The 113,903-nt window shown below is 54.8% G+C and carries 107 protein-coding genes, 10 tRNA genes and 1 riboswitch (1 of these 118 running past the window's edge); of the genes, 51 read left to right on the forward strand and 66 right to left on the reverse strand.

Going from position 1 to position 113,903, the window contains the following annotated elements:
* Positions 1-131: 131 nt before the first annotated feature.
* Positions 132-1,157: a transporter gene (locus PMI17_RS15970; RefSeq protein WP_007890585.1), complete on the reverse strand. Its 1,026-nt coding sequence runs from the start codon at positions 1,155-1,157 to the stop codon at positions 132-134.
* Positions 1,158-1,322: 165 nt separating this feature from the next.
* Between PMI17_RS15970 and PMI17_RS15975 the strand changes: the two genes are divergently transcribed.
* Complete coding sequence (locus PMI17_RS15975) at positions 1,323-2,933, forward strand: inorganic phosphate transporter (protein ID WP_007890586.1); 1,611 nt, start codon at positions 1,323-1,325, stop codon at positions 2,931-2,933.
* Positions 2,934-2,945: 12 nt separating this feature from the next.
* On the forward strand, positions 2,946-3,866 hold the full coding sequence (ppk2, locus tag PMI17_RS15980) for a polyphosphate kinase 2 (RefSeq protein WP_007890587.1): 921 nt from the start codon (positions 2,946-2,948) through the stop codon (positions 3,864-3,866).
* Here ppk2 and PMI17_RS15985 read toward each other — a convergent pair.
* The 4 genes from PMI17_RS15985 to PMI17_RS16000 form a co-directional block, all read right to left on the reverse strand.
* Complete coding sequence (locus PMI17_RS15985; protein WP_007890588.1) at positions 3,863-5,068, reverse strand: MFS transporter; 1,206 nt, start codon at positions 5,066-5,068, stop codon at positions 3,863-3,865. The genes ppk2 and PMI17_RS15985 overlap by 4 nt on opposite strands.
* 183 nt (positions 5,069-5,251) lie before the next feature.
* Positions 5,252-6,202, reverse strand: coding sequence for a tRNA dihydrouridine(16) synthase DusC (gene dusC / locus PMI17_RS15990; RefSeq protein WP_007890589.1), 951 nt, complete (start codon positions 6,200-6,202; stop codon positions 5,252-5,254).
* A 4-nt stretch (positions 6,203-6,206) separates the two neighbouring features.
* On the reverse strand, positions 6,207-7,598 hold the full coding sequence (gene rhlE / locus PMI17_RS15995) for an ATP-dependent RNA helicase RhlE (protein ID WP_007890590.1): 1,392 nt from the start codon (positions 7,596-7,598) through the stop codon (positions 6,207-6,209).
* A gap of 215 nt (positions 7,599-7,813) precedes the next feature.
* Positions 7,814-8,206: a YbhQ family protein gene (locus PMI17_RS16000; RefSeq protein ID WP_007890591.1), complete on the reverse strand. Its 393-nt coding sequence runs from the start codon at positions 8,204-8,206 to the stop codon at positions 7,814-7,816.
* Positions 8,207-8,383: 177 nt separating this feature from the next.
* On the opposite strand from PMI17_RS16000, the gene PMI17_RS16005 reads away from it, so the two are divergent.
* The 3 genes from PMI17_RS16005 to PMI17_RS16015 are packed head-to-tail and all read left to right on the forward strand — an operon-like array spanning position 8,384 to position 11,360.
* Positions 8,384-9,145 carry an endonuclease/exonuclease/phosphatase family protein gene (locus PMI17_RS16005; protein WP_007890592.1) on the forward strand — a complete coding sequence of 254 codons (762 nt, stop codon included), beginning with the start codon at positions 8,384-8,386 and terminating at the stop codon, positions 9,143-9,145.
* Positions 9,142-10,386, forward strand: a complete 1,245-nt coding sequence (gene clsB / locus PMI17_RS16010; RefSeq protein ID WP_007890593.1) for a cardiolipin synthase ClsB — start codon at positions 9,142-9,144, stop codon at positions 10,384-10,386. Before PMI17_RS16005 ends, clsB begins: the two co-directional genes overlap by 4 nt.
* Positions 10,386-11,360 (forward strand): lysylphosphatidylglycerol synthase domain-containing protein, encoded by a 975-nt coding sequence (locus tag PMI17_RS16015; RefSeq protein WP_007890594.1) that lies wholly within the window; start codon positions 10,386-10,388, stop codon positions 11,358-11,360. The genes clsB and PMI17_RS16015 overlap by 1 nt, the downstream gene beginning before the upstream one ends.
* Positions 11,361-11,432: 72 nt before the next feature.
* Here the strand turns inward: PMI17_RS16015 and PMI17_RS16020 are convergent, their stop codons facing one another.
* The 7 genes from PMI17_RS16020 to moaA all read right to left on the reverse strand — a co-directional run bounded on the left by PMI17_RS16020 (position 11,433) and on the right by moaA (position 16,075).
* Positions 11,433-12,140 (reverse strand): Bax inhibitor-1/YccA family protein, encoded by a 708-nt coding sequence (locus PMI17_RS16020; RefSeq protein WP_007890595.1) that lies wholly within the window; start codon positions 12,138-12,140, stop codon positions 11,433-11,435.
* 59 nt (positions 12,141-12,199) lie between these two features.
* Positions 12,200-13,294 carry a DUF1615 domain-containing protein gene (locus PMI17_RS16025; RefSeq protein WP_007890596.1) on the reverse strand — a complete coding sequence of 365 codons (1,095 nt, stop codon included), beginning with the start codon at positions 13,292-13,294 and terminating at the stop codon, positions 12,200-12,202.
* A gap of 80 nt (positions 13,295-13,374) precedes the next feature.
* Entirely contained in the window at positions 13,375-13,830 is a 456-nt protein-coding gene (gene moaE, locus PMI17_RS16030; protein ID WP_193372782.1) for a molybdopterin synthase catalytic subunit MoaE, read from the reverse strand.
* Positions 13,830-14,075 (reverse strand): molybdopterin synthase sulfur carrier subunit, encoded by a 246-nt coding sequence (gene moaD / locus PMI17_RS16035; RefSeq protein ID WP_007890598.1) that lies wholly within the window; start codon positions 14,073-14,075, stop codon positions 13,830-13,832. Before moaD ends, moaE begins: the two co-directional genes overlap by 1 nt.
* A complete protein-coding gene (gene moaC, locus PMI17_RS16040; RefSeq protein WP_007890599.1) occupies positions 14,068-14,553 on the reverse strand; it encodes a cyclic pyranopterin monophosphate synthase MoaC in 486 nt (161 codons plus the stop codon). The genes moaD and moaC overlap by 8 nt, the downstream gene beginning before the upstream one ends.
* A gap of 2 nt (positions 14,554-14,555) precedes the next feature.
* A complete protein-coding gene (gene moaB, locus PMI17_RS16045) occupies positions 14,556-15,071 on the reverse strand; it encodes a molybdenum cofactor biosynthesis protein B (RefSeq protein ID WP_007890600.1) in 516 nt (171 codons plus the stop codon).
* 17 nt (positions 15,072-15,088) lie between these two features.
* The gene (gene moaA / locus PMI17_RS16050) at positions 15,089-16,075 is read right to left on the reverse strand and encodes a GTP 3',8-cyclase MoaA (RefSeq protein WP_007890601.1); all 987 of its coding nucleotides are present in this window, start codon (positions 16,073-16,075) and stop codon (positions 15,089-15,091) included.
* A riboswitch (molybdenum cofactor riboswitch) is annotated at positions 16,065-16,200 on the reverse strand. (Overlaps the previous gene by 11 nt.)
* Positions 16,201-16,395: 195 nt before the next feature.
* On the opposite strand from moaA, the gene yvcK reads away from it, so the two are divergent.
* Positions 16,396-17,298 carry a uridine diphosphate-N-acetylglucosamine-binding protein YvcK gene (yvcK, locus tag PMI17_RS16055; RefSeq protein WP_007890602.1) on the forward strand — a complete coding sequence of 301 codons (903 nt, stop codon included), beginning with the start codon at positions 16,396-16,398 and terminating at the stop codon, positions 17,296-17,298.
* Between the two features lie 37 nt (positions 17,299-17,335).
* Here the strand turns inward: yvcK and uvrB are convergent, their stop codons facing one another.
* A complete protein-coding gene (gene uvrB / locus PMI17_RS16060) occupies positions 17,336-19,357 on the reverse strand; it encodes an excinuclease ABC subunit UvrB (protein WP_007890603.1) in 2,022 nt (673 codons plus the stop codon).
* A 904-nt stretch (positions 19,358-20,261) separates the two neighbouring features.
* On the opposite strand from uvrB, the gene PMI17_RS16070 reads away from it, so the two are divergent.
* Positions 20,262-20,978: an ABC transporter ATP-binding protein gene (locus PMI17_RS16070; RefSeq protein ID WP_007890604.1), complete on the forward strand. Its 717-nt coding sequence runs from the start codon at positions 20,262-20,264 to the stop codon at positions 20,976-20,978.
* Between the two features lie 77 nt (positions 20,979-21,055).
* On the opposite strand, the gene bioD is transcribed toward PMI17_RS16070, so the two are convergent.
* The 4 genes from bioD to bioB are packed head-to-tail and all read right to left on the reverse strand — an operon-like array spanning position 21,056 to position 24,646.
* On the reverse strand, positions 21,056-21,727 hold the full coding sequence (bioD, locus tag PMI17_RS16075) for a dethiobiotin synthase (RefSeq protein ID WP_007890605.1): 672 nt from the start codon (positions 21,725-21,727) through the stop codon (positions 21,056-21,058).
* Positions 21,724-22,479, reverse strand: a complete 756-nt coding sequence (gene bioC / locus PMI17_RS16080; RefSeq protein WP_007890606.1) for a malonyl-ACP O-methyltransferase BioC — start codon at positions 22,477-22,479, stop codon at positions 21,724-21,726. The genes bioD and bioC overlap by 4 nt, the downstream gene beginning before the upstream one ends.
* Positions 22,463-23,614, reverse strand: coding sequence for an 8-amino-7-oxononanoate synthase (bioF, locus tag PMI17_RS16085; RefSeq protein WP_007890607.1), 1,152 nt, complete (start codon positions 23,612-23,614; stop codon positions 22,463-22,465). The genes bioC and bioF overlap by 17 nt, the downstream gene beginning before the upstream one ends.
* Positions 23,615-24,646 (reverse strand): biotin synthase BioB, encoded by a 1,032-nt coding sequence (bioB, locus tag PMI17_RS16090; RefSeq protein WP_007890608.1) that lies wholly within the window; start codon positions 24,644-24,646, stop codon positions 23,615-23,617.
* Between the two features lie 88 nt (positions 24,647-24,734).
* Between bioB and bioA the strand changes: the two genes are divergently transcribed.
* Positions 24,735-26,030 (forward strand): adenosylmethionine--8-amino-7-oxononanoate transaminase, encoded by a 1,296-nt coding sequence (bioA, locus tag PMI17_RS16095; RefSeq protein WP_007890609.1) that lies wholly within the window; start codon positions 24,735-24,737, stop codon positions 26,028-26,030.
* A 28-nt stretch (positions 26,031-26,058) separates the two neighbouring features.
* The gene (locus PMI17_RS16100; protein WP_007890610.1) at positions 26,059-26,535 is read left to right on the forward strand and encodes a kinase inhibitor; all 477 of its coding nucleotides are present in this window, start codon (positions 26,059-26,061) and stop codon (positions 26,533-26,535) included.
* Between the two features lie 36 nt (positions 26,536-26,571).
* On the opposite strand, the gene pgl is transcribed toward PMI17_RS16100, so the two are convergent.
* A complete protein-coding gene (gene pgl, locus PMI17_RS16105; protein ID WP_007890611.1) occupies positions 26,572-27,567 on the reverse strand; it encodes a 6-phosphogluconolactonase in 996 nt (331 codons plus the stop codon).
* A gap of 148 nt (positions 27,568-27,715) precedes the next feature.
* On the opposite strand from pgl, the gene PMI17_RS16110 reads away from it, so the two are divergent.
* Positions 27,716-28,534: a pyridoxal phosphatase gene (locus PMI17_RS16110; RefSeq protein WP_007890612.1), complete on the forward strand. Its 819-nt coding sequence runs from the start codon at positions 27,716-27,718 to the stop codon at positions 28,532-28,534.
* 56 nt (positions 28,535-28,590) lie between these two features.
* Here PMI17_RS16110 and modC read toward each other — a convergent pair whose 3' ends face one another.
* The 4 genes from modC to PMI17_RS24920 all read right to left on the reverse strand — a co-directional run bounded on the left by modC (position 28,591) and on the right by PMI17_RS24920 (position 31,397).
* Positions 28,591-29,649, reverse strand: a complete 1,059-nt coding sequence (gene modC, locus PMI17_RS16115; protein WP_007890613.1) for a molybdenum ABC transporter ATP-binding protein ModC — start codon at positions 29,647-29,649, stop codon at positions 28,591-28,593.
* Positions 29,649-30,341 carry a molybdate ABC transporter permease subunit gene (modB, locus tag PMI17_RS16120; RefSeq protein WP_007890614.1) on the reverse strand — a complete coding sequence of 231 codons (693 nt, stop codon included), beginning with the start codon at positions 30,339-30,341 and terminating at the stop codon, positions 29,649-29,651. Before modB ends, modC begins: the two co-directional genes overlap by 1 nt.
* Positions 30,338-31,111, reverse strand: coding sequence for a molybdate ABC transporter substrate-binding protein (gene modA, locus PMI17_RS16125; protein WP_007890615.1), 774 nt, complete (start codon positions 31,109-31,111; stop codon positions 30,338-30,340). Before modA ends, modB begins: the two co-directional genes overlap by 4 nt.
* Before the next feature lie 127 nt (positions 31,112-31,238).
* Positions 31,239-31,397, reverse strand: coding sequence for an AcrZ family multidrug efflux pump-associated protein (locus tag PMI17_RS24920; protein ID WP_007890616.1), 159 nt, complete (start codon positions 31,395-31,397; stop codon positions 31,239-31,241).
* A 118-nt stretch (positions 31,398-31,515) separates the two neighbouring features.
* Between PMI17_RS24920 and modE the strand changes: the two genes are divergently transcribed.
* The 6 genes from modE (at position 31,516) to gpmA (ending at position 38,318) form a co-directional block, all read left to right on the forward strand.
* On the forward strand, positions 31,516-32,298 hold the full coding sequence (gene modE / locus PMI17_RS16135) for a molybdenum-dependent transcriptional regulator (protein ID WP_007890617.1): 783 nt from the start codon (positions 31,516-31,518) through the stop codon (positions 32,296-32,298).
* Positions 32,299-32,374: 76 nt separating this feature from the next.
* Positions 32,375-33,847, forward strand: coding sequence for a molybdate ABC transporter ATP-binding protein ModF (gene modF / locus PMI17_RS16140; protein WP_036621567.1), 1,473 nt, complete (start codon positions 32,375-32,377; stop codon positions 33,845-33,847).
* A 348-nt stretch (positions 33,848-34,195) separates the two neighbouring features.
* Positions 34,196-35,239: a galactose-1-phosphate uridylyltransferase gene (gene galT, locus PMI17_RS16150; RefSeq protein WP_007890620.1), complete on the forward strand. Its 1,044-nt coding sequence runs from the start codon at positions 34,196-34,198 to the stop codon at positions 35,237-35,239.
* Positions 35,240-36,388 carry a galactokinase gene (gene galK / locus PMI17_RS16155; protein ID WP_007890621.1) on the forward strand — a complete coding sequence of 383 codons (1,149 nt, stop codon included), beginning with the start codon at positions 35,240-35,242 and terminating at the stop codon, positions 36,386-36,388. It abuts the gene before it with no gap.
* Positions 36,382-37,416, forward strand: a complete 1,035-nt coding sequence (gene galM / locus PMI17_RS16160) for a galactose-1-epimerase (protein ID WP_007890622.1) — start codon at positions 36,382-36,384, stop codon at positions 37,414-37,416. Before galK ends, galM begins: the two co-directional genes overlap by 7 nt.
* Before the next feature lie 149 nt (positions 37,417-37,565).
* Complete coding sequence (gpmA, locus tag PMI17_RS16165; RefSeq protein ID WP_007890623.1) at positions 37,566-38,318, forward strand: 2,3-diphosphoglycerate-dependent phosphoglycerate mutase; 753 nt, start codon at positions 37,566-37,568, stop codon at positions 38,316-38,318.
* A 61-nt stretch (positions 38,319-38,379) separates the two neighbouring features.
* Here gpmA and aroG read toward each other — a convergent pair whose 3' ends face one another.
* The gene (gene aroG / locus PMI17_RS16170; RefSeq protein ID WP_007890624.1) at positions 38,380-39,432 is read right to left on the reverse strand and encodes a 3-deoxy-7-phosphoheptulonate synthase AroG; all 1,053 of its coding nucleotides are present in this window, start codon (positions 39,430-39,432) and stop codon (positions 38,380-38,382) included.
* Positions 39,433-39,732: 300 nt separating this feature from the next.
* Between aroG and PMI17_RS16175 the strand changes: the two genes are divergently transcribed.
* From PMI17_RS16175 to zitB, 4 genes are all read left to right on the forward strand, one after another.
* Entirely contained in the window at positions 39,733-40,098 is a 366-nt protein-coding gene (locus tag PMI17_RS16175) for a YbgS-like family protein (RefSeq protein WP_007890625.1), read from the forward strand.
* 104 nt (positions 40,099-40,202) lie between these two features.
* Positions 40,203-40,787 carry a response regulator transcription factor gene (locus PMI17_RS16180; protein ID WP_007890626.1) on the forward strand — a complete coding sequence of 195 codons (585 nt, stop codon included), beginning with the start codon at positions 40,203-40,205 and terminating at the stop codon, positions 40,785-40,787.
* A complete protein-coding gene (locus PMI17_RS16185) occupies positions 40,769-43,855 on the forward strand; it encodes an ATP-binding protein (RefSeq protein WP_071531070.1) in 3,087 nt (1,028 codons plus the stop codon). The genes PMI17_RS16180 and PMI17_RS16185 overlap by 19 nt, the downstream gene beginning before the upstream one ends.
* Positions 43,824-44,783: a CDF family zinc transporter ZitB gene (gene zitB, locus PMI17_RS16190; RefSeq protein ID WP_007890628.1), complete on the forward strand. Its 960-nt coding sequence runs from the start codon at positions 43,824-43,826 to the stop codon at positions 44,781-44,783. The genes PMI17_RS16185 and zitB overlap by 32 nt, the downstream gene beginning before the upstream one ends.
* Here the strand turns inward: zitB and pnuC are convergent.
* The 3 genes from pnuC to PMI17_RS16205 all read right to left on the reverse strand — a co-directional run bounded on the left by pnuC (position 44,777) and on the right by PMI17_RS16205 (position 47,355).
* The gene (gene pnuC, locus PMI17_RS16195; RefSeq protein ID WP_007890629.1) at positions 44,777-45,499 is read right to left on the reverse strand and encodes a nicotinamide riboside transporter PnuC; all 723 of its coding nucleotides are present in this window, start codon (positions 45,497-45,499) and stop codon (positions 44,777-44,779) included. The genes zitB and pnuC overlap by 7 nt on opposite strands.
* Before the next feature lie 152 nt (positions 45,500-45,651).
* On the reverse strand, positions 45,652-46,713 hold the full coding sequence (gene nadA / locus PMI17_RS16200) for a quinolinate synthase NadA (protein ID WP_007890631.1): 1,062 nt from the start codon (positions 46,711-46,713) through the stop codon (positions 45,652-45,654).
* 135 nt (positions 46,714-46,848) lie between these two features.
* Entirely contained in the window at positions 46,849-47,355 is a 507-nt protein-coding gene (locus tag PMI17_RS16205) for a methylated-DNA--[protein]-cysteine S-methyltransferase (RefSeq protein WP_007890632.1), read from the reverse strand.
* Between the two features lie 158 nt (positions 47,356-47,513).
* On the opposite strand from PMI17_RS16205, the gene PMI17_RS16210 reads away from it, so the two are divergent.
* Positions 47,514-48,986 carry an AlkA N-terminal domain-containing protein gene (locus PMI17_RS16210; RefSeq protein ID WP_007890633.1) on the forward strand — a complete coding sequence of 491 codons (1,473 nt, stop codon included), beginning with the start codon at positions 47,514-47,516 and terminating at the stop codon, positions 48,984-48,986.
* Positions 48,987-49,426: 440 nt separating this feature from the next.
* Here PMI17_RS16210 and PMI17_RS16215 read toward each other — a convergent pair.
* The 22 genes from PMI17_RS16215 to sdhC all read right to left on the reverse strand — a co-directional run bounded on the left by PMI17_RS16215 (position 49,427) and on the right by sdhC (position 69,172).
* Positions 49,427-49,502: transfer RNA gene (locus tag PMI17_RS16215), tRNA-Lys, on the reverse strand.
* 31 nt (positions 49,503-49,533) lie between these two features.
* Positions 49,534-49,609, reverse strand: a tRNA-Lys gene (locus PMI17_RS16220).
* 53 nt (positions 49,610-49,662) lie between these two features.
* Positions 49,663-49,738, reverse strand: a tRNA-Lys gene (locus PMI17_RS16225).
* Positions 49,739-49,904: 166 nt separating this feature from the next.
* Positions 49,905-50,699, reverse strand: a complete 795-nt coding sequence (cpoB, locus tag PMI17_RS16230) for a cell division protein CpoB (RefSeq protein ID WP_036621514.1) — start codon at positions 50,697-50,699, stop codon at positions 49,905-49,907.
* A gap of 9 nt (positions 50,700-50,708) precedes the next feature.
* Complete coding sequence (gene pal, locus PMI17_RS16235; RefSeq protein WP_007890635.1) at positions 50,709-51,230, reverse strand: peptidoglycan-associated lipoprotein Pal; 522 nt, start codon at positions 51,228-51,230, stop codon at positions 50,709-50,711.
* 64 nt (positions 51,231-51,294) lie between these two features.
* A complete protein-coding gene (gene tolB / locus PMI17_RS16240; RefSeq protein WP_007890636.1) occupies positions 51,295-52,590 on the reverse strand; it encodes a Tol-Pal system beta propeller repeat protein TolB in 1,296 nt (431 codons plus the stop codon).
* A gap of 117 nt (positions 52,591-52,707) precedes the next feature.
* Positions 52,708-53,982: a cell envelope integrity protein TolA gene (tolA, locus tag PMI17_RS16245; RefSeq protein ID WP_007890637.1), complete on the reverse strand. Its 1,275-nt coding sequence runs from the start codon at positions 53,980-53,982 to the stop codon at positions 52,708-52,710.
* A 25-nt stretch (positions 53,983-54,007) separates the two neighbouring features.
* Positions 54,008-54,436 carry a colicin uptake protein TolR gene (gene tolR, locus PMI17_RS16250; protein ID WP_007890638.1) on the reverse strand — a complete coding sequence of 143 codons (429 nt, stop codon included), beginning with the start codon at positions 54,434-54,436 and terminating at the stop codon, positions 54,008-54,010.
* A gap of 13 nt (positions 54,437-54,449) precedes the next feature.
* The gene (tolQ, locus tag PMI17_RS16255) at positions 54,450-55,136 is read right to left on the reverse strand and encodes a Tol-Pal system protein TolQ (RefSeq protein ID WP_007890639.1); all 687 of its coding nucleotides are present in this window, start codon (positions 55,134-55,136) and stop codon (positions 54,450-54,452) included.
* Positions 55,133-55,555 (reverse strand): tol-pal system-associated acyl-CoA thioesterase, encoded by a 423-nt coding sequence (gene ybgC / locus PMI17_RS16260; RefSeq protein ID WP_191322252.1) that lies wholly within the window; start codon positions 55,553-55,555, stop codon positions 55,133-55,135. The genes tolQ and ybgC overlap by 4 nt, the downstream gene beginning before the upstream one ends.
* A 180-nt stretch (positions 55,556-55,735) precedes the next feature.
* Positions 55,736-56,029, reverse strand: a complete 294-nt coding sequence (ybgE, locus tag PMI17_RS16265) for a cyd operon protein YbgE (protein ID WP_007890641.1) — start codon at positions 56,027-56,029, stop codon at positions 55,736-55,738.
* The gene (gene cydX, locus PMI17_RS24925; RefSeq protein WP_007890642.1) at positions 56,029-56,142 is read right to left on the reverse strand and encodes a cytochrome bd-I oxidase subunit CydX; all 114 of its coding nucleotides are present in this window, start codon (positions 56,140-56,142) and stop codon (positions 56,029-56,031) included. Before cydX ends, ybgE begins: the two co-directional genes overlap by 1 nt.
* Positions 56,143-56,157: 15 nt before the next feature.
* Complete coding sequence (gene cydB / locus PMI17_RS16270) at positions 56,158-57,297, reverse strand: cytochrome d ubiquinol oxidase subunit II (RefSeq protein WP_007890643.1); 1,140 nt, start codon at positions 57,295-57,297, stop codon at positions 56,158-56,160.
* 11 nt (positions 57,298-57,308) lie between these two features.
* Positions 57,309-58,880 (reverse strand): cytochrome ubiquinol oxidase subunit I, encoded by a 1,572-nt coding sequence (cydA, locus tag PMI17_RS16275; RefSeq protein WP_007890644.1) that lies wholly within the window; start codon positions 58,878-58,880, stop codon positions 57,309-57,311.
* Positions 58,881-59,545: 665 nt separating this feature from the next.
* Positions 59,546-60,421 (reverse strand): succinate--CoA ligase subunit alpha, encoded by an 876-nt coding sequence (gene sucD, locus PMI17_RS16280; protein ID WP_007890645.1) that lies wholly within the window; start codon positions 60,419-60,421, stop codon positions 59,546-59,548.
* Positions 60,421-61,587, reverse strand: a complete 1,167-nt coding sequence (sucC, locus tag PMI17_RS16285; RefSeq protein ID WP_007890646.1) for an ADP-forming succinate--CoA ligase subunit beta — start codon at positions 61,585-61,587, stop codon at positions 60,421-60,423. The genes sucD and sucC overlap by 1 nt, the downstream gene beginning before the upstream one ends.
* A gap of 61 nt (positions 61,588-61,648) precedes the next feature.
* Positions 61,649-62,872 carry a 2-oxoglutarate dehydrogenase complex dihydrolipoyllysine-residue succinyltransferase gene (gene odhB / locus PMI17_RS16290; RefSeq protein WP_007890647.1) on the reverse strand — a complete coding sequence of 408 codons (1,224 nt, stop codon included), beginning with the start codon at positions 62,870-62,872 and terminating at the stop codon, positions 61,649-61,651.
* Positions 62,873-62,887: 15 nt separating this feature from the next.
* On the reverse strand, positions 62,888-65,695 hold the full coding sequence (gene sucA, locus PMI17_RS16295) for a 2-oxoglutarate dehydrogenase E1 component (RefSeq protein ID WP_007890648.1): 2,808 nt from the start codon (positions 65,693-65,695) through the stop codon (positions 62,888-62,890).
* 206 nt (positions 65,696-65,901) lie between these two features.
* The gene (locus PMI17_RS16300) at positions 65,902-66,618 is read right to left on the reverse strand and encodes a succinate dehydrogenase iron-sulfur subunit (protein ID WP_007890649.1); all 717 of its coding nucleotides are present in this window, start codon (positions 66,616-66,618) and stop codon (positions 65,902-65,904) included.
* A 14-nt stretch (positions 66,619-66,632) separates the two neighbouring features.
* Positions 66,633-68,399 (reverse strand): succinate dehydrogenase flavoprotein subunit, encoded by a 1,767-nt coding sequence (gene sdhA / locus PMI17_RS16305; RefSeq protein ID WP_007890650.1) that lies wholly within the window; start codon positions 68,397-68,399, stop codon positions 66,633-66,635.
* A complete protein-coding gene (sdhD, locus tag PMI17_RS16310; RefSeq protein WP_007890651.1) occupies positions 68,400-68,747 on the reverse strand; it encodes a succinate dehydrogenase membrane anchor subunit in 348 nt (115 codons plus the stop codon).
* A complete protein-coding gene (gene sdhC / locus PMI17_RS16315) occupies positions 68,741-69,172 on the reverse strand; it encodes a succinate dehydrogenase cytochrome b556 subunit (protein ID WP_007890652.1) in 432 nt (143 codons plus the stop codon). The genes sdhD and sdhC overlap by 7 nt, the downstream gene beginning before the upstream one ends.
* Positions 69,173-69,781: 609 nt before the next feature.
* Between sdhC and PMI17_RS16320 the strand changes: the two genes are divergently transcribed.
* Entirely contained in the window at positions 69,782-71,065 is a 1,284-nt protein-coding gene (locus tag PMI17_RS16320; protein WP_007890653.1) for a citrate synthase, read from the forward strand.
* A 51-nt stretch (positions 71,066-71,116) separates the two neighbouring features.
* On the opposite strand, the gene nei is transcribed toward PMI17_RS16320, so the two are convergent.
* From nei to PMI17_RS16375, 11 genes are all read right to left on the reverse strand, one after another.
* Positions 71,117-71,905 (reverse strand): endonuclease VIII, encoded by a 789-nt coding sequence (gene nei, locus PMI17_RS16325; RefSeq protein ID WP_007890654.1) that lies wholly within the window; start codon positions 71,903-71,905, stop codon positions 71,117-71,119.
* An 11-nt stretch (positions 71,906-71,916) separates the two neighbouring features.
* Positions 71,917-72,564: a pyroglutamyl-peptidase I gene (gene pcp, locus PMI17_RS16330; RefSeq protein ID WP_007890655.1), complete on the reverse strand. Its 648-nt coding sequence runs from the start codon at positions 72,562-72,564 to the stop codon at positions 71,917-71,919.
* A gap of 7 nt (positions 72,565-72,571) precedes the next feature.
* Complete coding sequence (locus tag PMI17_RS16335) at positions 72,572-73,588, reverse strand: DUF979 domain-containing protein (protein ID WP_007890656.1); 1,017 nt, start codon at positions 73,586-73,588, stop codon at positions 72,572-72,574.
* Positions 73,588-74,316: a DUF969 domain-containing protein gene (locus PMI17_RS16340; RefSeq protein WP_007890657.1), complete on the reverse strand. Its 729-nt coding sequence runs from the start codon at positions 74,314-74,316 to the stop codon at positions 73,588-73,590. Before PMI17_RS16340 ends, PMI17_RS16335 begins: the two co-directional genes overlap by 1 nt.
* 58 nt (positions 74,317-74,374) lie before the next feature.
* On the reverse strand, positions 74,375-75,112 hold the full coding sequence (gene pxpA / locus PMI17_RS16345; RefSeq protein ID WP_007890658.1) for a 5-oxoprolinase subunit PxpA: 738 nt from the start codon (positions 75,110-75,112) through the stop codon (positions 74,375-74,377).
* Positions 75,102-76,034 carry a 5-oxoprolinase subunit PxpC gene (pxpC, locus tag PMI17_RS16350; protein WP_007890659.1) on the reverse strand — a complete coding sequence of 311 codons (933 nt, stop codon included), beginning with the start codon at positions 76,032-76,034 and terminating at the stop codon, positions 75,102-75,104. Before pxpC ends, pxpA begins: the two co-directional genes overlap by 11 nt.
* Complete coding sequence (pxpB, locus tag PMI17_RS16355; protein WP_007890660.1) at positions 76,028-76,684, reverse strand: 5-oxoprolinase subunit PxpB; 657 nt, start codon at positions 76,682-76,684, stop codon at positions 76,028-76,030. The genes pxpC and pxpB overlap by 7 nt, the downstream gene beginning before the upstream one ends.
* 216 nt (positions 76,685-76,900) lie before the next feature.
* On the reverse strand, positions 76,901-77,644 hold the full coding sequence (locus PMI17_RS16360) for a type 2 GTP cyclohydrolase I (protein WP_007890662.1): 744 nt from the start codon (positions 77,642-77,644) through the stop codon (positions 76,901-76,903).
* An 18-nt stretch (positions 77,645-77,662) separates the two neighbouring features.
* On the reverse strand, positions 77,663-79,090 hold the full coding sequence (gene phrB / locus PMI17_RS16365; RefSeq protein ID WP_007890663.1) for a deoxyribodipyrimidine photo-lyase: 1,428 nt from the start codon (positions 79,088-79,090) through the stop codon (positions 77,663-77,665).
* Between the two features lie 12 nt (positions 79,091-79,102).
* A complete protein-coding gene (locus PMI17_RS16370; RefSeq protein WP_007890664.1) occupies positions 79,103-80,059 on the reverse strand; it encodes a 2-thiouracil desulfurase family protein in 957 nt (318 codons plus the stop codon).
* Between the two features lie 139 nt (positions 80,060-80,198).
* Positions 80,199-80,399, reverse strand: coding sequence for a YbfA family protein (locus tag PMI17_RS16375; protein WP_007890665.1), 201 nt, complete (start codon positions 80,397-80,399; stop codon positions 80,199-80,201).
* A 244-nt stretch (positions 80,400-80,643) separates the two neighbouring features.
* On the opposite strand from PMI17_RS16375, the gene kdpE reads away from it, so the two are divergent.
* A complete protein-coding gene (gene kdpE / locus PMI17_RS16380; RefSeq protein WP_007890666.1) occupies positions 80,644-81,318 on the forward strand; it encodes a two-component system response regulator KdpE in 675 nt (224 codons plus the stop codon).
* Positions 81,319-81,356: 38 nt separating this feature from the next.
* On the opposite strand, the gene pgm is transcribed toward kdpE, so the two are convergent.
* A complete protein-coding gene (pgm, locus tag PMI17_RS16385) occupies positions 81,357-82,997 on the reverse strand; it encodes a phosphoglucomutase (alpha-D-glucose-1,6-bisphosphate-dependent) (RefSeq protein ID WP_007890667.1) in 1,641 nt (546 codons plus the stop codon).
* A gap of 24 nt (positions 82,998-83,021) precedes the next feature.
* Positions 83,022-83,561, reverse strand: a complete 540-nt coding sequence (gene seqA, locus PMI17_RS16390; RefSeq protein ID WP_007890668.1) for a replication initiation negative regulator SeqA — start codon at positions 83,559-83,561, stop codon at positions 83,022-83,024.
* 248 nt (positions 83,562-83,809) lie between these two features.
* On the opposite strand from seqA, the gene ybfF reads away from it, so the two are divergent.
* The 4 genes from ybfF (at position 83,810) to fur (ending at position 86,490) form a co-directional block, all read left to right on the forward strand.
* Positions 83,810-84,574, forward strand: coding sequence for an esterase (ybfF, locus tag PMI17_RS16395; protein ID WP_007890669.1), 765 nt, complete (start codon positions 83,810-83,812; stop codon positions 84,572-84,574).
* Positions 84,575-84,742: 168 nt separating this feature from the next.
* Positions 84,743-85,018, forward strand: a complete 276-nt coding sequence (ybfE, locus tag PMI17_RS16400; protein ID WP_007890670.1) for a LexA regulated protein — start codon at positions 84,743-84,745, stop codon at positions 85,016-85,018.
* A gap of 137 nt (positions 85,019-85,155) precedes the next feature.
* Positions 85,156-85,686, forward strand: a complete 531-nt coding sequence (gene fldA / locus PMI17_RS16405) for a flavodoxin FldA (protein ID WP_007890671.1) — start codon at positions 85,156-85,158, stop codon at positions 85,684-85,686.
* Positions 85,687-86,040: 354 nt separating this feature from the next.
* A complete protein-coding gene (gene fur, locus PMI17_RS16415; protein ID WP_007890672.1) occupies positions 86,041-86,490 on the forward strand; it encodes a ferric iron uptake transcriptional regulator in 450 nt (149 codons plus the stop codon).
* 60 nt (positions 86,491-86,550) lie between these two features.
* On the opposite strand, the gene PMI17_RS16420 is transcribed toward fur, so the two are convergent.
* The 3 genes from PMI17_RS16420 to nagE all read right to left on the reverse strand — a co-directional run bounded on the left by PMI17_RS16420 (position 86,551) and on the right by nagE (position 91,028).
* Positions 86,551-86,946, reverse strand: a complete 396-nt coding sequence (locus tag PMI17_RS16420; RefSeq protein WP_007890673.1) for a hypothetical protein — start codon at positions 86,944-86,946, stop codon at positions 86,551-86,553.
* Positions 86,947-87,180: 234 nt separating this feature from the next.
* Complete coding sequence (glnS, locus tag PMI17_RS16425) at positions 87,181-88,848, reverse strand: glutamine--tRNA ligase (RefSeq protein ID WP_007890674.1); 1,668 nt, start codon at positions 88,846-88,848, stop codon at positions 87,181-87,183.
* Between the two features lie 152 nt (positions 88,849-89,000).
* A complete protein-coding gene (gene nagE, locus PMI17_RS16430) occupies positions 89,001-91,028 on the reverse strand; it encodes an N-acetylglucosamine-specific PTS transporter subunit IIBC (RefSeq protein ID WP_036621574.1) in 2,028 nt (675 codons plus the stop codon).
* Between the two features lie 343 nt (positions 91,029-91,371).
* Here nagE and nagB point away from each other — a divergent pair, with 343 nt between their 5' ends.
* From nagB to PMI17_RS16490, 12 genes are all read left to right on the forward strand, one after another.
* Positions 91,372-92,172, forward strand: coding sequence for a glucosamine-6-phosphate deaminase (gene nagB, locus PMI17_RS16435; RefSeq protein ID WP_007890676.1), 801 nt, complete (start codon positions 91,372-91,374; stop codon positions 92,170-92,172).
* 62 nt (positions 92,173-92,234) lie between these two features.
* Positions 92,235-93,383: an N-acetylglucosamine-6-phosphate deacetylase gene (gene nagA / locus PMI17_RS16440; protein WP_007890677.1), complete on the forward strand. Its 1,149-nt coding sequence runs from the start codon at positions 92,235-92,237 to the stop codon at positions 93,381-93,383.
* 7 nt (positions 93,384-93,390) lie between these two features.
* A complete protein-coding gene (locus PMI17_RS16445; protein ID WP_007890678.1) occupies positions 93,391-94,611 on the forward strand; it encodes an N-acetylglucosamine repressor in 1,221 nt (406 codons plus the stop codon).
* A 41-nt stretch (positions 94,612-94,652) separates the two neighbouring features.
* Positions 94,653-95,405 (forward strand): HAD-IIA family hydrolase, encoded by a 753-nt coding sequence (locus PMI17_RS16450; RefSeq protein ID WP_036621535.1) that lies wholly within the window; start codon positions 94,653-94,655, stop codon positions 95,403-95,405.
* Positions 95,406-95,722: 317 nt separating this feature from the next.
* Complete coding sequence (gene asnB / locus PMI17_RS16455) at positions 95,723-97,390, forward strand: asparagine synthase B (protein ID WP_007890680.1); 1,668 nt, start codon at positions 95,723-95,725, stop codon at positions 97,388-97,390.
* Positions 97,391-97,605: 215 nt separating this feature from the next.
* Positions 97,606-97,682, forward strand: a tRNA-Met gene (locus PMI17_RS16460).
* Between the two features lie 7 nt (positions 97,683-97,689).
* Positions 97,690-97,774, forward strand: a tRNA-Leu gene (locus tag PMI17_RS16465).
* A gap of 21 nt (positions 97,775-97,795) precedes the next feature.
* Positions 97,796-97,870 (forward strand) — tRNA-Gln (locus PMI17_RS16470).
* 34 nt (positions 97,871-97,904) lie between these two features.
* Positions 97,905-97,979: transfer RNA gene (locus PMI17_RS16475), tRNA-Gln, on the forward strand.
* A 26-nt stretch (positions 97,980-98,005) separates the two neighbouring features.
* Positions 98,006-98,082, forward strand: a tRNA-Met gene (locus PMI17_RS16480).
* A gap of 6 nt (positions 98,083-98,088) precedes the next feature.
* A tRNA-Gln gene (locus PMI17_RS16485) sits at positions 98,089-98,163 on the forward strand.
* A 28-nt stretch (positions 98,164-98,191) separates the two neighbouring features.
* Positions 98,192-98,266 (forward strand) — tRNA-Gln (locus PMI17_RS16490).
* 87 nt (positions 98,267-98,353) lie between these two features.
* Here the strand turns inward: PMI17_RS16490 and ubiF are convergent.
* Positions 98,354-99,526, reverse strand: a complete 1,173-nt coding sequence (gene ubiF, locus PMI17_RS16495; RefSeq protein WP_007890681.1) for a 3-demethoxyubiquinol 3-hydroxylase — start codon at positions 99,524-99,526, stop codon at positions 98,354-98,356.
* A gap of 181 nt (positions 99,527-99,707) precedes the next feature.
* Here ubiF and miaB point away from each other — a divergent pair, with 181 nt between their 5' ends.
* From miaB to PMI17_RS16540, 9 genes are all read left to right on the forward strand, one after another.
* On the forward strand, positions 99,708-101,132 hold the full coding sequence (miaB, locus tag PMI17_RS16500; protein WP_007890682.1) for a tRNA (N6-isopentenyl adenosine(37)-C2)-methylthiotransferase MiaB: 1,425 nt from the start codon (positions 99,708-99,710) through the stop codon (positions 101,130-101,132).
* Between the two features lie 207 nt (positions 101,133-101,339).
* Positions 101,340-102,413 (forward strand): PhoH family protein, encoded by a 1,074-nt coding sequence (locus tag PMI17_RS16505; RefSeq protein ID WP_007890683.1) that lies wholly within the window; start codon positions 101,340-101,342, stop codon positions 102,411-102,413.
* Complete coding sequence (ybeY, locus tag PMI17_RS16510; protein WP_007890684.1) at positions 102,410-102,883, forward strand: rRNA maturation RNase YbeY; 474 nt, start codon at positions 102,410-102,412, stop codon at positions 102,881-102,883. The genes PMI17_RS16505 and ybeY overlap by 4 nt, the downstream gene beginning before the upstream one ends.
* An 82-nt stretch (positions 102,884-102,965) precedes the next feature.
* Complete coding sequence (gene corC, locus PMI17_RS16515; protein ID WP_007890685.1) at positions 102,966-103,847, forward strand: CNNM family magnesium/cobalt transport protein CorC; 882 nt, start codon at positions 102,966-102,968, stop codon at positions 103,845-103,847.
* Between the two features lie 4 nt (positions 103,848-103,851).
* Entirely contained in the window at positions 103,852-105,378 is a 1,527-nt protein-coding gene (gene lnt / locus PMI17_RS16520) for an apolipoprotein N-acyltransferase (RefSeq protein ID WP_007890686.1), read from the forward strand.
* 436 nt (positions 105,379-105,814) lie between these two features.
* Positions 105,815-106,708 carry a glutamate/aspartate ABC transporter substrate-binding protein gene (locus PMI17_RS16525; RefSeq protein ID WP_007890687.1) on the forward strand — a complete coding sequence of 298 codons (894 nt, stop codon included), beginning with the start codon at positions 105,815-105,817 and terminating at the stop codon, positions 106,706-106,708.
* 161 nt (positions 106,709-106,869) lie between these two features.
* A complete protein-coding gene (locus PMI17_RS16530) occupies positions 106,870-107,610 on the forward strand; it encodes an amino acid ABC transporter permease (protein ID WP_007890688.1) in 741 nt (246 codons plus the stop codon).
* A complete protein-coding gene (gltK, locus tag PMI17_RS16535) occupies positions 107,610-108,287 on the forward strand; it encodes a glutamate/aspartate ABC transporter permease GltK (protein ID WP_007890689.1) in 678 nt (225 codons plus the stop codon). Before PMI17_RS16530 ends, gltK begins: the two co-directional genes overlap by 1 nt.
* Positions 108,288-109,013: an amino acid ABC transporter ATP-binding protein gene (locus tag PMI17_RS16540; RefSeq protein ID WP_007890690.1), complete on the forward strand. Its 726-nt coding sequence runs from the start codon at positions 108,288-108,290 to the stop codon at positions 109,011-109,013.
* Between the two features lie 85 nt (positions 109,014-109,098).
* On the opposite strand, the gene PMI17_RS16545 is transcribed toward PMI17_RS16540, so the two are convergent.
* Positions 109,099-109,581, reverse strand: coding sequence for a zinc ribbon-containing protein (locus PMI17_RS16545; protein ID WP_007890691.1), 483 nt, complete (start codon positions 109,579-109,581; stop codon positions 109,099-109,101).
* 223 nt (positions 109,582-109,804) lie between these two features.
* On the opposite strand from PMI17_RS16545, the gene leuS reads away from it, so the two are divergent.
* The 3 genes in view from leuS to holA are tightly spaced (at most 14 nt apart) and all read left to right on the forward strand, a layout consistent with a single transcriptional unit that may run on beyond the window.
* Positions 109,805-112,387, forward strand: a complete 2,583-nt coding sequence (gene leuS, locus PMI17_RS16550; protein ID WP_007890692.1) for a leucine--tRNA ligase — start codon at positions 109,805-109,807, stop codon at positions 112,385-112,387.
* A gap of 14 nt (positions 112,388-112,401) precedes the next feature.
* Positions 112,402-113,001, forward strand: coding sequence for an LPS assembly lipoprotein LptE (gene lptE, locus PMI17_RS16555; protein WP_007890693.1), 600 nt, complete (start codon positions 112,402-112,404; stop codon positions 112,999-113,001).
* Positions 112,998-113,903: the 5' portion of a DNA polymerase III subunit delta gene (gene holA, locus PMI17_RS16560; RefSeq protein WP_007890694.1), read on the forward strand. Its footprint extends 126 nt past the window's final position; 906 of the gene's 1,032 nt are visible here — the first part of the coding sequence; the start codon lies at positions 112,998-113,000; the stop codon falls past the right edge of the window. The genes lptE and holA overlap by 4 nt, the downstream gene beginning before the upstream one ends.

The raw sequence follows: 113,903 nt of genomic DNA on the forward strand, positions 1-113,903 counted from the left end.
GCGCGGATTGCTAAGGTCCGCGCCTTCGGACCTTAGCCCGGCCGCCGGCTTCACTCATTCTGAAACTGCCGGATGCTTAGCGGGCGGAACCCCTGCGATGCCAATTCACTGCTTGACGCGTGCTTAAGCGCTCAATCACGCGGTCGCCGAAATGCCAACCAGCCCGCCACCAGCGTAAATGCCAGCACCACCAGCACCAGCAGCAGAAAGCCGTGCGGATTATTGGCCAGCGGAATGCCGCCGACGTTCATACCAAAAAAGCCTGCCACGATATTGATCGGCAGCGCCAGTACGGTAATCACCGTCAGTAAAAACAGCGTGCGGTTGCTCTGTTCCATCAGGCGCGCGGCAATCTCCTCCTGCAGCAGGCGAATGCGCTCCATCAAACTGGCCAAATCATTCAGCGCCACGCTGAACTCTTCGGTGAAAATACGCAGCTCACCCAGCGGTTCGCGCTTCAGCCATTTAGGCGGTCGATTCAGCAGACGAAACAGCGCCGCCGGTTCCGGCGCCAGCAGGCGCTGCACGCGCAGCAACATGCGGCGCAGCTGCCCCAGTTCACGGCGATTGGTTTTGATCGCCGCACTGAGCAAACGCTCTTCAATCGCATCCACCGCCTGGCTGGAGCGACGCACCACCTGCTCGAGCTGGGCTTCCTGCTCACCGAGCAGCCACAACAGCATCGCGTCAGCGTCGGCAAACTGCAGGCGGTCGATCTGCTGATGCATGCGTTCGATCATGCCAACCGGGCGAAAACGTGCGGTTACCACCACATGCGGGCAGCACCACATCCACAGCGTGGCGTTCTGTGTGCTGCGCTCCTCTTTGCTGAAGGTGACGTCATTGAGCACCGCCAACAGCGCGTCGTTTTGATGTGCTAAACGGGTGCGCGGTGAAGCCGAATGTATCTCATCGAAAAAGTCGTGATCTACGCCAAAGTGGTCCTGAACCCAGCGTTCAGCACGCGCGTGATTAAGGTTGATGTGCAGCCAGATAAAGTATGACGCTGGCAGCTGTTGCTGCGCCAGCTGAGCGGCTTCGCGCGCATTCAGCCGCTGTGGCGGCAACTCAGGCGTAAACAGATAACCATGAATCAGTCCGGCCACTTCGTTATTGAAGTCCGGCAGCGAGGCAAGCGGTAAAACGGGCTGGAGCATAGCAGCAGGTTATTCCAGAGCGGTCAGATCCACAGCGTGCGACAGGGATGTTGCAGCAAGATGACACCGTTGGTTCGCCATCATCATTCTGTCATACAAACCCCGTATCACACTGGAAGTCAAAGGGTGCCGTTCGAGCATCGTGATTTAACACCGAGGTGTTTTATGGCTGAAAACAGTTTCCCTGCATCAACCTCCTCGTCCCACAGCGGACGCCCGAACCTTAACCGCGGCAACGGTCCGGCTTCACGTCTGATCTTTGTCCTACTGCTGATTGCCGGCCTGCTGTATGCCGGCATCAATCTGTTTAATGACGTTGAAGAGACCGGCGCACCGGTCACCAGCTATACGCCGTTCCTGCTGCTTGGCGTCGCGCTGATCATCGCGCTCGGCTTTGAATTTGTGAACGGTTTCCACGATACTGCCAACGCCGTCGCCACGGTGATTTATACCCATTCGCTGTCACCCGGCGCGGCGGTGATGTGGTCGGGTTTCTGTAACTTTCTTGGCGTGCTGCTTTCCAGCGGCGTGGTGGCATTTGGCATTATCTCGCTGCTGCCAGTTGAGCTGATTCTGCAAGCGGGCAGCGGCCACGGCTTTGCCATGGTTTACGCCCTGCTGTTCTCGGCGATTATCTGGAACCTGGGCACCTGGTATCTTGGCTTGCCGGCTTCGTCATCCCATACGCTGATCGGTTCGATCATCGGCGTGGGCGTGGCGAACGCCTTGCTGCATGGCCGCAGCGGCACCAGCGGGGTCGATTGGGATCAGGCGATTAAAGTGGGCTACGCGCTGCTGCTGTCGCCGGTGGTCGGCTTTATCTGCGCCGGGTTACTGCTGCTGGCGATGAAAGCGTTTATCCGCAATCGCCAACTGTATGAAGCACCCAAAGGCAATCTGCCACCGCCGGTATGGATTCGCGGTTTGCTGATTCTCACCTGCACCGGCGTCTCGTTTGCGCACGGCTCGAATGACGGGCAGAAAGGCATGGGCTTAATCATGCTGATTCTGGTCGGCACCATGCCGATTGCCTACGCCCTGAACCGCTCGCTGCCGCCGGAGCAAATTCCGCGCGTCGCCGCCTTAACCCAGGTAACCGAACAGCAGCTGCTGACGCTGCAACCGGCGCCCGCCGCAATGCCTGTCCCGCGCGAGGTGCTAACCGAATTCGTGCGCACCAGCCAAAACCGTCCGCAGGTACTGCCCGCGCTCGGCATGATGCTGGGCGATATCGGTGAGCAGATTCGCCGCTATGGCGCGGTGGAGAACATCCCGGCGCAGGCGGTGACCAACACGCGCAACGACATGTATCTGGCCTCCGAAACCATTAAGCATCTGCAAACGGCCAAGGTCGCGCTGCCGGAAGAGACTGCGCGCAACCTGGCGGCGGTGAAGAAAGAGCTGGATGCTGCCACGCGCTTTATCCCGATGTGGGTGAAAGTGGTGGTGGCGATTGCGCTGGGCCTCGGCACCATGGTCGGCTGGCGCCGCATTGTGGTGACCGTGGGTGAGCGCATTGGCAAAACCCACCTGACCTACGCGCAGGGTGCCAGCGCCGAGCTGGTGGCGATGGCCACCATCGGCGCGGCCGACGCATTTGGCCTGCCGGTCTCCACCACCCATGTGCTCTCTTCGGGCGTCGCCGGATCAATGGCCGCCAACCGTTCAGGCCTGCAACTCTCGACCCTCCGCAATCTGGCGATGGCATGGGTGCTGACGCTGCCGGTTTCCGTGTTACTTTCGGGGCTGCTTTACGCCCTGTTTATCCACCTGTAATGGGAGAAAATGATGGCGACACACGATAACAGCTTCCACAGCGAGACCTTTAACCAGCGTCTGCTGCAGGAGTTTTACGACAGCTACGACGAAGAGCTGGAGATGGAGCTGGATGACCTGCGTTTTAACGATAGCGCTGCGCCACAGGACGATAGCGATAAGGCGTTCCGTCGCCGCTATTTCCGCGAACTGCTGCATCTGCAGGGCGAGCTGGTGAAGCTACAGGATTGGGTGATGCGTACCGGTCATCGCGTGGTGATTCTGTTTGAAGGCCGCGATGCGGCGGGCAAAGGCGGCGTGATCAAACGTATCACCCAGCGCCTCAATCCGCGCACCTGCCGCGTGGCCGCCCTGCCCGCGCCCAACGATCGTGAAAAAACCCAATGGTATTTTCAGCGCTATATCGCTCACCTGCCCGCCGCCGGTGAGATCGTGATGTTTGACCGCAGCTGGTACAACCGTGCGGGCGTTGAGCGCGTAATGGGATTCTGCAACGAAGATGAAGTGGAGGAGTTTTACCGCAGCGTGCCCGAGTTCGAAAAAATGCTGACGCGCAGCGGCATCCAGATCATCAAATATTGGTTCTCCATTACCGATGAAGAGCAGGAGCTGCGCTTCCTTAGCCGCATCCACGATCCGCTCAAACAGTGGAAACTGAGCCCCATGGATCTCGAAAGCCGTCGCCGCTGGGAAGATTACACCGAGGCGAAAGAGGAGATGCTGGAGCGCACCAACATTGCCGAAGCGCCGTGGTGGGTGGTACAGGGCGTGGATAAGAAGCGCGCGCGCCTCAACTGCATCAGCCATCTGCTGCAGCAAATGCCGTACGAAGAGAGTGAAGCCAAACCGATTATGTTACCGACGCGCGAACGTTCTGAAGACTATCGTCGCGCGCCGGTGCCCGAGCACATGGTGGTGCCCGAAAAATATTAATGACTCGTTTGCACGGCTGCCTGGCGGCCGTGCTGCAGTTGCAGACGCAGCGTCAGCGCAAACGCGCCCAGCACCATCAGCGCCGCCGCCAGATAGACCGACTGCATGCCCCAATGTCCAATCAATAAACCCGCTACCGGCCCGGTTAATCCCAGCCCTAAATCGAGAAAGGCTGAATAGGTGCCAAGCGCCGAACCTTGATCCTGCTGCTGCACTCGCTTCACCGCTTCGACGCCAAGCGCCGGGAACACCAGCGAGAAACCGCCGCCGGTAAGGAATGCCCCTAAATCTACCAGCCACACGCTATCGGCTTGCCAAATCAGCAGTAATCCGGCGCACTCCAGCACGAACGACACCAGCGCCACTTTCAGGCCACCAAAGCGGGTGATGTAGCGACCAAAACCGAGGCGCACGATCACAAAACCGAGGCTAAACAAGGTGAGCGCGAACGCCGCCCCGCTCCAGTCACGGCTGGCAAAATAGAGGGTGATAAAGGTGGAGATGACGCCGAAACCGATGGTGCCAAAGCCCAGCGCCAGACCAAACATCCACACGCGGCTGACCACGCGATGAAACGGAATACGCACGCCCGCGGTGACGTTGACGCCCGCTTTGCGGCTCGCCATCCAGAAACCGACAATGCCCATGATCGCCACCAAACCGGCAAAGCCGCTGATGCCGAACCACTGATTAAGCAGCACGCCGAGCGGCGCACCGATCGCCATGGCGAAATAGGTGGCAACGCCGTTCCACGAGATGACGCGCGCGGTTTGCAGCGGGCCGACAATATTCATACCCCACAACGTGGAGCCGGTGCTGCTGAAGCTTTCGCCCACGCCGAGGAACAGCCGCCCCGCCGCCAGCAGCGCCAGGCTCAGCATCGGCACATCGCTGCACAGGGCGGCGATAATCGACAACACGCCGCTCATACCGCAGAACACCAATCCCATCATCACCACGCGCTTTGGACCAAAGCGATCCGCCAGACGACCGGAGTGCGGGCGACTGAGTAGCGTGGCGAAGTATTGCAGACTGATGATTAATCCGGCGATGAATGAACTGAATCCAAGCTGGTTATGCACAAATCCCGGCAGCACCGCGAGCGGCAACCCCACCGAAAGGTAGCAAAAGAAGGTGAAGACAATGACGGAGAGAATACGTTTATTTAACTGAGCGTTACTCAGTACAGCGGCGTCAGACATGGAAGGTGGCGTCGGGAACGGTGGCGAAATTGAGTCGTCACTATAACCTTAGCCTGCTAATAGATCGCGGATTTTTTAGTTATAAAGTTTTAATCAGGTTCAGGAAATAATGAACACACATTTCGTAGCGGCGCGATTTATCGCGCAATAAATTGCGCCGCTACGAAATGTGCATAATGTGAGTTAAACGGCAATTGCCGACGCATGCCGCTCAATCGCCGTGGCGATTTCGGCGGAGACTTTGAGGGTGCGGACTTCACTGAATAAGCCATCGGCTTCGTGATACGCCTTGCGCAGATAGCCCAGCCACTGCTTGATGCGTGCCACATGATACATGCCGGTATCGCCCTGCTTCTCCAGCTGGGTGTACTTCAGCAGCAAAGCGACAACGTCAGGCCATGCCATCGGCGCTTCGTTGTACTTCACCACGCGCGCCAGATTCGGCACGTTGAGTGCACCGCGTCCAATCATCACCGCGTCACAGCCGGTAATGCGCATGCAATCCTGTGCGTCCTGCCAGTTCCAGATTTCACCGTTGGCAATCACCGGAATGCGCAGACGCTGGCGAATTTCGCCAATCGCCTGCCAGTTAATACTTTCGGCGCGATAGCCATCTTCTTTGGTACGGCCGTGCACCACTAGCTCACTGGCACCGGCTTGCTGCACGGCATCGGCGATTTCAAAGCGACGACCGCCGGAATCCCAGCCTAAGCGCACTTTCACCGTCACCGGCAGATGATCCGGCACCGCTTCACGCATCGCTTTCGCACCGCGATAGATCAGTTCGGGATCTTTCAACAAGGTGGCGCCGCCGCCGCTGCCGTTCACCAGCTTCGACGGACAACCGCAGTTGAGGTCAACGCCCCAGGAACCGAGTTCCACCGCGCGCGCAGCGTTCTCCGCCAGCCACTCAGGATATTGCCCAAGCAGTTGCATACGAACGCGCGTGCCTGACGGCGTGCGGCTGTGGTTATGCAGCTCAGGACACAAACGATAGAAGGATTTTACCGGCAGCAGCTGATCGACCACGCGCAAAAACTCGGTCACGCATAAGTCATAATCATTCACCCCAGAGAGCAGCTCACGCACCAGCGAATCGAGCACGCCCTCCATCGGCGCCAGCAAAACCCTCATAGCGTTAGGCGTTCCCGGTTTTCTTCGGTGCCGGACGACGACGACCGCTGTTCGCCGCTGGCGCAGCCTGGCTCGCGCCCTGCGCTGGACGACGCGCTGAACGCGCTTCACCCTGCGGACGTGGCGCATTGCCGCTGTGCGGACGCGAGACGTTGCCGCCCTGACCGCGACCCTGGCCTTGACCACGTCCCTGGCCCTGACCACGACCGCCGCCCTGCTGCTGACGACCGTTCTGAATCGGCTCGGCTTTGATGCTTGGATCGACTTCGAAACCTGGCAGCTCGATACGCGGGATTTCACGCTTCAGCAGACGCTCGATATCGCGCAGCAGTTTGTGTTCATCCACGCACACCAGCGACAGTGCTGCGCCGGTAGCGGCTGCACGACCGGTACGACCGATACGGTGCACATAGTCTTCCGCCACGTTCGGCAGCTCGTAGTTCACTACGTGCGGCAGCTCTTCGATGTCGAGGCCGCGCGCCGCGATGTCGGTTGCCACCAACACGCGAATGCCGCCGGATTTGAAGTCAGCCAATGCGCGGGTACGTGCACCCTGGCTCTTATTACCGTGGATAGCGGCGGCGGTAATGCCGTCTTTATTCAGCTGCTCAGCCAGGTGGTTGGCGCCGTGTTTAGTACGGGTGAACACCAGCACTTGCTGCCAGTTATCACGACCAATCATCAGCGACAGCAGTTCCCGCTTGCGCTTCTTATCAACAAAATGGACCTGTTGTGAAACCTGCTCAGACGCGGTGTTGCGACGCGCCACTTCAACCTGCTCTGGGTTGGTGAGCAGTTTTTCCGCCAGGGTTTTGATCTCGTCAGAGAAAGTCGCGGAGAACAGCAGGTTCTGACGCTTGGCGGGCAGACGTGCCAGCACGCGACGGATGTCATGGATGAAGCCCATATCGAGCATACGATCCGCTTCATCCAGCACGAGGATTTCGACCTGCGACAGATCGACCGCATTCTGATGCGCCAGATCGAGCAGACGGCCCGGTGTCGCCACCAGCACGTCAACGCCGCCGCGCAGTTTCATCATCTGCGGGTTGATGCTCACGCCGCCGAAAACCACCAGCGAACGGATATCCAGATATTGGCTGTATTCGCGCACGTTCTCGCCAACCTGAGCCGCCAGCTCGCGGGTCGGGGTGAGAATCAACGCACGTACCGGACGACGGCCACGCGCCGTGGACGGTTTCGCCGTGAGACGCTGCAGCAACGGCAGCGTAAAGCCGGCGGTTTTACCCGTACCGGTTTGGGCGCTCGCCAGCAGGTCACGACCAGCCAGCACCACAGGAATCGCCTGACGCTGAATCGGCGTCGGCTCTTGGTAGCCTTGTTCTGCTACCGCACGCAAAATATCGGCACTTAAGCCGAGAGAGTCAAATGACATGCAGGTGTATTACTCCGAACCGTCCTGACCGCCGTTAGCGGTGTAGTTTTCAGGAGGGATATGACGCAAGCGCGGGGCTCACGTGTGAAAAGGGCACAAACTACCATGCGTAAGGGCGCGAGTTTAGCAGCTTTCCGCGTTGACAGCATCCATAAAAAAAGGAGCCGCATGCGGCTCCTCTTCGTCTGGTCCGCATCGCTGCGGACATCAATCGATCAACTGCGCTTCTTCTCGATGCGCTGCACCGGCTCTTTTGCCAGCAGCGAAACCAGCGCCGGTCCGACTAACATCACCACGCCGAGGATACCAATCAGCAGGTTGTTGTGGATAAAGCGGGAGATCAGGAACAGCGTTAACATCGCTGCGCCAAAGTAGTAAGTGGTGGTCACCTCTTCGAGGGAATCACCCATTCTACGTAAACGGGCACTACGCTGCATGACCAGCATGGTAATAAATACCACCGCATAAGCTGCCACCAGGGTACTGCTCACTTCAACCAGCGCCCTATGTTTCCAGCCCCAAACCAATGCGGCAATCACCAATAGGTGCATTGCAATGTGCAAACAGGTTTGTCCGGTAACAATCTGAACACGATTAGACCATTTCATTCTCTTCTCCTGGCAGACCCAACAGGTCGCCCAAGTGTATCTGGCTGGAGGCCAGACGAACGTCCTCAATGTAAAGCAAATTTCGGATTACGCCCTAATTTTCTGCCCTTAACACCCTTCATTTGTGACAAAGACTACACTTTGTGCTGTTGATGATGAAAAGGAGCGCGTCGCAGTATGCCACAAAATAAGCAAGGATTTTCATTTAAAGTCCTGACGATCAATACCCACAAGGGGTTCACCAGCTTTAATCGTCGCTTTATCCTGCCGGAATTGCGCGACGCTGTCCGCGCAACATCAGCGGATATTGTCTTCCTGCAAGAGGTGATGGGCACCCACGCTATCCATTCGCTGCACATCGAAAACTGGCCGGAAACCTCACATTATGAGTTTCTGGCCGATACCATGTGGGACGATTTTGCCTATGGCCGAAACGCCGTTTATCCCGAGGGACACCATGGGAACGCGATATTGTCACGTTTCCCGATTATTGAATATGAAAACCGCGACATTTCTGTCGCCGGAACGGAGAAACGCGGCATGTTGCACTGCCAAATCCGTCTGCCGGATCGTGCCGAGCCGCTGCATGTGTTTTGCGTGCATCTGGGGCTGAAAGAGAAGCATCGTCAGGCGCAGATGAAGATGATGTGCGACATCATTGATGCGCTGCCGCCGGATGCGCCGCTGGTGGTGGCCGGTGATTTTAACGACTGGCAGGTGCGCGCGAATCGTTTTCTCAAGCGTGCTGCTGGGCTGGAAGAAGTGTTCAGCATGAAAAACGGCCGCCCCGCTCGCACCTTTCCGGCCCGTTTCCCCCTGCTCAGGCTCGATCGTATCTACATCCGTAACGCTACGGTGAGCAAGCCTTGGGCGTTACCGGTGAAACCCTGGTCCCACCTGTCCGATCACGCGCCGTTAGCGGTGGAGATTTTCTTATGAGTTTTAGTTGGCGCGACGGTAATCAGCTCCGTCTGTTAGAAAATGGTGACCAATTTTTTCCGCGCGTTTTAGGCGCTATTCAGCGGGCCGAGCGCACGCTGCTGCTGGAAACCTTTATCCTGTTCGAGGATGAAGTCGGTACCGATCTGCATGAAGCCTTGCTGCAGGCAGCCCAGCGCGGCGTGAAAATTGAAGTGATGGTGGATGGCTACGGCTCACCGGATTTGTCGGACAGGTTTGTCGATAGCCTGACGGCGGCGGGTGTGCGCTTTATCTATTACGATCCCCGTCCGCTGGTGCTCGGCATGCGTACCAATGTGTTCCGCCGCCTGCATCGCAAAATTGTGGTGATCGATGAGGTGATCGCCTTCGTGGGTGGCATTAACTTCTCTGCCGAACACAACACCGATTACGGCGCGCAGTCCAAGCAGGATTATGCGGTGGAAGTGAAAGGTCCCGTGGTGCTGGATATCACGCAATATGTTCAGCAGCAGATGGGCAGCGAACAGCACACGCGGCGCTGGTGGGGCGGACGATCGCATCGTCCGGCGGTCAACGCCATGCCTGGCGAGGCGCAGGTGCTATTTGTCTATCGCGATAACGATGAGCACCGCGACGATATCGAGCAGCATTATCTCGCCATGCTGCGCAAGGCGAAGAAGGATGTGATTATTGCCAACGCCTACTTCTTCCCGGGCTATCGCCTGCTGCGTGAGATGCGCAGCGCGGCCCAACGCGGCGTGCGCGTCAGACTGATTGTGCAAGGCGAACCCGACATGCCGATCGTTAAAGTGGGCGCCGAGCTGCTGTACAACTATCTGGTCGATGGCGGCGTAGAGGTGTATGAATATTGCCGCCGCCCGCTGCACGGTAAAATCGCGGTGCAAGATGAACAGTGGTCAACGGTGGGATCGAGCAACCTCGATCCGCTGAGCCTATCGCTCAACCTGGAAGCGAATTTGATGGTTCACGATCGCGCCTTCAATCAGACGTTGCGTGAAAATCTTGAACTGCTGTTGCAACACGATTGCGTGCGGGTAGAAGATGACAAGCTGCCGCCGCGCAACTGGTGGCAGCTCACTAAAGGCATCATTGTGTTCCACTTTTTACGCCACTTTCCGGCCATCGCCGGTTGGCTGCCTGCACATACGCCGCGCCTGTCACAGGTTGCTCCGCCCGTCCAACCCGAAATGGAAACGCAGGATCGGGTCGAAACTGACAATCCAGGAGCAAAACCCTAATGTCGAAAAAGAATCCGCGCTGGCAACTGGCGAAGAAAATCCTCACCTGGCTGTTTTTTATCGCAGTAATTGTGCTGCTGGTGGTCTATGCGCGCAAGGTGAACTGGGAAGATGTTTACACCGTCATCGTCGGCTACAACCGTTACGTGGTGCTCAGCGCTGCCGCGCTGGTGGTGGTGAGTTATCTGACCTACGGATTGTACGATTTGATTGGCCGCGCCTACTGCGGCCATAAGTTGGCAAAGCGTCAGGTAATGCTGGTGTCGTTTATCTGCTATGCCTTCAACCTGACGCTCAGTACCTGGGTTGGCGGCGTGGCAATGCGCTATCGACTTTATTCCCGGCTTGGCTTACCCGGCAACACCATCACGCGCATCTTCTCGCTAAGTATCGCCACCAACTGGCTTGGCTACATTTTACTGGCCGGCGTGGTATTTTCGGCCGGCATGGTGCCAATCCCTTCCGGTTGGTTCATTGGTGAAACCACGCTGCGCATCATTGGTGCGGCGTTACTGGTGGTAGTCGCCATCTATTTGTGGGCCTGTGCTTTCTCGAAGAAGCGGCGCTGGACGGTGAAAGGCCAGCATCTGCAGCTGCCTTCACTGCGCATGGCGCTGTTCCAGTTTGCGGTATCCTGCGCCAACTGGATGGTGATGGGGATGATTATCTGGCTGCTGCTGGCGCGCCAGGTGGATTACCCCATCGTGCTGGGCGTGCTGTTAATCAGCAGCATCGCCGGGGTGATTATTCATATTCCGGCCGGGATTGGCGTGCTCGAAGCGGTTTTCCTGGCGCTGCTGAGTGGGCAACATGCTTCTCACGGCACCATTATCGCGGCGCTGCTGGCCTATCGCGTACTCTATTTCATCCTCCCCTTGCTGGTGGCGCTGGTGCTCTATTTGTGGCTGGAGAGTCGCGCGAAGCATTTGCGGCAGAAGAATGAGCAGAAGATGGAAAAATCGGTTTCGCGTTAAAGATCATCGTAGGGTCGGCATTGATGCCGACCTGGTCGCCATGAATGGCGACCCTACGAAGATATGCGAGGTTTAACGGCGGTTGCCGAAGATGCGTAACAGCATCAGGAACAGGTTGATGAAGTCGAGATACAGCGTTAACGCGCCCATAATTGAGGTGCGACGCAGGTTCTCTTTGTCGTTCACATTGATGTTCTCGCCAATCGCTTTCAGCTTCTGCGTGTCATAGGCGGTTAAACCCACAAACACCACCACGCCGATATAGGTAATCGCCCACATCAACGCCGGGCTTTTCAGCCAGAAGTTCACCAGTGACGCCAGCAGAATACCAATCAGCGCCATAAACAGCAGGCTGCCAAAGCGGCTCAGGTCGCGCTTAGTGGTGTAGCCGTAGAAGCTCATCGCCCCGAACATTCCGGCCGTTACAAAGAAAGTGCTGGCAATGGATGAATAGGTGTAGACGAGGAAAATACTCGCCATGGTTAAGCCGGTCAGCGCCGAATAAAGCATAAACAGTGCGGTGGCAACCGCCCCGCTCAGACGATGCACCATGCCCGACAGCACAAACACCACCGCCAGCTGGGCGATGATCAGGCCGAAGAAGGTGATGCGGTTGGCAAACACCAGTTCCATTACTGCAGGTGTGCGGGCCGCAAACCACGAAACAAACGCGGTGAGCAGCAAGCCGCAGGTCATCCAGCCATACACCTGCGCCATGTAGGTCTGCAGCGAGGTGGATGCCTGCTGCACGATTGAATCATTACGTGGATATCGATCCATGAAGCGCCTCATTAAATGTTAGACAAACTCTGTAAGTTTGGAGTGTACACCCGTTTGCGTCAACGGCGCGTCAAGCACTGTTGATAGCGGCTGTTAACACGTTGGGCAAACCAGGCGGTGGTCAGGTTACGGGTGATTTTTGGACTTTCCAGTTTGATACCCGGCAGCATCTCACGCGGCACACGTTTTCCGGCCATCTTATCGGCGAGAATAAACGTCTGTTTCCACAGCGTGCTGCTGGCGAAGTCGGCGCTATCGCCCTTCTCCAGATCGCGGCGAATTTCGCGATTGCTCATATCCAATTGCTTACTCAGGCTGCGCACCGCCAGTTCGGTAGAACCGGCTTGCTCGCTGCCATAGACGATCAGATCGCCATCCAGTGCCAGTTTAATGCCGCTGGCGCGGGCGATCGCGGCCTGGAAAGCGGCATTACGGCTAGCGTACCAGCCAGCGTTGAAGTCTGCGAAGCGATACAGCGGCTGACTGTAATCGGCCGGATAGCCCAGTAAATGCAGCGTACCGAAGTAGATGCCTCCGCGTCGCGTGAACACTTCGCGACGAATCGATCCGTCCACTGCATACGGATAACCTTTCGCATGCGCTTCGGCAAACTCAATGCTGACCTGCATCGGGCCGCCGGTATGAATCGGGTTGAGGTTACCAAACAGCTTCTGCCCCATCGGCACCATATCGATAAAATCATCGAAGATGGCGCTCAGCTCTTTTTCGCTGCGCACCTTATCCAGCCGCGCCGCATAGCTTTCACCGTTCGGCGATTTGATCAGCAGCGCGGTACGCACCAGAAATGCCGGCACATGCACCTTCGCGGCGCGGCGATCGATTTCGCCCCAGGCGATTTTAGGTAGCCCCGGCACTTCCGCGTCAGCGCTGAAGTTAGATTCCTGGTCGGTGACGGCAATCACCGCGCAGATATTGCTGGCGCTGGCATCGATCTGCTGCACGCGGAATGCGGTATAGATATCGTCGGCCCAGGCTGATTTTTGTTTCACGTCGCTGGGTAACAACTGCTGGATCTGGCTTTTGACATCGGCGGGCTGACGCGCCGGCGCCTGCGGCTCTTTTTTGCTGCTACAACCGGCCAGCACTAGCGCAGCCAGCAATGCTGCGCCTTTTATCATCTTCGTGGTTTTCATCCTGCTCCCTGACGCCAACAAAAACCGTACCTTAACGTTTTCAGTGGCCTGCCGCTATCGGAGCGGGAGGATTTTGCGCGCTAGCTCCAGCGCTCGGCAGCTTGATGATCGCTATCGCGGGCATCCACCCAACGATCACCTTCTGCGGTGGCTTCCCGCTTCCAGAACGGCGCGCGGGTTTTCAGGTAATCCATGATGAACTCGGTGGCGGCGAAGGCGTTGCCGCGATGGGCGCTGCTGACGCCGACAAACACGATTTCATCGCCGGGAAACAGTTCGCCGACGCGGTGAATTACCGTCACCTGCTGTAGCGCCCAGCGCTGACGTGCCTCCGTGACGATATCCGCCAGCGCTTTCTCCGTCATGCCGGGATAGTGTTCCAACGTCAGCGCCGCCACAGCGTCGCCGAGATTGTGATTGCGCACTTTACCGGTGAAGGTCACCACCGCGCCATCGCTGTCATCAGCCGAGAGTTTTTCATACTCATCACCGACGTTGAAAGGTGCTGTACCCACCCGAATCCGCGTCTCCATCATCAGCCTCCGGTAACCGGTGGGAAGAACGCCACTTCATCACCCGCACGCAGCGGATGGCTCATTGGCACCAGCGTTTGATTGACTGCGGCCAGCAGTTTTCCCGATTCCAGCGCCAGCGCCCAGCGATCGCCCTTCCCGGCTAACGCCGCACGCAGCGTGGCAACATCGGCGTATTCTGGCGCCAGTTCCAGCGTGCTGATACCGGTTAATTCGCGCACCTGGGCAAAAAACAGCACCTTAATCATGGCTCACCACCTTGAAATCACCGGATTTTCCGCCGCTTTTGCTCAGCAAACGCAGTTGGTCGATGACGATATCCTTCTGCACCGCTTTGCACATGTCATAGATTGTGAGCGCCGCAACGGACGCCGCGGTCAACGCTTCCATTTCGACGCCGGTTTTCCCGCTCAGGCGGCAAAGCGAGGTCACCCGCACGCGGTTGTGTTCCGGTTCGGCAATTAAGGTCACTTCCACTTTGCTCAACATCAGCGGATGGCACAGCGGAATCAGTTCCCAGGTACGTTTCGCCGCCTGAATGCCGGCGATACGTGCGGTGGCGAACACGTCACCTTTGTGGTGGCTGCCGTCGATAATCATCTGCAGCGTTTCGGCGCTCATCAGCACCAGCGCTTCGGCCTGGGCTTCACGCACCGTTTCGGTTTTGCCAGAGACATCCACCATGTGGGCTTCGCCAGCGGCATTGATATGCGTTAAGGATGACATGCTTACAACTTCTTCAAATGAGAGACAAAATTACACGGACGCGTACGCGCATCCAGCTGATCTTCAATAATGCGTTCCCAGCCGCTGCGGCAAGCGTTGGTCGATCCCGGCACGGCAAAAATCAGCGTCTGATTGGCCAAACCGGCGACAGCACGCGACTGCAGCGTCGAGCTGCCAATCTCTTCATAGGAGATCATGCGAAACAGCTCACCAAAGCCTTCGATTTCGCGATCAAACAGCGGCAGCAAGGCTTCAGGCGTGCTGTTTTTGCTGTTAAAACCGGTGCCGCCATTGACGATCACCACCTGCACATCGTCGCTGGCGATCCAGCGCGATACCGTGGCGCGAATGCGATAGCGGTTGTCCGGCACCAGCGCGCGGTCCACCACCTGATGCCCGGCTTCTGCCAGGGCTTCACGCAGGAAATCGCCGGAGGTGTCATTGCTGGCATCGCGGCTGTCAGAGACGGTCATCACCGCCACATTTAAGGCGACAAATTCGCCGGAAGGTTTACCCATGGCCGTAACTCCTGTGTTTAGCCACCAATAAAGGAGAGGTTTTGCGTGATGCCGGTATTGCCCTGATGCAGGAAATGCGTCTGCTTTTTCTGCCCAAGGCTATGCGCAATGCGCGCCTGCAACTCCGCTTGCTGATCGTCAGACGCCAGCAGATCGCGTAGCGACACGCCGCCATCGCCGAACAGACACAGATGCAGGTTGCCCAGCGCCGAAACGCGCAGGCGGTTGCAGCTGGCGCAGAAATCTTTCTCGTACGGCATGATCAGGCCCACTTCGCCCTGATAGTCGGGATGACGAAACACCTGCGCCGGACCGTCGCTGCGGCCACGTGGCTGGCGCTGCCAGCCCTGCATGATCAGCTGATCGCGAATCACTTCACCGGAGATGTGATGACGGCGAAACAGATCGCTGCCATCGCCGGTTTCCATTAGCTCGATAAAGCGTAGTTGAATCGGCCGCAGGCGCAGCCATTCAAGGAAGGTGCTGAGGCTATGGCTGTTCACATCACGCATCAGCACGCTGTTGACTTTCACTTTCTCGAAACCGGCATCAAAAGCGGCATCAATTCCCGCCATCACCTCGGCAAATTTGTCCTGTCCGGTAATGGCGTGAAACTGGCGCGCATCGAGGCTATCGACGCTGACGTTAATATGGGTGAGGCCGGCTGCGCGCCAGGCACGTACATCGCGCGCCATGCGGTAACCGTTGGTGGTCATCGCAATCTGGCGGATGGCGTCGTTTTCGCGCACTGCCGCGATAATGTCGGTAAAATCACGGCGCATGGAGGGCTCGCCGCCGGTCAGACGCACTTTTTCGGTGCCCGCGGCCGCAAAGGCACGCGTCACGCGACGAATCTCATCCAGCGAGAGAAAGCTCTTGTTGTGCGTTCCGTTCGGCTTGTAGCCGTTCGGCAAGCAGTAGGTACAACGGAAGTTACACACATCCGTGACCGACAGGCGCAGATAGTAAAAGCTGCGCGCGTAGGCATCTGTAAATTGTGGCACCTGAACACCTTTCCAAAGTCGGGAGATGCAGTCATTTCTTTCTGCACCCTGGCAGCTCAAGGCTGCGGCCTGCATTCCATATCATTAACGACTTAGGAAACCAGGCTTGGGAGTTTGTTGTCATTGTGGACAACACGGTTAAAACGAATGGTAGCGCGATTAGCGATTAGCATCCATCAGTGAATTTCGCTATATATATTGATACATAACGTATTTTCACCGCATTTTCGCGACAGGATACGGTAAAATATCTCACAGATATTGATGCACATCAGTTCAACTACGCCTCAACGCGAGGACGTCAGCAACAAAGGAGAAACATGAATCGAACCCTGGCAGATTTGGATCGCGTAGTGGCATTGGGTGGCGGACACGGCCTGGGCCGCGTGATGTCAGCATTAGCACCGTTAGGCTCGCGCTTAACCGGCATTGTCACCACCACCGATAATGGCGGTTCTACCGGCCGCATTCGCCGCTCGGAAGGCGGCATTGCCTGGGGTGATATGCGCAACTGCATCAATCAATTGATTACCGAACCTAGCGTAGCGACGGCGATGTTTGAGTATCGCTTTAGCGGTAACGGCGAGTTAGCTGGCCACAACCTTGGCAATCTGATGCTTAAAGCGCTGGATCACCTCAGCGTGAGGCCACTGGAGGCGATTAACATCATTCGCAATCTGCTCAAAGTCGATGCATTTCTTATCCCCATGTCGGAACAGCCGGTCGATCTGGTGGCTCAGGATGGCGAAGGGAATATGGTATACGGCGAAACTGCGATTGATGAAATGAGACAGCCGCCCGAAGAGTTGATGCTGCATCCCAACGTGCAGCCGACGCGTGAAGCGATCGAGGCAATAGGCGAAGCCGACTTGATTCTGATCGGCCCCGGCAGTTTTTACACCAGCCTGATGCCCATTTTGTTGATGGAAGATATGGCGCGTGCGCTGCGTCGCACGCCTGCCACCATGGTATTTATCGGCAATCTTGGCCGCGAATTGAGCCCGGCAGCCGCCAGTCTGAATGTCGCGGATAAGCTAGCGATCATGGAAAAAGCCATTGGCAAGCGGGTGATTGATGCGATTGTCGTCGGGCCGTCAGCGGATATTGCCGGTGTGGAACAACGCTTAATCATTCGCGAACCGCTGGAAGCCGCCGATATTAAATATCGACACGACCGCCAGCTGCTGCGCATCGCGCTAGAACACGCGATTCAAGCGGTTTAGCTTCCAGGTGCGCATTTATGCGCACCCTACGCAGGCACTACGAAGCAGCAATAAACAGTTCGCGCAGCTGATGTAACTGATCGCGCACGCTGGCCGCCTCTTCGAACTCCAGATTTTGCGCATGCTGCTGCATCTGCCCTTCCAGCTCGTGAATTTTCTTCTGCATCGCCTGTGGCGTAAGCGCCATGTAGTTGGCTTCTGCTTCTGCCGCAGTGCGCGAGGCGGTTTTGCCTTTGCCGCGCGTTTTTACCACATTTTTGCCGAGCTCAAGAATATCAGTGATCTTCTTGTTGAGCCCTTGCGGCACGATACCGTTCTCTTCGTTGTATTTTTGCTGCTTCTCGCGACGGCGCTCGGTTTCGCCCATCGCGCGCTCCATCGACGGGGTAATTTTGTCGGCGTAGAGAATCGCCCGGCCGTTGATGTTACGCGCGGCGCGGCCGATGGTCTGAATCAGGGAGCGCTCAGAACGCAGGAAGCCCTCTTTATCGGCATCCAGAATCGCCACCAGCGACACTTCCGGCATGTCTAACCCTTCACGCAGCAAGTTAATGCCGACCAGCACATCAAATTCGCCGAGGCGCAAATCGCGGATGATCTCCATACGCTCTACGGTATCGATATCAGAGTGCAGATAGCGCACCTTCTCGCCGTGCTCTACCAGATATTCGGTGAGATCTTCCGCCATGCGCTTGGTCAGCACCGTAACCAGCACGCGCTCGTTAATCTCCACACGCTTGCGGATTTCTGACAGCAGATCGTCGACCTGCGTCGCCACCGGACGCACTTCGAGAATCGGATCGAGCAGGCCGGTTGGACGCACCAGCTGATCGATCACTTCGCTGCCCGATTTTTCCAGCTCGTAGTTGCCCGGTGTCGCCGAGACATAAATGGTTTGCGGCGCTGAAGCCTCAAACTCTTCAAACTTCATCGGGCGGTTATCCAGCGCCGACGGCAAGCGGAAGCCATACTCCACCAGCGTCTCTTTACGCGCCCGGTCGCCGCGATACATGCCGCCAATCTGCGGAATGGTCACGTGCGATTCATCGACCACCAGCAAACCATCTGCCGGTAAGTAATCAAACAGGGTCGGCGGCGGCTCGCCCGGTCCACGGCCAGAAAGATAGCGCGAGTAGTTTTCGATACCGGAGCAGTAACCCAGCTCGTTCATCATCTCTAAATCGAACTGGGTACGCTGAGAAATGCGCTGCTCTTCCAGCAGCTTATTGTTCTCCAGCAGCACCTTACGGCGATCCACCAGCTCAACTTTGATATCTTCCATCGCCTGCAGAATGCGCTCGCGCGGCGTCACGTAGTGCGTTTTGGGATAGACGGTAAAGCGTGGAATGACGGAGTCAATCTGGCCGGTGAGCGGATCGAACAGCGACAACCGCTCAACTTCTTCGTCAAATAGCTCAATACGCAGCGCAATATCGTCCGATTCGGCCGGAAACACATCAATCACTTCACCGCGTACGCGGAAAGTCCCGCGCTGGAAAGCCTGATCGTTGCGCGCATATTGCAGCTCCGCCAGACGACGCAAAATGCTGCGCTGATCGATAATCATGCCGCGCGTTAAGTGCAGCATCATTTTTAAATAGAGGTCTGGATCGCCCAAACCGTAGATGGCAGAAACCGAGGCCACCACAATCACATCACGACGCTCGAGCAGCGCTTTGGTGGCCGAGAGACGCATCTGCTCAATGTGTTCATTCACCGACGCATCTTTCTCAATAAAGGTGTCAGAGCTCGGCACATAGGCTTCAGGCTGATAGTAATCGTAGTAAGAGACGAAAAACTCCACCGCGTTATCCGGGAAGAACTCCTTCATCTCGCCATACAGCTGCGCTGCCAGGGTTTTATTCGGCGCCAGCACCATGGTCGGCCGATTGAGGTCAGCTATCACGTTCGCCACGGTAAAGGTTTTACCTGAGCCGGTTACGCCCAACAGCGTTTGATGCGCGAGCCCATCCTCAAGGCCCTCTTCAAGGCGGCGAATGGCCTCAGGTTGATCGCCTGAAGGCTTGAAAGCGGAGTTGAGTTTAAAGGCTTTGCTCATGTTTTGGCGGTTCCAGCAGATGAAGTCGGCGGGCAGGCTGCTAATTCTACTCTGCTATGGCGAATTTGCCAGAAAAAAATACTGGACATAATCACAGTAACCTTGCACGATTATGGCACGTGCCGATGATTTTCTTCAGTGCAATTTATGCGGCAACCAGCAAGCTGTTGTTGCGCAATGTTATCCCCAAAGGGAGGACGCTTTTAACATTTGTCAATAGAGTGTCATTAAATTGCAGTCTGATGACAAGGCAGATAAATCGCATGCTTGATTTTAGTTAACCTGCTGTTTTAATTAAATTTCACCTAAAAGCCCAGATTCTCATCATAATGTATGAAGGCCGCGAATTTACTCGCTTGCGCCCGGTTTTCAGTCGCTAATGCACAAGGTTATCCACAGTAATGGTGGATAAGTGAATCCAGCCCCGAGCCCATCAGCTGTGTATAATTTTCTCCCGCGTCTTTTTAAGGGCGAAAAAATTTATTTTCGTATTTATTTTTCTCTCATTGCGTGTCGCATTAACCTCCTCTTTTTGCCCATCAACGGGCGTTTCCGCGTAGAAAAACCCGCCGTTAAGGCCACTTATTTCTTCAGTGCGTGCTTTACGAACGATCAGATGCACCAGAAACGTTGAGCAGTCAGCACCGTCAAAGTGCAGCCGATTTATCACCGTCTGGAATTGTTAAGCGTTACTCAACTTTTAAGCGCTTATTTGCTCGGTTTCAGACGATGACCCGCTTATATCTTTAACCTGGCCTGGGAATTGCAATGATTAGCGGTATGGAGTGACGAGTCCATATCGGCTATTGCCGACGACAATGGTGTCCATCAATCGTGCACGACTGTATGCCAGACGACACAGAGCGGGAGCATTCAGGCTAATAATCTGGAAGGAGTATGTCAGATGCTGAGTTTACGTTCGGTGAATCAGTTTTACGGTCAAAACCACATCCTATGGGATGTGGATCTCGATCTGCCACCCGGCACCTGCACGGGCGTGCTGGGCAGTCCAGGCATGGGCAAAACCACGTTAGTCAACTGCATCATGGGTCGTTTGCCGATTAACAGCGGTTCTATGACCTGGCAGGAGGATGGCTCACCCCCGGAAGATTTGCTGCTGCAGCCCGCGGAGCTGCGCGCCCGCACCGGCATTGGATATGTGCCGCAAGGTCGGCATATCTTCTCGCAGATGAGCGTGGAGGATAACTTACTGATTGCCCTGATGGCGGCACAGGACGATCGCAGCCGCGCCATTCCTGAAATGGTGTTTGATCTGTTTCCTGCGCTCTATTCACTGCGCCATCAACGCAGCGGCGAGTTACCGATGGATCAGCAGCAACATCTGGCGCTGGCGCGCGCGCTGGTGCTGCAACCGAAGCTGGTGATTCTGGATGAGCCGACGGAAGGGATGTCGCCGTGGCTGGAGGAGGAGATGGGCAATCTGATTCGTCGGCTCAACCGGGAATATGGTTTGACGATTCTGCTGCTGGAGCAGCACGTATCCTTCGTTCGTCGCGTCGCCGACTACTTCCTGCTGCTGCATCGCGGACGCAACGTAGCGCACGGCAAAGTGGCGCAGCTGGATGACGTTACCGTGAGTAAGTGGTTAACCGCGACTTAGATATCCAGGTCGCCATAAATGGCGACCTTACAAAACCGCATCAAGCACCGTAGGGTCGCCATTTATGGCGACCTGGTTTATTGCGGTAGTGTCAGATAGCGCCCGCACTCGGCGTGCTGCGCCTCATCAGTAAGATGCGGGATCTCACCCAGCAACGGCGCGTCAATACGTTGTCGCAGCGTGGCGATATATTCCTGATGGCGTTTGCCCGGCGGCTGGATATCATTAGCTATCCAGCCCGCCAGACGTAACCCGCGCGCTTTTACCGCTTCGGCGGTGAGCATCGCATGGTTGATACAGCCTAACTTAACGCCCACCACCAGGATCACCGGCAACTGCTCGGCTTCCACCCAATCGGCGTAAGTTTGCGTCTCAGATAACGGCGTAAACCAACCGCCCGCGCCCTCAACCAATATCCACTCCGCCTGCTGCTCCAGCGCGCGCAAACCCGCTGACAGTGCCGCAAACGCGATCGGCCTGCCCTCTTCCGCACTGATAATATGCGGCGATGTCGGTTCGAGGAACGCCAGTGGATTCACCTGCTCGTAACGCAGCGCCAGGCTGCTGTAGCGCTGCAATGCCAGCGCATCGCTGTTGCGGATGCCGTCCGGCGTCATTTCGCAGCCGGATGCTACCGGCTTGTAACCTGCGGTGCGCAACCCTGCGGCACTGGCTGCCTGCAACAGCGCACCGCTGGCCACGGTTTTGCCTACTTCGGTATCGGTTCCGGTAATAAACCAACGTGTCATTTCGTTAAAACTCCATACATCAGGTGATAGCTGAGGCGATATCCGGCCTGATCCTGCGGCCAATACTGTTCAAGTTGAGCTAACTGGGAACGCGTCACTGCGCTGGCGCCGCGTCCATCGTGCAGATGCGTGGCACCAATGCCTTTCAGGGAGCGCATCGCGCTGAGCGCGCTCGGGAAATGCAGCGTAACGATCTGCTGCTCTGCCTGCATCGGCAGGGCGGCAGTGGCGGCATGAAACTGCGCGGCGCTGAGGAAACGATTAGCGTGACGACGACCATCCAGCTGCGCCCACGCCTGATGCACTTCATGCAGCGAACCGTCGAGCAGCGTGGAAAACAGCACCGTGCCGCCCGGCCGCGTGACGCGCAAGCATTGCTGCAGCGCAGTGCGCAGATCGCTGCTCCACTGCACCGCCAGGTTGCTCCACACGCCGTCAACGCTGGCATCCGCGAGCGGGAGATCATCAATATCACCCAGCACATAGTCATGCGCCGATTGTCGCTCGCGCGCCGTTTGCAGCATGTTGGGTGAGAGATCGAGCGCCGTCAGCGTGCATCCGCGATCGCGCCAGTAGCGGCTATACCAGCCGGTACCACAGCCGGCATCCAGCAGATGCGGACCAAAACCGGCCGGAGCCAGCGCCAGCAACGCCTCGCCGCTCAGTCGCTGTAGCTGCGCATGCTGTTCATAATGCGGTGCCGCCCGACCAAATGCCTGCGCCACCGCCTGTTTGTTAACCTGCAGCGTCATACAGCGCCTCCAGCAAACGATCTATGTCATCGGTATGATGCGCAGCCGTGAGCGTGATACGCAGCCGCGCCGTGCCCGGTGGCACGGTAGGCGGACGAATCGCGCTTACCCAACAGCCGGCTTGCGCCAGCCGCTGCGACAACGCCAGCGCCGCACTGTTTTCGCCGATGATTAAGGGTTGGATGGCGCTATTGGATGCGCCTAACTGCCACGGCAAATCCGCAGCGCCCGCGCGGAAGCGCGCAATGTGGCTGTGCAGCCGCTCACGCAGCGCATCGCCTTGCTGAATCTGCCGCAGCGCCGCCAGCAGCGCGCAGCACTGCGCCGGTGGCATCGCGGTGGAGTAGATCAAATGGCGTGAAAATTGTTCGACATAATCGGCGGTGGCGTCATCGCACAGCAGCGCGGCGCCGCTGACGCCAAATCCTTTACCAAAGGTGACAATCAGCAGCTCCGGTTTCACCTGCTGCTGCCAACAGCTGCCGCGTCCTTGTGCACCGGTAACACCGATACCGTGCGCATCATCCACCAGCAACCAGCCGTTGCCGCGCCGCGTCTGTTCCGCGATAGCAGCAAGCGGCGCGCTGTCACCATCCATGCTGAACACACCTTCGGTCACCACCAGCGTGCCGCCGTCCGCCGGCGTAGCCAGCAGTTTCGCCAGACTCTCTGGCTGATTATGCGCAAAGCGACGCAGACTCGCCGGGCTATGGCTGGCGGCATCCAGCAGCGAAGCGTGCGCCAGCTTATCGGCAAAGATGCGGTCCTGCTTCTCTGCCAGCAGATGGATCACCGCCTGATTGGCGGCAAATCCCGAGATAAACAGCAGCGCGCGCGAGTAGCCGAGCCAGTCGGCCAGCTGCTCCTCGAGCTGTGCGTGATGACGGCTGTAACCGGTAACGTGTCCGGATGCACCCGCGCCCGCGCCCGATTCAGCCGCGCCCTGCTGCCATGCAGCGATGACCGCCGGATGCTGACTCAATCCGAGATAATCATTGCTTGAGAAGTGGCGATAACGCTGACCCTCCAGCGTAATTTCGCGCACGCTGTTGTGCGCAACAGGACGTCGCTGCCGCCAGCCATCGGCCGCTCGACGTGCCGCCAGCGCCTGATCGATACGTTGTGACCAGCCCATTTACACTGCCGCGTTGTAGAACTGCTCGGTATCGGCGTGCAGCAGCTGCTCGCTGAGCTGATACTGCTGCTCATTATCACCCGCCGTGGTCGCAGTATGTTCTGGATTGAGACCCAGTTTGCGGAACAGAATCAGATCCTTATCCTCTTCCGGGTTTGGCGTGGTCAGCAGCTTGCAGCCGTAGAAGATCGAGTTGGCGCCGGCCATAAAGCACATCGCCTGAGTCTGCTCACTCATCTGCTCGCGCCCGGCAGAAAGACGCACGTGCGAGGATGGCATCATGATGCGCGCCACCGCGATGGTGCGGATGAAATCGAACGGTTCAACATCATCGTTATCCGCCAGCGGCGTGCCTTTCACCTTCACCAGCATGTTGATCGGCACGCTCTCCGGCGGCGTTGGCAGATTGGCCAGCTGCACCAGCAGGCCCGCACGATCTTTCACCGTTTCACCCAGGCCCACGATGCCGCCCGAACACACTTTTATGCCCGCGCCGCGTACTTTATCCAGCGTATCCAGACGCTCCTGATAGCTGCGCGTGGTGATGATGTTGCCGTAAAACTCTGGCGAGGTATCGAGGTTATGGTTGTAGAAATCGAGGCCGGCTTCAGCCAGGCGCTGCGCCTGGCTGCCATCCAGCGTACCGAGCGTCATACAGGTTTCCATGCCCATCGCTTTTACGCCCTGCACCATTTGCTGCAGGTACGGCATATCGCGCTCGTGCGGGTTTTTCCACGCCGCACCCATGCAGAAACGGCTTGAGCCCGCTGCTTTGGCTTTGCGCGCCGATTCCAGCACCGCATCCACCTCCATCAGACGCTCAGATTCCAGACCGGTTTTATAGCGCGCGCTTTGCGGACAATATTTACAGTCCTCCGGGCAGGCACCGGTTTTGATCGACAGCAGCGTACTGACCTGTACCTGACGCGGATCGAAATGTTGACGATGCACTTGCTGCGCTTCAAACATCAACTCAAGGAAAGGTTTATCGAACAGTGCCTGAGCTTGTGTCAGTGTCCAGCGGTTTGCCATTGCTTACTCCAAAAAAAGGGGGTTCATCCCGACGATTAACGTGGTTATACTTGTAAACTAAATCTTTTTAAAATGGTTTACAATACGCATGTTCACTCAGGACGACCTCAACTTTGACCGCCAGCATATCTGGCATCCCTATACGTCGATGCGCGATCCCCTGCCCTGTTATCCGGTTGTGGCAGCGCACGGCTGCCAGCTGCAGCTGGCCGATGGACGTGAACTGGTTGATGGCATGTCGTCGTGGTGGGCGGCGATTCACGGCTACAACCATCCGCGTCTCAACCAGGCGCTGCAGCAGCAAATGGCGCAGATGTCGCACGTGATGTTCGGCGGTATTACCCACCCGGCAGCGGTTGAGCTGAGCCGCCAGTTGATTGCCATGACGCCCGACGCGCTGGAGTGCGTATTCCTCGCCGATTCGGGTTCGATCGCCGTCGAAGTATCGATGAAAATGGCGCTGCAATACTGGCTGGGACGCAATCAAACGCGGCAGAAATTTCTCACGCTGAAGCGGGGTTATCACGGCGATACATTTGCCGCCATGTCGGTGTGCGATCCGCAAAACTCGATGCACAGCCTGTGGCGCGGTTATCTGCCGGAACACCTGTTTGCCAATGCGCCGCAGTGCGCATTCGATGATGGGTGGAATGAGGCGGATTTCGCCGATTTCGCGCAGCTGGCAGAAACGCATCATCGCGAGATTGCCGCAGTCATTCTCGAACCGATTGTGCAAGGCGCGGGCGGCATGCGCTTCTATCACCCGCGTTATCTGCAACAGGTGCGTGCGCTGTGCGATCGCTACGGTTTACTGCTGATTGCCGATGAGATCGCCACCGGCTTTGGCCGCAGCGGCAAACTGTTCGCCTGCGAACATGCGGGTATCACGCCGGACATTCTCTGCCTCGGCAAAGCGCTCACCGGCGGCACCATGACGCTCTCCGCCACGCTAACCACGCGGGAAGTCGCCGATACCATTAGCCGCAGCGCGGCTGGCTGCTTTATGCACGGCCCAACCTTTATGGGCAATCCGCTGGCCTGTGCGGTGGCGGTGGAAAGTCTGGCAATGATTAATGAAGGTCACTGGACGACACAGGTAGCGGCTATCGAACAGCAGCTGCGGGCCGAGCTGCTGCCGCTGCGCAGCCATAGCGCGGTGGCCGATGCGCGCGTGCTGGGCGCCATTGGCGTTGTCGAAACCCATCAGGCGGTGAACATGGCGGCGCTGCAGCAGTTCTTCGTCGAGCGCGGCGTGTGGATTCGCCCGTTTGGCCGCCTCATTTATCTGATGCCACCTTATCTGATTTCTGCCGCCGAACTGACGCAGCTGACGCAAGCGCTCAGCGCGGCACTGGATGTTGCGGCGCATTTCCACCATGATTGAGAACACTGCACACTAAACAGGAGAGATCATGCGCGTATTCAGCCAGGATTTTAACGATGGCGATAAGATGCCAGAACGACACGTTTTCAACGGCATGGGTTATCAGGGCGACAATTTGTCACCCCATCTGGCGTGGGATGATGTCCCGGCGGGCACTAAGAGCTTTGTCGTGACCTGCTACGATCCCGACGCGCCAACCGGTTCCGGCTGGTGGCACTGGGTGGTAGCGAACATCCCCGCCGAGGTGACCGTGCTGCCGCAAGGTGCCGGTTCTGGCGTGGCAGAGCTGCCGGAGAGCGCCATTCAGACGCGCACCGATTTTGGCCAAACCGGCTATGGTGGTGCGGCCCCCCCGCAGGGCGAATCGCATCGCTACATCTTTACGGTGCATGCGCTGGATACCGACAAGATTGAAGTGGATGAAGGTGCCAGCGGCGCGATGGTCGGCTTTAACGTGCATTTTCATGCGCTGGCGAGTGCATCAATTACCGTAAAGTATGCCTGATATAAAAACGGCGCCCTCGGCGCCGTTTTTGATTGATTAACCCAGTGCGTGAATCACCACCCACATCGGGCCTTGTCCTACCGCATAACGCGCCAGCGGATTCAGCAGGCCGCGCTCCTGAATTTTATACACTTCGATATGGTGCGATTTCTGTCCCGCCGCCACCAGATATTGGCCGCTATGGTCAATGTTGAAACCGCGCGGCTGCGTTTCAGTTGGCTGGAAGCCTTCAATCGCCAGCACGGCACCATCTTCACTGATGCTGAACACCGTAATGGTGCTGCTGGTGCGGTCACAAGCATAGAGGAAGCGTCCATCTGGCGTGATATGAATATCAGCCGCCCAACGCGTATCGCTGAAATCTTTCGGCATCATATCGAGGCTTTGCACGCGCTCAACCTGACCGTGCACGTTGTTGAGCGCCCAGACATCGACCGTGCTATCCAGTTCGTTCACCACGTAGCCATATGCGCCATTCGGGTGGAAAGCCATATGGCGCGGACCCGCGCCTTTAACGGTGGTGACCTGCGCCTGCTCACGCGGTGCCAGGGTGCCGTCAGCATTCAGCTGGTACAGGCAGATACGATCCTGCTTCAAGGCCGGTACAAACAGCGTTTGATTGTTCAGGTCGATGTTTGCCGAGTGGCAACCGTCTAAGCCGTTAATCACCTGGCTTGGTGCCTGCGGCAAGCCATCGCTACCAATGGGGCTGACGCTGACGCAGGCATCGTTATACGAGCCGCAGAACAGGTAGTTGCCGTGACGATCGGTAGAGATGTGCGTTGGGCTGCCCGGCAACGGCGCTTCACCGGCCAGGCTCAGGGTACCGTCGGCCGCAATGCGGAACGCCAGCACGCGAAAATTCGGACGAACACCCACATAGAGAAAATCTTTCTTCGGGCTCACCACCATTGGCTGCACCTGGCCGGCAACATCCGTTACCTGCAATAACGTCAGTGCGCCATCTTCCTGCAACTGCCAGGCATGGATCTGCTGGCTCTCGGGACTGGCGGTATACACGACTTGTTTCATGCGTTTTCCTTATTCGCTGCCTGATGAAAGGGATAACTGTAGCGCGTTTCATTTTGTCGCGCTGGATTCATTTGTGCCCTGTTTTTTGTCTCAGGGCCGCTGCCGGGTGTAGACTCAATGCTTTGCCAACTCCCGGACGGAAAGTGTAATGAGCTACCGCGTAATCGCCCTTGACCTCGACGGCACCCTGCTGACCCCGAATAAAACCATTCTGCCTGAATCCATCGAAGCGCTGGCCCGCGCACAACAGGCGGGCGTGAAAGTGTTGATCGTTACCGGTCGCCACCACTGCGCCATCCACCCTTTTTATCAGGCACTTAAGCTCGATACACCCGCGATCTGCTGTAATGGCACCTATTTGTATGATTATCCGGCGAAAAAGGTGCTGGCTGCCGATCCGCTTGAGAAAAACAAAGCCGCCCGTGTGATTGAGATGCTGGATGAAGAGAACATCCATGGTCTGCTGTATGTTGATGATGCGATGCTGTATCAGACGCCAACAGGTCATGTAACGCGAACGCTAAACTGGGCGCAATCGCTGCCGGAAGCGCAGCGTCCGCTGTTCCTGCAGGTGCCCAGTCTGGCGCAGGCCGCAATGGAAGCCACTTCGATCTGGAAATTCGCGCTGTCGCATCCGGATACGCGTGCGCTGCAGCAGTTTGCCGAGCGCACCGAAGCGGAATTGGGGCTGGCCTGTGAGTGGTCGTGGCACGATCAGGTGGATATCGCCAAAGGCGGCAACAGCAAAGGCAAGCGTCTGGCGCAGTGGGTGGAAAGTCAGGGCTTCAGCATGCAAGACGTGCTGGCATTTGGCGACAACTACAACGATCTCAGCATGCTGGAACAAGTAGGATTAGGTGTGGCGATGGGCAATGCCGATGACGCCATCAAAGCACGCGCCAAAAAAGTGATTGGCACCAATCTGGAGCCGGGCATCGCCGAAGTGATAAACCAGGAAATCCTGTAACCATAGGATGTAGCGGCGCAATTTATTGCGCCGATTTTATCAAACCGTGCAATAAATCATGCCGCAATCGACACGCTTTTAATCTGCGCATACAACCACTGATCGGGCCGGATGCCCAGCTCATCCCGCGCCCACGGCGAAATGCGCGCCCACAGCTCGCTAATGCCGATGCGCAGTTTTACCTCCACCTGATCGTCAATCTCCAGCAGCTCGACAACCTGCGCCGGCAAAATATTGCGGATCGAGGTATTGTGCGGCGGCTGCAGCGCCAGCGAAACGTCGGCTGAAGCGATACGAATGCGCAGCGGTGTTTTCAGCGGCTGGTTCACGCGACTGACCCAAATATGCTGATCGCCCAGAGACAGCGCCGTCATCGGGTAATCCGGATGCTGCTCCAGCACCTGTACGCGCAGCACGCTGGTGCGCTCGGCAAGCGGCAGCCAGGGGCGCATTGCCGTGCTGCTCCATACCTTCTCCAGCGAGCCAAAGGCTTTCACCTGGCCCGCATCCAGCACCAGTACGTTATCCGCCAGCTGCAGGATTTCATCGAGGCTGTGCGACACGTACATAATCGGAATATCGACCTGCTTCGCCAGCTTTTGCAGATAGGGCATCAGTTCACGTTTGCGCGGCAGATCCAGCGACGCCAGCGGTTCGTCCATCAGCAAAATATCGGGCGCAGTGAGTAAGGCGCGGCCAATCGCCACGCGCTGTTTTTCGCCGCCCGACAGCGATGCCGGATAGCGCGTTAACAGCGATTCAAGGCCGAGCAGCGCCACCAGCGCGTTGAACTGTGACTTCATCGACGGTGCCATGCCGTATTGCAGATTGCCGCGTACGCGATAGTGCGGGAACAGCCGCGCATCCTGAAATACGTAGCCGATGCGACGCTTTTCCGGCGGCAAATTCACGCGCGATGCTGAATCAAACAGCAAACGATCGTTCAATTCAATGCGCCCGCTTTGCGGCTGGGTCAATCCACCAATCGCGTTAATCAACGAGGTCTTCCCCGCGCCCGACACACCAAAAATGGCGGTGATACCGCTAGCGGGAATATTGACGTTAACGTCGAGCAGGTGATCACCCAACTGCTGAGAAATGTGCAGATGTAGCATTACGCCGCTCCCAGCCGCTTGCGGCCCCAGCGCGCCAGCAGCTCAGAAGCCACCAGTGACATCAGCGCCAACGCAATGGCCACCGCACACAGTCGCGCAGCGGTGCCTTCGGCGCCTGGCGTTTCGATCAAGGTAAACATCGCCGACGGAATGGTGCGCGTCTCGCCGGGAATGTTGGAAACAAAGGTGATTGTGGCGCCAAATTCGCCCAGCGAGCGAGCAAAAGCCAGCACCGTACCGACAATGATACCCGGCAAGGTGAGCGGAATGGTGATGGTGAAGAACACGCGCCAGCGCCCGGCACCGAGCGTGCGTGCCGCCTGCTCCAGCTTGCTATCGACCGCTTCCAGCGCGAGGCGAATTGCTCGCACCATCAAGGGAAAGGCCATCACCGCCGACGCGACGACTGCGCCGCGCCAGCTGAAAGCGAGAGTGAAGCCGAACCAGTCATACAACCATTCGCCGATGAAACCGCGTCGGCCTAAGGCGATCAGCAGCAGATAGCCCACCACTACCGGCGGCAGCACCAAGGGCAGATGAACAAGGCTATCCAGCAAAGTTTTGCCCGGAAACCGGCAGCGCGCCAGAATCCAGGCCATCATGATGCCAAACGGCAAGCTGCACAGCACCGCTACACAGGACACTTTCAGGCTGAGAAACACGGCCTGCCATTCGGGATCGCTCAATATCATTTCTTCGGCGTAAATCCATACTGTTTAAATACGGCAGCGGCATCCGGCCCCTGCAAATAGTTATAGAAGGCGGTTACCGTTGCGTTCTGATGTTCTTTGACGATCGCCATCGGATATTCCACCGGCTTGTGGCTATCTTCCGGGAAACGTCCCACTACCTGCACTTTCTGACTGGCTACCGCATCCGAACCATAGACAATGCCATAAGGCGTTTCATTACGCTCTACCAACGCCAGCGCGGCACGCACGTTATTGGCCGGCGCCAGCTGCGGGGATAAAGCGTCCCACGCACCCAGTTTTTGTAATGCTTCTTTGGCATAAATCCCGGCCGGTACGTGATCGGGATCGCCCACCGCCAGTCGCTCGCCTTTCAACAGACTTTTCCAGTCGGTTTTACTATCAATGGTCACCGCTTTGGCTGCATCACTTTTTGGGGCAATCAGCACTAAATCGTTGCCAAGCAGCGTATAGCGCGTATTGGTGACCACGCTGTTTTTTGCCACCACATCGTCCATCCACTGCTGGTCGGCGGAGATGAACAGATCGGCAGGCGCACCCTGATCAATCTGACGCGCCAGCACCGATGAAGAGGCAAATGAAGAGACCACTTCAACGCCGGTTTTCTTCTGATACTGCGTGGCGATCTCCTGCAACGCATTCGTCAGTGACGCGGCCGCGAACACGGTGATTTTTTCCGCAGCAACCGCCTGACCGGCCAGAGAAAGCGTCAGTACAGTGACAGCAGCCAAACGGTAATGATTTTTTTGCATTTGTTGCTCCTTGTTACGTTATATATTTGATAATACAACGTCGGCACAAATGCGTCATGAGATAGTTATCGGCAGGATTTTACGGAAGTTAATAACAAAACGCCCGCAGGGTGCGGGCGTTGGGAAATCAGTGTTGCGAGCTGTTGGCGGGACGATCGTCGCGGCGGCCAAATTTAGAGATGACGTTGAAAACTTCACCCAGGCCGTAAATCAGACCGAGCATAATCGCCATCACAATCGGCACCATGATGATAGCCACAGCCAGGCTTTTTAACAGTTCCAGCATGGAAACCTCACGCAGAAAATAAAAAAGTGATTGTAACGGTTAGAGAAAAAAACGCACTGCCCTTTTCGTGCTTTTACTTTTAAGCAGTAAACTGAGCGGATTAACCTAAGGAGCTGACATGCAGGCAGAACTTTCTCTTCATATTCGTCTTCAGCAGAAGCTGTTTGCCGATCCGCGCCGTATTGAGCTGCTGAAACGCGTGCAGCAAACCGGCTCCATTAGCCAGGGCGCAAAGCTGGCGGGCATCAGCTACAAAAGCGCCTGGGACGCGATCAACGAGATGAATCAGATGGCCGATCAAACTTTAGTTGATCGCGCCACCGGTGGCAAAGGCGGCGGCGGCGCGCAGTTGACGCAGTATGGTGAGCGGCTGATTCAGCTTTTCCAACTGATGGAACAGATTCAGCAGAAAGCCTTTGACGCGTTACAAAGCGACAGTTTACCGCTCGATAGCCTGTTAGCGGCGATTGCGCGTTTTTCGCTGCAAACCAGCGCACGCAACCAGCTGTTTGGCACGGTGCTAGCCAGCGACCATCAACAGGTGCAGCAGCACATTGAGGTACTGCTCGCCGACGGCACCACACGTTTACAGGTGGCGATCACCGAGCGCAGCGCCGAACGTTTGCAGCTCGACAGCGGTAAAGAGGTGCTGGTGTTAATTAAAGCGCCGTGGATTCAGGTTAGCAGCACGGCAGGCAGCAGCGATAACCAGCTGGCCGCGCAGATTAGTGCCATCGAACCCGGCGAGCAGGTCAGTGAAGTATTGATGGCCCTGCCAAGCGGCGAAACGCTGTGCGCCACCGTCACTAACGATGAGGTTAAACAGCAGAATCTGCAGCCTGGCGCCAGCGTCACCGCCAGTTTTAATGCTGAACACGCCATCATCGCCACACTGCTCTGAAATCTCCACCATGATTTGACTTCACCTGCATCGCTGGCTAAAACTGAGCAACACGATGCATAAAACGGAATACATCATGGCTTCATTGCAAATTTCGCAAGGCATATTTCACCTTAGCGCCACCCGAGCACTGTCACTCAACGATTTAACCCTTAACAGCGGCGAAAGCTGGGCTTTTGTCGGCGCCAATGGCAGCGGCAAATCGTCGTTGGCGCGCGCGCTCTCCGGCGAGCTGCTGCCCGGTAAAGGCAGCGTGCAGCAGAATTTTCAGCGCCGTACGCGCCTGTCGCTGGAGCAGCTCCAGCAGCTGGTCAGCGATGAGTGGGAACGCAATAACACCGATATGCTCAGTGAAGGCGAAGATGATACGGGCCGCACTGCGGCACAAATCATTCAGGACGAGGTGAAAGACGAGACGCGCTGTCAGGCACTGGCGCAGCAGTTTGGTATCACTTATCTGCTCGATCGCCGCTTCAAATATCTCTCCACTGGCGAGACGCGCAAAACGCTGCTGTGTCAGGCGCTGATGGCGCAGCCCGATCTGCTCATTCTTGATGAGCCTTTTGATGGACTGGATGTGGCGTCGCGCGCCAGCCTGGCAAACACCCTCAACGATTTGCACCGCAACGGTTACAGCGTGGTGCTGGTGCTTAATCGTTTTGACGATATTCCCGATTTCGTTGAGAAAGTGGGCGTGCTGGCCGAATGCACGCTGACGCATGTGGGCGAGCGTCGTGCCGTGCTGGCCGAAGCGCTGGTGGCACAGCTGGCGCACAGTGAGCAGCTGGCTGGCATGGCGCTGCCGGAAGCGGATCAACCTGATCAACTGCCACAATTAGCTGAGGATGCGCCGCGCGTGACTCTGCGTAACGGGGTGGTGTCCTACAACGATAAAGCGGTGATTAATGGCCTGAGCTGGCAGGTGAATCCTGGCGAACATTGGCAGATTACCGGGCCGAACGGCGCGGGCAAATCCACCCTGCTCAGTTTAGTCACTGGCGATCATCCACAAGGCTACAGCAATGATTTGACGCTGTTTGGCATCCGCCGTGGCAGCGGTGAAACCATTTGGGATATCAAGCAGCACATCGGTTACGTCAGCAGTAGCCTGCATCTTGATTATCGTGTCAGCTGCAATGTGCGCACCGTGGTGCTCTCGGGTTTCTTTGATTCCATTGGCCTGTATCAGGCGGTGTCGGATCGGCAAAAAGCGCTGGCACGCCAGTGGCTGGCCCTGCTCGGGATGGATAATCAGCTGGCCGATGCGCCGTTCCACAGTTTGTCGTGGGGACAACAGCGGCTGGTGCTAATTGCGCGTGCGCTGGTAAAACACCCGACGCTGCTGATCCTCGATGAACCGCTGCAAGGGCTGGATCCGATTAACCGCCAGCTGGTGCGCCGTTTTGTCGATGTGCTGATTGGCGAAGGCCGCACGCAGCTATTATTTGTGTCACATCACGCCGAAGATGCTCCGCAGTGCATCACTCATCGCCTGAGTTTTGTCGCGCAAGAGCAAGGTTACGGTTTCCTGCAGGAAACACTACGTTAATTCCCTTCTGACGCTTTTATCGGGCGTCTAATTGCTTTGCCATTGCCAAAATAATTCGCGCTGCAGCAAGGCGGCAAGCAGGTAAGTCCCCAGGAGCTTACTGAAGTAAGTGACTGGGGCGCACATGCGCAGCCAACGCAGCTGCAGCCCGAAGTATAAAGGCAATGTAACCGCTACCATTTCATTGCCTGGTAAATCAACAATCACACGCAACAACCCCACAAAATGAGAATCGTCACCTTGTGTAAACGATACCATTTATCCAGACTGGATCACGCTTTCACGCGGGTCTTTGTGCTACTTTGATCAAAACCTTGTTTATCTGTTTGCCGTTTACCAGGACTCATCATGGAAAAATTTAATCCGGTCGATCATCCGCATCGCCGCTATAACCCATTGATCGATCAATGGGTGCTGGTCTCACCCCATCGCGCTAAGCGTCCGTGGCAAGGTGCGCAAGAAACGCCGGCACTGGAGCAGTTACCGGCACACGATCCCGACTGCTTCCTTTGTGCCGGAAACACCCGCATCACCGGTGACATCAATCCCAACTATAAAAGCACTTACGTGTTCACCAATGATTTTGCCGCGCTGATGACCAATACCCCCGACGCGCCGCAGAGCGACGATGTGTTGATGCGCTGCGAAAGTGCGCGCGGCACCAGTCGCGTAATCTGCTTCTCGCCGGATCACAGCAAAACGCTACCAGAACTGCCGCTGAGCGGACTGGAAGATATTGTCCGTACCTGGCAGGAACAGACCGCCGACCTCGGCCAACACTATCCTTGGGTGCAGGTGTTCGAAAACAAAGGTGCGGCGATGGGCTGTTCGAATCCCCATCCGCACGGCCAGATTTGGGCCAACAGTTTCCTGCCAAACGAAGCGCAAAAAGAAGATGACAATCAGCGACGTTACTTTGATGAAAAAGGCTCACCGCTGTTGGTAGATTACACGGCGCGCGAGCTGAACGATGGCAGCCGCACGGTGGTAGAAACTGAGCACTGGTTAGCGGTAGTGCCGTGGTGGGCCGCGTGGCCGTTTGAAACGCTGCTGCTGCCAAAAGCCCACGTAAAACGCATTACCGATCTCACCGAGCCGCAGCGCACCGATCTGGCGCTGGCACTCAAGCAGCTGACCAGCCGCTACGACAATCTGTTCCAGTGCTCCTTCCCTTATTCGATGGGCTGGCACGGTGCACCGTTCAACGGTGAAGCCAATGACCATTGGCAGTTGCATGCCCATTTCTATCCGCCGCTGCTGCGTTCAGCCACGGTACGCAAATTTATGGTTGGCTATGAAATGCTGGCCGAAACCCAACGTGATTTAACGGCGGAACAGGCAGCTGAACGTCTGCGTTCTGTCAGCGATGTCCATTTCCGCGAGGCGCAATAAATGTCTTTAAAATCCATTACTCAACAGGTTTTCGCTGACACCTTCGGCTATCAACCTACGCACAGCATTCAGGCGCCGGGCCGCGTGAATCTGATCGGCGAACACACTGACTATAACGATGGTTTCGTGCTGCCCTGCGCCATCGATTACCAAACAGTGATTGCCTGCGCCAAACGCGATGACCGCGAAGTGCGCGTGATTGCGGTCGACTACGACAATCAGCAAGACAGTTTCTCGCTGGACGCGCCCATTGAGCCGTTAAAAGAGCCGATGTGGGCCAACTACGTGCGCGGCGTGGTGAAACATCTGCAGAAACGCGATGCCAGCTTTGGCGGCGTGGATATGGTGATCAGCGGCAACGTGCCACAGGGCGCAGGCTTGAGTTCATCGGCATCTCTGGAAGTCGCGGTAGGCACGGTTTTCCAGCAACTGTATGCCTTGAAGCTGGACGGCGCCGCCATTGCGGTGAACGGTCAGGAAGCCGAGAACCAGTTTGTAGGCTGTAACTGCGGCATTATGGATCAGCTGATTTCGGCACTTGGCCAACCCGATCACGCCATGCTGCTGGATTGCCGCACACTCGGCACGCGTGCGGTATCGATGCCGGAAGATGTCGCGGTGGTGATCATCAACTCCAACTTCAAGCGCACCCTGGTGGGCAGCGAATACAATACGCGTCGCGAACAGTGTGAAACCGGTGCCCGCTTCTTCAACAAACCCGCGTTGCGTGACATCACGCTGGAAGAGTTTGCCGCCTCCGAAGGTGAGCTGGATGCGTTAGTAGCGAAGCGCGTGCGTCACGTCATTACGGAAAATGCGCGCACGCTGGAAGCGGCGGATGCGTTGAGCGCGGGCGATCTGAAGCGCATGGGCGAACTGATGGCTGAATCCCACGCTTCAATGCGTGATGATTTTGAAATCACTGTACCGCAAATCGATCAGTTGGTTGAGATTGTCAAAGCCGAGCTCGGTCCGCGCGGCGGCGTGCGCATGACCGGCGGTGGTTTCGGTGGCTGCATCGTGGCGCTGATGCCGATCGATCTGGTCGATGCCGTGAAAGCGGTAGTGGCCGAAAAATATGAAGCGCAAACCGGCATTAAAGAGACCTTCTACGTGTGCAAAGCGTCCGCAGGAGCTGGCCAATGGTAAGTGATATCAATTCACACGCGCCAGACGGGCAACCATGGCGCATCACTGTACTACGCAATCGCAACGGCATGGTCGCAACCTTCATGGATTGGGGGGCGACCTGGCTGTCGGCGCGCGTACCGATGCGCGATCACAGCGTGCGTGAAGCGCTGCTCGGCTGCGCGACGCCATCAGATTATCTGCATCAGGATGCCTATCTTGGGGCAACCATTGGCCGCTACGCGAACCGTATTGCCTCGGCAGAACTTAAGCCGCTCAATCTGCTGCTGTCCGCCAACCAGGGCGCGCATCAGCTGCACGGCGGACCAGAAGGATTTGATAAGCGTCGCTGGCAGATTCTCAGCCAGAGCGAAACCGAGGTGCACTATCGCCTTGATTCGCCCGATGGCGATCAGGGTTATCCCGGCAATTTGATTGCTGACGTGATCTATCAGCTTGATGATGATAATTGCCTGTCGATTCGTTATGAAGCGAAGACGGATAAGCCCTGCCCGGTCAATCTGACCAACCATGCTTACTTCAATCTTGATGCGCATCATGGTGATGCGCGCCAGCATCGCTTACAACTGCACGCCGATCGTTACTTGCCGGTGGATAGCGAGGGCATCCCCAACGCGCCGCTGAAAGAGGTGGCGGGAAACAGTTTTGATTTCCGCCAGCCGAAGTGCGTTGCCGATGAGTTCCTTGCTGATGACGATCAAAAAGCGGTGAAGGGCTATGACCATGCCTTTTTACTCAACACCGCTGGCGACAGCAGCCAGCCCGCCGCCCATTTGTGGTCTGCCGATGGCAAGCTGGAGTTGAGCGTATTTACCGCTGCGCCGGCGCTGCAGTTCTACACCGGTAACTATCTGGCGGGAACACGCGCCCGTGAGCAAGACAGCTATACTGCTTTCCAGGGCATTGCTCTTGAAAGTGAATTTTTACCGGACTCGCCCAATCATACGGAATGGCCGCAGCCCGATTGCTGGCTGCAACCCGGCGACAGCTGGCAGTCCGTGACGCGTTATCGCTTCACGTCGCACTAGCCGCCGGATGAAAAACGCGCACTGCGCTGCCGACAGGCTTACGCAGTGCGCTGTTTTCCGCTATGGTATGGCGCTATTAGTGAGCCGCTTCTCGGTGGCCGCAGCCGGTTTCAATACTAATCGTAAATCGAGCATTAAGGAGTAAAGCTATGGCCGTAACTAAGCTGGTACTGGTGCGACACGGCGAAAGCCAGTGGAACCAGGAAAACCGCTTCACCGGATGGTACGACGTGGACCTGTCTGACAAAGGTCGCACGGAAGCCAAAGCAGCCGGTCAGCTGCTGAAGAAAGAAGGTTTCGTGTTTGATTTCGCTTACACTTCCGTGCTGAAGCGCGCTATCCACACCCTGTGGAACGTGCTGGATGAGCTGGATCAGGCCTGGCTGCCGGTTGAGAAAACCTGGCGTCTAAACGAGCGTCACTACGGTGCGCTGCAAGGTTTGGATAAAGCGGAAACCGCAGCAAAATACGGTGACGAGCAAGTTAAACAGTGGCGTCGTGGCTTTGCCATCACCCCACCGGAACTGGATCGCGCTGATGAGCGTTTCCCAGGCCACGACCCGCGTTACGCCTCACTGACTGATGCACAGCTGCCAACCACCGAAAGCCTGGCGCTGACCATCGAACGCGTAATCCCGTACTGGAACGAAAACATTCTGCCGCGCATCAAGAGCGGTGAGAAAGTGATCGTTGCCGCACACGGTAACTCACTGCGCGCACTGGTTAAATACCTCGACAACCTGAGCGAAGATGAAATCCTCGAACTGAACATCCCAACTGGCGTGCCGTTGGTGTATGAGTTCGACGAAAACTTCAAGCCGCTCAAACGTTACTATCTGGGTGATGCTGACGAGATCGCTGCGAAAGCAGCAGCCGTTGCAAACCAGGGTAAAGCCAAGTAAGCGAACGCTGAAACGCAAAAAGGCCAGACGCGAGTCTGGCCTTTTTTATTGCACGTCGCGATTAACCGCGGCGCTGTTTCACCGCCTGCGCCAGCTGACGCAGGGCTTTTTCCGTGTCTTCCCAGCCAATGCAGGCATCGGTGACGCTCTGGCCATACACCAGCGGTTTGCCGCTTTCGAGGCTCTGGTTACCTTCCACCAGATGGCTCTCAATCATCACGCCGGTAATCGCCTGCTCACCGCCCGCAATCTGCTGCGCAACGTCATCGGCAACCACCATCTGACGCTGGAACTGCTTGCTGCTGTTGGCGTGGCTAAAGTCGATCATCACCTGCGGACGCAGGCCCGCTTTCTCCAGACCGGTTTTCACCGCTGCCACATGCTCAGCACTGTAGTTCGGCTCTTTACCGCCGCGCAGGATGATATGGCAATCTTCGTTACCGCTGGTTTCCACAATCGCTGAGTGGCCATATTTGGTCACCGAGAGGAAGCAATGAGGCGCGCTGGCTGCACCAATCGCGTCAATCGCCACTTTAATGGTACCGTCGGTGCCATTTTTGAAACCAACCGGGCAGGAAAGACCGGAGGAGAGTTCACGGTGCACCTGCGATTCGGTGGTGCGCGCGCCAATGGCGCCCCAGCTCATCAGATCGGCCATATATTGTGGCGTGATCATGTCGAGGAACTCACCTGCCGCCGGCAAGCCGATATCATTGATATCCACCAACAGCTTACGTGCCAGACGCAGACCATCGTTAATCTGGAAGCTGCCATCCATGAAGGGATCGTTAATCAGCCCTTTCCAGCCCACCGTGGTACGCGGTTTCTCAAAGTAAACGCGCATCACCACTTCAAGGTCGTCTTTCAGCTCATCACGCAGTGGCAGCAGACGAGCGGCATACTCTTTCGCCGCTTTGGTATCGTGAATCGAGCAAGGACCAATCACCACCAGCAGACGATCATCTTCGCCATGCAGGATGCGGTGGATTGCCTGGCGTGACTGCGCTACGGTTTCAGCCGCTTTATCGCTGGCGGGGAATTTTTCAAGTAAGGCAACAGGAGGAAGTAACTCTTTGATCTCTCTGATGCGTAAATCGTCGTTCTGGTAATCCATACGTCATTCCATTCAAATTTCTGGCCCAACGTCCGTCGGGCGCAACCCGCCCACTTTAGCCCTTCACAGGGAGGGTGTAAATTACGTACCCGTCTTAAAATGTACATCTCAAATTTGCATTTATATTTCCATGCACTAAGCTTTTTAAATGTAAGCACTAAGGATTGATGTGTTTGCAAAATTTAATATTTAAGCGAAGCGTATAAGGTGGAATTTTATTCCATCGCGGCACGCTATTTTCGTCACACAACACCAGCCGGTGTTTGACGGCAACTATCCATTAATTACTGGAGCATAATGATGAATAAGTTTGCAATTATCTTTCTGACGGCAGCGATGACTTTAGGTAGTGGTGCGGTTATGGCTGCAGATAACTCTTCAGACAATAATGGCGCGGCTAATGCTGCAGCTGAAGCGGGCGCAGCAGCGGGCGATGCAAAACAGAACCTGCCACCGAATAACGTTGATAACAGCAAAATCAACAATGGCAGCACCAATACTAATAGCGCGGCAACCTCAGGCACTGATTCAAGCAATATGTCAGCCAGCCAGGTTCACAAAAACAGTATGTGTAAAGACGGCAAATGCCCGGATATGAATAAGAAAGTCGACACTAAAGAAAGTGGCGGCCACGTGAAACATAAAACTGACGGCACCGCGCAATAAGGTTACCAGCAGTTTAAATAAGGGAGAGCTTCGGCTCTCCCTTTTATTTTTCCCCCTGCCCTTTTCCGCTATGCTGGAGCAATGAAATTCACAGGAACTGATTCATGGCTTCATTGCTGCTTATTGATGATCATCCGTTAGTTGCCGTCGCACTGGAAGCGGCGAGTGCTCACGCCCCCATCCCCTTAAAAATTCACGCTGCTGGCGATGAAGCGCAAGCGCGCCAACTGCTTCAGCTGCATCACATTGATGTGATTGTGCTTGATATCGGTTTGCCGGACTGCGACGGACTGGAGCTATTGCGCCGTTTACGCCTGCGCAATCAGCAATGTCCGGTATTGATCTACTCGGCACAGCAGAGTCGCCACACGTTGCTCAGTGCGGTATCGCTCGGTGCCGCCGGTTATGTGGTAAAGAGCCAAAGTATGGCGCAACTGCTCAGTGCCATTTTGGCGGTGCTCGGCGGCCAACAAGCCTTCCCGCCGCTGCCAGAACGTATCGAACTGCCTTTAACCGAGAAAGAGCAGCAAATTGTGGCGCTGCTGGTGAAGGGATTGTCGAATTTGCAGATTGGCGAACAGCTGCATATCAGTAATAAAACCGTAAGCACCCACAAGAAAAATATTCTGGAGAAAACCGGCGTGCAATCGGTGATAGAACTCGCCGAACTGTGGAAAGCGCAGCAGTGAGGATTTGGCTGTTGCTGTGTACGTTACTGCTGAGTCTGCTGGCGAGAGCCGATTTGCAACCCGCCAGCAGCGTGATGTTGCCCGCCATGATGCCTGCGCCGCATGCTGAGCCATGGCCCGGTGCATCGTTGCGCGTCGCGGTTCCGGCGCAAAATAGCGCCCCATGGGCGATGCGGATCGGCGATCGCATTTGGGGCATTGATGCTGATTATCTTAGTGCTCTCAGCCAACTGACCGGCACCCACTTTACGCTGCAAAGCTATGCGGATCGTAGTCAGCAGCTGGCGGCGCTGCAGCGCGGCGAGGTGGATTTGGTGTTGAGCACCGAACACACACACCTGCCGCCCGATATTCTGCTTAGCGACAGCTGGTACAGCAGCCCGATTCGCATCTATCGCAACCGCGATAACCAGCGCGCGGTGATGTTCAATAGCGAGACCGCCCAGCTCACTATCGCTGAAGCCACGCTGGCCCAACTGCCAGCCGATTTTGTGCAGCAGCACCGCTGGCATAGCCTGCCGGGTGATCTGCAGGCGCTGTATGCCTTGCTGAATCAGCAGAGCGATTATCTGGTGGCTGACGAAGCCAGCGCGGGCTTTTTGCTCGGCCAGCTGCAGCAGGGACAGATTTATCAGATTACCGCCGATCCCGGCGCCAGCGAGTTAACCTTACGCGCTTTGGCGCGCGATCAAGCCCTGATTCACTGGCTCAACAGCCAGCTGCGCCTGCTGCCCGCCGAGTTCAGCAATCGCGTACAGCAGCGCTGGAGCCCGCCGCTGTTGCGCTATCAGGACACACAAACCCTGATGCTCTCAGCCAGCGAAAAGCAGTGGCTGGCGCAGCATACTGACATCCCTTACGCCGTTGAAGCAGATAACGCCCCGTGGAGCTATCGCGATAGCAATGGCAATGCTCGCGGCTTTGGTATCGATCTGCTCAATGCGCTCAGCCAAAGCACCGGCCTGCGCTTTACGCCGCATTGGGTTAGCAATCCGCAACAGGCCACCACGTTAATGCAACAACAGCAGGTGATGCTGAAACTGTTTCAGCCGCTGTTTGGCGACGATGCCAACAGCAATACCTTGCCGGTTTGGCGCGCCATTTGGGGCATTTATACCCTTTCCACTTCGCAACCCATGAACTGGCAAACCCTGCAAGGCCAGCGCGTTGGCATCGTGCGCGCAGATTTAGCCCAGCGTTTGTTGCCACCCGGCATGGTGCCACAGCTGTTTGAGGATCGCGCACAGCTGTGGCAGGCGCTGAACAGTGGTCAGATCGATGCCTTAGTGGATAACGTGCTGTCAGCGCGCTGGCGCATGGCGAGTCATCAGGATAATCGCGTTCATCTGGCGTTTGCCGCCAGCGATATTGCCTGGCCATTGGCGCCGCAGGTCAGTGCTGCACAACCGCAGTTACGTGCGCTGCTCGATCATGCACTCCAACAGATTCCCCCCGACACGCTCAACCAGATGCGCGTGAGCTGGTCACAGCCGCCACAGCCGGGTAACAGCATGGCGATGCGCAATATTCCGTTAATGATCCTGATCGTCGCCGGCATGACGATTTTGCTGCTATTAGCCTTGTTGCTGCGTCGCTATTGGCAACAGCGCCGCGACCGGCTGCAGCGCGAACAGGCCGAGCGCGCTAACGCTGCCAAGAGCCAGTTTCTCGCCACCGCCAGTCATGAGCTGCGTACGCCGATGCAGGCGATTCTCGGTTTGCTGGAGCTGGAACAGCAGCAGCATCCGAGCGAACGCCTGGCGCTGATGCACAGTAGCGCGCGATCGCTGATGGCCCTGTTGAACGATCTGCAGGATCACGCACGCATTGAGAGTCAGAGCTTCCGCCTGGCGCCACGCCCGCTTAATCTGGTGCACTGGCTACAGCAACAGCAGCAGTTTTATCATCCTTTGATGCGTGACACCGGGCCAGTGCTGATTGCTGAAGCGTTGACGCCGCTACCAGCCTGCGTGTTGCTGGATGGCGATCGCCTGCAGCAGGTGGTGAATAATCTGGTGGCCAACGCGCTAAAATTTACCCGCGCAGGCGAAGTGCGCCTGTCGCTGGCGGTCGAGGAAGATATACAGCTGACGGTGACCGACAGCGGCAGCGGCATTCCGCTCAGCGAGCAAGCGCAGCTGTTCGAGCCGTGGTACCAGGCGCCGTCCGGCAAAAGCCATGCCGTGCAAGGCAGCGGTTTGGGGCTGTTTATCTGCCGCGAAATCGTGCAACGCATGGGGGGCACGCTGACGCTGACTTCGCAGCCGGGACTCGGCACCACGGTTAGGGTGCAATTGCCGCTGGTGCTGAGTGAAGCGCCATCAACCGAGCGCACAGCAAGCTGGCCACGCTATTCCCATTTGCGCGTGGCGATCGTTGACGATCATCCCACCAATCTTTTAGTGATGCAGCAGCAGCTGGCCAACTTTGGCGTGGAAGCAATGGTGTTTGAAGAGGGTCGAGCGCTGCTGCAGGCAGATGACAGGCAGCCGTTTGATATGCTGTTTATCGACCAGATGATGCCGCGCCCGGATGGTTTAACCCTGCTGCGCATTCTGCGCCGTCGTCAGCGCCAGCGTGGCACAAACGTGCTGCGCGTGCTCTGCTCTGCCGATGTACAGTTGCTGAAAATGACGCTGCAGGATGATGAAGCATTACTGTTAAAACCGATCGAGCTCGATCATCTGGCACCGCTGCTGGCGCGAGCGGCAATGGATCCATTGGCTGCGTTGCCAAATAGCCTGCTGATTCTGGCGCAGAATAATCAAGCGTTTATTCCGCGCATTTGCCAGACTCTGCAACGTACCCTACAGCAGGATCGTGATGCGCTGCTTAACGCGCGCGCGACCCAGAACTGGTCCTTACTGGAACAGGCGGCGCACCGCATGAAGGGCAGCTGGTTGATGTTGGGTATGGAGGAGGTAGCCGAGCGCTGCCAGCAACTGATTGTGCAGGCTAAACAGCAACAGTTGCAGGTTGATAATCTCAATTTACTGATATCATTAACAAACAGGTTACTAAAACAACTGGAAAATTATGGCACACACTCATTCTCACGGCTCAGCTAACGGCAACCGCACGCGACTGGCGGCCGCATTTGGCGTGACCGCGCTGTTTATGGTGGCCGAAGTGATTGGCGGACTGGTTTCAGGTTCGCTGGCGTTACTGGCGGATGCCGGACATATGTTGACCGATGCTGCCGCACTGCTGATGGCGCTGCTGGCCGTACAGTTTGCCCAGCGCAAGCCAAATGCGCGTCATACGTTTGGTCTGCTGCGTTTGACCACGCTGGCGGCGTTCGTTAACGCTATCGCGCTGCTGGTAATTACCGTGCTGATTGTCTGGGAGGCACTGCGTCGCTTCTATCAGCCACAGCCGATTGCCGGTGGTTTGATGTTAGGCATCGCCATTGCCGGATTATTCGCTAATCTGCTGTCATTCTGGCTACTGCATCGCGGCAGTGAAGAGAAAAATCTCAACGTGCGCGCTGCAGCGCTGCACGTGCTCGGCGATTTACTCGGTTCGGTTGGTGCAATTGTCGCCGCCGTAATCATTATGCTGACTGGCTGGACGCCGATTGACCCGATTCTTTCGCTGCTGGTGTCATTACTGGTGGTGCGCAGCGCCTGGTCGCTGCTGCGTGAGAGTTTGCATGAGTTACTGGAAGGCGCGCCAGGCCATATCAATGCCGATAAGCTGTCGCGCGAGCTGACGCGCAATATTGATGAGGTGCGTAATGTGCATCATGTGCACGTTTGGCAAGTCGGTGAAAAACCGGTGCTGACGCTGCATGTGCAGGTGATACCGCCTTACGACCATGACGGCTTGCTGCAACGTATTCACCACTATTTGCACGAGCACTATCAAATTGCTCACGCCACGGTGCAGATGGAGTATCAAGCCTGTAGCGGACCAGATTGCGAACTCGGTTTAGAAAGTCATGCAGCGCAGCATGATCATGCTGCGCTGGAAGGACATGCCCATCACCATCACTGATGTGATAGCGCACGCGAGCCGTGTTCGCGTGCGCTTTGCATCCACAAGCGCGAACCGTTGAGGGCAATCAGCGTCAGGATCGCGTACTCGAGCGACATCGCATACACGCCCTGACGGGCGAAAATCATCACGCTAATCACGTTGATCACCACCCACAGCAGCCAGTTTTCAACGTATTTACGCGTCATCAGAATCATCGCCACAATCGACAATACCATCATGCACGAATCCCAGAATGGGAACGCATCGGGCTGTAGCTGCGGCATCGCCACGTTGAGTCCCATGCTCTGCATGATGCCCACCGCGGTTTTGGTCAGGAAGGCGAACACCGGATCGATGTACACCGTCATCAAGGCAATCGCCACCACGCATGCCGCCCCCCAGCCCAACGCTTTCGGCAGCGGCAGCCAGCGAATCCGTAACTCGTGTTCGTTATTGGACGTTTGCCGACTCCACGCGTACCAGCCATAGACGTTGGCGACGAAGAAGAACAGCTGCAGCAGCAAGCTGGCGTAGAGCTGAATCTGGAAGAAGATCACCGCGAACAGCGTGACGTTAATCAGACCGAAGAAGTAGTTGATGATTTTTTCGAGACTGGCAAGCCAGATGCACAACAGGCCCGCGACGGTGCCGACGGCTTCAATCCATGAGAGATCGTAGCCGCCCACGCCGAGCGGGATGTGAACCAGGATATTTTGCGTGCTAAAGAAGTCCATATTAGGTACCTATACCCTAAATAATTCGAGTTGCAGGAAGGCGGCAAGCGAATGAATCCCCCGGAGCTTACTCCAGTAAGTGACTGGGGTGAATAAGTGCAGCCAACGCATCTGCAACTCGAAGTATGACGGGTATATATGAAGGGTGCGCGTCATGCGTTCCCTCTTACCTTAAGTTTGAGATCTGCTGCAAAGGATAGCATGCGGTTGAGCGGTCGCAACGCGGCCTCCCGCAAGGCGCTGCCCACGTGGACTTCATGCTCGCTGCCGCCGCGCGCCAATCCTTCAGCAATCGCTTTCAGGCCGTTCATCGCCATCCACGGACAGTGCGCGCAGCTGCGGCAAGTCGCGCCCTCGCCGGCGGTTGGCGCTTCCAGCAACTCTTTTTCCGGCACCGCCTGCTGCATTTTGTAGAAGATACCGCGATCGGTGGCGACGATCATTTGTGGATGCGGCAAGCTTTGCGCCGCCTGAATCAGCTGGCTGGTGGAGCCCACCGCATCGGCCAGATCGACAATCGCCTGTGGTGATTCAGGATGCACCAGCACCGCCGCATCCGGATAGAGTGCCTTCATGCGTTGCAGCGCCTGGGTTTTGAATTCGTCATGCACGATGCACGCGCCCTGCCAGCACAGCACATCGGCGCCGGACTTCTGCGTGACGTAACGGCCAAGATGGCGATCGGGTGCCCAGATAATTTTCTCGCCGAGGCTGTCGAGATGCTCAATCAGCTCAACCGCGATGCTTGATGTTACCACCCAATCCGCACGCGCTTTGACTGCCGCTGAAGTGTTGGCATACACCACCACGGTGCGGTCAGGATGTTGATCGCAGAAGCGATTGAACTCTTCAATCGGGCAGCCGAGATCGAGCGAACATTCGGCCTGCAGCGTGGGCATCAGTACGGTTTTTTCCGGGCTGAGGATTTTCGCGGTTTCCCCCATAAAACGCACGCCCGCCACCAGCAAGGTTTTCGCCGGATGCGTGCTGCCAAAACGCGCCATTTCCAGTGAGTCCGACACGCAGCCGCCGGTCTCTTCCGCCAGCGCCTGAATTTCGGGATCGGTGTAGTAGTGCGCCACCATCACCGCATCACGTTCTTTCAGCAGGCGTTTGATTTCGTTCTTATAGTGGGCTTTTTCATCGTGGCTGAGACGTGCCGGTTTCGGCGGGAAAGGATAGATTGCGCTTTCAGGATCAAACATCAGGCTCATGACACGGCTCTCGTTTTCTCAATTTAACAAAATTGCCTACTACGGCAATGATGCGGCATCAAAACCGCCATCGTGTTTTATATGCTAAACACGATAGCGGAATTGCGCGAGAGTGTCGTCTCTTTTTTGCGCGCCCTATAGCAACAATACGCTGCTCATAGATTTCTGTGGGCTTTCCAATTCCAGCAGGAACGCTTTAACGCTGAGACCGCCCGCGAAGCCGGTCAGTTTTCCGTTGCTGCCAATCACGCGATGGCACGGCGCCATAATCGACAGCGGGTTTTTACCGTTCGCCGCACCTACCGCGCGCACCGCTTTGGGATTACCGATTTGAACGGCGATTTGCTGATAGCTACGGGTTTCACCAAACGGAATCGTGAGTAGCGCATGCCAGACTTTTTTCTGGAATTCGGTACCAACCGTGTCGTATGTCATATCAAACTGCTGGCGCTCGCCAGCGAAGTATTCGCGCAGCTGGCGTTCCGCCTCACAGAGAATGGGGTGTTGATCGTTATGGCTGATCGGCGTCAACGGTACGCGCTGCGCACCTTCGTTTTCCCACAGAATGGCCGACAATCCGTTGTCAGTAGCAATAAGCGTGAGCTCCCCAACAGGGGTGGCGATAATTTTGGCATGATACATAGTGCACCTCCGACGTAATCTCTGTTGGCGATTATCGCACTTCTAACCTGAGAAACTGGCTGTTTTCGGTCATCAGCATAAACTGGTTAGCTGTCCGAAAGCAGCGAGTTTTCCTGTTCAGCTTGCGCGACCATGCGGTTTATTTGCTGGAGATCATGATGTTTGATCCTGAAATTGCTTACCAGGCGCTGACCTCGCGCGATAGTCGCTTCGACGGGCTGTTTTTCGTTGGCGTGACGTCAACCGGCATTTATTGTCGGCCCATTTGCCCGGTGAAAGCGCCGATGCAGAAGAACTGCCTGTTTTTTAGCAGCGCTGAAGCCGCCGAGAAAGCGCATTTCCGCCCCTGTTTGCGTTGCCGCCCTGAGCTGGCGCCAGGCTTTGCACCGGTGGACAGTCATCATCGCATTGCCGATCGCTTGATTCGACGCATCGAAGAAGGTTTGCTGGAGGAGCAGGAGACGCTCGCAGAGATTGCTCGCGAGTTTGACCTAAGTGAGCGCCAACTCCGTCGAGTAGTGCAGCATGAGCTAGGTGTGTCGCCATTAGAATTGCGTCAGACGCGCCGTATGCTGCTCGCTAAGCAACTTTTAACTGAAACCTCGCTGCCAGTGACGGAAATCGCTTACGCGAGCGGCTTTCGTAGTCTGAGGCGTTTTAATGATGTGTTTCAGGCACGTTATCGCATGACACCTTCCCGCTTACGCAAGCAGAGCCAACCCGATTCTGTCACTCCCGTTCAGGAAAGTGCCGAGCTGCGCCTGAGTTATCGCCCGCCTTATGATTGGGACGAAATACTCGATTTTCTACAGCAGCGCGTGATGAAAGAGGTGGAATGGGTAAACGACGGCATTTACCACCGCACCGTGGCGTTAGGCAATTGTCGCGGCTGGGTGCGCGTGAGCCATCTTGCTGAGAAACAGTCGTTGAAAGTGCAATTCACCACGTCGTTGACGCCGGTGCTTCCCGCCCTACTGCGTCGTCTGCGCGATCTGTTTGATTTGGATGCGCAACCACAGCGTATAGCAGAGCATCTGAGCCACGATCCGCTACTGGCGGAGAGTTTATCGCGCTTTCCCGGTTTACGCGTTCCTGGTGCGTTTGACGGCTTTGAGCTAGGTGTGCGTGCGATACTCGGCCAGCAGGTTACCGTGAAAGCCGCAACGACGTTGAGCAGTCGTATGGCACAACGCTTTGGCGAATCGCTGGCAACGCCGTGGCCAGAGCTGTCTCGTTTGCCACCCAATGCGGAGACGCTGGCGGCGGCAAGCATTGATGATATCGCCAGCCTCGGAATTGTCAGTGCGCGTTCACAAGCCATTCAGGCTTTGGCGCAGGCGTGTGCTTCTGGCGCTTTGCGGTTTAACGGTGCGGTGAATCCTGATGTGGTTCAGCAACAGTTACTGGCGCTGAAAGGGATTGGGCCGTGGACGGCGAGTTATATTGCGATGCGCGCTCTGCGTTGGCCGGATGCGTTTCCGAAAGAGGATATCGCGATTCGTAATAATCTCGGCGGTGTGAGTGCCAAAGTGGCGGAACAGTTATCACAGGTTTGGCGACCGTGGCGCAGCTATGCTGTGCTGCATATTTGGAAAAGTCTGACGCCGGTTAAGGTCATTAAAAGTAATTAAACCGTGCCAACAGCCGAAAGGATCGGGCGGTTGCGTAAAGTCGCCGTGGATACATCCCTGTAGGCTCTGCCGGCGCATCCATGCGCCGGAAGCTTTACTCCACCGCCCGATCCTTCCGTCTTCGTTATGCATCGGTGCGATTATTTAAAGCCACGACAAAGCTTAAGGGCCAGTAAAGGCGGGTGCGGAAGGAGCGAAGCGTCCGAGCCATGGACAAAAACGCCGGGAGCGTTTTTGCACAACGCGAAGCGTTGCCCGCGTGCGGGCGAGCCTCATGGATGAGGCGAGTACTTGCGAGGCCGATCCACAGGGATGTGAGGTTTCTTCGCGATCCGCCCCGCCTTATCTGGCCGGTGCACAATCACACAGCGAATCCACCTAAACATTTTAATCACCGTAGAAAAGCAAAAAGGCGCCTTTAGGGCGCCTTTCTACATAACTGGTGGGTCGTGCAGGATTCGAACCTGCGACCAATTGATTAAAAGTCAACTGCTCTACCAACTGAGCTAACGACCCGTTGAGGGCTTACAACCTTATGCTTGCTTGATGGTGGGTCGTGCAGGATTCGAACCTGCGACCAATTGATTAAAAGTCAACTGCTCTACCAACTGAGCTAACGACCCATCAAGGTTGTGAAGCTTACTGAAGAAATCATCTCACTAACAACGGGTTGAGATGGTGGGTCGTGCAGGATTCGAACCTGCGACCAATTGATTAAAAGTCAACTGCTCTACCAACTGAGCTAACGACCCATCTTCAGTGCTGCCGATACTTGTTAAGATATGTCCCGGCAACGGCGGCATATATTACTGATTTAGCGGGGCGGCGCAACCCTTATTTTCCACTAAATGTCTCAATTGCTTACCTTTCATGCTGTAAGACCAGAAATCACACGAAATCCGGTCTTTTATGCACAAATTACAACCCGGCAAGGCGTTTTTGCGCCTGCTTCGCAGAATCACTATTTGGGAATTGTTTGATCACTTGCTGGAAGACGGCCTTGGCTTTCGCCGTGTCATTCTTCTCTTGCATGATCACGCCAACTTTAAACAGCGCTTCTGGGGCTTTTGGCGATTTCGAATAATTCTTTACCACTGTGGCAAAATAGTAAGCGGAATCGTCTTTTTTACCCTTGTTGTAAAACAGCTGACCAAGCCAATAGTTGGCGTTCGGCTGATAGGTAGAATCAGGATATTTCTTCACCCAAGCCTGCAGGGCGGTAATCGCCTGATCGTACTGCTTCTTCTCAAGAATCAGCGCAACGGCAGCATTGTAGTCCGTATTGGCATCGCCGGTTTGAGCTGGCGCTGCCGCAGTGGCGCTGTTGTTGCTGCCGCTATCAGAGGTCGCTGCGCCCGCTGCAGCAGCATCGGCACCACCGCTCGCCTGGGCACCGTTGCTGCCGGAGCTGAGGCTATCGATCTGCTGATAAAGCTGTTTCTGGCGTTCAATCACCTGATTAAGCTGATAGCTATTTTGCTGGATTTGCCCGCGCAGCGAATCGATATCGCTTTGGTTATCGCTCATCTGCTGCTGCAACTGCTGCAGAAGCTGAGCCTGGGCATTAGAGATACGTTCAAGAGTGGTGACGCGGTCTTCGACCGAGCCTGAGCCAACGCTACTGATTGACGCCTGGGCATTAGCGGCCCATGGGGCCGCTAAACCAACCAGTAACGACAGACTCAATAGATGAAGTCTGAAGTTACTCATCATACGATTATCTTAGTAAACCAGTACGGCACGACGGTTTTTAGCGTAAGCCGCTTCGTCATGACCCAGTACAGCTGGTTTTTCTTTACCGTAAGACACGATAGACATCTGGTCAGCAGAAACGCCTTTGCCTTGCAGATACATCTTAACGGCGCTTGCACGACGTTCGCCCAGGGCGATGTTGTATTCTGGGGTACCGCGCTCATCCGCATGACCTTCGATGGTCACTTTGTAAGACGGGTTGCCACGCAGGAATGCAGCGTGCTGATCCAGCATCTGAGCGTAATCAGACTGCACGTCATACTTGTCCAGACCGAAGTAAACGATGTTGTTCTGCTGCAGCTGCTGCATCTGCAGACGCGCTTGCTCGTCAGAAGACATGTTACCGTTCTGGCCCGCACCAGCACCGTAAGCACCGTCGTTAGCGCCCATACCAGTCTGATCGTTGTTGTTGTTTTTGTGTGAGCTACATGCAGCTACTGCGATAACCGGCAGAGCCAGCATCAAACCCTTCAGCACTTTATTCAGTTGCATTTCTTTATCCTATTATTTTGTTTGCCATACATTTTAATCCCCCGCCGTGCAGGGGACCTATGCATCACAGATACGGCGACCAGGCAGGGAATTTGACCTGTCCATCAGTTGCCGGAAGACGCGCTTTGAAACGCCCGTCGGTTGAAACCAACTGCAACACGGAACCCATCCCCTGAGTAGAGCTATAGATTACCATTGTGCCGTTTGGCGCCAGACTTGGCGTTTCATCCAGGAACGTGTCCGTTATTGTTTGAACGGCTCCCGTTACCAGATCCTGTTTGGCGACATGCTGAGCGCCACCGGCGCTGCTGATCATCACCATCGTTTTACCGTCAGTTGACACGTCCGCATCCTGGTTTTGCGCACCTTCCCAGGTAATACGTTGTGGCGCACCGCCGTTAACTCCAACTTTATAAATCTGAGGCGCACCGGCCTGATCCGAGGTATAAGCCAGCGTCTGGCTATCCGGGAACCACGTCGGTTCAGTGCTGTTGTAGCGGCCATCTGTAACCTGACGCGTCTGACCTGAAGCCAGATCCATCACGTACAGGTTCAGGCTACCGGTTTTCGACAGCGCGAAGGCCAATTTAGAACCGTCTGGTGAGAAGGCTGGCGCACCGTTGTGACGCGGATAAGAAGCTACCTGACGGATTGCGCCGTTAGACAGCGTCTGCACTACCAGCGCAGATTTGCCGCTTTCGAAGGTCACATAGGCCACTTTGCTGCCATCTGGCGACCAGGCTGGCGACATCAATGGCTGCGGTGAGCGGTGAACCACAAACTGGTTGTAGCCATCGTAATCCGACACGCGCAGCTCATACGGGAACTGACCGCCATTGGTCTGGACCACGTAAGCGATACGGGTACGGAATGCACCTTTAATGCCCGTCAGCTTCTCAAACACTTCATCACTGGCGGTATGCGCGGCATAACGCAGCCACTGCTTAGTCACTTTATAAGAGTTCTGGGCCAACACGGTACCAGGGGCACCACCGGTATCCACCAGCTGATAGGCAATTTGATAGCTGCCGTCAGCGTTAGGGGTTACCTGACCGACAACGACTGCATCAATACCTAATGCACTCCACGCGGCAGGCTGTACTTCCTGCGCGCTGGTGGGTTGTTGTGGCAGACGAGAACGATCCAGCGGGTTAAATTTACCGCTGTTGCGTAAGTCAGCGCTAACAATGCCGCCGATGTCTTCTGGTGCCGCGCCTGGGCCAGCCCATTGGAACGGAACCACACCAATAGGACGTGCGGTGTTAACGCCCTGCGTAATTTCAATACGTACTTCTGCATGGAGCATGGCTGCCCACAGCAGTACAAAAAAACCTAAGGTTACACGAAGTGCCTGCTTCATCTTATCTCCCTTACCTGAACCAGAGGTTCATGATAATTCGCACAGTTCCTGAAAAACACGAGTACTCATAGAGTACGGCAAGCTAACCTTAGTTCAACCTGCCGTACGTTACTGCATTTATTGAGGCTTGAAATCCAGAGGTGCGTTTTTGAACACCTGATAAACTTCCTGGCTCGGCGGCTTAGGAATACGAGCCTGCTGAGCAGCTGCAACCGCAGCCTGGCAAAGTGCCGGGTCGCCGCCTTCAGATTTAACGCCAGCCACAGTACCGTCTGACATCAACTGAATACGCAAAGTACAGGTTTTGCCCTTAAAGCTTTCCCAATCATAAAATTTACTTTTAATTGCTGCCTGGATTTGGCCTGCATAATTACTAATGTCTGCACCCGATGCGCCAGACTTCTTCTGATTCCCCTGCCCAGCAGCGCCACCGGAGGCGGTGCCACTTTTCGGTGCGTTCTTACCAGAAGATAAACCACCTAACAGGCTATCGACGTCACTTTCGTTTTTCGCCGCTTCAGCTGCTGCCTTTTTCTTCGCATCCGCCGCTGCCTTGGCTTTCGCCGCCGCATCCGCTTTTGCCTTGGCAGCCGCATCGGCCTTGGCTTTCGCCTCGGCTGCAGCTTTCTCTTTCGCTTCTGCAGCGGCCTTCTCTTTCGCCTCAGCCGCCGCTTGCTCTTTGGCCTCTTTCGCTTCCTGAGCTGCTTTCGCCTTCGCATCGGCAGCTGCCTGGGCTTTCGCTTCAGCGTCCGCTTTGGCTTTCGATTCTGCGGCGGCTTTCGCCTGTTGTGCCGCTTTCTCTTTCGCCGCTTCAGCAGCAGCCGCTTTCGCTTGCTCTTCGGCTTTCTTCTTCGCATCAGCCGCGGCTTGCTTAGCCTCTTCTACCGCTTTGGCTTTGGCATCGGCGGCCGCTTTTGCCTGCGCATCCGCTTCTGCTTTGGCATCCGCTTTGGCTTTCGCGGCGGCCGCTTCGGCGGTTTTCTGCTGTTCCTGCGCTTGCTTAGCGGCGGCTTCAGCGGCTTTCTGTTGCTCAGCCTGCTCTTTGGCTTCCTGCTGTGCCTGCAAGCGCTCTTTTTCCATCTCTTTCAAGCGTTGCTGCTCGGCAGCTTGTTTCTGCTGTAACTCTTCGGCCTGCTGCTGCGACTGTTTTTGCCGCTGCTGCTCGGCACGCTGACTGTCTCGTTGCTGATTCTGCTGGCGGTTATATTGCTCAACCACGGCGCCTGAATCGACCATCACTGCGTCAATATCACTGCCACCGCCACCGCCGCTGGATTCGATTTTTTCGTTAAACGAGCTCCAAATCAGTAAGGCGATCAGCACGATGTGCAGAATCACCGAAACAATTATCGCGCGCTTTAACTTGTCGTTCTGCTCGGTTGCCTTCGACACTCTCGGTTCCCAAAAACGGTTCGCTTTAAATCGGCTGCGTCATCAAACCGACAGATTTCACGCCGGCCTGATGTAACAGGTTCAGCGCCTTGATGATTTCGTCGTAAGGCACGTCTTTCGCACCGCCGATCAGGAAGACCGTTTTCGGATTGGCTTCAATCCGGCGCTGCGCTTCGCTTACCACCTGCTCCGGCGGCAGCTGCGTCATACGATCGTGATCCACGACCAGGCTGTACTGGCCAACGCCAGCCACTTCAACAATCACCGGTGGATTATCATCAGTTGAGACGGTTTTCGAATCTGTCGCATCCGGCAGATCCACTTCCACGCTCTGGGTAATAATCGGCGCGGTTGCCATAAAGATGAGCAGCAACACCAACAGTACGTCCAGCAGTGGAACAATGTTGATTTCCGACTTAAGGTCGCGCTTACCGCGACCACGGGTTCTGGCCATCGTAAACCTCGACTTACTTCGTGTTGTCGGTGGAGAAAGCCTGACGATGCAGGATAGCCGTGAACTCTTCCATAAAGTTGTCGTAGCCCTGTTCCAGCTTGTTAACGCGCTGGTTCAGACGGTTGTACGCCATAACGGCAGGAATAGCCGCGAACAGACCGATGGCCGTTGCGATTAACGCTTCAGCGATACCCGGCGCAACCATCTGCAACGTTGCCTGTTTTACCGCACCGAGGGCGATAAAGGCGTGCATGATCCCCCACACCGTACCGAACAGACCGATATACGGACTGATGGAACCCACGGTGCCAAGGAAAGGAATGTGGTTTTCCAGCGTTTCCAGTTCACGATTGAAGGAGATACGCATCGCACGGCTCGCGCCCTCCACCACCGCTTCCGGAGCATGGTTATTAGCACGATGCAAACGCGCAAACTCTTTGAAACCTGAATAGAAAATTTGCTCAGATCCGCTCAGTTCATCACGGCGTCCCTGGCTTTCCTGATACAGGCGTGACAGCTCGATACCCGACCAGAACTTATCCTCGAACGCTTCGGCTTCGCGCCCCGCCGCATTCAAAATGCGCGTACGCTGAATAATGATCGCCCATGAGGCAATAGAAAAGCCGATCAAAATCAACATGATAAGTTTGACCAGAAGGCTCGCCTTCAGGAACAAATCAAGAACATTCATGTCAGTCACTGCTTGAACTCCGCGACAATAGACTTGGGAAGCGCAATTGGCTTCATTAGATGTGGGTTGATGCAGGCAATCAGGACTTCTGCTTCATTTAGCACTTTGCCTTCTGCATTCACGATACGCTGCGAGAACGTCATAGTTGCACGCGTCATTGAGGTCACTTCTGTTTGAATTTCCAGAAGATCGTCCAGACGGGCAGCCGCAACAAAATCGATTGTCATGCGTCGTACCACAAAAGCCACCTGCTCTTCCAACAGGACTTGCTGATTGAAATGGCGCTGGCGCAACATTTCGGTACGTGCTCGTTCATAGAAAGCAAGATAACTGGCATGGTAAACCACACCACCGGCATCGGTGTCTTCGTAATAGACACGAACCGGCCAGCGAAACAGCGTTGTACTCACTCTACATCCCGGTCTCATTTTAAACGTTGCTACTATACGCAAGAGAGATCGGCTTGGGAATGGTCCGCCAGAGCCAGGAGAAAATAATTATCACACGTTAACAACTGGAAGGATTTTTGGGATGTTTCTTGACCTGGCACTGACAAAAACTCACGTCAACGCCTGAAAAAGCAGCAATTTTAAGTCCTGAGACAGGACTTAATGGTAGAACCAGACTATTCCTGTCAGCAGCACCAGCATCGCCGGCAACGGTGAAAACAGTGCCTGCCAGCGTAGGCGCTGCGGTCGGAATCCAGTCCCGTGCACCACGCCCGCGCACACTGCCCAAATCAGCACTAATCCATGCCATATTGCTAAATCACTGGTCCGCGCGGCGAAGCGCGATGGCTGCCAAATCACACAGCCCGCCAGCCACAGCGCAAGGATGAGCGAAAGGGCCCGCAGTGGGCCCTTGTCCATCAGACGATAGAGTGTCTGAATCAGTGCGCGCATCAGACTTGTTCGTCCTTCGCGCTGCTCTCTTCTACATGCTCCAGCGCCAGCGCCGTAATCACACCGAACGCACAGGCCAGCAAGGTGCCAAGAATCCAGGCAAAATACCACATGCTCAATCTCCTTAATCAGTACAGGGAGTGCGTATTGCTCTCAATGTGTTCTTTGGTGATACGGCCAAACATCTTGTAATAACACCAGGCGGTGTACGCCAGGATAATGGGTACAAAGATGATGGCTGCAATGGTCATTACTTTCAGCGTCAGCAAGCTAGATGTGGCATCCCACATAGTCAGGCTGATGCCCGGCACGGTGCTGGATGGCATGATGAACGGGAACATCGCAATACCCGCCGTCATAATGACGCAAGCCAGCGTCAGTGAAGAGAAGATGAATGCCCAGGCACCCTTCTCCAGACGCGAGCAGAGAATGGTCAGCAACGGCAGCACCACACCTAACAGCGGAAACAGCCACAGCACCGGCGTTTGCTCAAAGTTCACCATCCACGCACCGGCTTCACGCACCACATCTTTACCCAACGGGTTAGATGCCGCGTGATGATCGATGACGCTCTTCACCAAATAACCGTCGATACCGTATTTCACCCAAACACCGGCCAGAATGAAACACACCATCATCACCAGCGCGGTGATTTGCGCGGTGGTACGGCTGCGCAAGTGCAAATCACCCGCAGTACGCATCTGCAGATAGGTTGCACCCTGGGTCAGGATCATCGCCACACTGATTACGCCGGCCAGTAAACCAAACGGGTTCAACAGCTGGAAGAAGTTGCCGGTGTAGAAGAGGCGCAGATATTCGTCAGCATGGAACGGCACCCCTTGCAGCAAGTTGCCGAATGCCACACCAATGACTAACGGCGGAACAAAGCTGCCGATGAAAATGCCCCAATCCCACATGCCACGCCAGCGCATATCTTCAATTTTCGAACGGTAGTCGAAACCGACCGGACGGAAGAACAGTGAAGCGAGCACCAGAATCATCGCTACATAGAAGCCTGAGAAAGCAGCGGCATAGACCATCGGCCAGGCGGCAAACAGCGCACCACCCGCCGTAATCAGCCAAACCTGGTTGCCGTCCCAGTGTGGCGCAATGCTGTTAATCATGATGCGACGTTCGGTATCGGTGCGCCCAAGAATACGGGTCAACATACCAACGCCCATATCAAAGCCATCAGTGACGGCAAAACCGATCAGCAGGACACCAATCAGCAGCCACCAGACAAAGCGTAAAACTTCATAATCAAACATGGTAGCTCTCCTTATCCACGCACCGGCTGAGATGATGTCTTCAGCGTTTCATGATGATAGCGGCCGGTTTTCAGGCTGCTTGGACCGAGGCGCGCAAACTTGAACATCAGGTACATCTCGGCCACAAGGAACAAGGTGTAAAGACCGCAAATCAGAATCATCGAGAACAGCAGATCGCCTACGGTTAATGATGAGTTAGCGACTGCGGTCGGCAGCACTTCACCAATCGCCCACGGCTGACGACCGTATTCAGCGACAAACCAACCCGACTCAATCGCAATCCATGGCAAAGGAATACCGTACAGCGCCGCTTTCAGCAGCCAGCGAGATTTGCCAATGCGGTTGCGGATGACGCTCCAGAATGAGAGCGCGATAATACCCAGCATCAGCACACCACCCAGCACCATGATGCGGAAGGCAAAGTAGAGCGGCGCAACGCGGGGAATCGAATCCTGTTTCGCTTGCTGAATTTGCTCTTCCGTGGCGTTGGCGACATCAGCGGTGTAGCGCTTCAGCAGCAGGCCGTAACCGAGATCCTGTTTGCTCGCTTCAAACTGGCTGCGTACTGCCGGATCTTTACTGCCCCCACGCAACTCGTTCAGCAATGCATACGCTTTCATGCCGTTACGAATACGCACTTCATGCTGCGCCAACAGATCTTTGAGCCCGGTAACCGGCGTATCGACCGAACGGGTGGCAATCAGGCCGAGCAGATAAGGGATCTGAATTGCATATTTGTTTTCCTGCGTCTCCTGATCCGGAATACCAAACAGGGTAAACGCGGCTGGCGCCGGTTGGGTTTCCCACTCCGCTTCAATCGCGGCCAGTTTAGTTTTCTGCACATCGCCGATCTCATAACCCGATTCATCACCCAGTACGATCACCGACAAAATCGCCGCCATACCGAAGCTGGCTGCAATAGCAAAAGAGCGTTTTGCGAAGGCGATATCGCGCCCTTTCAGCAGATACCATGCGCTGATACCAAGGATGAACATCGCACCCGCGGTATAACCGGCGGCAACGGTGTGCACAAACTTCACCTGCGCCACCGGATTCAGCACCAGCTCGGAGAAGCTCAGCATCTCCATGCGCATGGTTTCAAAGTTGAACTCTGAAGCGATCGGGTTTTGCATCCAGCCGTTCGCTACCAGAATCCACAGCGCGGACATATTAGAACCGAGCGCGACCAGCCAGGTGACTGCAAGGTGCTGCACCTTACCGAGACGATCCCAGCCGAAGAAGAACAGGCCGACAAAGGTGGATTCGAGGAAGAACGCCATCAGGCCTTCAATGGCCAGCGGCGCACCGAAGATATCGCCGACGTAGTGTGAGTAATATGACCAGTTGGTACCGAACTGAAACTCCATGGTCAAACCGGTAGCCACGCCCAGCGCAAAGTTGATACCAAACAACTTGCCCCAGAATTTGGTCATATCTTTATAAATCTGTTTCCCCGTCAGAACATATACGGTTTCCATGATTGCCAATAAAAACGCCATACCGAGCGTTAATGGGACAAACAGGAAATGGTACATCGCCGTCAGGGCAAACTGTAAACGCGACAGCTCGACAATATCTAACATGATGACTCCTTGCTCCTCGCATAAACTCGCTCTGCGGATACAACGGCAAACACACTGACATTGATGCGCAGAATTAGATTCAGGAACGACTGATTATTGATTCCAGTTTTATTACTGAGATAACAGAGAAACCTGTTGCCCGAAGTGAGCGAGTAACAGTGATAAAAATTTCCCGAAATAAACTCTCTTTCCAGTCAGGTTCAGGCAGAAGTGAGTTAAGGAGGCGACAGAATTGATATAGCAACGCCTGACACAAACTCCTGAAAAATTATGAAGTAGACTGAATTGATGCAGCGCAATTTAAACCGGTTGGCCCGCGCTTAGCCAGTGGTAAAGTTTGCTATAACTCGCTATTTATTGATCTGGATTAAGGCTATAAATTTCCAGATGTGTAGTGTAAGAATGGTTGTTAATTAGTTGTCACAACCAGTTGGTAAAATTAAGAATATAATTACCTTTTCCGCAATTATTTAACCTATATCTGGAAAGTTACGCGTCAATTCTTTGACAGAGATCTAGCGCCTTTTCCCTTCTTTACCTTGAACCCAAAGTAAGCATAGCCGCACTTTTTTAACCCGTTGCGCTTTTTCCGCTGATTTTTAGCAGGATATTGCCAAAAAAAAGACCACCCGAAGGTGGCCTTTTTACATCACTACGATGATGGCTTATTTGATTGGCAGAACCGCTTTAACAGCGTCACCAATGTCAGCCAGGCTACGTACGGTTTTCACACCGGCCGCTTCCAGCGCAGCAAACTTCTCATCAGCGGTGCCTTTACCACCGGCAATGATGGCGCCGGCGTGGCCCATACGCTTGCCTTTCGGTGCAGTCACACCCGCGATGTAGCCGACAACTGGCTTAGTCACGTGAGCTTTGATGTAGGCAGCTGCTTCTTCTTCCGCGCTACCACCGATCTCACCGATCATCACGATCGCTTCGGTCTGTGGATCGTCCTGGAACAGTTTCAGGATGTCGATGAAGTTAGAGCCTGGGATCGGGTCACCACCGATACCGACGCAGGTAGACTGGCCGTAGCCGATGTCAGTAGTCTGCTTAACGGCTTCATAGGTCAGCGTACCGGAGCGCGAGACGATACCTACGCGGCCCGGCTGGTGAATGTGGCCCGGCATAATACCGATTTTACATTCGCCTGGCGTGATCACGCCTGGGCAGTTCGGGCCGATCATGCGCACGCCGGCTTCATCCAGCTTCACTTTCACGGTCAGCATATCCAGCGTTGGAATACCTTCGGTGATGGTGATGATCAGCTTGATGCCTGCATCGATCGCTTCCAGGATACCGTCTTTGCAGAACGGAGCCGGAACATAGATCACGGTGGCAGTTGCGCCGGTCGCTTCTACCGCTTCACGCACGGTATTGAACACGGGCAGGCCGAGATGCGTGGTGCCGCCTTTGCCTGGCGTTACACCGCCAACCAGCTGCGTACCGTAGGCCAGCGCCTGCTCAGAGTGAAACGTCCCTTGACCACCGGTGAAACCCTGGCAAATGACTTTGGTGTTTTTGTCGATCAAAATGGACATTATTTACCCTCCGCTGCAGCGACAACACGCTGTGCTGCGTCTGTCAGGCTGGTTGCTGCAATGATATTCAGACCGCTGTCCGCCAGTTTCTTAGCGCCCAGCTCGGCGTTGTTACCTTCCAGACGTACCACCACTGGCACGTTCACACCCACTTCTGCCACTGCACCAATGATGCCGTCTGCGATCAGGTCGCAACGTACGATGCCGCCGAAGATGTTAACGAATACCGCTTTGACCGCATCGTCAGAAAGGATGATTTTGAAGGCTTCGGTTACGCGCTCTTTGGTTGCGCCACCGCCAACATCGAGGAAGTTTGCCGGCTCACCACCGTGATGTTTCACGATGTCCATGGTGCCCATGGCCAGACCGGCGCCGTTCACCATACAGCCGATGTTGCCATCCAGCGCAACGTAGTTCAGTTCCCACTGTGTCGCGTGCGCTTCACGTGGATCTTCCTGGCTCGGGTCGCGCATTTCACGCAGCTCCGGCTGACGGAACAGTGCGTTACCGTCTGCGCCCAATTTACCGTCGAGGCAGATCAGATCGCCCTGCTTGGTGATCACCAGCGGGTTGATCTCAACCATTGCCAGATCGCGCTCAAGGAACATGGTCGCCAGACCCATGAAGATTTTGGTGAACTGGCTGACTTGCTTACCGGTCAGACCGAGTTTGAATGCTAACTCACGGCCCTGATACGGTTGTGGACCCGCTAATGGATCCAGCGCCATCTTGTGGATCAAGTGTGGCGTTTCTTCTGCCACTTTCTCAATCTCAACACCGCCTTCAGTCGAGGCCATGAAGATCACGCGACGGGTTGCACGATCAACCACCGCGCCCAGATACAGCTCTTGATCGATATCAGTGGCTGCTTCAACCAGAATCTGGTTTACCGGCTGGCCGTGCGCGTCAGTTTGATAGGTCACCAGACGTTTGCCCAACCAATGCTCAGCAAAAGCACGAATGTCTTCTTTGCTATTAACCACTTTCACGCCGCCCGCTTTACCGCGGCCACCGGCATGAACCTGACATTTCACTACCCACGGACCGGCGCCAATTTTAGAAGCGGCTTCTTCGGCTTCACGTGGCGTGGTGCAGGCGTAGCCTGTCGGTGCTGGCATGCCATAGCGTGCAAACAACTGCTTCGCCTGGTATTCATGTAAGTTCATGATGTTCTATCCATTCAGGTAAGATTTTGGGCGCGCCGTCACTCCGCGCGCCCGGCGAAATTTAGACGTCCAGGAGCAGGCGCGCTGGATCTTCCAGCATCTCTTTCACCGCGACCAGATAGCCAACGGATTCACGACCATCAATCAGACGGTGATCGTAAGAGAGCGCCAGATACATCATTGGCAGAATCACTACCTGACCATTGACCGCCATTGGGCGCTCTTTGATGGCGTGCATGCCCAGAATCGCGCTCTGCGGCGGGTTGATGATTGGCGTAGACATCAGCGAACCGAATACACCACCGTTGGTGATGGTGAAGTTACCGCCGGTCAACTCGTCAACCGTTAGCTTGCCGTCACGGCCTTTCACTGCCAGCTCTTTAATTTTCTTCTCGATGTCGGCCATGCTCAGCGCATCAACATCTTTCAGCACCGGCGTTACCAGACCACGCGGGGTAGAAACCGCAATGCTTACATCGAAATAGTTGTGGTAAACCACATCTTCGCCATCAATAGACGCGTTCACTTCCGGGAAGCGTTTCAGCGCTTCAACCACCGCTTTGATGTAGAAGGACATGAAGCCCAGACGCACGCCGTGACGCTTCTCAAACGCATCGCCGTACTGCTTACGCAGATCCATGATTGGCTTCATGTTGATTTCGTTGAACGTGGTCAACATGGCGGTGCTGTTTTTTGCTTCCAGCAGACGCTCGGCAACACGCTTACGCAGACGCGTCATCGGTACGCGTTTTTCGCTGCGATTAGCCACAGCAGCCTGCGGTGCAGCCGCAGCAGCGGGTGCTGGCGCTGCTTTGCCGCTGTCGGCTTTCTTCGCCAGATGTTTTTCCACATCTTCACGCGTCAGACGGCCGCCCACGCCGGTGCCTTTGATCTGGCCAGCATCGAGGTTGTTTTCAGCAATCAGACGGCGTACCGCTGGGCTGAGCGCATCGTTGCTCTCTTCTTCCAGCGAAGCTGTCTGGCGCTGAGCCGGAGTAGACTCGTTGCTTTCCGCTTTTGCCGCGGTCTCTTTCCCGCCGCTGTTGCCCTCTTTCAAGCGGCCCAGAATCTGGCGAGAAGTGACGGTAGCACCTTCATCTTCCAGCACGGCTTCCAGAATGCCGTCTGCAGAAGCAGGCACTTCCAGCACCACTTTGTCGGTTTCAATCTCTACCAGTACTTCATCGCGGCTCACAGAGTCGCCAGGTTTTTTGTGCCAGGTTGCAACCGTTGCGTCCGCTACGGATTCAGGCAAATCGGGAACGAGAATTTCTACGCTACTCATTTTCTTTCCTTTTTATTAACCAAGGTTCAGCGCGTCATTAACCAGGTCTTGCTGCTGTTTTTGATGTACGGACATGTAGCCCACGGCCGGTGAAGCAGAAGCCGGACGGCCTGCATAACGCAGTGACGCACCAAATGGAACCACTTCGCGGAAATGATGCTGACTGCAATACCATGCGCCCTGATTGAGCGGCTCTTCCTGACACCACACGAAATCTTGCACATGAGCATAATTTTTCAACACGTCCTGCACGACTTTGTGCGGGAACGGATAGAGCTGTTCGATACGTACGATGGCCACGTCGGTCTGCTCGTTCTTACGACGCTGATCCAGCAAATCGTAATAAACCTTGCCCGAACACAGCACCACACGTTTCACCTGCTGCGGATCCAAATCGTCGATCTCACCAATCGCCGGCTGGAAGCTACCGGTCGCCAGCTCTTCCAGCGTGGATATTGCCAGCGGATGACGCAGCAGAGATTTCGGCGACATGACGATCAGCGGACGGCGCATACCGCGCAGCGCCTGACGACGCAGCATGTGGTAAACCTGCGCTGGTGTTGAAGGCACGCACACCTGCATGTTCTGTTCAGCACAGAGTTGCAGATAACGCTCCAGACGCGCCGAGGAGTGCTCAGGGCCCTGGCCTTCATAACCGTGCGGCAGCAACATCACCAGGCCACACATACGGCCCCATTTCTGCTCGCCGGAGCTGATGAACTGATCGATGACGACCTGTGCACCGTTGGCGAAGTCGCCGAACTGCGCTTCCCAAATGGTCAGCACGCGCGGCTCTGCGGTGGCGTAACCGTATTCGAAGGCCAGTACCGCCTCTTCCGACAGCACCGAATCCCACACTTTGAACTGACCCTGGCCGTTATGGACATGGTGCAGCGGCGTGTAGGTTGAGCCGTTGGTCTGATTGTGAATCACCGCATGACGGTGGAAGAAGGTACCGCGACCGGTATCTTCACCAGACAGACGAACCGGAATGCCTTCGTCAACCAGCGTGGCGTAGGCGAGGTTTTCTGCACCGCCCCAGTCGAACGCTTTGTTGCCTTCGGCCATCTCTTTACGATCGTTGTAAATCTTGGCGACGCGTGACTGCACTTCTACCGATTCCGGTACGCTACTGATGCGGCGCGCCAGCTCCTGCAGACGTTTCAGTTCAACGGTTGCCGGGTAGCTCTCATCCCACTCGTGGTTGAGATACGGCGACCAGGTGAAGGAGTGCAGGCTCATTGGACGCCATTCCGGCACCACGCACTCGCCTTCATCCAGCGCATCACGATACAGATTAACCATTTCAGTGGCATCTTCGCTGGTCGCTACGCCTTCGCTTTCCAGCTGGTCGGCATAGAGTTTACGCGGCGTTGGATGCTTTTTGATTTTCTGGTACATCAACGGCTGAGTGGCACTTGGCTCATCGGCTTCGTTGTGGCCGTGACGGCGATAGCACACCAGATCGATGAAGACATCGCGTTTAAAGGTGTTGCGATAATCCAGCGCCAGACGCGTCACAAACGCCACCGCTTCTGGGTCATCGGCGTTAACGTGGAAAATCGGTGCCAGCACCATTTTGCCGATGTCGGTGCAGTACGGCGTGGAACGCGCATCTTTCGGGTTGGAAGTGGTAAAACCAACCTGGTTGTTGATCACGATGCGCACGGTACCGCCCACTTCGTAACCCCGCGCCTGCGACATGTTCAGGGTTTCCTGCACCACGCCCTGGCCAATCACCGCAGCATCACCGTGAATGGTGATCGGCAGAACTTTGTTGCTGCTTGGCTCTGCCAGACGATCCAGACGCGCACGCACCGAACCCATCACTACCGGGCTGACGATTTCCAGATGCGACGGGTTGAACGCCAGCGCCAGGTGCACCAGGCCACCTTCGGTTTCCACATCAGATGAGAAGCCCATGTGGTACTTCACGTCGCCGGTGCCGAGATGTTCTTTGTGCTTACCGGAGAATTCGTCGAACAGATCCTGCGGTTTTTTACCCAGGACGTTGATCAGCACGTTCAGACGACCGCGGTGCGCCATACCCAGCACCACTTCACGCGTACCGCTCTTGCCAGCGTGACGAATCATCTCACGCAGCATCGGTACCAGCGCATCGCCGCCTTCCAGCGAGAAGCGTTTCGCACCTGGGAATTTCGCCCCCAGATATTTTTCCAGGCCTTCTGCCGCGGTCAGCTCTTTCAGGAAACCTTTTTTCTCGTCGCTGCTGAAAGACGCGTGGCCCACCACCGACTCCAGACGCTGCTGGATCCAGCGCTTCTCATCGGTGTTGTTGATGTGCATGTACTCTGCACCAATTGAGCCACAGTAAGTCTGCTGCAGCGCCGCAAACAGATCGGCCAGCTTCATCGTCTCTTTGCCGATAGCAAATGAGCCTACGTTAAAGCTTTCCTGAAAATCGGCGTCGGTCAGATCGTGATAAGCCGGATCGAGGTCGGCTACCGTGTCCTGTTTCCACAGGCCAAGCGGGTCAAGGTTGGCATGCTGATGGCCGCGGAAGCGGAACGCATTAATCAGCTGCAGTACTTTAACCTGTTTGGAGTTGGCGGCCGGATCGGTCACGGTTGATGTGTAACGCGTTGCGTCTTTAGCCAGGCGGCGGAAGTAATCACGCGTGGTGGAGTGAAATTGCTCAGGTTTCACGCCAGTGCCCGGCAGCTGCTGGAACAGCTCGCGCCACATGTCATCAACTGAGTCAGGATCGGTCAGGAAATCCTCATAGAGTTGCTCTATGTAGGATTGGTTCGCGCCGGCCAGCCAGGAGGAGTCCAGCCAGGGTTTCATCGCGCTGTTCTGCATTGTGATCCCTTAAGCATTAATCTGCTTTTTATGAGGTTTCATTTGTTACCGCTTACGCGGCTTGCCGTAGTGAGTTCAGCGATACGAACCTGTGCGCTACCGGCGCCTGGCTCGTAAGGGAACCTTTATAAGCGTGGTCAATACCGCGCTTATAGAGGCTTCCGTAAACATCCGGGAACCTCAGTTCCCGGACAGTGACTTCTTTGTTACGCCCCGCGTTGCAGCAGCATCGACTTAATATGGCCGATAGCGCGCGTTGGGTTTAGGCCTTTCGGGCACACGCTCACACAGTTCATGATGCTGTGACAGCGGAAAACACTGAAAGCATCGTTTAGATTGTCGAGACGCGCATTGGTTTCAGTGTCGCGGCTGTCGATCAGGAAACGGTAAGCGGCCAGCAGACCCGCCGGACCCACGAATTTGTCCGGATTCCACCAGAACGACGGGCATGAGGTAGAGCAGCAGGCGCAGAGAATACACTCGTACAAACCATCCAGATGCTCACGCTCTGCCGGGCTCTGTAAATGCTCGCGCGCCGGTGGATTTTCCCCATTATTCAACAGGAAAGGCTTAATCTTCTCATATTGTGCATAGAACTGTCCCATGTCTACCACGAGGTCGCGGATCACCGGCAAACCAGGCAGAGGACGGATAACAATTTTCTTCGAACCGTTACCGAGCGCAGAAATCGGTGTGATGCACGCCAGACCATTTTTACCGTTCATGTTCAGACCATCTGAACCGCACACGCCTTCACGGCATGAGCGACGGAAAGCCAGCGTCGGATCTTTCTCTTTCAGACGGATCAGCGCATCCAGCAACATCATGTCGCGACCATCTTCCGATTCCAGCGTGTACTCCTGCATACGCGGCTTGGCATCGACTTCTGGGTTGTAACGATAGATTGAAAATTCGAGTCTCATGATCATCTCCGCAATTAGTAAGTACGCGCTTTCGGCGGGAAGGCCGCACGCAGTTTCGGTTGCATGTTCACCTCACGGCGCGTCATGCTTTCCGTCTGCGGAACATAGAGACTGTGGCACAGCCAGTTGGCATCATCACGCTCCGGATAATCGAAGCGGCTGTGTGCGCCACGGCTTTCAGTACGGAAGTTGGCAGCGACAGCGGTGGCATACGCGGTTTCCATCAGGTTATCCAACTCAAGGCACTCAATACGCTGGGTGTTGAAATCCGGCGAACGGTCATCAAGACGGGCTGATTTCAGACGCTCACGAATCACTTTCAGCTCTTCCAGACCTTCACGCATTGCATCGCCATCGCGGAATACCGAGAAGTTGTTCTGCATGCAGCGCTGCAGCGCTTTACGGATTTCGACAGGATCTTCACCGGTGGTGTTATTTTCCCAACGGTTGAAGCGCGCCATCGCTTCATCCAGATTTTCCTGCGTGGCTTCACGCAGTTCGCCCTGCTCTTCAATACACTCCAGCAAGTGCACGCCAGCTGCGCGACCAAACACCACCAGATCGAGCAGTGAGTTACCGCCAAGGCGGTTAGCGCCGTGTACCGATACGCAGGCGATTTCGCCGACGGCGAACAGACCCGGAATCACCACATCTTCGCCCTGCTCGTTCACGCGCAGCGCCTGACCGGTCACTTTGGTCGGCACGCCGCCCATCATGTAGTGGCAGGTTGGGATCACCGGAATCGGTTCTTTAATAGGGTCAACGTGCGCAAAGGTACGCGACAGCTCAAGGATGCCCGGCAGGCGCGACTCCAGCACGTCGGCACCGAGATGGTCGAGCTTCAGTTTGATGTGCGGACCCCAAGGGCCATCGCAACCACGACCTTCACGGATTTCCACCATCATGGAGCGTGCTACTACATCGCGTCCCGCCAGATCTTTGGCATTCGGCGCATAGCGCTCCATGAAGCGTTCACCGTGCTTATTCAGCAGGTAACCGCCTTCACCACGGCAACCTTCGGTAACCAATACGCCCGCACCGGCAATGCCGGTTGGGTGGAACTGCCACATTTCCATATCCTGCACCGGCACGCCTGCGCGCAGCGCCATACCGACGCCGTCACCGGTGTTGATGTGGGCGTTAGTGGTGGATTGGTAAATACGGCCCGCGCCGCCGGTCGCCAGAATGGTCGCTTTGGCTTTGAAGTAGACGGTTTCGCCGGTTTCCATGCAGATAGCCGTACAGCCGACAATCGCACCGTCTTCGTTTTTCACCAGATCCAGCGCATACCATTCGGAGAAGATGGTGGTTTTGTTCTTTAGATTCTGCTGATACAGCGTATGCAGCAAGGCGTGGCCCGTACGGTCGGCAGCCGCAGCGGTACGCGCCGCCTGCTCACCACCGAAATTCTTCGACTGACCACCAAACGGACGCTGATAGACGCGGCCGTCATCAAGACGGGAGAAAGGCAACCCCATATGTTCCAGTTCCAGAATCGCTTCCGGACCGACATGACACATATATTCGATCGCGTCCTGGTCGCCGATAAAGTCGGAACCTTTGACCGTGTCGTACATGTGCCATTCCCAGTTATCTTCATGGGTGTTACCCAGCGCAACGGTGATACCGCCCTGCGCCGATACGGTATGGGAACGGGTTGGGAAAACTTTGGATAACAGGGCACAGGTCTGGCCCGATTGGGAGATTTGCAGAGCGGCGCGCATTCCTGCGCCACCCGCGCCGATCACCACGGCATCAAATTCTCTGACTGGCAAACTCATTTACACACCCCACACGACAACGGTTCCATAAATCGCATACGACAACAGCGCAACCACAATCACAAACTGCAGCAGCAACCGGGTTACTACTGGTTTCACGTAGTCAGTCAGCACCTGCCACATCCCAATCCAGCCGTGGATCAGAATCGAGAACAGCGTCAACATGGTGAACACTTTAGTGAAGGCGGACGAGAAGAAGCCGTGCCAGACGTCATACGTCAGCGTGCCTGTCATCACGACAAAACCGAGGATGTAGAGAATGTAGAGCGTAATTAAGATTGCAGCAGCACGCAGTAACAGCCAGTCATGGATACCGTTGCGTCCTAATGCAGAAGCATTGCTTACCATACGAGGACTCCAGCCAAAATTGAGAGCACGACAGTGATAACAAAAGCCGCTTGCGCGGAACGGGTTCCCACCTGCAGGGTTTCTTCCATAAAGCCAAAATCAGCCAACATATGACGAATACCGCCCACAGCGTGATACGCCAGCGCAGTTAAAATGCCCCACATGATGAATTTGGCGAAGAAGCTATCCATGATGGATGCCGCTTGCTGGAAACCTTCTGGAGAGGAGAGAGAGAGACCCAGTAACCAGAGCAGAATTCCGAGAGCGACAAAGGTGATCACGCCGGAGACGCGGTGGAGAATGGACGATATTGCAGTAACGGGAAACCGGATCGTCGAGAGATCCAAGTTAACAGGTCTTTGTTTTTTCACGGTTTTGCCCACACAGCTCTTTTTTATTTTGCTTCCTCCGGTCCTGAGTTGCATCAGAGACACAGCATGTGTTCAGACTGCAACCGCCACCAAAATAGCAACATCCAGTGTTAAATAAAGCGGGTAAAACGCTGGGTGGCTCCTGGTGTCAGGGTGTTCCGGAGACCTGGCCGCAGTATAGGAGGATCACATTCTGATTACAATTCCCCTACAATCTCTTTGGTCACATTTAGGTTGAACAGTGATCATGCTCACGAATTTCACAATTTATACATTTTTAATTATCTGATTTGACAAAAGATCAACATTTCAGTTACAAACAATCGCATTAAAGCCCTATGATGCACAAAAGTTATGGGGATACACTTTCCCCTAAGCTCAAGTTATGTAACATTGCCAATACAAGCAATACAAAGCATCAGGTTATTGGTTACCAAGAAGTTATGTCGTGACAGGAACTTTAACATCCTCGATGTGCAGCATGTCATGCCCCGACGCCACCGAATGGCCCAAATCAGCGTTTACTCTGTAACCCTGCACGACCCACGTTACCGCAGAGTGATGCTGTGAAGATTGTGGTTATATCGCTTGCTGATATTTGCAACATGAAGGCTATTCTGGTGTCTAAGATCCTTACCTTAAAGGCGCTATGGAGACGAAATAATGACAGATAAAAAAGTGACGCTAACCCTACAAGATAATACGTCTGTTGAACTGGACGTGATGCAAGGTACGCTGGGACAAGATGTTGTTGATGTCCGCGCCCTTGGCTCTCAAGGCCTGTTCACCTTCGATCCCGGCTTCACCTCTACTGCGTCCTGCGAATCCAAAATCACCTTTATTGATGGTGACGAAGGTATTCTGTTACACCGTGGTTTCCCGATTGACCAGCTGGCAACCCACTCCAACTATCTCGAAGTGTGTTACATCTTGCTGAATGGCGAAGCCCCGACCCAAGCCCAGTTTGAAGAGTTCCGCACGACCGTTACCCGCCACACCATGATCCACGAGCAAATCACCCGACTGTTCCATGGCTTCCGCCGCGATTCGCATCCTATGGCGGTAATGTGTGGTGTGACCGGTGCGCTGGCCGCGTTTTATCACGACTCCTTAGACGTCAATATTGAACGTCACCGTGAAATCGCTGCGTTCCGCCTGCTGTCGAAAATGCCGACCATGGCGGCGATGTGCTACAAATATTCCATCGGCCAGCCGTTTGTGTACCCGCGCAACGACCTCTCTTATGCCGGTAACTTCCTGCACATGATGTTCGCCACGCCGTGCGAAGAGTACAAAGTGAATCCGGTACTGGAACGCGCCATGGACCGTATTCTGATTCTGCACGCCGACCATGAGCAGAACGCTTCAACCTCTACCGTTCGTACCGCAGGCTCTTCAGGCGCGAACCCGTTTGCCTGTATCGCCGCCGGTATCGCTTCACTGTGGGGACCGGCGCACGGCGGTGCCAACGAAGCGACACTGCGCATGCTGGAAGAGATCAGCACTGTTGATCACATCCCTGAGTTTGTTAAACGTGCGAAAGACAAAAACGATTCGTTCCGTCTGATGGGCTTTGGCCACCGCGTCTACAAAAATTACGATCCGCGCGCCACCGTGATGCGCGATACCTGTCACGAAGTGCTGAATGAACTGGGCATGAAAGATGATCTGCTGGAAGTGGCGATGGAGCTGGAACACATCGCGCTGAACGACCCGTACTTCATCGAGCGTAAGCTCTATCCTAACGTCGATTTCTACTCAGGCATTATTCTGAAAGCGATGGGCATTCCGTCTTCCATGTTTACCGTCATCTTTGCCATGGCGCGTACCGTAGGCTGGATTGCACACTGGAAAGAGATGCATGACGAAGGCATGAAAATTGCCCGTCCGCGTCAGCTGTATACCGGTTACACCGAGCGTCCATTTACCTCGGCGCTGAATAAATAAGAAAAAGGCGGCCAAACGGCCGCCTTTTTTATTGCGCGATAAATCGTGCCGCTACAGCTGGCATCCCGGACACCAGTAAAACGGCCGCGATGACAACACGCCCTTCTCAATCACCGCTCCGCAACGCCGACATTTCTTTCCCTGCCGATGAAACACCTCGAAGCGAAACGCGGCATCTTCGTGATACTTCTTCATGCTGCCACGCATCTGATATGACAAACGCGGCACCGACAGCATCGCCTCACTCAGCGCCGTGAGCTGCTGCTCGCTGAGATCCTGCGCCCGGTGCGACGCCAGCAAACCGGCATGCCATAAAATCTCCACGCGCAGATAATTACCCAAACCGGCGAGAAAAGCCTGATCGAGCAACAAGCCGCTGAACTGGCGACGACGAAAGCGCGGCGACAGCAGACGCTCGCGCACCTCCTCCACCGTTAAGCTGGCATCCAGCACGTCCGGTCCCACCCGTTGCAGAAACGGATGCGCCGCCAAGGTAGCAGCGTTGAGCAGCTCAATATCCGACGCGCTGTACAGCAAAATGGTGTTATCCGCATTGGCGAGCCGCACGCGGAGTTGTCGCGTGGTATTCGGCTGCGTGCCGGTTGGCACCACACGCCAGACACCGTACAGCTGATTGTGGCTGTAAAGCGTCAGGCCATTTGAGAAGTGCGTGAGCAGCGCCTTGCCCCGCGTTTCAAACGCGTTGATGGTGGTTCCCATCAGCGCGGGTTCATAGGTTTTCAGCTCGGGAAAGGCAAACCACACATCGGTAAGCGGTTTGCCTTCCATTGCCTCTGCCAGTTGATCCGCCGCACGACGGATCTCCGGTCCCTCAGGCATAACAACTCCTGTTAATGCGTGGCGCCACCGACGACGCGAATATCATTTTCGGTACTCAATATCACCTGCAGCGAGGTTTCCAGCGCCTTGATCACGCTAACGGTGGCCATACTCGCCACACCAGGATGATGCACCGCTTGTTCCGGCATGTAAGGAATGTGAATAAAACCGCCGCGCGCCCTACTGTTGGTGGTATGAATCCAGTGCAGCAGGCTGTACATCACGTGATTACAGGTAAAAGTACCGGCGGTTTGCGATACCGACGCCGGCACGCCCACCTCACGCAGTGCGGCAACCATGGCTTTGATCGGCAGCGTGGAGAAATAGGCCGCCGGGCCATCGGCCTCAATCGGCTTATCGATCGGCTGCTGCTGGTCGTTGTCCGGAATGCGCGCGTCATCAACGTTGATGGCAACGCGTTCAACGGTAATGTCGGATCGCCCCCCCGCCTGCCCAACGCACAGCACGCGATCGGGCTGAATCTCTTCCAGCGCACGCGTTAACACTTCACCGCAGGTGGCAAACACCACCGGCAGCTGGCGCACCACAATACGCGCACCGGCGATCTCTTTGCCGTCAAAGCTGCGCACCGCTTCCCACGAAGGGTTGATGCTTTCGCCACCAAACGGCTCAAACGCCGTCATTAACACCGTTTTCATTGCAACCTCACAAGAACATCAGGAAGTAGAGCAGGAAAATATTCACTACCAACAGTAGCACACCGGTTGGCACCTGAGCCTTGATCACCGCGTTGCGGTCCGGCAGCTCTAACAGACGCGCCGGAACGATGTTGAAGTTGGCCGCCATCGGCGTCATCAAAGTCCCGCAATAGCCGGAGAACATGCCGATCGCCGCCATCACCGCCGGATTGCCACCGTGTTGCAGCACCAGAATCGGAATCCCAATCCCGGCCGTCACAATCGGGAAGGCCGCGAACGCATTGCCCATCACCATGGTCAGCAGCGCCATGCCTCCCGCGTAGACCGCGACGGCGATTAGGCGATTATCCACCGCCAGATACTGCTCGGTCAGGTGCGAAATCGCGGTGCCGACACCGGCGCTGGTGAACAGCAGGCCGAGCGTGGCGAGAATTTGCGGCAGAATAAAGGCCCAACCCACCGCATCCAGCAAGCGACGGGTCTCCTGCATCGACTGCAGCGGCTTTTCATGGGTGATTTTCAGTGCAATCAGCCAGCCCAACAGGCAGCCGATCATCATTGAGAATAGCGTCACCAATGTTGAGTGATTGCCGGGGCCAAACACGGTGTCCTGCAGCCCAGGAATGTGGTTAAACGCCAGCACGCCAATCACGGTGACCAGCGGGATCGCCAGCGCCGGCAAGAACAGTTTGTTGTGCAGACGTTTGGCGCTTTCCTGTTTCTGCTCGTCGCTGCGCTGATGATAGCGTCCCAGACGCACGCCGCCGAAACCGGCAATCAACGCCATCACCACCACAGCCACGCCGACCGCGATGTGCAACCAGCGGCGGCCCAGTTCGGCATCGCCCGCCCATTGCCCCATCAACTGATAAGCACCGTCGCCGATCAGGAAAATCAGCCCATACAAGGCCCAGAACAGCCCGGTGGTAAAACGGCGCGGGTTGGCGCTGTCGCGCCAGGAAAGCAGCGCCACCACCAGCAGGATCACCCCTGCCAGCCACATCAAATATTGTTGCTGGAACATTACTTCCCTCCTTTGGCGTTCAGCGCCTGCTGATTCAACGCGCCCAGTTCTCGCGCCAGCTGACGATCAAGGCGTACCAGGCGGGCTGAATGAATGAGGAAAGCACAGAGTGCAGTGGGAATGCCCCACAGCGCGATATGCAGCGGTTCGGTGCTAATACCGGCAGACTCCTGCATAAAGTTATGCATGAAGATAATTGCGCCAAAAGCGACGAAGATATCTTCACCAAAGAAGAGACCAATGTTATCGGTGGCGGCCGACATGGCGCGCAGGCGATGACGCACGTCTGGCGGCACTTCGCCGTAGCGGTTTTCCGTGGCCCCTTCGGCCATCGGCGCCAGCAGCGGACGCACCATTTGTGGATGACCGCCAAGGCTGGTTAAGCCCAGCGCCGCAGTGGCTTCACGCACGAACAGGTAGACGATCAGCAAGCGCCCGGCGGTCGCGGTTTTGATCTGCGCGATCCAGCTCTGCGCGCGCTCTTTCAAACCATGACGCTCCAGCAAGCCGATAACCGCCAGCGGCAGCAGCAGAATCAGCGGCAGATTACGCGTATTGAGGAAGCCAGAACCGAGTTTTTCCAGAATATCCGCCAGCGGCAGATGCGCCGCCAGCCCGGTGACGAAGCCCGCCACTATCACCACCAGCACCGGGTTAAAGCGCAGCACAAAACCCACAATGATGGCGGCAATGCCCAGTAGCGGCCAGAGGTTTACCACGTTATCCATGTTGTTCCCTTATGTGAAAAGACAAAGCCCGGCGTGAGGCCGGGCAATCAGTAAAATGTTATGCGCTGGTAACGGCAATCTGATTGGTCGCAAAGGCGGCGCGCAACGTACGGGCGAACTGGAGCGCGTGGGCGCCATCACCATGCAGACACACGGTTTCCGCGTTGACCGGCACCCATTCGCCGCTGATGCTCTGCACCTGACGCTGCTGCACCATCGCCAGCGTTTGCGCGAGCGCCTGGTCGGCATCTTCAATCATCGCGTTAGGCTGACTGCGAGGCACCAGCGCCCCGCTCGCCAGATAACCGCGATCGGCAAATACCTCTTCGCGTGTGCGCAAACCATGATGAGCCGCCGCCGCAATCGAGGCGCTGCCCGCCAATCCCACCAGAATTAATCCCGCATCCACGGCTTTCACCGCGCGCGCGATAGCATCGGCCAGCTGCGGATCGCCCGCCGCCTGGTTATACAACATGCCGTGCGGTTTGACGTGCACCAGACGTTCACCTTCGCTCTCCGCGATACTTTTTAGCGCGCCAATCTGGTAAATCATCTGCGCATACACTGTTTCCGGCGGCAGTTGCATCGCGCTACGACCAAAGTTTTCCCGATCGGGGAAACTGGGATGCGCACCGATCGCCACGCCACTGGCTTTCGCCCAGCGCACTGATTGCAGCATGGTTTGCGCATCACCGGCGTGGAAGCCGCAGGCGATATTGGCCGAGCTGACCAGCGTGAGCAGTTCCCGATCGCTGGCGCTGCCTTCGCCAAGATCGGCATTAAGATCAATCTTCATGTCCCAGTCCCCAGGCAATTTGGTCAAACGAGCGCTGCTGATGCTGCTTAGCCGCAATGGCATCTTCTAGCGTGCAATGAATGAAGTGAATCGGTTCGCCGAGACGAATTTGCGCCAGATGATAGAGATCGGCTTCGATGATGCAGGCGATACGCGGATAACCACCGGTGGTTTGCGCATCGGCCATCAACACAATCGGTTGGCCATTGGGCGGCACCTGCACCACGCCGGGCACTAAACCGTGCGACAGCAAATCGCGTGTCGCGTCGCGCTGCAATTGACGTCCCTGTAGGCGATATCCCATGCGATTACTTTGCGGACTGAGTTTCCACGGGCTGCGCCAAAAACCTTGCTGCGCTTCACGCGAGAATTCGCTGTATTCAGGCCCCGCCAGAGCGCGAATGCGATTGCCCCACAGCAGCTGGCGCACGCCGGCTTTGTCTTTGAAGTCACGCGTGGGTTGGCCTAACGGCAATTCGTCACCGTCTTGTAATTTTCGTCCCTGCCAGCCGCCAAACGCCGCCTTGAGATCGGTACTGACTGAACCGAGCATTTCCGGCACGGCAAAGCCACCGTTTACCGCCAGATAGCTGCGCATGCCGCGCGTTGGCGTTGCTAACGTCAGCACCTGACCTTTCTTCACCGGCAGTCGCCAGCCGGTCCAGACCGGTTGGCCATCCAGATCGGCATTACAGCCGGCGCCCGTCAATGCAAACCAGCCATCGCGGGTAAACTGCACTTTGAACTGGCCGAGCACGATTTCCAGCACCGCGCTTTGCTCGGGATTGCCCACCAGCATATTGGCCGTGCGCATCGCCGGTTGATCCAGCGCGCCGCCAACGCTGATGCCATATTGCCGAAAACCGGTACGGCCGTGGTCCTGTAGCGAGGTCATCATGCCCGCGCGTAGAATCTTTAACATACGCCCTCCTGCTGCGGCACGAAGCGCACGCTATCGCCGGGACGTAATAGGGTTGGCGGATGTTGCAGCGGATCGAACAGGCTAAGCGGCGTATGGCCTATCAACTGCCAGCCGCCCGGTGCGGCTAAGGGATAGATGCCGGTTTGGCTGCCACCAATGCCCACGGAGCCGCTTGGCACAATCACTCGCGGCTCGGCGCGGCGCGGCGTGTGTAACCGCTCATCCAGTCCGCCGAGATAAGGGAAACCGGGCTGGAAGCCGATGAAATAGACCACGTAATCAATGCTGCTGTGCAGTTCCACCGCTTGTTTTGGCGTCATATTTGCGCGCTCAGCGACCACCTGCAGATCCGGTCCGCCTTCGCCGCCGTACACCACTGGAATTTCCACCCGGCGCGATTCCGGCAGCTGCGCTTCGCTCTCTTCCCACCAGCGCTGCAAACGTTCAATAGCGTCCAGCGCATTCAGTTGCGGGTCGCGCAGCAGCAGTGTCAGGTTGTTCATGCCAGGAATCACTTCCTCTACCTGCTCGTTCTGCTGCAGTCGCTGACACAATCCCCAAATGCGCTGCTGGCTGGTCAACGAAACCGGCGGTTCCAGTTCCAATACCACTGCGCGCTCACCTAGCAGATAACAACGTGCTCGTTGCAAAAACGACCTCCTGGTAAAAAACATGCCGAAAAACAGATAATTGAGGTGCGCATTAATGCGCACCCTACACAACCCGCACCATCAGGTTAGCGCGGCGCCATTTATGGCGACCGGGTGCGCGTTTATGCTTAAAGGCAATACGTTATGCGAAAGTGACAGAGATGTGTCAACAAATTTGCGCCCTTAACGTGTGTTAAGGGCGTGAGAGAGGAGCAATCAGGCAGGATTGTCGATGTCGATAAAGGTCACATCAAGACCGTGATGTGTCGCTAGCCATTCGCCGAGCGCCTTAATCCCGCCGCGCTCGGTCGCGTGATGGCCAGCAGCGAAGAAGTGCAACCCCTGTTCGCGCGCGCTATGAATGGTTTGCTCAGAAACTTCACCGGTAATAAAGGCATCGACACCAAATGCCGCCGCGCTATCGATAAAGCCCTGACCGCCACCGCTACACCAGGCAACGCGTTTGATCAGCGCAGGCGCGTTATCACTGCAGTGCAGCGGCGTACGGCCTAAACGCTGGGCGATTTTTTCCGCCAACGCCGCACCGCTCAACGGTTGTGCCAATTCGCCCCACGGCACCAGCGGCTGAATTTCGCCTTTCACCTCGATATCAAACAGACGCGCCAGCTGCGCGTTGTTACCCAACTCGGCATGCGCATCCAGTGGCAGATGCCAGCCATACAGGTTGATATCATTGGCCAGCAAGGTACGCAGGCGCTGGCGCTTCATGCCTTTAATCACCGGCGCTTCACTCTTCCAGAAGTAGCCGTGATGCACTAGCACCGCATCAGCGTTGCGCTTCACCGCTTCATCCAGCAACGCCTGACAAGCCGTTACGCCGGTGATGAGGGTTTTTACTTCGGTGCGTCCTTCAACCTGCAAACCGTTCGGTGCGTAATCGCTGAAGGCGCTGTTGTTAAGCTGCTGATTGACGATCTGTTCTAATTCAACATTGTTCATTACGGCTCCCTGATCGCCTCAAGCCGCGCTGCGAGCGCGCTCAAAGGCGTCTAGTGTCTTTTTACGTGCGTCCTTATGTTCCACGATTGGTGACGGATAATCGAGTTTCTTGTTATTTTTCTGCGCCCAAACCTGTGGCTGATGGATATCGCTGTCTGGCACAGAGCGCAGTTCCGGCAACCACTGGCGGATAAAGTCGCCCTGTTTATCGAAGCGTTCGCCCTGAGTGGTGGGATTGAATATGCGAAAATAAGGCGCGGCATCGGTGCCGGTTGATGCCGCCCATTGCCAGCCACCGTTATTGGCGGCCAGATCGCCATCGATGAGCTGCTGCATAAAGTAGCGCTCACCTTCACGCCAATCGATGAGCAGATCCTTGACCAGAAAACTGGCGGTAATCATGCGCAGCCGATTGTGCATCCAGCCCAGCGTGTTGAGCTGACGCATCGCCGCATCGACAATTGGATAGCCGGTTTTACCCTGCTGCCAGGCCGCGAGATGATGATCATTTTTCTGCCAATCCACGTTGCGCGTCCAATCGACAAAAGGTTGGTGCTTACACAATGCCGGGAATGCCACCATCAGATGGCGGTAAAATTCGCGCCAGATCAGCTCGTTCAGCCAGGTAAACGCCTTGCCCTCATTGAGCGCGTCGGGGTGCTCTTTCAATACCCGATGTAAGCACTGGCGCGGCGATAGCACACCAATCGCCAGATAAGCCGATAAGCGGCTGGTGCCATCAATCGCCGGTAAGTCGCGCTGATCCGGGTAGTATTGCACCGCCTGTTTGGCGAAATGACGCAGCTGTTTTAACGCTGCCTCTTCACCGGCAGGGAACCAGCTCTCATCAACATCTTCGCAAGGATAATCAAATGCTGGGATGTGCTGTTCGATACGGATTGGTGCATTCGGGCGGGCTTTCGGAGCATGATAGCACTCCGGCAAGCCCTGATGCAGACGGCGGACAAAGGCTTTGCTGAATGGCGTAAACACTTTGAACATGGTGTTACTGCCGGTTTGTACGCTGCCCGGCGGCAACAGCAGGCTATCGTCAAATCCCTGACAAATCACGCCCTGCGCATCCAGCCGCTTTTCGGCCTGTGCATCGCGCTCACGTTCGTTTATTTCGTACTGATAGTTGTAATAAAGCGCGTCGACGTGCTGCTGATGGCAAAACTCGCTGAGAAAATCAATCGAGGCAGCAAAGTCATTACACTGATGATAATGCAAAGGGATACCGCGTTCCGCCAATGACGCCTGTAATAAGCGGAGATTTTGCTGGATAAACGCCGCCTGCTTCGGTGCCATGTGATGCTGCTGCCACTGCTGTGGCGTGGCGATAAACAGCGCCATCACGTTGGCATTGCTGTCGCGACAGGCGGCGGCCAGCGCCATGTTGTCATTGATGCGCAGGTCGTTGCGCAACCAAACTAAATGGGTGGTCATAAAGCCCCGAAATTATTGTCCGTAGCGCAAACGCAGCGCTTCTGGATAAGGATCAAAATAACGCTGCTGAGCCAGCCAAGGATGCGGATATTCCGCCATGTAATGTTTCAGCATGGTGATCGGTGCGAGTAACGGCTGCACGCCGAGACGATAACGATCGATCAGCTGCGCCAACTCCTGACGCTGCGGCGAACTCAACTGCGGGCGGAAATAGCCTTGCACATGCATCAGTACGTTGGTGTGATTGCGGCGCGATGCCTGATGGGACATCAGATGCATCAGGCGATTGCGATACTCAGCGGCGTAATCTTCCAGCGAATCCCACTGATCCATTGCCGCCACAAAACGCCCCATTTCACGGTACTCATCCTGCGCATGGGAAAGCAGCAGCAATTTATAGCGGCTATGAAAGGCCATCAGCTTGTGGCGCGACAGACCGCTGCGCCACATTTCATTGAATTCGTGCAGCGCATAAACGCGGCCAATGAAGTTTTCGCGGATGGCATCATCATGCAGGCGGCCGTCCTCTTCCAGTGGCAACCACGGCATCTCTTTCTGCAGAAATGCAGTAAACATGCCGGTGCCCGCTTTGCGATTATTGTTGGTTTCGGGCTCGTAAACACGAACGCGCTCCAGCCCACAGCTAGGCGATTTGGCACACAGAATGTACCCGCACAGATGATGCAGCGATTTCACGCGCTCGGCGGACCAGCGCTGCATCTCATCGGTGACTTCCTCGCCGCCATCCTTGCTGAAGCAGAGATGAATATTGTCATCGCTCTCTTTCACCAGCCGCAAAGCCGGGCGTGGCGTGGGTAAACCAATCGCCATTTCAGGACATACAGGTTCGAAGCGCACAAATGGCACGAGCTCGTCAGTCGCGAAAGCAAAACGTTTGTGGCCGCCATCGAATCGGACGTTATCCCCGAGCAGGCAAGCGCTGATACCAACAGGAATTTTTTCGCTCATACTTGTACAATCTCATAAAACTTGTAGAGGTTTTAAGTGTAGCTGAAATGGCACGGGATAACAGCGGGGAAGCGGGTTTGAGGGGAAATTTGCCATAAAAAACCCGGCAAGCGCCGGGTGGATGATGCGTAGAATTCGTTTACCAGTAGATGCCAGCAGCCGCTTCCGACTGCGCCAGCCATACCGGTTTGGTGCTGGTTTTGCACCAGATGCGATGCAAGTAGCTATAAAAACGCGCGCGATCCTGACGGAATAACATCACTGGCAGCGCCAGCAAACCGATTGATACCACCAGCACACGGCGCAGTACGATTTTATACAGTGGATATGCTCGATCCATCTTGGCCCCCTTGTGGTAAACATTGCGTTGAAATGTGATCTGGTTCAGATATTACCCGGAATTGTGTAATTTTACTACTCATCCGACCACTTTATTTGCTGTTTTTTTGCACCATTTTGCTGGAAATGAAATTTAGTTACAGAATTGTGATCGATAAGATCGCAGCAGGTTAAAAACTATATGACGGACGCGGAGCCGCTTTATTGCTAAAGTGATGCGTTAACTTTTTGCCGCTGGAGGCAGCGTGACGACCATCTTGATTGTGGAAGATGAAAAAGAGATTCGCCGTTTCGTGCGCCTGGCGCTGGAGAGCGAAGGTTTAAAGATTGTGGAAGCGGAACAGCTACAGCGGGGTCTGATTGAGGCGGCAACGCGTAAGCCCGATCTGGTGATCCTCGATCTTGGCTTGCCCGATGGCGATGGTAATGACTTTATTCGTGAAGTGCGCCAGTGGAGCAGCATGCCGGTGATTGTGCTGTCGGCACGCAGCGACGAGCAGGATAAGATCGATGCGCTGGATGCAGGTGCAGATGATTATCTCACTAAGCCGTTTGGCATCGGTGAGTTGCTGGCGCGCGTGCGTGTGGCGCTGCGGCGGCATCAAAGCAGCCAGCCAGAACCGATTGTGAAATTTGGTGAAGTGAGTGTCGATTTGGCGGCACGCCGTGTGCTGCGCAGTGAACAGGAAGTGCATCTGACGCCAACCGAGTTCCGTCTGCTCAGCTTGCTATTGAATAATGCCGGAAAGGTGCTGACGCAACGTCAGTTGCTGAACCAGGTTTGGGGACCGAATGCGGTGGAGCACAGCCACTATTTGCGCATCTACATGGGCCATTTGCGGCAAAAGCTGGAAGCGAATCCCACCCAGCCCAGCCATTTGCTGACCGAAACCGGTATCGGCTACCGTTTTATGCCATAAAAAAAGGCCGCTTAGCGGCCTTTTCTCTTCACTGCCAATCAGGCGTTTTTCAGTACTTCGCTAACAATCTCAACCGCTTCTTTCTCGATCTGCTGACGGTGTTCAGCGCCGAGGAAGCTTTCACAGTAGATTTTGTAGGCGTCTTCCGTGCCCGATGGACGAGCGGCAAACCAGCCGTTTTCCGTCATCACTTTCAGACCACCGATTGATGCGCCGTTACCCGGTGCAGCAGTCAAGCGTGCGGTGATCGGATCACCCGCCAGCGTATCCGCGCTCACCATTTCTGGAGACAGTTTAGACAGTGCCGCTTTCTGTGCTGAAGTTGCCGGTGCCTGCAGACGATTGTAGCTCGGCGCTCCAAAGCGCGCGGCCAGCTCGTCATAATGCTGCTGCGGGTTCTTGCCGGTTACCGCGGTGATTTCTGCGGCCAGCAGGCACAGAATGATACCGTCTTTATCGGTTGACCAGGCTGAGCCATCGAAACGCAGGAACGATGCGCCCGCGCTCTCTTCGCCGCCGAAACCGAAGCTGCCATCGAACAGGCCATCAACGAACCATTTGAAACCAACCGGCACTTCCACCAGCTTACGGCCAATGTCGTTAACTACGCGGTCGATCATCGCGCTGGAAACCAGCGTTTTACCGACAGCCACCTCTTTGCCCCACTGCGGACGATGCTGGAACAGGTAGTTGATTGCCACCGCCAGATAGTGGTTCGGATTCATCAGACCGGCTGGCGTGACGATGCCATGGCGATCGTAATCAGGATCGTTACCAAAGGCCAAATCGAATTTGTCTTTGTACGCCAGCAAACCCGCCATCGCGCATTCGGACGAGCAGTCCATACGCACCACGCCATCTTTATCCAGATGCATGAAGCGGAAAGTCTGATCGATAGCATCGTTAACGATGGTCAGATCAAGCTTGTAGTGCTCAGCAATGCGCTGCCAGTAAGCAATACCCGAGCCGCCTAATGGATCGACGCCAATTTTCAGGCCCGCTTTCTGGATGGCCGCGAAATCGATTACCTGCGCCAAACCTTCAACGTATGGCTGGATCAGGTCCTGCTCAACGATATGGCCGCTTGCCCAAGCCTGATCCAGCGGCAGACGCTTAACATCCTTCAGCTCGCCTTTGATCAGCTGGTTAGCACGATCTTCCACCACTTTGGTGACGTTGGTATCCGCCGGTCCACCGTTTGGCGGATTGTATTTGATACCGCCATCTTCCGGTGGATTGTGCGAAGGCGTGATAACGATACCGTCCGCCTGCGCGCCGCCGCGTTTGTTGTGCTCAAGAATGGCATTAGAGATGGCAGGCGTCGGCGTGTAACCGTTGTCTTGCTGTACAATCACGTCCACGCCGTTAGCGGCCAGCACTTCCAGCACCGACAAGATCGCCGGCTCAGACAGTGCGTGCGTGTCTTTACCCACGTAGCACGGTCCGGTGATGCCGTTCTTTTTGCGCTCTTCAGCAATCGCCTGCGCGATCGCTAAAATGTGCTGTTCGTTGAAGCTTTGGCGTCCCGCGCTACCGCGATGGCCTGAAGTGCCAAATTTCACCGCATGATCCGGATTCGCCACATCGGGCTTCAGGACGTAATACTGCGAGGTTAATTGTGCAACGTTAATCAAATCGCTCTGCTGGGCAGGCTGCCCGGCACGGGGGTGATTGGCCATTGGCGCTTCTCCCTGACGCTTCAGTTAAATGGTGCCGCGAACTTTCTCTGTCAGTTCCTGAGGGAACTGCATAGCCAGCATGATGTGTTCCACCATGCTGCATTTGCGACCTGTATTGGTATTCGTGATCACCCAGTACGGCGTGCCGGGAACATGCTTCGGCTTAGTATGGGTGCCATTTTGCAGCAGCGTGTGCTCGTCGCCCGCAAAGTAGACGCGGGTACGGCCCTGCAGCGAAGCCGTAGCTTCAGCAAACGCAGCCGGATCAAGACGATAGAGCGTTGACAGTACCAGCATGAAGCGGTTTACCGCCTTATTCTGCTCGGCATATTCGTCGGAAAGCAGCAGCTCACGTACCGCGCGCACACGATCCTGAGGGCGCGCTTCGCGACTCGCTGAAGGTGCTTCTTTCACTGACGCACCCGCGGCGGGCGCAGCAGGTGCGCTCTGGCCGGCGGTGAACTTCAACATGCGGCGCAAAATATCTGAGGCGCTTTCACCAATGTGCTGCGTGTGGCTGGCAATATAACGGTAGAGTTCTTCGTCAACTTCAATCGTTTTCATCTTTTTCCGTACGATTCTGGCAAATGACAGAACCACGCATTATTGCAACGGCCTTAGCAAAATCCAGTCGTGCAAAACGTGAGCGGGTTCTAACATAAGGATTATAAAGTTAAATCCGTGGCAGCCGATAGCGTTGGCAACGTTTCCGGGCAAAAGTCGGAATATGCCCTAATGCCCGCCGGCCTGACTGCTGGACAGGTGAATCCATGATAACCTAAGCCAAGGTCACAACCGTAAGAACTTTAGCCATGATTTTGAACGCCCGTCTGCAAACTGAACAATCAGCCTCTGATGCCATACCCATTCTGTTAATCCATGGTCTTTTTGGCAGCCTTGATAACCTCGGCGTATTAGCGCGCGGGGTGCGTGATGCACGCCCAACATTGCAGGTTGATGTGCGTAACCACGGCTTGTCCGCACGCAGTGAGGTGATGAATTATCACGCAATGGCGCAGGACATGGTCGAAACACTGGATGCGCACAACATTGAACGCGCTAGCGTAATCGGCCACTCAATGGGCGGCAAAATCGCTATGGCGCTCAGTGCCATCGCGCCAGAACGCATAGAAAAAATGGTGATGATCGATATCGCGCCGGTTGATTATCAAACTCGCCGCCATGACGAAATCTTTGCCGCTATTCGTGCCGTTAGCGCTGCTGGCGTGACGCGCCGCAGTGAAGCGGCTGAGGTGATGCGTCAGCACATTAATGAGGATGGCGTGATCCAGTTCATCCTCAAGTCGTTTGCCGAAGGTGAATGGCGCTTTAATGTGCCGGTGCTGTGGGAGAATTACACCACCATTTCCGGCTGGGAAGAGGTGCCTGCATGGCCGCACCCTGCGCTGTTTATTCGTGGTGGCGACTCGCCCTATCTGGATAATCAGCATCGCGATGCGCTATTGCGTCAATTCCCACAGGCACACGCGCATGTGATTAGCGGGGCTGGACATTGGGTGCATGCAGAGAAACCTGAGGCGGTGCTACGCGCGGTGCGTCGATTTTTTAACCTGTAAAAGCAAAAGCTTGCCGCTTGCGCTTTAGGGTTGGCGTCAAGGAAGGCGCTGGAGTATGATGTCGCGCTAAAAATTTGCCACGGATGATTTTTTCACCGTGGTCGGGCCGATAATGTTTTAATCGCGCAGCGCCTTTCCGCCGTTCGCGCCCACTCAGTTTTACAAACCATGGCAAAAGAACAGACAGACCGCACTACGCTTGATCTCTTTGCAGACGAGCGGCGTCCTGGTCGCCCGAAAACCAGCCCGCTGACGCGTGATGAACAATTACGCATCAACAAACGTAATCAGCTCAAGCGCGATAAAGTGCGTGGGCTGCGTCGTGTCGAGCTGAAGATGTCCAGTGAGGCGGTTGACGCGCTCAGCACGCTGGCCGATCAGCAAAACATCAGTCGCAGCGAATTGATTGAACAAATGCTGCTGGCACAGCTCAAACTGTCGTAACGCGCGAAGACCGCACGCTGGAACACAAAGTCACGGCTTTACAAGTTCCGCACTTTTTACCGGTCTGCTATTATTCGCATTACTGTGCAGTCAACTGACTTACTTTCACAATCAGGATCTAAGAGGTTACCTAACCCATGGCAATCGTAGGCATTTTCTTCGGCAGCGATACCGGCAACACTGAAAACATTGCAAAAATGATCCAGAAACAACTGGGTAAAGATGTCGCCGAAGTGCATGACATTGCTAAGAGCACCAAAGAAGATCTCGATGCGTTCGACATCCTGCTGCTGGGCATTCCAACCTGGTATTATGGTGAAGCGCAGTGTGACTGGGATGATTTCTTCCCGACGCTGGAAGAGATTGATTTCAATGGCAAGCTGGTAGCGCTGTTTGGTTGTGGCGATCAGGAAGATTACGCCGAATACTTCTGCGACGCGATGGGCACCATCCGCGACATCATTGAGCCGAATGGTGCAGTCATCGTCGGCCACTGGCCAACCGAAGGCTACCATTTTGAAGCATCTAAAGGTTTGGCCGATGATAAACACTTCCTCGGTCTGGCGATTGACGAAGACCGTCAACCCGAACTGACCAATGAGCGCGTTGAAACCTGGGTGAAGCAGATCTTCGATGAACTGCAGCTGAAAGAGATTATTGAAGCGTAATCCCCTGCTCTGCCCGATGTGCGCGCAAGTTCACATCGGGCAACGGAATTTCCTATAAAAATAATAGCTACGGTTTTTTAACTTTTCCCCGCAAATCTGTAGAATACCCGCAATGGTCATCCGCTTATTCCTCTGGCAGTAGAATGAGGCTGAGTGAAATGGAATCCAAAATCCAAGCGTCTTGAAGGCGTTAGTGACATTATCCTTACTGCTTTTGGTGATTAAGGACGTTGCCTTGGTTTTCATTTCACTGCTTGAGTTCTATAATGAGACGCAAATGAGAATGCGCGTTGACCTAAACATTCAAGGCCCCTGCGCCGCAAGTGACTAGCAAAGTAACAGGACAATATCCGCATGACTGACAACAACTCCGCATTGAAGAAGGCTGGCCTGAAAGTCACGCTCCCCAGACTGAAAATTCTGGAAGTGCTTCAGGGACCCGGACCCGAGTCCCATCACGTCAGTGCGGAAGATTTGTATAAGCGCCTGATCGATATGGGCGAAGAGATTGGTCTGGCAACGGTATATCGCGTTCTTAACCAGTTTGACGACGCGGGCATCGTTACCCGTCATAATTTTGAAGGCGGTAAATCTGTCTTTGAACTGACCCAGCAACATCACCACGATCACCTGATTTGCCTCGATTGTGGCAAGGTTATCGAATTCAGCGATGAATCAATTGAAACGCGTCAGCGTGAAATTGCGACTCGCCATGGTATCAAGCTCAGTAACCACAGCCTGTACTTGTACGGTCACTGTGCTCTGGGAGACTGCCGCGAAGACGACACGCTCCACGATAAGTAATTGAGTGTGCTATGCAGTATAAAAAAACCGGCGCTTGAGCCGGTTTTTTTATACCTGAAATCAGGCAACGATGGTTTCTTGCAGGTAACGCCAGCGCGGAATGCTGGTGCTGCAATCGAGAACCGCCAGTGAAATGCGGCTCTGATTGATGCCATTCATCATTTGTAATTCACGATATTGAATCGTCACCTCTTCGCTTTGCTGCGAGATAATAGCGTGCTCACTGGTCGCAATACGCATGCCTTCGCGTTGCCCATTCAATTGGCGAAACAGCTTTTCCATCTCATTGAGATCCAACTGTTTGCCTTGCGGTGTCACCATTTTAAATTCGGGATGAAAGTGCGATAAAAACAGATCAATACTGTCATCACTGCCTTCAACCTGATTGAAAATACGTTCGATAAGCTGATGTAATACAACCACACTGTGCTTGGCTTCCAGGGCAAGACTTGTCATTTTTTATCCTTTGATAACCCGCGGAGCAACGTTTGAGTGCGCATAGCCTACCTGAAAAAAAGTTTTTCACACTGGCAAATGGTTTAATTTTGCTAAAGTCAGAATAGTCGTAAATGAGGAATTAATCGCATCAACAGGGAGGCAGCATAAAAGATTGCGGGTGGCCAAATAGAGGCAATAAAAAAGGGCGATTGCTCGCCCTTTCATGATCTTATCGTGCTAGCGACAAAATAATTAATCGCCGATTTTCGCCCAGGTATCGCGCAATCCAACGGTGCGGTTAAACACCAGTTTTGACGGCTGCGAATAAACGCTATCAGCACAGAAGTAGCCTTCACGTTCGAACTGATACGGTGCCATTGAATCGGCCGCGCGCAGACCAGGCTCAACGAAGCCCTGTTTGGTTTCGAGTGAGTTCGGGTTAATGGTGGTGAGGAAATCCTCAGCCGCGCCCGGATTTGGCACACTAAACAGACGATCATACAGGCGGAATTCCGCCGGCAGCGCGTGAATTGCAGAAACCCAATGGATAACGCCTTTCACTTTACGCCCGTCAGCAGGATCTTTGCTCAGCGTATCAACATCGCAAGTACAGTAGATACAGGTGATATTGCCTTCATCATCCTTCGCTACACGTTCAGCACGGATCACGTAAGCATTACGCAGACGCACTTCTTTACCCAGCACCAGACGCTTGTATTGTTTATTGGCTTCTTCGCGGAAGTCAGCGCGATCGATCCACACTTCACGGCTGAATGGCACTTCACGCGTACCCATCTCCGGTTTGTTGGGATGATTTGGCATGGTGATGATCTCTTCGTGACCCGCTAGCAGATTTTCAATCACCACCTTCAGGGGATCCATCACGGCCATCGCACGCGGCGCGTTTTCATTGAGATCGTCACGAATGCACGACTCCAGTGAAGCCATTTCTACGATATTGTCCTGCTTAGTAACGCCAATGCGGCGGCAGAACTCACGAATCGAAGCCGAGCTGTAACCACGACGACGCAAACCGGAAACGGTCAGCATGCGCGGATCGTCCCAGCCTTCCACAACTTTTTCGCTCACCAGCTGAGTCAGTTTACGCTTGGACATCACTGCGTATTCCAGATTCAGACGTGAAAACTCATACTGACGCGGGTGCACCGGAATGGTGATGTTATCCAGCACCCAATCGTACAGACGACGGTTGTCCTGGAACTCCAGCGTGCAGAGAGAATGCGTAATACCTTCAATCGCATCAGAAATGCAGTGAGTGAAGTCGTACATTGGATAGATGCACCACTTGCTGCCAGTCTGATGGTGATCTGCAAACTTGATGCGATACAGCACGGGATCGCGCATTACGATAAAGCTGGATGCCATATCGATTTTAGCACGTAAACAGGCTTTGCCCTCTTCGAAGCCCCCATCGCGCATTTTCTGGAACAGCGCTAAGTTCTCTTCCACGCTGCGATCGCGATACGGACTGTTTTTGCCTGGTGCTGTGAGAGAACCGCGATACTCGCGGATCTCATCTGCCGACAATTCATCAACATACGCCAAGCCTTTATTAATCAGCTCAACGGCATAGTTGAAGAGTTGGTCGAAGTAGTCTGAGGAGTAACGAATGTTGCCGCTCCACTCAAAGCCCAGCCATTGCACGTCACGCTTTATGGATTCGACAAACTCCAGATCTTCTTTCACTGGGTTGGTGTCGTCGAAACGCAGGTTGCACTGCCCCTGGTAATCTTGTGCGATACCAAAGTTCAGGCAGATAGATTTCGCATGGCCAATATGCAGATAACCATTGGGCTCAGGCGGGAAACGGGTATGCACAGTGTTGTGCTTACCGCTCGCCAAATCTTCGTCGATGATCTGACGAATAAAGTTCGTTGGGCGGGCTTCAGCCTCACTCATCTCAAAATCCTCAAAAGCTATAACGGGTGATTTGTACCACGAAGTAACGGAGTATGATCCACAAAGCGCAGGAGGGAAACAACCGTTTGTTGGTCGTTTTAAAACAAAAAAGGCAGGAATCGCTTCCTGCCTTCTGGCTCAATCACAAGGACTTAACCTTTAACCTCGTACAGCGGAGTTTGACCTGCAACCACTGAACCGGTTGCCAGTAAATTCAGACCCGCGAAATCATCGCTATTACTGACGACGACTGGACTGATCATCGAGCGCGCGTTGGCGTTGAGATAATCCAGATCCATTTCGAGGATTGGCTGACCTGCAGTTACCGTTGCGCCCTCTTCCACCAGACGCGTGAAACCTTTACCTTCCAGCGCAACCGTATCCAGACCCATGTGCACCACAATCTCAACGCCATTTTCCGCTTCGAGGCAGAACGCATGGTTAGTGTTGAAGATCTTCACCACGGTGCCAGCAGTTGGCGCGACAACGGTTTTTCCGGTTGGCTTGATTGCCAGACCATCACCCACTGCTTTACTGGCGAACGCTTCATCAGGAACATTTTCCAGCGCAACAATTTCACCGGTAACCGGAGCCAGTAACGTAGCGATTACCGCTTTTTCACTGTTCAGTACCGCCTGCGGTTTTGCCGCTGGAGCCGGTGCTACAGGTGACGCCGCTGCGGATGCCGCAACCGGGCCTTTGCTCAGTACCGTTTTCATCGCTGTAGCAATGCTTTCAGCCTGGGTGCCGACGATAACCTGTACGCTCTGTTTGTTCAGGCGAATCACACCTGAAGCACCCAGACGCTTAGCGACGCCTTCATTTACCTGTGCAGAGTCTTTGACGTTCAGACGCAGTCGGGTAATACAGGCATCGATGGTCGTGAGGTTTTCAGAACCGCCCACGGCTGCAATGTAACGGCGCGCCAAAGATTCGGTTTGGCTTTCACCATTACCGCTATGGTCGACATTCACATCATAACCATCGGTTTCATCGCCCGCAGAGAGTTCACGACCCGGTGTCATCAGGTTAAATTTCTGAATGGTGAAGCGGAACACCGCATAGTAGATAACGAAGAACACCAGACCTTGTGGGATTAGCATCCACCAGTGGACGGCCAACGGGTTGCGCGTCGACAGTACCATATCCACCAGACCCGCACTGAAGCCGAAACCGGCAATCCACTGCATGCTCGCGGCGATGAACACGGAGAGACCGGTCAGTGCAGCGTGAATCACATACAGTACCGGCGCCACGAACATGAAGGAGAACTCCAGCGGTTCGGTAATACCGGTAAAGAAGGCCGCAAATGCTGCCGCCAGCATGATACCGCCGACTTTGGCGCGGTTTTCTGGACGGGCGCAGTGATAAATTGCCAGCGCTGCACCCGGAAGACCAAACATCATGATTGGGAAGAAGCCCGCCTGATAACGACCGGTGATACCTGGGATACCCGTACCTTCCGCGATAGACTGTGCGCCGCCCAGGAATTTAGGAATATCGTTGATACCCGCGACGTCGAACCAAAACACTGAGTTCAGCGCATGATGCAGGCCAACAGGAATCAGCAAGCGGTTAAAGAAGGCATAGACACCCGCACCCACTGAGCCCATCTTCTGAATGTGCTCACCGAAGCTCACCAGCCCACCAAAAATGAGCGGCCAGACATACATCAGCACGAAGGCCACGGCAATCATCAGGAAGGAGACAAGAATAGGCACCAGACGGCGGCCGCTGAAGAATGACAGCGCTTTTGGCAGCTCAACATGGCTGAAGCGATTGTAAACCTCAGCAGAGAGGATACCGACGAGGATACCGACAAACTGGTTGTTAATTTTACCGAAGGCGGCAGGAACTTGCTCCACCGGCATTTTCTGAATCATCGCTACCGCTGCCGGTGAACAGAGTGTGGTTACCACCAGGAAGCCCACGAAACCGGTCAATGCTGCTGCACCGTCTTTATCTTTTGACATACCGTATGCCACACCAATGGCAAACAGCACGGACATATTGTCGATGATTGCCGAACCGGATTTGATCAGCAGTGCCGCCAGTGCATTACCTGCACCCCAGCTATCTGGATCAATCCAATATCCAACACCCATCAAGATTGCCGCTGCCGGCAAAGTCGCTACCGGCACCATAAGCGCGCGGCCGACCTTTTGCAGATATCCTAGAATACTCACCTTATTCTCCCCCTATGAGACTGGCGTTTTGCCGTAGCGCGAGTTGATTTTATTATCCCGTCGCCCGGTACCTTGATGACACTTTTGACCACGAGGCGCAGTGTAAAGATAAATTAATTCGCCTCGCAAATTAAAACCACTCCAACTGTGACTTTAATCACCAAAATGATGGTTTGATAATGCGAAATGCTAGCCAGCACCACAAACTTATTTTATGATGAAAAATATCGAGTCGCACTTTTCCCTAATGGCTACGCTTAAACGCATTACGCTTAAGGGCAGAATACTGTCAGAGAAACGGCAACTCCACATTTCCAATCTTAATTGAGGTGAAGACATGAGACTGATCCCTTTGGCCACACCGACCCAAGTGGGTAAATGGGCTGCACGCCACATTGTTAACCGCATTAATGCGTTTAAGCCTAGCGCAGAACGTCCTTTTGTGTTGGGTTTACCAACTGGTGGAACACCGCTGGAAGCCTACAAGCACCTGATCGACATGCACAAAGCGGGCCAGGTTAGTTTTAAGCACGTGGTCACCTTTAATATGGATGAGTATGTAGGTCTGCCAAAAGAGCATCCAGAAAGTTACCACAGCTTCATGTATCGTAATTTTTTCGATCATGTTGATATTCAAGAGCAAAACATCAATCTTCTCAATGGTAATGCCGAAGATATTGACGCAGAATGCCGCCAATACGAAGAGAAGATCCGCGCTTACGGCAAAATTAACCTGTTTATGGGCGGCGTAGGCAACGATGGTCATATTGCTTTCAATGAACCGGCTTCATCCCTCTCATCTCGTACCCGCATTAAAACCCTGACGCACGATACCCGCATCGCAAACTCTCGCTTCTTTAACGGTGATGTGGATCAGGTACCCAAATACGCGCTGACCGTTGGCGTTGGTACGCTGCTGGATGCAGAAGAGGTAATGATTCTGGTAACAGGTCATTTGAAAGCGCAAGCGCTGCAGGCCGCGGTTGAAGGTAACGTCAACCATATGTGGACCATCAGCTGCCTCCAGCTGCATGCAAAATCCGTCGTGGTATGTGATGAACCAGCAACGATGGAACTGAAAGTGAAAACCGTGAAATATTTCCGCGAAATGGAAGCGGAAAATATGAAAGGTGTGTGAAAACACGTTGTAAAAAAACCTGCTGCTGGTTGGCGGCAGGCTTAGCCGGGAGAGATAAAACGATGTACGCATTAGTGAACGGCCGGATTTTTACCGGTCATGAAATTCTGGACAATCATGCAGTTGTGATTGCGGATGGCCTGATTGAGCGTGTGTGTCCGCGTGATGCCTTGGACGCGGCAATGGCACAGCAGGATGTGGCTGGTGCGTTTATCGCTCCTGGTTTTATTGATTTGCAGCTGAATGGCTGCGGCGGCGTGCAGTTCAATGACGATATCAATGCGTTAAGTGTGGATACATTGGAGATTATGCAGCGTGCCAATGAAAAATCAGGCTGTACCAGCTATTTGCCAACGCTGATTACCAGCACCGATGCGCTAATGAAACGCGCAATCGAAACCATGCGCGCTTATCTGGCTAAGCATCAGAATCAGGCGCTGGGCCTGCACCTGGAAGGTCCGTGGTTGAACAAAGCCAAAAAAGGCACGCACAATCCTGAATTAATTCGTCTGCCGGATGCTGAGTTGGTGGATTTTCTCTGTGCAAACGCGGATGTCATCACTAAAGTCACGCTGGCCCCTGAAAACGCCGGCAGTGACGTGATTCGTCAATTACGTGATGCGGGAATTATCGTCTCAGCGGGTCACTCTAATGCGACCTATGAAGAGGCAAAAATCGGCTTTAGCGCCGGTGTGAGCTTTGCCACGCACCTCTATAATGCAATGCCAACGTTTGCCGGACGTGAGCCAGGTCTGATTGGTGCGCTGTTTGATTCGCCTGATGTATACTGCGGCATCATTGCAGATGGTTTACATGTCCATTACGCTAATGTGCGCAATGCAAAACGCATCAAGGGCGACAAACTGGTGTTAGTGACGGATGCCACAGCACCAGCTGGCGCTTCGATTGATCAATTCATTTTTGCAGGCAAAACAATATACTATCGCGATGGCCTTTGCGTTGATGAGAACGGTACGCTCAGCGGTTCTGCATTAACCATGATTGAAGCGGTGCAGAATAGCGTTGAACACTGTGGCATCGCTCTTGATGAAGCGCTGCGTATGGCAACACTTTATCCGGCGCAGGCAATGGGTGTGGAGAAACAGTTAGGTACGGTTGAAGCAGGAAAAGTCGCCAACCTGACTGTCTTTACCCGCGATTATCAAATCACTAAGACGTTAGTCAACGGAGACAACGTCCTCAGCGAGTAAGTATTGAATGACCACTGGCGGCCAGTCTCAAATAGGAAATGTCGATCTTGTTAAACAACTTAATAGTGCAGCCGTTTATCGGCTAATAGATCAACAAGGGCCCATTTCGCGCATACAGATAGCCGAACACAGTCAGCTTGCGCCCGCCAGTGTCACCAAAATCACCCGCCAGCTCATTGAGCGCGGCCTCATCAAAGAGGTGGAGCAACAAGCCTCCACCGGTGGGCGCCGCGCCATCTCGATTATTACCGAAACCCGTCATTTTCATACTATCGGCGTACGCTTAGGGCGTAATGACGCCACGCTGACGCTATTCGATCTGAGCGGAAAATCACTGGCGCAGGAAGATTATCCGCTGCCGGAGCGCACCCAGGAAACGTTGGAGAATGCGCTGTTCAATGCCATCAGCGCTTTTATGGCATCACATCAGCGTAAGATTCATGAGCTGATCGCCATTGCGGTGATTCTGCCGGGTTTAGTCGATCCGATTAATGGCATCATTCGCTATATGCCGCATATCGCGGTAAGTCACTGGCCACTGGTTTCCAGTCTGAAAAAACGCTTTAACGTCACCAGTTTTGTTGGTCATGACATTCGCAGTTTGGCACTGGCAGAGCACTACTTCGGTGCAAGCCGCGACTGTGCTGACTCCATTCTGGTGCGTTTACACCGTGGTACCGGCGCTGGCATTATTGCCAATGGCCATATTTTCCTCGGCAGCAACGGTAACGTTGGCGAGATCGGCCATATTCAGGTCGATCCGTTAGGTGAACGCTGCCATTGCGGAAACTTCGGTTGTCTGGAAACCATCGCTGCCAATGGTGCGATTGAAAATCGCGTGCGGCACCTGCTTAATCAGGGCTATCCCAGCTCACTAACACTTAATGATTGCCTGATGCCGCAGATCTGTCGCGCAGCTAATCAAGGTGACGCGCTGGCGTGCGAAGTTATCGAATACGTCGGCCGCTATTTGGGTAAAGCGATTGCCATCGCCATCAACCTGTTCAATCCGCAAAAAGTGGTGCTGGCCGGTGAAATCACTGAAGCCGACAAAGTGCTGTTTCCTGCCATTGAAGGTTGCATCAATACGCAGACACTTCCGGCATTTCGTAAGAATCTGCCGGTGATGCGTTCCGAGCTCGATCATCGCTCGGCAATTGGCGCCTTTGCCTTAGCAAAACGCGCTATGCTGAATGGCATTTTGTTGCAACATCTGCTGGAAGAGTAATCACCAGCCTGCTATCTGGCAGGCCCGACCGGATGCAATCTATGACGATTAAAAGCGTAATCTGTGACATTGACGGCGTGTTGATGCACGACAACACCGCCGTTCCCGGCGCGAACGAATTTCTGCAGCGCATTCTGGCGAAAGATATGCCATTGGTGGTATTGACCAACTACCCATCACAAACGGCTCTTGATCTGGCCAACCGCTTTGCGAACGCGGGGGTTGAGGTGCCAGATTCGGTGTTTTATACCTCGGCGATGGCCACGGCTGACTTCCTCAAGCGTCAGGAGGGGAAAAAAGCCTATGTGATTGGCGAAGGTGCATTAATCCATGAGCTGTACAAAGCGGGCTTTACTATCACCGACGTCAATCCAGATTTCGTAATCGTGGGTGAAACGCGCTCATTTAATTGGGACATGATGCATAAAGCGGCGTTCTTCGTTGCTAACGGCGCACGCTTTATCGCAACCAATCCCGATACGCATGCGCGTGGCTTTGTTCCCGCCTGCGGGGCGCTCTGTGCCGGGATTGAGACCATTTCTGGCCGCAAACCGTTTTATGTTGGTAAGCCAAGCCCGTACATCATGCGCGCGGCATTAAACAAAATGCATGCGCATTCTGAAGAGACGGTGATTGTCGGGGATAACCTTCGTACCGATATTTTGGCAGGCTTCCAGGCCGGCCTGGAAACCATTCTGGTGCTGTCGGGCGTTTCAACGCTCAGTGATATTGATGCGATGCCATTCCGACCGGACTGGATTTACCCATCGGTCGCCGATATCGATCTCTTTTGATATCAGCCATAATCTCTTCTTATAGCCCTGCTCAAGCAGGGCTTTTGTTTTTAATGAGGTAAATCCCTCCTCCGGCGATCATCACCTGAACACAAATTGAGCAACAATTCAAATTCATTAGATACTATCTAAATTAAACGTGTATTTATTGAATAAAATTCAACGTTACGCGCCTATCAACATTCTTTTTATCAAAGAATCGTGATTTCACTTGCACTACCACCATCACTTAGCGCATTTTCTTATACATCACGCAGTCATTGCTGCCGGACAAACGTAGAAATAACTTCGCCACAAGGTGAGATCAGGAGTCAGTTATGTGTTCAATTTTTGGTGTGCTGGATCTGAAGAGCGATCCTATTGAGCTGCGCAAGAAAGCGCTGGAATCTTCTCGTCTGATGCGTCACCGCGGCCCAGATTGGTCAGGTGTTTATGCGGATGATAAAGCCATTCTGGTGCATGAGCGCTTGTCGATTGTTGACGTTAACAACGGCGCACAGCCGCTGTATAACGCTGACCACACCCACGTACTGGCTGTTAACGGTGAAATTTATAACCATCAAGCGCTGCGTGCCGAGCTGAGCGATCGTTACGCCTTCCAGACTGGTTCCGACTGCGAAGTTATTCTGGCGCTGTATCAGGAAAAAGGCGTTGATTTTCTCGACGAACTGCAGGGCATGTTCGCCTTTATTCTGTGGGACAGCGTTAAGCAGCAATACCTGATTGGCCGCGACCATATCGGCATTATCCCGCTGTATATGGGCAACGATGAGCACGGCAACCTGTATGTTGCTTCCGAAATGAAAGCACTGGTGCCAGTATGCCGTAGCATTAAAGAGTTCCCGCCGGGAAGCTACATGTCGAGCGCCGATGGTGAAATTCGTCGTTACTGGCAGCGTGACTGGATGGAGTTTTCCGCCGTCGAGCACAACACCACCGACGCAGCAGAGCTGAAACATGCGCTGGAAGAGTCAGTGAAAAGTCACCTGATGTCCGACGTACCTTACGGCGTGCTGCTGTCTGGTGGACTCGACTCTTCCATTATCTCTGCCGTCACCAAGCGTTTCGCCGCAAAACGTGTAGAAGATGCCGATAAGAGTGATGCCTGGTGGCCGCAGCTGCACTCCTTTGCGGTGGGCCTGGAAGGTTCTCCAGACCTGAAAGCAGCGAAATCGGTGGCAGAGCATCTTGGCACCGTGCACCACGAAATCCATTTCACCGTGCAGGAAGGTCTGGATGCGATTCGTGACGTGATTTATCACATTGAAACCTACGATGTGACCACCATTCGCGCATCTACGCCGATGTATTTGATGTCGCGTAAAATCAAAGCGATGGGCATCAAAATGGTGCTGTCAGGCGAAGGTGCGGATGAAGTCTTTGGCGGCTATCTCTATTTCCATAAAGCGCCAAACGCTAAAGAATTCCATGAAGAGAACGTGCGTAAATTGCTGGCTCTGCATATGTTTGACTGCGCTCGCGCCAACAAAGCGATGTCCGCCTGGGGCGTGGAAGCGCGCGTACCGTTCCTCGATAAGAAATTCCTCGACGTGGCGATGCGTATCAACCCGGAAGATAAACTGTGCGGCAGTAACGGCAAGATGGAGAAACACATTCTGCGTGAATGCTTCTCTTCATATCTGCCAGAAAGCGTGGCGTGGCGCCAGAAAGAGCAGTTCTCTGACGGTGTTGGCTACAGCTGGATCGATACGCTGAAAGAAGTGGCGGCGAAGCAGATCACTGACCAACAGTTGTCGACTGCGCATTTCCGCTTCCCGTACAACACACCGAACTCGAAAGAAGCGTATCTGTATCGCGAAATCTTTGAGGAGTTGTTCCCAATTGCCAGCGCTGCAGAGTGTGTACCGGGCGGTCCATCGGTGGCCTGTTCTTCAGCTAAAGCCATCGAGTGGGATGAAGCCTTTAAATCAATGGATGACCCTTCAGGCCGTGCCGTAGGTGTGCATCAGTCCGCTTATAAATAAGGTTTTTACTCAACAAGATAAGGGGCTCAAATGAGCCCCTTTTTTGTGCAATCGATGATGTCATGAGTGAAAATTGCCGAATAAACCACCAGCCTGGTTACAAGCCAGACAAACAGGCGTTTTAAGGCGAAAAACGGCAAAAAAATTGTTGACGCTACAAGACTCAATACGCATAATGCGCCCCGCAACGCCGATGAAGGTTACGCGAAAAAGATGGCTACGTAGCTCAGCTGGTTAGAGCACATCACTCATAATGATGGGGTCACAGGTTCAAATCCCGTCGTAGCCACCATCTTTTTGCGGGAGTGGCGAAATTGGTAGACGCACTAGATTTAGGTTCTAGCGCCGCAAGGTGTGCGAGTTCAAGTCTCGCCTCCCGCACCATTTCAGTCTTCGGCAGCCGGATGGGGTATCGCCAAGCGGTAAGGCACTGGTTTTTGATACCAGCATTCCCAGGTTCGAATCCTGGTACCCCAGCCAATCCGGAATATGTTGTGGATACAAAATCGACGAATGGGATATCGCCAAGCGGTAAGGCACCGGTTTTTGATACCGGCATTCCCTGGTTCGAATCCAGGTATCCCAGCCATCGTCGGATGCAGTAAGCAGTACCAAGGCTACGTAGCTCAGCTGGTTAGAGCACATCACTCATAATGATGGGGTCACAGGTTCAAATCCCGTCGTAGCCACCAAATTATTGGGGTGTCGCCAAGCGGTAAGGCTCTGGTTTCTGATACCAGCATTCCGGGGTTCGAATCCCTGCACCCCAGCCATAAAAAGACAATTTGATTAAACACCTATTGGGGTGTCGCCAAGCGGTAAGGCACTGGTTTCTGATACCAGCATTCCGGGGTTCGAATCCCTGCACCCCAGCCAAATTGCACAATAAAGCCCGCTTTTGCGGGCTTTATTGTTTTCTGCTTTCGGGCATTAACCCGGAGCGCATTGATGCGCCCCTACGATTTATAAACCTAGCGCGTAGCGCAGCACCTTGCGTTTTAACGCTCCGGCATTCTCCGCGGCCATCAGCGCCAGATTGCGCGCAAAGCGTAATGGCGGCAGCTTATTACTAAATGCGAAGTAGAACAGGTCCATCCCGCCCTGCATCAGTAAGTTGTCTTTATAACGCTGACGATGATAACGCTGCAGCACGGCATCCGATGCCCAAAGCTCTGCCTGGCTGCGCGCCTCAACCAGCGTAGTGATCAAAGCATCCACATCCCGATAGCCCAGATTAACACCCTGCCCGGCCAACGGGTTGATGGTATGCGCCGCATCCCCAACCAGCGCTAATCCGGGCATCACATAACGCGTAGCATGACGTCGCACCAGCGGGAACGATGCTGCGGTTTTGACTTTAAAGTTTCCCACACGGGCCGGAAAGTTCGCATGAATCTCTTTCTCCAGCTGTGACAACGGCAAACTTTGCAGCTGACGAATACGCGCCGGCGCGTCATACCACACCAGCGAAGCACGACGATCAAACAGCGGCAGGAAAGCACGTGGCCCTTGCGGCGTAAACTGCTGCCAGGTGGAGTCACCAACATCCTGCTCGCACTCCACGCTGATAAGCATGCAGGATTGCGCATAGTGCCAGCCTCGCACGCCAATGCCCGCTAATTGACGCACCCGCGAGTTGGCACCATCTGCGCCGACCACTAAACGCGCATCCAGCGTTTGGCCGCTATCCAGTTGCACATGCCAGCCAGCGCTGTGCGGCTGCAAACCCTGTAAACTTGCCGGGCAAATTAGCGTGATGCCCTCTTCCTGCATCTTTTCCCACAGCGCCCGCTGCAGCACGCTGTTCTCCACCATGAAGCCCAACTCAGGTAAGCCAAGCGACGCTGCATCAAATGATACATGCGCGTTTTGCCACTCCCAGGTTTCCAACTGCCGATAAGGTGCACAGCGCATATCCAGAACGCGCTGCCAAACCTCCAGCTGCTGCAGCAGCGCGACTGAGGAGGCACCAATCGCGGAAATTCGCACATCCGGCTCGCTGCTAGCATCAAAGGCCGCTGGCTCCGCTCGTTCAATCACTGCCACGCGGAACTGTTGCTGCGCCAGACCACACGCCAGCGCCGCGCCAACCATGCCACCGCCCACGATCACCACATCAAAATGTGAATCCTGCATCGACTCTAATCCTTCTTTTTGCCGTGAGACCTTACAGCATCACGTTGATAGCTAAAGTGTACCGGAAATTCGTCATTCGATGCGACGTGCATGCGTGAAGTATGCAGGGTTAGCTGGTCACAGCTGCAGCGAGGCATTACAATACGCGCCCTGCACTTCGCGTTAACCAATGGCTAGTTCGATGACCAAAAAACTGCATATCAAAACCTGGGGCTGTCAGATGAATGAGTATGATTCATCGAAGATGGCCGATCTGCTGAACAGTACGCACGGCTATACCCTCACTGAGGCAGCTGAAGACGCGGACGTTCTGCTGCTCAACACCTGCTCAATTCGTGAAAAAGCGCAGGAGAAGGTTTTTGCACTGTTAGGCCGTTGGAAAAAGCTGAAAGCCGATAATCCTGAGGTAATCATCGGGGTGGGTGGCTGCGTAGCCTCGCAGGAAGGTGAACGTCTGCGTCAACGCGCCAGTTACGTTGATATCGTGTTTGGTCCACAAACGTTGCATCGCCTGCCGGAGATGATCAACACCGTACGCGGCAGTAAAAGCCCAATCGTAGACATCAGCTTCCCGGAAATCGAAAAGTTTGACCGCCTGCCCGAACCGCGCGCAGATGGCCCAACCGCGTTTGTTTCCATCATGGAAGGCTGCAACAAATACTGCACTTTCTGCGTGGTGCCTTACACCCGCGGTGAGGAAGTAAGCCGTCCAAGCGACGATATTCTGCTTGAGGTCGCCCAGTTGGCCGCTCAGGGCGTACGAGAAGTTAACCTGCTGGGCCAGAACGTCAATGCCTATCGCGGTGCCACCTTTGATGGCGATATCTGTACCTTTGCTGAATTGCTGCGCTTAGTGGCGGCAATCGACGGCATTGACCGTATTCGCTTCACCACCAGCCATCCGATTGAATTTACCGATGACATTATCGAGGTCTATCGTGATACCCCCGAGCTGGCAAGTTTCCTGCACCTGCCCGTCCAGAGCGGCTCGGATCGTATCCTGACCCTGATGAAGCGTGCTCACACCGCACTGGAGTACAAAGCGATTATTCGCAAGCTGAAAGCGGCGCGTCCGGATATCCAGCTGAGCTCTGATTTCATCATCGGCTTCCCGGGTGAGACACAGCAGGACTTCGAGCAGACCATGAAGCTGGTGGGCGAAGTGAATTTCGATGTGAGCTTCAGCTTTATCTACTCGATGCGCCCAGGCACGCCAGCGGCCGATCTGCCAGATGATGTGTCGGAAGAGGAGAAAAAGCAGCGTCTCCACATCCTGCAAGACCGCATCAATCAACAGGTAATGGCATGGAGCCGCCGCATGTTGGGCACTACGCAGCGCGTACTGGTCGAAGGAATTTCGCGCAAGAATGTGATGGAGCTGACCGGTCGTACCGATAACAACCGCGTAGTGAATTTCGAAGCGCCGGTTGAAATGATCGGTAAGTTTGTTGATGTTGAAATTGTTGATGTCTACGCCAGCTCACTGCGTGGCGTGCTGGTGCGCACCGAAGAGCAAATGGCGCTGCGTGTAGAAGAGAGTCCAGCGTCGGTGATTGCCCGTACCCGCAAAGAGAACGACATCGGCGTTGGTCTTTTCCAGCCTTGAAACCTCAAACGTTGAGCGATAGCGCACAAAGCGCTGTCGCCTGTTTCATCCTGTCGCCCTTGCTTTCCGCAGACGCTGCCCAAATATCGTTTCTGAAGCTTGCGCCTATGCGCAGCGCCATAAATAATTCCATAAAGATGCTGAACGCTTTGATGCCAGCATCCGGCACACCTTTTCAACTGGCCCTGAGTGACCTTAAGGATTCATTTGAATATCGAAACGCGTGAAATAGCCCTTGAACCGGCAGATAACCAACGACTGATGAGCTTGTGCGGTCCGATGGATGACAATGTGAAGCAGCTAGAGCGCCGTTTGGGCCTTGAAATCAAACGTCGCGATAACCTGTTCACGCTGACTGGACGCTCGCTGTGCGTGGACGCTGCCGTGAATATCCTGCGGACCCTGTACGTTGATACCGCCCCGATGCGTGGTCAGATTAAAGATATCGAACCGGACCAGATTCACCTGGCGATCAAAGAGAGCCGTGTGCTGGAACAAAGCGCTGAGAGCGTGCCGGAATTCGGCAAAGCGGTGAATATCAAAACCAAGCGCGGCGTGATCAAACCGCGCACGCCTAACCAGGCGCAATACATCGCTAACATTTTCGCGCACGACATCACTTTTGGTATTGGCCCGGCCGGTACCGGTAAAACCTATCTGGCGGTGGCTGCCGCGGTGGATGCGTTGGAACGTCAGGAGATTCGTCGTATTTTGCTGACGCGTCCGGCGGTGGAAGCCGGTGAAAAACTCGGCTTCCTGCCCGGCGACCTCAGCCAGAAAGTGGACCCCTATTTGCGTCCACTCTACGACGCGCTGTTCGAAATGCTCGGCTTTGAGCGTGTAGAGAAACTGATTGAGCGTAACGTCATCGAAGTCGCTCCGCTGGCCTACATGCGCGGACGCACGCTGAACGACGCTTTCGTCATTCTTGATGAGAGCCAGAACACCACCATCGAGCAGATGAAAATGTTCCTGACGCGTATCGGCTTCAATTCCAAAGCGGTGATTACCGGTGATATAACGCAGATTGACTTGCCGCGTAGCACCAAATCCGGCTTGCGCCACGCCATTGAAGTGCTGGCAGAAGTCGATGAGATCAGCTTTAACTTTTTCCACAGCGAAGACGTGGTGCGTCATCCGGTTGTCGCACGCATCGTGAATGCTTATGAAGCCTGGGAAACCGCCGATCAGAAACGCCGTGATCAACAGGCAGAAGAGCGCAAACGCGAAGCTATCGCGGCTCAGCTTGTCACCCAAACCAGCCCGCAGGAGCGTTCATGAGCGCGGTGATTTTAGACTTACAGCTGGCCTGCGCCGATGAAAACCATCTGCCTGCGGAGAGCGATTTTCAACGCTGGCTGGAAGCGGCGGTAACACCCTTTCAGCCGGAAAGCGAAGTCACTGTTCGCCTGGTGGATGAGGCGGAGAGTAATGAGCTTAATCTGACTTATCGCGGCAAAGATAAGCCGACGAACGTGCTCTCTTTCCCGTTTGAAGCCCCCCCGGGAATTGAGTTACCGCTACTGGGCGATCTGATCATTTGCCGCCAGGTTGTCGAGCAAGAGGCTGCTGAACAAGGTAAAACCGTTGAAGCGCATTGGGCGCATATGGTTGTGCACGGTACGCTGCATCTGCTGGGGTACGACCATATCGAAGATGAAGAAGCCGAAGAGATGGAGGCGCTGGAGACCGAGATAATGCTTGCTCTTGGTTATCCTGATCCGTACATTTCGGAGAAAGAAGACGCCTGAGCCGTTGGTTCAGGTTATTGCGCTGCTGGCGCGGATGCCAGCAGCCCCAATCCCTCATTAGAGAGAACGAAATAAAAACGCCATGAGCGACGACCATTCTCAAAACAGCGACGCACCCAGTAGTAAAAAGGGATTTTTCTCCCTGCTAATCAACCAACTGTTTCACGGTGAGCCAAAAAACCGTGATGAACTGCTGGGGTTAATCCGCGATTCTGAGCAGAAAGAGCTGATCGACCAGGATACCCGCGACATGCTCGAAGGGGTGCTGGATATTGCCGAACAGCGCGTGCGGGACATCATGATCCCACGCTCACAAATGATCACCCTGAAACGCAACCAAACTCTGGAAGAGTGCCTGGCGGTGATTATTGAATCTGCGCATTCACGTTTCCCGGTGATCAGCGAAGACAAAGATCATGTTGAAGGCATTTTGATGGCCAAAGACCTGTTGCCGTTTATGACGAGCGCGTCTGAGCCGTTCAGCATGGAAAAGGTGCTGCGCACCGCCGTGGTGGTGCCTGAAAGCAAGCGCGTTGACCGCATGCTAAAAGAGTTCCGCTCGCAGCGTTATCACATGGCAATTGTCATTGATGAATTTGGTGGCGTCTCTGGTCTGGTGACCATTGAGGATATTCTTGAGCTGATTGTTGGCGAAATTGAAGATGAGTATGACGATGAAGAAGGTCGTGATATTCGCCAGCTCAATCGTTACACCTACACCATGCGTGCTTTAACGCAAATTGAAGATTTTAACGAAGTCTTTGGCACCGATTTCAGCGATGACGAAGTCGATACCATTGGCGGATTGGTCATGCAGGGATTCGGCCACCTTCCCGCTCGCGGCGAAAGTATTGTCATTGATGGTTATCAGTTCAAAGTCGCAATGGCTGACAGCCGCCGTATTATCCAGGTGCATGTAAAAATTCCGGAAGACTCACCCCAACCGCAACTGGAAGACGAATAATTTTATGGCTTTAGCCTCTCTTTACTCGCAGCAGCGGGTACGCCTGCTGCTGGCGTTAATTATGGGTGCCATTGGCACCCTTTCCTTTTCTCCCTACGATTTCTGGCCCGCTGCGTTAATTTCGCTGTTTGGTCTGCAGCTGTTACTGCTGGAACGCCGCACTGCACAGGCGGCGGCCATCGGCTTCGTCTGGGGATTTGGACTGTTTGGTAGCGGCATCAACTGGGTCTACGTCAGCATAGCCACCTTCGGTGGCATGCCCGGCCCGGTTAACATCTTCCTGGTGATTCTGCTGGCGGCCTATCTGTCGCTTTATCCGCTGCTGTTCGCCAGCTTACTTAACCGTTTCTGGCCACGCGCAACGCTATGGCGTTTGGCGTTGGCAGCACCGGCTTTATGGCAAGTTAGCGAATTCCTGCGCGGCTGGGTTCTCACCGGCTTTCCGTGGCTGCAGTTTGGCTACAGCCAGATTGACGGCCCGCTGAAGGGGTTAGCGCCGTTAGCCGGGGTAGAAACCATTACTTTCCTGCTGATGGTTATCGCTGGCCTGCTGGTTCACGCGTTACATCACCGCACGGTAAAAAGTTTAATAGCCGCCGCGTTACTGCTGTTGCTGCCGTGGCCACTGCGCATGCTGCAGTGGTATCAGCCGCTGCCAGAACGTAGTGTTGATGTCGCCATGGTGCAAGGCAACATTCCACAGTCGATGAAGTGGAATCCCCAGCAGTTACTGAATACGCTGCGCGTCTACACCTCATACAGCCAGCCGTTTATCGGTAAAGCACCGATCATCATCTGGCCGGAATCGGCGATTACCGATCTGGAAAGCAACCAGCAGCCGTTTCTGCGTGCGCTGGATGCTAAGCTGCGCGCGCGTGGCAGTTCACTGATTACCGGTATCGTGGATTCGCGCGTGGAAGGTGATCATCGCTATCACGACTATAACTCAGTCATTGTATTGGGTGGCGAGCAGCCTTACAGCTATCAAAGCCAGAACCGTTATCAGAAAAACCATCTGGTACCCTTTGGTGAATTTGTACCGCTCGAGGAGCTGCTGCGGCCATTAGCTCCATTCTTCGATCTCCCGATGTCATCCTTTAGCCGTGGTGCCTATGTTCAGCCGCAGCTGAAAGTGTCGGGTTATAACCTAACCAGCGCTATCTGCTATGAAATCGTGCTGGGGGAACAGGTTCGAGCCAACTTCCGTCCGGATACCAATTTCTTGTTGACGGTCTCTAACGATGCCTGGTTCGGCCATTCGATCGGGCCATGGCAGCATTTCCAGATGGCGCGCATGCGTGCGCTGGAGCTGGGACGTCCGCTGCTGCGTTCTACCAACAATGGCGTTACCGCGGTAGTTAACGCCAACGGCGAGGTGGAGAAGGAGCTGCCACAGTTCACGCGCCAAGTTCTGGAAGCCAAAGTGACACCAACCCGCGGTGAAACACCGTATGCCAAAGCGGGTATCTGGCCAGTATGGATTGTGACGTTGATTGGCATCGTGGTAGCGATTTTGCGCCGTCGTCACTAATCCGGTTGTTGTCACGACAGGCGAAGTAAACACTTCGCCTGTTTTATCCGCTGTTTTCTCTCTCTTCCGCCCCGCTTTCCCCGATTCTCTGCTGTCTTTTTACAGTTATTCATCGTGCTGGCACGATCATTGCTATTTATTTCAGTGATTTTCGCAAACATTGGCTTTTGTCAGCGTATTGCAACCTTTACGCACTAATTTATGGCATTGATGTGCACTCTGTTAGCGCATCGGGAAATTTTTGCCTTTTATTGGTGCGGAGCGGCTCGCAAAAAAGAAACTTTTTTGTTTCATTGCGTTAACAATTCGCTATGTTAATCACTATCCTGCGTGCAGTTGCGCTATGGGATAACTAAAAAAGCAGCACGAAATACACACAACATCACAATCTGCGCAGTTTATGTTCTGCGCGACATCCATACGAAGGAGTTGGAACATGCAGATACGCAAAGTGGCATTATCTCTTTTGCTGTTGGGAGCAGCAGCGGGAGCGGCCCAGGCGGAAGATCTCACCGGTACCCTGAAAAAAATCAATGATAGCGGCGTGATCGTCGTTGGGCATCGTGAGTCGTCAGTTCCCTTTTCTTACTATGACAACCAGCAAAAAGTGGTTGGCTATTCACAGGATTACTCAAACGCCATTATTGCCGCCATTAAGGCCAAGCTGAATAAGCCGGATCTGCAGATTAAAATGCTGCCGATTACCTCACAGAACCGTATTCCACTGTTGCAGAACGGCACCTACGATTTTGAGTGTGGTTCTACCACCAACAACCTTGAGCGTCAGAAACAAGCGGCTTTCTCTGACACCGTGTTCATCATCGGTACGCGTCTGCTGGTGAAAAAAGGCGGCGACATCAAAGATTTCGATGATCTGAAAGGTAAAACCGTTGTGGTGACTTCCGGTACCACCTCTGAAGTGCTGCTGCACAAGCTGAACGATGAGAAGAAAATGGATATGCGCATCATCAGCGCAAAAGACCATGGTGATTCTTTCCGTACGCTGGAGACCGGTCGTGCTGTGGCCTTCATGATGGATGATGCGCTGCTGGCGGGTGAACGTGCGAAGGCCAAGAAGCCTGACAACTGGGATATCGTTGGCACGCCGCAGTCGAAAGAAGCTTACGGCTGCATGCTGCGTAATCAGGATCCCCAGTTCAAACAGCTGATGGATGAAACTATTGCCAAGGCGCAGACCTCGGGCGAGGCGTCAAAATGGTTTGAAACCTGGTTCAAACAGCCAATTCCACCGAAAAATCTGAACCTGAACTTCGAACTTTCAAGTGACATGCAGGCCCTGTTCAAAGCACCGAACGATAAAGCCCTCTGAATTAACAACGACAACAAGGGCAGCCCCGCTGCCCTCTCGATTGCTGAACATGCGGTGCGGACAGACAGACTGTAACAGGCCGTTCCCCTGAAGCAGGACGTAAGACACCGCTCAACAATCTTATGGGTAGCCTCGCTACCCTTTTTTTACCGGAGCTCGTTATGGGTATCGATTGGAACTGGGGCATTTTTCTTGAACAGGCCCCGTTCGGCAATACGACTTACCTTGGCTGGCTGTGGTCCGGATTTCAGGTCACCATTGCGGTGTCCTGCTGCGCCTGGATTATCGCCTTCCTGGTAGGTTCCTTCTTTGGCATTCTGCGTACCGTGCCCAACCGCCTGCTGGCGACGATTGGCACCTGCTACGTGGAACTGTTCCGTAACATCCCGCTGATTGTGCAGTTCTTCTTCTGGTATCTGGTGGCGCCAGAGCTGGTCGGGGAAAACCTTGGCATGTGGTTTAAAGCGGAGCTAGACCCCAATATTCAATTCTTCGTTTCATCCACGATTTGCCTTGGCTTGTTCACCGCAGCACGTGTCTGTGAGCAGGTACGCGCGGCGATTCAGTCGCTGCCAAGTGGTCAGAAAAATGCGGGCTTAGCGATGGGGCTGACACTGCCGCAAACCTATCGTTATGTGCTGCTGCCGAATGCATATCGCGTGATTGTACCGCCGATGACTTCGGAAATGCTCAACCTGGTGAAGAACTCGGCCATCGCCTCAACCATCGGTCTGGTGGATATGGCGGCGCAGGCGGGCAAGCTGTTGGATTATTCCGCCCATGCCTATGAATCCTTTACCGCCATCACCCTGGCGTACGTCGGCATTAACCTGGTGATCATGCTGATTATGAGTGTGGTAGAACGCAAAATCCGCCTGCCTGGCAATATGGGAGGCAAATAATGTACGAGTTTGATTGGAGTTCGATTGTTCCCAGCCTGCCTTACTTATGGAATGGGTTGATCATTACCTTCAAGATCACCGCGATTGCCGTGGTATTTGGCATTATCTGGGGCACAATTTTGGCGGTGATGCGCTTGTCGCCGATTGCGCCGGTGCGCTGGTTTGCCAAGCTTTACGTCAACCTGTTCCGCTCCGTGCCGTTGGTGATGGTGCTGCTATGGTTCTATTTGGTCGTGCCCGCGTTCCTGCAACAGGTGCTGGGCTTATCGCCTAAATCGGATATCCGCCTGATCTCCGCCATGGTGGCATTTGCGTTATTTGAGGCTGCGTACTACTCGGAAATTATCCGCGCGGGCATCCAAAGCATCTCGCGCGGTCAATCCAACGCCGCACTGGCGCTGGGCATGACGCATTGGCAATCGATGAAATTGATCGTGCTGCCGCAGGCGTTCCGCGCCATGGTGCCGCTGTTGCTGACGCAAGGTATTGTCCTGTTCCAGGATACCTCGCTGGTATATGTATTGAGCCTGGCTGACTTCTTCCGCACCGCCTCTACCATTGGTGAGCGCGACGGAACCCAGGTTGAGATGATTTTGTTTGCCGGTCTGGTCTACTTCGTGATCAGCCTGAGCGCTTCGCTGTTGGTTACCTATCTGAAAAGAAAAAGGACGGTTTAAATGATTAGCCTGAAAAATGTTTCAAAGTGGTATGGGCACTTTCAGGTGCTGACCGACTGCTCCACCGAAGTAAAAAAAGGTGAAGTGGTGGTGGTCTGCGGTCCGTCTGGCTCAGGTAAATCAACGCTGATTAAAACCGTCAACGGTCTGGAGCCGATTCAAAAAGGCAGCATTCAGGTGACCGGCACCGAAGTGAATAACAAAAAAACCAACCTCGCCCAGTTGCGTAGCAAAGTGGGCATGGTGTTTCAGCACTTCGAACTGTTCCCACATCTCAGCATCATTGAGAATCTGACGCTGGCGCAGGTCAAGGTGCTGAAGCGGGATAAAGCAGCATCGCGCGAGAAAGCGCAGAACCTGCTAAAACGCGTAGGGCTGGCAGCGCACGCCGATAAATTCCCGGGGCAGCTTTCCGGTGGTCAGCAGCAGCGTGTAGCGATCGCCCGTGCATTGTGCATGGATCCGGTAGCAATGCTGTTTGATGAGCCGACGTCTGCGCTCGATCCAGAAATGATCAACGAAGTGTTAGACGTAATGGTTGAGTTAGCGAATGAAGGTATGACCATGATGGTGGTGACGCATGAAATGGGCTTTGCGCGTAAAGTCGCTAACCGCGTGATCTTTATGGATGAAGGGAAAATTATTGAAGACACCAATAAGGATGACTTCTTTAACAATCCGCAATCCGACCGCGCGAAAGACTTCCTGGCGAAGATCCTGCACTGATTAGCGCCATAAATTGCGCCGCTACGATAAGTGCTCGTACTCGTAGCGGCGCGATTCATCGCGCGGGGGTTATTCGTTCATAAAATCAGGGTTCAAATGGCTGACGCTGGAACTGATCGTGGCCACACTCCGGGCAGCGCGTTAAGCTCTCTGGCGTATAAATCGCCCGCGTGAAGCCGCACTTCTCGCAGACTAAATTCCCCAAGCCGACCACTTCTCCGCTCTGGTAAACGCCATGATGACGGAGATCCTGAAACACTTCGCGCCACTCTAACTGGCTTTTATCAGTGATATCCGCCAGTTCTTTCCACAGGCTCTCACGAATCACCCGCAAAAACACCGAATCGCCGACGACATCAGAAGACTCCTGATAGCTCAGCGCAAACTCATGCAAATCGCGCCGTACGGCACGCATCACTTCATTCACCTCGGCGGGCGACAGCGTCTTCTTCGCCAGCAAACTTTGCCTTGCCTCCGCGACCAGTGCATCAACATCACGCTCGCCATGATCCAAACGTTGGGATAATGCTTCAATCGTTGCACGGTATTCCTGCGCCACGTTATTCATTTTGTTCTCCTTTCCGCTACGGGTGCTGCAGTTAAGTTTAGCTGCTTTGGCACATTTGCAGCGCTGACAACGAGAGAAATCACAAAAGGGTGAAAGCGGCGGCGCATTCAGCAGAAATCCGGTTTGCAGGGGCGTGAAAAGTTGTTGAGGCGCAGCCTTATGGGTATGCTATGCGGATCTATGCTTAGCGATTTTCGATTTTCACAAAGGACCACAGGCAGCCATGCAAGAGCAATACCGCCCGGAAGAGATAGAAACCCGCGTCCAACAACACTGGGACGAAAACGAAACCTTTAAAGTGACCGAGCAGGAAGGCAAAGAGAAGTATTACTGCCTGTCCATGCTGCCCTATCCTTCTGGTCGCCTACACATGGGCCACGTGCGTAACTACACCATTGGCGATGTGATTGCGCGTTACCAGCGCATGCTTGGCAAAAACGTGCTGCAACCCATCGGTTGGGATGCATTTGGTCTGCCGGCGGAAGGCGCCGCGGTGAAAAATAACACTGCCCCTGCACCGTGGACTTACGACAACATCGCCTATATGAAGAACCAGCTGAAACTGCTGGGCTTTGGCTACGACTGGAGCCGTGAACTGGCGACCTGCCAGCCAGAATACTACCGCTGGGAGCAGTGGTTCTTCACTAAGCTGTATGAAAAAGGCATGGTCTATAAGAAGACCTCTGCGGTGAACTGGTGCCCGAACGATCAGACGGTGCTGGCCAACGAGCAGGTTATTGATGGCTGCTGCTGGCGTTGCGACACTAAAGTTGAGCGCAAAGAGATCCCGCAGTGGTTTGTGAAAATCACCGCTTATGCGGAAGAGCTGCTCAACGATCTTGATACGCTGGAAGATTGGCCGGAACAGGTCAAAACCATGCAGCGTAACTGGATTGGCCGTTCAGAAGGCGTGGAAATCACCTTTGATGTGGTTAATAGCGCTGAGAAGCTGACCGTTTACACCACGCGTCCAGACACCTTCATGGGTGCAACTTATTTGGCTGTTGCCGCAGGTCACCCGCTGGCACAGCAAGCTGCCGCCACGAATCCCGCTTTGGCTGAATTCATTGATGAATGCCGTACCACCAAAGTCGCCGAAGCAGACATGGCAACGATGGAGAAGAAAGGCGTGGCCACCGGCCTGTCTGCAATCCATCCGTTGACCGGTGAAGAGATCCCGGTGTGGGTCGCTAACTTCGTGCTGATGGAATATGGCACCGGTGCGGTAATGGCCGTTCCAGGTCACGATCAGCGTGACTGGGAGTTCGCCACCAAATACAACCTGAACATTAAGCCTGTCGTGCTGAACCTCGACGGTTCCGAGCCGGATCTGAGTGCCGCAGCGATGACCGAAAAAGGCTCGCTGTTCAACTCTGGCGAGTACAACGGTTTGGATCATCAGGCGGGCTTTAATGCTATCGCCGACGCGCTGGCTGCCAAAGGCGTCGGTGTGCGTAAAGTGAATTACCGTCTGCGCGACTGGGGCGTTTCCCGTCAGCGTTACTGGGGCGCACCGATTCCAATGGTGACGCTGGAAGATGGCACCGTCATGCCTACGCCAGAAGATCAGCTGCCGGTTATCCTGCCTGAAGACGTTGTCATGGATGGTATTACCAGCCCAATCAAAGCCGATCCTGAGTGGGCCAAAACTACCGTAAACGGCCAGCCAGCGCTGCGTGAAACCGATACCTTTGACACCTTCATGGAGTCATCGTGGTATTACGCACGCTACACCTGCACCCATTACAACGAAGGCATGCTGGATCCGGCGGCAGCGAATTACTGGCTGCCGGTCGATCAGTATGTTGGCGGTATCGAACACGCCATCATGCATCTGCTGTACTTCCGCTTCTATCACAAGCTGCTGCGTGATGCGGGCCTGGTGAACTCGAATGAGCCGGCTAAACGCCTGCTGTGTCAGGGCATGGTTCTGGCCGATGCGTTCTACTATATCGGCGTGAACGGCGAGCGTAACTGGGTGTCTCCGGTAGACGTGACCGTTGAGCGCGATGAAAAAGGCCGCATTGTCAAAGCCACCGATACTGAAGGCCGTGAAGTGGTATACGCAGGCATGAGCAAAATGTCGAAGTCGAAAAATAACGGCATCGATCCACAGCTGATGGTTGAACGCTACGGTGCGGATACTGTACGCCTGTTCATGATGTTCGCTTCCCCGGCAGAGATGACGCTGGAGTGGCAGGAATCGGGCGTTGAAGGCGCCAACCGCTTCCTGAAGCGCGTGTGGAAGCTGGCTTACGAACATGTTGCCAAAGGCGCGACCGTTGCCCTGGACGTAAATGGCCTGAATGACGAGCAGAAAGCGCTGCGTCGCGATCTGCACAAAACTATCGCCAAAGTGGCCGATGATGTGGGTCGTCGTCAGACGTTTAACACCGCTATCGCGGCTATCATGGAGCTAATGAACAAGCTGATCCGTGCGCCACAGGAAAGCGAACAAGATCGTGCACTGCTGCAGGAAGCACTGGTGGCGGTGACTCGTCTGCTTTATCCGTTTACCCCGCACGCCAGCTACGTGCTGTGGCAGGCGCTGGGCGGCGAAGGCAGCATTGACGAAGCGAGCTGGCCGGTTGCCGATGAAGCCGCTATGGTGGAAGACTCGCTGCTGGTGGTGGTTCAGGTCAATGGCAAAGTGCGCGGCAGGATTACCGTTGCGCCGGATGCAACGCAGGAGCAGGTGCAGGCGCGTGCTGCACAGGAGCATCTGGTGGCGAAATATCTGGAAGGCGTCACCATTCGTAAAGTGATTTATGTCCCTGGCAAACTGCTTAACCTGGTTGTGGGTTAAGTTCAGGAGGAACTGTGCGACAACTGATTATCAGGCTGTTTGTCCTGCTTGCGGTAATGATTACCGCAGGCTGTGGTTTTCACCCGCGCGGCACCACGGCGGTGCCGAGTGAAATGAAAACGCTCATCGTCCAGACCGGCGATCCCTATGGTCCACTGGCGCGCGCCGTGCGCCAGCAGCTGCGTATCAACAATGTGAATATTATTGAAGACAGTGATGAGGCTAGTGCTAAGTATCCAACGCTACGTCTTGGTTCAGCAAGGCAAGGACGAGATACTGCATCGGTGTTTATCAGCGGTACCACCGCGGAATATTCTCTGGTGATGACGGTGACGGCGCAGGTTCTGCTGCCGGGTAAAGGCATCTACCCGATTAGCACTACCGTGTATCGCTCTTTCTTCGACAACCCGAACGCCGCACTGGCGAAGGATGCCGAGCAAGATATGATTGTGCAAGAGATGCGTCAGCGTGCCGCCGAACAGTTAGTACGTAAACTGCTGACTGTGCATGCCGCGCAGATAAATAACAAACAAACGTTGTCAGAGCCTGACGTGATTTTGCCGGGAGAAAACTCACCGGAAGTGTCATCTTCGTCAGCTACCAGTCTGCAATGATCAGGATTTATCCTGAACAACTGAGCGCGCAGCTTCGTGAGGGGCTGCGCGCCTGTTATTTTCTTACCGGCAACGAACCGCTGCTGATACAGGAAAGCGCGGATGCAATTCGTGTCACTGCAACAGCGCAAGGATTTGAAGAGCATTTCAGCGTCACTCTTGATGCACAAACTGACTGGGATGCGATCTTCGTCAGTTGCCAATCGCTTAGCCTGTTTACCCAACGCCAAACGCTAACCCTGCAGCTGCCGGAAAACGGCCCTAACGCCGCCATCGCCGAGCAGTTGGTGAAGCTGGCGACGTTGTTGCACAGCGATATTTTGCTGGTGTTGCGGATGGCTAAGTTAACCAAAGCGCAGGAGAACAGCGCCTGGTTCAAAGCCCTGAGTGCGCATGCCGTGCTGGTGCCATGCCAAACGCCTGAGCAAGCACAGCTGCCGCGTTGGGTTGCCAGCCGTGCCAAAACGATGAAGCTCAGCGTCGATGACGCCGCAATCCAACTGCTCTGCTACTGCTACGAAGGCAACCTGCTGGCATTGGCTCAAGCGCTGGAACGTTTATCGCTACTGTGGCCAGATGGCAAATTGACCTTGCCGCGCGTGGAAGCCGCCGTTAACGATGCCGCGCACTTTACCCCGTTTCACTGGGTTGATGCGCTACTGGCAGGGAAAAGTAAACGTGCCCTGCATATTCTGCATCAGCTGGAGAAAGAGGACAGCGAAGTCGTTATTCTGCTGCGTACGCTACAGCGCGATTTGCTCACCTTATTGCACCTGCAGCGTAATCAGGCGAAACAAGCACTGCGTACGTTGATGGATCAGCAACGAATCTGGCAAAACCGCCGCGCACTGTTTACCGAAGCACTACAGCGTCTTGATGCACGTCGTTTACAGCGTGCGGTG

This window comes from Pantoea sp. GM01 (assembly GCF_000282675.1).
Taxonomy (GTDB): Bacteria; Pseudomonadota; Gammaproteobacteria; order Enterobacterales; family Enterobacteriaceae; genus Pantoea; species Pantoea nemavictus.

Excerpts from the sequence above, each read along its gene's own strand:
- PMI17_RS16110 (WP_007890612.1), top strand. The coding sequence starts at position 27,716 with ATGAGCTACCGCGTAATCGCCCTTGACCTCGACGGCACCCTGCTGACC.
- PMI17_RS16205 (WP_007890632.1), bottom strand. The coding sequence starts at position 47,355 with ATGTATCATGCCAAAATTATCGCCACCCCTGTTGGGGAGCTCACGCTT.
- lnt (WP_007890686.1), top strand. The coding sequence starts at position 103,852 with ATGGCTTTAGCCTCTCTTTACTCGCAGCAGCGGGTACGCCTGCTGCTG.
- gpmA (WP_007890623.1), top strand. The coding sequence starts at position 37,566 with ATGGCCGTAACTAAGCTGGTACTGGTGCGACACGGCGAAAGCCAGTGG.
- nagB (WP_007890676.1), top strand. The coding sequence starts at position 91,372 with ATGAGACTGATCCCTTTGGCCACACCGACCCAAGTGGGTAAATGGGCT.
- asnB (WP_007890680.1), top strand. The coding sequence starts at position 95,723 with ATGTGTTCAATTTTTGGTGTGCTGGATCTGAAGAGCGATCCTATTGAG.
- corC (WP_007890685.1), top strand. The coding sequence starts at position 102,966 with ATGAGCGACGACCATTCTCAAAACAGCGACGCACCCAGTAGTAAAAAG.
- PMI17_RS16335 (WP_007890656.1), bottom strand. The coding sequence starts at position 73,588 with ATGTTCCAGCAACAATATTTGATGTGGCTGGCAGGGGTGATCCTGCTG.
- bioD (WP_007890605.1), bottom strand. The coding sequence starts at position 21,727 with ATGACACGTTGGTTTATTACCGGAACCGATACCGAAGTAGGCAAAACC.
- odhB (WP_007890647.1), bottom strand. The coding sequence starts at position 62,872 with ATGAGTAGCGTAGAAATTCTCGTTCCCGATTTGCCTGAATCCGTAGCG.
- zitB (WP_007890628.1), top strand. The coding sequence starts at position 43,824 with ATGGCACACACTCATTCTCACGGCTCAGCTAACGGCAACCGCACGCGA.
- ubiF (WP_007890681.1), bottom strand. The coding sequence starts at position 99,526 with ATGCAGGATTCACATTTTGATGTGGTGATCGTGGGCGGTGGCATGGTT.
- moaC (WP_007890599.1), bottom strand. The coding sequence starts at position 14,553 with ATGTCATCCTTAACGCATATCAATGCCGCTGGCGAAGCCCACATGGTG.
- phrB (WP_007890663.1), bottom strand. The coding sequence starts at position 79,090 with ATGACCACCCATTTAGTTTGGTTGCGCAACGACCTGCGCATCAATGAC.
- seqA (WP_007890668.1), bottom strand. The coding sequence starts at position 83,561 with ATGAAAACGATTGAAGTTGACGAAGAACTCTACCGTTATATTGCCAGC.
- PMI17_RS16540 (WP_007890690.1), top strand. The coding sequence starts at position 108,288 with ATGATTAGCCTGAAAAATGTTTCAAAGTGGTATGGGCACTTTCAGGTG.
- bioF (WP_007890607.1), bottom strand. The coding sequence starts at position 23,614 with ATGGGCTGGTCACAACGTATCGATCAGGCGCTGGCGGCACGTCGAGCG.
- PMI17_RS16375 (WP_007890665.1), bottom strand. The coding sequence starts at position 80,399 with ATGGATCGAGCATATCCACTGTATAAAATCGTACTGCGCCGTGTGCTG.
- fldA (WP_007890671.1), top strand. The coding sequence starts at position 85,156 with ATGGCAATCGTAGGCATTTTCTTCGGCAGCGATACCGGCAACACTGAA.
- modB (WP_007890614.1), bottom strand. The coding sequence starts at position 30,341 with ATGATATTGAGCGATCCCGAATGGCAGGCCGTGTTTCTCAGCCTGAAA.
- ybgC (WP_191322252.1), bottom strand. The coding sequence starts at position 55,555 with ATGAGACCGGGATGTAGAGTGAGTACAACGCTGTTTCGCTGGCCGGTT.
- PMI17_RS16545 (WP_007890691.1), bottom strand. The coding sequence starts at position 109,581 with ATGAATAACGTGGCGCAGGAATACCGTGCAACGATTGAAGCATTATCC.
- pal (WP_007890635.1), bottom strand. The coding sequence starts at position 51,230 with ATGCAACTGAATAAAGTGCTGAAGGGTTTGATGCTGGCTCTGCCGGTT.
- galK (WP_007890621.1), top strand. The coding sequence starts at position 35,240 with ATGTCTTTAAAATCCATTACTCAACAGGTTTTCGCTGACACCTTCGGC.
- PMI17_RS15970 (WP_007890585.1), bottom strand. The coding sequence starts at position 1,157 with ATGCTCCAGCCCGTTTTACCGCTTGCCTCGCTGCCGGACTTCAATAAC.
- dusC (WP_007890589.1), bottom strand. The coding sequence starts at position 6,202 with ATGAGGGTTTTGCTGGCGCCGATGGAGGGCGTGCTCGATTCGCTGGTG.
- rhlE (WP_007890590.1), bottom strand. The coding sequence starts at position 7,598 with ATGTCATTTGACTCTCTCGGCTTAAGTGCCGATATTTTGCGTGCGGTA.
- modF (WP_036621567.1), top strand. The coding sequence starts at position 32,375 with ATGGCTTCATTGCAAATTTCGCAAGGCATATTTCACCTTAGCGCCACC.
- bioA (WP_007890609.1), top strand. The coding sequence starts at position 24,735 with ATGTTCACTCAGGACGACCTCAACTTTGACCGCCAGCATATCTGGCAT.
- modE (WP_007890617.1), top strand. The coding sequence starts at position 31,516 with ATGCAGGCAGAACTTTCTCTTCATATTCGTCTTCAGCAGAAGCTGTTT.
- pxpA (WP_007890658.1), bottom strand. The coding sequence starts at position 75,112 with ATGAAGATTGATCTTAATGCCGATCTTGGCGAAGGCAGCGCCAGCGAT.
- moaE (WP_193372782.1), bottom strand. The coding sequence starts at position 13,830 with ATGATGGAGACGCGGATTCGGGTGGGTACAGCACCTTTCAACGTCGGT.
- PMI17_RS16530 (WP_007890688.1), top strand. The coding sequence starts at position 106,870 with ATGGGTATCGATTGGAACTGGGGCATTTTTCTTGAACAGGCCCCGTTC.
- miaB (WP_007890682.1), top strand. The coding sequence starts at position 99,708 with ATGACCAAAAAACTGCATATCAAAACCTGGGGCTGTCAGATGAATGAG.
- PMI17_RS15975 (WP_007890586.1), top strand. The coding sequence starts at position 1,323 with ATGGCTGAAAACAGTTTCCCTGCATCAACCTCCTCGTCCCACAGCGGA.
- PMI17_RS16450 (WP_036621535.1), top strand. The coding sequence starts at position 94,653 with ATGACGATTAAAAGCGTAATCTGTGACATTGACGGCGTGTTGATGCAC.
- pgm (WP_007890667.1), bottom strand. The coding sequence starts at position 82,997 with ATGGCCAATCACCCCCGTGCCGGGCAGCCTGCCCAGCAGAGCGATTTG.
- moaD (WP_007890598.1), bottom strand. The coding sequence starts at position 14,075 with ATGATTAAGGTGCTGTTTTTTGCCCAGGTGCGCGAATTAACCGGTATC.
- PMI17_RS15985 (WP_007890588.1), bottom strand. The coding sequence starts at position 5,068 with ATGTCTGACGCCGCTGTACTGAGTAACGCTCAGTTAAATAAACGTATT.
- tolB (WP_007890636.1), bottom strand. The coding sequence starts at position 52,590 with ATGAAGCAGGCACTTCGTGTAACCTTAGGTTTTTTTGTACTGCTGTGG.
- cydX (WP_007890642.1), bottom strand. The coding sequence starts at position 56,142 with ATGTGGTATTTTGCCTGGATTCTTGGCACCTTGCTGGCCTGTGCGTTC.
- sdhC (WP_007890652.1), bottom strand. The coding sequence starts at position 69,172 with ATGCAACTCAGGACCGGAGGAAGCAAAATAAAAAAGAGCTGTGTGGGC.
- PMI17_RS16525 (WP_007890687.1), top strand. The coding sequence starts at position 105,815 with ATGCAGATACGCAAAGTGGCATTATCTCTTTTGCTGTTGGGAGCAGCA.
- PMI17_RS16210 (WP_007890633.1), top strand. The coding sequence starts at position 47,514 with ATGTTTGATCCTGAAATTGCTTACCAGGCGCTGACCTCGCGCGATAGT.
- PMI17_RS16020 (WP_007890595.1), bottom strand. The coding sequence starts at position 12,140 with ATGGATCGATATCCACGTAATGATTCAATCGTGCAGCAGGCATCCACC.
- pnuC (WP_007890629.1), bottom strand. The coding sequence starts at position 45,499 with ATGGACTTCTTTAGCACGCAAAATATCCTGGTTCACATCCCGCTCGGC.
- sucA (WP_007890648.1), bottom strand. The coding sequence starts at position 65,695 with ATGCAGAACAGCGCGATGAAACCCTGGCTGGACTCCTCCTGGCTGGCC.
- galM (WP_007890622.1), top strand. The coding sequence starts at position 36,382 with ATGGTAAGTGATATCAATTCACACGCGCCAGACGGGCAACCATGGCGC.
- moaB (WP_007890600.1), bottom strand. The coding sequence starts at position 15,071 with ATGGGTAAACCTTCCGGCGAATTTGTCGCCTTAAATGTGGCGGTGATG.
- PMI17_RS24920 (WP_007890616.1), bottom strand. The coding sequence starts at position 31,397 with ATGCTGGAACTGTTAAAAAGCCTGGCTGTGGCTATCATCATGGTGCCG.
- ybeY (WP_007890684.1), top strand. The coding sequence starts at position 102,410 with ATGAGCGCGGTGATTTTAGACTTACAGCTGGCCTGCGCCGATGAAAAC.
- glnS (WP_007890674.1), bottom strand. The coding sequence starts at position 88,848 with ATGAGTGAGGCTGAAGCCCGCCCAACGAACTTTATTCGTCAGATCATC.
- PMI17_RS16420 (WP_007890673.1), bottom strand. The coding sequence starts at position 86,946 with ATGACAAGTCTTGCCCTGGAAGCCAAGCACAGTGTGGTTGTATTACAT.
- PMI17_RS16360 (WP_007890662.1), bottom strand. The coding sequence starts at position 77,644 with ATGAACAATGTTGAATTAGAACAGATCGTCAATCAGCAGCTTAACAAC.
- tolR (WP_007890638.1), bottom strand. The coding sequence starts at position 54,436 with ATGGCCAGAACCCGTGGTCGCGGTAAGCGCGACCTTAAGTCGGAAATC.
- PMI17_RS16340 (WP_007890657.1), bottom strand. The coding sequence starts at position 74,316 with ATGGATAACGTGGTAAACCTCTGGCCGCTACTGGGCATTGCCGCCATC.
- PMI17_RS16025 (WP_007890596.1), bottom strand. The coding sequence starts at position 13,294 with ATGAAAACCACGAAGATGATAAAAGGCGCAGCATTGCTGGCTGCGCTA.
- aroG (WP_007890624.1), bottom strand. The coding sequence starts at position 39,432 with ATGGATTACCAGAACGACGATTTACGCATCAGAGAGATCAAAGAGTTA.
- sdhD (WP_007890651.1), bottom strand. The coding sequence starts at position 68,747 with ATGGTAAGCAATGCTTCTGCATTAGGACGCAACGGTATCCATGACTGG.
- nei (WP_007890654.1), bottom strand. The coding sequence starts at position 71,905 with ATGCCTGAGGGACCGGAGATCCGTCGTGCGGCGGATCAACTGGCAGAG.
- PMI17_RS16180 (WP_007890626.1), top strand. The coding sequence starts at position 40,203 with ATGGCTTCATTGCTGCTTATTGATGATCATCCGTTAGTTGCCGTCGCA.
- cydB (WP_007890643.1), bottom strand. The coding sequence starts at position 57,297 with ATGTTTGATTATGAAGTTTTACGCTTTGTCTGGTGGCTGCTGATTGGT.
- PMI17_RS16070 (WP_007890604.1), top strand. The coding sequence starts at position 20,262 with ATGCTGAGTTTACGTTCGGTGAATCAGTTTTACGGTCAAAACCACATC.
- sdhA (WP_007890650.1), bottom strand. The coding sequence starts at position 68,399 with ATGAGTTTGCCAGTCAGAGAATTTGATGCCGTGGTGATCGGCGCGGGT.
- leuS (WP_007890692.1), top strand. The coding sequence starts at position 109,805 with ATGCAAGAGCAATACCGCCCGGAAGAGATAGAAACCCGCGTCCAACAA.
- PMI17_RS16175 (WP_007890625.1), top strand. The coding sequence starts at position 39,733 with ATGAATAAGTTTGCAATTATCTTTCTGACGGCAGCGATGACTTTAGGT.
- clsB (WP_007890593.1), top strand. The coding sequence starts at position 9,142 with ATGAGTTTTAGTTGGCGCGACGGTAATCAGCTCCGTCTGTTAGAAAAT.
- PMI17_RS16445 (WP_007890678.1), top strand. The coding sequence starts at position 93,391 with ATGACCACTGGCGGCCAGTCTCAAATAGGAAATGTCGATCTTGTTAAA.
- PMI17_RS16005 (WP_007890592.1), top strand. The coding sequence starts at position 8,384 with ATGCCACAAAATAAGCAAGGATTTTCATTTAAAGTCCTGACGATCAAT.
- sucC (WP_007890646.1), bottom strand. The coding sequence starts at position 61,587 with ATGAACTTACATGAATACCAGGCGAAGCAGTTGTTTGCACGCTATGGC.
- PMI17_RS16000 (WP_007890591.1), bottom strand. The coding sequence starts at position 8,206 with ATGAAATGGTCTAATCGTGTTCAGATTGTTACCGGACAAACCTGTTTG.
- ybfF (WP_007890669.1), top strand. The coding sequence starts at position 83,810 with ATGATTTTGAACGCCCGTCTGCAAACTGAACAATCAGCCTCTGATGCC.
- fur (WP_007890672.1), top strand. The coding sequence starts at position 86,041 with ATGACTGACAACAACTCCGCATTGAAGAAGGCTGGCCTGAAAGTCACG.
- PMI17_RS16100 (WP_007890610.1), top strand. The coding sequence starts at position 26,059 with ATGCGCGTATTCAGCCAGGATTTTAACGATGGCGATAAGATGCCAGAA.
- nadA (WP_007890631.1), bottom strand. The coding sequence starts at position 46,713 with ATGAGCCTGATGTTTGATCCTGAAAGCGCAATCTATCCTTTCCCGCCG.
- PMI17_RS16300 (WP_007890649.1), bottom strand. The coding sequence starts at position 66,618 with ATGAGACTCGAATTTTCAATCTATCGTTACAACCCAGAAGTCGATGCC.
- PMI17_RS16370 (WP_007890664.1), bottom strand. The coding sequence starts at position 80,059 with ATGAGCGAAAAAATTCCTGTTGGTATCAGCGCTTGCCTGCTCGGGGAT.
- bioB (WP_007890608.1), bottom strand. The coding sequence starts at position 24,646 with ATGGCAAACCGCTGGACACTGACACAAGCTCAGGCACTGTTCGATAAA.
- ppk2 (WP_007890587.1), top strand. The coding sequence starts at position 2,946 with ATGGCGACACACGATAACAGCTTCCACAGCGAGACCTTTAACCAGCGT.
- ybgE (WP_007890641.1), bottom strand. The coding sequence starts at position 56,029 with ATGCGCGCACTGATTCAGACACTCTATCGTCTGATGGACAAGGGCCCA.
- pcp (WP_007890655.1), bottom strand. The coding sequence starts at position 72,564 with ATGAAAACGGTGTTAATGACGGCGTTTGAGCCGTTTGGTGGCGAAAGC.
- PMI17_RS16320 (WP_007890653.1), top strand. The coding sequence starts at position 69,782 with ATGACAGATAAAAAAGTGACGCTAACCCTACAAGATAATACGTCTGTT.
- ybfE (WP_007890670.1), top strand. The coding sequence starts at position 84,743 with ATGGCAAAAGAACAGACAGACCGCACTACGCTTGATCTCTTTGCAGAC.
- nagA (WP_007890677.1), top strand. The coding sequence starts at position 92,235 with ATGTACGCATTAGTGAACGGCCGGATTTTTACCGGTCATGAAATTCTG.
- pgl (WP_007890611.1), bottom strand. The coding sequence starts at position 27,567 with ATGAAACAAGTCGTGTATACCGCCAGTCCCGAGAGCCAGCAGATCCAT.
- yvcK (WP_007890602.1), top strand. The coding sequence starts at position 16,396 with ATGAATCGAACCCTGGCAGATTTGGATCGCGTAGTGGCATTGGGTGGC.
- PMI17_RS16015 (WP_007890594.1), top strand. The coding sequence starts at position 10,386 with ATGTCGAAAAAGAATCCGCGCTGGCAACTGGCGAAGAAAATCCTCACC.
- cydA (WP_007890644.1), bottom strand. The coding sequence starts at position 58,880 with ATGTTAGATATTGTCGAGCTGTCGCGTTTACAGTTTGCCCTGACGGCG.
- modA (WP_007890615.1), bottom strand. The coding sequence starts at position 31,111 with ATGCAAAAAAATCATTACCGTTTGGCTGCTGTCACTGTACTGACGCTT.
- uvrB (WP_007890603.1), bottom strand. The coding sequence starts at position 19,357 with ATGAGCAAAGCCTTTAAACTCAACTCCGCTTTCAAGCCTTCAGGCGAT.
- cpoB (WP_036621514.1), bottom strand. The coding sequence starts at position 50,699 with ATGATGAGTAACTTCAGACTTCATCTATTGAGTCTGTCGTTACTGGTT.
- sucD (WP_007890645.1), bottom strand. The coding sequence starts at position 60,421 with ATGTCCATTTTGATCGACAAAAACACCAAAGTCATTTGCCAGGGTTTC.
- pxpC (WP_007890659.1), bottom strand. The coding sequence starts at position 76,034 with ATGTTAAAGATTCTACGCGCGGGCATGATGACCTCGCTACAGGACCAC.
- gltK (WP_007890689.1), top strand. The coding sequence starts at position 107,610 with ATGTACGAGTTTGATTGGAGTTCGATTGTTCCCAGCCTGCCTTACTTA.
- galT (WP_007890620.1), top strand. The coding sequence starts at position 34,196 with ATGGAAAAATTTAATCCGGTCGATCATCCGCATCGCCGCTATAACCCA.
- bioC (WP_007890606.1), bottom strand. The coding sequence starts at position 22,479 with ATGACGCTGCAGGTTAACAAACAGGCGGTGGCGCAGGCATTTGGTCGG.
- modC (WP_007890613.1), bottom strand. The coding sequence starts at position 29,649 with ATGCTACATCTGCACATTTCTCAGCAGTTGGGTGATCACCTGCTCGAC.